The 109,214-nt window shown below is 68.5% G+C and carries 116 protein-coding genes and 1 tRNA gene (2 of these 117 cut by a window edge); 48 read left to right on the top strand and 69 right to left on the bottom strand.

Features of this window, described 5'->3' with window-relative positions; translation table 11 throughout:
• Positions 1-681: the 5' portion of a radical SAM family heme chaperone HemW gene (gene hemW, locus AB4Y68_RS09170; protein WP_441455298.1), read on the bottom strand. It extends 504 nt beyond the left edge of the window; the window shows 681 of its 1,185 coding nt (coding positions 1-681); it begins with the start codon at positions 679-681; its stop codon lies beyond the left edge, outside the window.
• Positions 682-697: 16 nt separating this feature from the next.
• Positions 698-1,300 (bottom strand): RdgB/HAM1 family non-canonical purine NTP pyrophosphatase, encoded by a 603-nt coding sequence (gene rdgB / locus AB4Y68_RS09165; protein WP_441455244.1) that lies wholly within the window; start codon positions 1,298-1,300, stop codon positions 698-700.
• A 456-nt stretch (positions 1,301-1,756) separates the two neighbouring features.
• Between rdgB and AB4Y68_RS09160 the strand changes: the two genes are divergently transcribed.
• The 3 genes from AB4Y68_RS09160 to AB4Y68_RS09150 are packed head-to-tail and all read left to right on the top strand — an operon-like array spanning position 1,757 to position 3,229.
• Positions 1,757-2,350 (top strand): DUF2975 domain-containing protein, encoded by a 594-nt coding sequence (locus AB4Y68_RS09160; RefSeq protein ID WP_441455243.1) that lies wholly within the window; start codon positions 1,757-1,759, stop codon positions 2,348-2,350.
• Between the two features lie 23 nt (positions 2,351-2,373).
• Positions 2,374-2,619 carry a helix-turn-helix domain-containing protein gene (locus AB4Y68_RS09155; protein WP_441455242.1) on the top strand — a complete coding sequence of 82 codons (246 nt, stop codon included), beginning with the start codon at positions 2,374-2,376 and terminating at the stop codon, positions 2,617-2,619.
• A gap of 1 nt (position 2,620) precedes the next feature.
• The gene (locus AB4Y68_RS09150) at positions 2,621-3,229 is read left to right on the top strand and encodes a Smr/MutS family protein (protein ID WP_441455241.1); all 609 of its coding nucleotides are present in this window, start codon (positions 2,621-2,623) and stop codon (positions 3,227-3,229) included.
• Between the two features lie 156 nt (positions 3,230-3,385).
• Here the strand turns inward: AB4Y68_RS09150 and ccmB are convergent, their stop codons facing one another.
• Entirely contained in the window at positions 3,386-4,051 is a 666-nt protein-coding gene (gene ccmB, locus AB4Y68_RS09145) for a heme exporter protein CcmB (protein ID WP_441455240.1), read from the bottom strand.
• A complete protein-coding gene (ccmA, locus tag AB4Y68_RS09140; RefSeq protein ID WP_441455296.1) occupies positions 4,048-4,680 on the bottom strand; it encodes a heme ABC exporter ATP-binding protein CcmA in 633 nt (210 codons plus the stop codon). Before ccmA ends, ccmB begins: the two co-directional genes overlap by 4 nt.
• 196 nt (positions 4,681-4,876) lie before the next feature.
• Here ccmA and acnA point away from each other — a divergent pair, with 196 nt between their 5' ends.
• Together acnA and AB4Y68_RS09130 are read left to right on the top strand one after the other, a co-directional pair.
• Complete coding sequence (gene acnA / locus AB4Y68_RS09135; protein ID WP_441455239.1) at positions 4,877-7,582, top strand: aconitate hydratase AcnA; 2,706 nt, start codon at positions 4,877-4,879, stop codon at positions 7,580-7,582.
• A 192-nt stretch (positions 7,583-7,774) separates the two neighbouring features.
• Positions 7,775-8,632 (top strand): hypothetical protein, encoded by an 858-nt coding sequence (locus tag AB4Y68_RS09130; RefSeq protein ID WP_441455238.1) that lies wholly within the window; start codon positions 7,775-7,777, stop codon positions 8,630-8,632.
• 216 nt (positions 8,633-8,848) lie between these two features.
• Here the strand turns inward: AB4Y68_RS09130 and AB4Y68_RS09125 are convergent, their stop codons facing one another.
• A complete protein-coding gene (locus AB4Y68_RS09125; protein WP_441455236.1) occupies positions 8,849-9,733 on the bottom strand; it encodes a hydrogen peroxide-inducible genes activator in 885 nt (294 codons plus the stop codon).
• A 430-nt stretch (positions 9,734-10,163) separates the two neighbouring features.
• On the opposite strand from AB4Y68_RS09125, the gene AB4Y68_RS09120 reads away from it, so the two are divergent.
• Together AB4Y68_RS09120 and AB4Y68_RS09115 are read left to right on the top strand one after the other, a co-directional pair.
• A complete protein-coding gene (locus tag AB4Y68_RS09120) occupies positions 10,164-10,712 on the top strand; it encodes a peroxiredoxin (protein ID WP_441455235.1) in 549 nt (182 codons plus the stop codon).
• A gap of 168 nt (positions 10,713-10,880) precedes the next feature.
• Positions 10,881-11,414 carry a carboxymuconolactone decarboxylase family protein gene (locus AB4Y68_RS09115; protein ID WP_441455233.1) on the top strand — a complete coding sequence of 178 codons (534 nt, stop codon included), beginning with the start codon at positions 10,881-10,883 and terminating at the stop codon, positions 11,412-11,414.
• A 79-nt stretch (positions 11,415-11,493) separates the two neighbouring features.
• Here AB4Y68_RS09115 and AB4Y68_RS09110 read toward each other — a convergent pair whose 3' ends face one another.
• The 14 genes from AB4Y68_RS09110 to AB4Y68_RS09045 all read right to left on the bottom strand — a co-directional run bounded on the left by AB4Y68_RS09110 (position 11,494) and on the right by AB4Y68_RS09045 (position 27,455).
• Positions 11,494-11,910 (bottom strand): helix-turn-helix domain-containing protein, encoded by a 417-nt coding sequence (locus AB4Y68_RS09110; RefSeq protein WP_441455232.1) that lies wholly within the window; start codon positions 11,908-11,910, stop codon positions 11,494-11,496.
• 155 nt (positions 11,911-12,065) lie between these two features.
• A complete protein-coding gene (gene lnt / locus AB4Y68_RS09105) occupies positions 12,066-13,652 on the bottom strand; it encodes an apolipoprotein N-acyltransferase (protein ID WP_441455231.1) in 1,587 nt (528 codons plus the stop codon).
• Positions 13,649-14,104 (bottom strand): rRNA maturation RNase YbeY, encoded by a 456-nt coding sequence (gene ybeY / locus AB4Y68_RS09100; protein WP_441455230.1) that lies wholly within the window; start codon positions 14,102-14,104, stop codon positions 13,649-13,651. The genes lnt and ybeY overlap by 4 nt, the downstream gene beginning before the upstream one ends.
• Positions 14,104-15,099, bottom strand: a complete 996-nt coding sequence (locus AB4Y68_RS09095; RefSeq protein ID WP_441455228.1) for a PhoH family protein — start codon at positions 15,097-15,099, stop codon at positions 14,104-14,106. Before AB4Y68_RS09095 ends, ybeY begins: the two co-directional genes overlap by 1 nt.
• A 99-nt stretch (positions 15,100-15,198) precedes the next feature.
• Entirely contained in the window at positions 15,199-16,593 is a 1,395-nt protein-coding gene (gene miaB / locus AB4Y68_RS09090) for a tRNA (N6-isopentenyl adenosine(37)-C2)-methylthiotransferase MiaB (RefSeq protein ID WP_441455295.1), read from the bottom strand.
• A gap of 94 nt (positions 16,594-16,687) precedes the next feature.
• Positions 16,688-17,170 carry a Fur family transcriptional regulator gene (locus AB4Y68_RS09085; protein WP_441455227.1) on the bottom strand — a complete coding sequence of 161 codons (483 nt, stop codon included), beginning with the start codon at positions 17,168-17,170 and terminating at the stop codon, positions 16,688-16,690.
• A gap of 28 nt (positions 17,171-17,198) precedes the next feature.
• Positions 17,199-17,615, bottom strand: a complete 417-nt coding sequence (gene rimI / locus AB4Y68_RS09080) for a ribosomal protein S18-alanine N-acetyltransferase (protein WP_441455225.1) — start codon at positions 17,613-17,615, stop codon at positions 17,199-17,201.
• Positions 17,612-18,313, bottom strand: a complete 702-nt coding sequence (gene tsaB / locus AB4Y68_RS09075; RefSeq protein ID WP_441455224.1) for a tRNA (adenosine(37)-N6)-threonylcarbamoyltransferase complex dimerization subunit type 1 TsaB — start codon at positions 18,311-18,313, stop codon at positions 17,612-17,614. Before tsaB ends, rimI begins: the two co-directional genes overlap by 4 nt.
• Before the next feature lie 22 nt (positions 18,314-18,335).
• Positions 18,336-18,704, bottom strand: coding sequence for a helix-turn-helix domain-containing protein (locus AB4Y68_RS09070; protein ID WP_441455223.1), 369 nt, complete (start codon positions 18,702-18,704; stop codon positions 18,336-18,338).
• A gap of 72 nt (positions 18,705-18,776) precedes the next feature.
• Positions 18,777-19,385: a helix-turn-helix transcriptional regulator gene (locus AB4Y68_RS09065; protein ID WP_441455222.1), complete on the bottom strand. Its 609-nt coding sequence runs from the start codon at positions 19,383-19,385 to the stop codon at positions 18,777-18,779.
• A 263-nt stretch (positions 19,386-19,648) separates the two neighbouring features.
• A complete protein-coding gene (locus AB4Y68_RS09060) occupies positions 19,649-20,206 on the bottom strand; it encodes a NifU family protein (RefSeq protein WP_441455220.1) in 558 nt (185 codons plus the stop codon).
• Positions 20,207-20,321: 115 nt separating this feature from the next.
• Complete coding sequence (locus AB4Y68_RS09055; protein WP_441455219.1) at positions 20,322-20,789, bottom strand: universal stress protein; 468 nt, start codon at positions 20,787-20,789, stop codon at positions 20,322-20,324.
• 255 nt (positions 20,790-21,044) lie between these two features.
• Positions 21,045-25,895, bottom strand: a complete 4,851-nt coding sequence (locus AB4Y68_RS09050; protein ID WP_441455218.1) for an NAD-glutamate dehydrogenase — start codon at positions 25,893-25,895, stop codon at positions 21,045-21,047.
• Positions 25,896-26,285: 390 nt separating this feature from the next.
• Positions 26,286-27,455: an AI-2E family transporter gene (locus AB4Y68_RS09045; protein ID WP_441455216.1), complete on the bottom strand. Its 1,170-nt coding sequence runs from the start codon at positions 27,453-27,455 to the stop codon at positions 26,286-26,288.
• Between the two features lie 117 nt (positions 27,456-27,572).
• Here AB4Y68_RS09045 and AB4Y68_RS09040 point away from each other — a divergent pair, with 117 nt between their 5' ends.
• Entirely contained in the window at positions 27,573-29,084 is a 1,512-nt protein-coding gene (locus tag AB4Y68_RS09040; protein ID WP_441455215.1) for a helicase HerA-like domain-containing protein, read from the top strand.
• A gap of 22 nt (positions 29,085-29,106) precedes the next feature.
• Here the strand turns inward: AB4Y68_RS09040 and AB4Y68_RS09035 are convergent, their stop codons facing one another.
• The 3 genes from AB4Y68_RS09035 to timA all read right to left on the bottom strand — a co-directional run bounded on the left by AB4Y68_RS09035 (position 29,107) and on the right by timA (position 31,304).
• Positions 29,107-29,481, bottom strand: coding sequence for a VOC family protein (locus tag AB4Y68_RS09035; protein ID WP_441455213.1), 375 nt, complete (start codon positions 29,479-29,481; stop codon positions 29,107-29,109).
• A gap of 93 nt (positions 29,482-29,574) precedes the next feature.
• Complete coding sequence (locus AB4Y68_RS09030) at positions 29,575-30,690, bottom strand: MltA domain-containing protein (RefSeq protein ID WP_441455212.1); 1,116 nt, start codon at positions 30,688-30,690, stop codon at positions 29,575-29,577.
• Positions 30,690-31,304, bottom strand: coding sequence for a TIM44-related membrane protein TimA (timA, locus tag AB4Y68_RS09025; protein WP_441455294.1), 615 nt, complete (start codon positions 31,302-31,304; stop codon positions 30,690-30,692). Before timA ends, AB4Y68_RS09030 begins: the two co-directional genes overlap by 1 nt.
• 223 nt (positions 31,305-31,527) lie before the next feature.
• On the opposite strand from timA, the gene secB reads away from it, so the two are divergent.
• Positions 31,528-32,055: a protein-export chaperone SecB gene (gene secB / locus AB4Y68_RS09020; protein WP_441455211.1), complete on the top strand. Its 528-nt coding sequence runs from the start codon at positions 31,528-31,530 to the stop codon at positions 32,053-32,055.
• A gap of 111 nt (positions 32,056-32,166) precedes the next feature.
• Here secB and dnaQ read toward each other — a convergent pair whose 3' ends face one another.
• The 5 genes from dnaQ to AB4Y68_RS08995 are packed head-to-tail and all read right to left on the bottom strand — an operon-like array spanning position 32,167 to position 35,860.
• Positions 32,167-32,895: a DNA polymerase III subunit epsilon gene (dnaQ, locus tag AB4Y68_RS09015; RefSeq protein WP_441455210.1), complete on the bottom strand. Its 729-nt coding sequence runs from the start codon at positions 32,893-32,895 to the stop codon at positions 32,167-32,169.
• 43 nt (positions 32,896-32,938) lie between these two features.
• Positions 32,939-33,553, bottom strand: coding sequence for a dephospho-CoA kinase (coaE, locus tag AB4Y68_RS09010; protein WP_441455209.1), 615 nt, complete (start codon positions 33,551-33,553; stop codon positions 32,939-32,941).
• Positions 33,550-34,347 (bottom strand): shikimate dehydrogenase family protein, encoded by a 798-nt coding sequence (locus AB4Y68_RS09005; protein WP_441455293.1) that lies wholly within the window; start codon positions 34,345-34,347, stop codon positions 33,550-33,552. The genes coaE and AB4Y68_RS09005 overlap by 4 nt, the downstream gene beginning before the upstream one ends.
• Positions 34,348-34,397: 50 nt before the next feature.
• Positions 34,398-34,994, bottom strand: coding sequence for a Maf family protein (locus tag AB4Y68_RS09000; protein WP_441455208.1), 597 nt, complete (start codon positions 34,992-34,994; stop codon positions 34,398-34,400).
• Positions 34,991-35,860, bottom strand: coding sequence for a pyruvate, water dikinase regulatory protein (locus AB4Y68_RS08995; protein ID WP_441455207.1), 870 nt, complete (start codon positions 35,858-35,860; stop codon positions 34,991-34,993). Before AB4Y68_RS08995 ends, AB4Y68_RS09000 begins: the two co-directional genes overlap by 4 nt.
• Before the next feature lie 501 nt (positions 35,861-36,361).
• Between AB4Y68_RS08995 and hemE the strand changes: the two genes are divergently transcribed.
• From hemE to AB4Y68_RS08940, 11 genes are all read left to right on the top strand, one after another.
• Positions 36,362-37,396 (top strand): uroporphyrinogen decarboxylase, encoded by a 1,035-nt coding sequence (gene hemE, locus AB4Y68_RS08990; RefSeq protein WP_441455205.1) that lies wholly within the window; start codon positions 36,362-36,364, stop codon positions 37,394-37,396.
• Positions 37,393-38,472, top strand: a complete 1,080-nt coding sequence (gene hemH, locus AB4Y68_RS08985; protein WP_441455204.1) for a ferrochelatase — start codon at positions 37,393-37,395, stop codon at positions 38,470-38,472. Before hemE ends, hemH begins: the two co-directional genes overlap by 4 nt.
• A 9-nt stretch (positions 38,473-38,481) precedes the next feature.
• A complete protein-coding gene (locus tag AB4Y68_RS08980; protein WP_441455203.1) occupies positions 38,482-38,946 on the top strand; it encodes a CopD family protein in 465 nt (154 codons plus the stop codon).
• Positions 38,947-39,350: 404 nt separating this feature from the next.
• The gene (rho, locus tag AB4Y68_RS08975; protein WP_441455201.1) at positions 39,351-40,835 is read left to right on the top strand and encodes a transcription termination factor Rho; all 1,485 of its coding nucleotides are present in this window, start codon (positions 39,351-39,353) and stop codon (positions 40,833-40,835) included.
• Positions 40,836-40,937: 102 nt separating this feature from the next.
• The gene (locus AB4Y68_RS08970) at positions 40,938-41,177 is read left to right on the top strand and encodes a DUF6489 family protein (RefSeq protein ID WP_441455199.1); all 240 of its coding nucleotides are present in this window, start codon (positions 40,938-40,940) and stop codon (positions 41,175-41,177) included.
• Between the two features lie 4 nt (positions 41,178-41,181).
• On the top strand, positions 41,182-42,504 hold the full coding sequence (gene mnmE / locus AB4Y68_RS08965; protein WP_441455198.1) for a tRNA uridine-5-carboxymethylaminomethyl(34) synthesis GTPase MnmE: 1,323 nt from the start codon (positions 41,182-41,184) through the stop codon (positions 42,502-42,504).
• Positions 42,505-42,585: 81 nt separating this feature from the next.
• On the top strand, positions 42,586-44,481 hold the full coding sequence (mnmG, locus tag AB4Y68_RS08960) for a tRNA uridine-5-carboxymethylaminomethyl(34) synthesis enzyme MnmG (protein ID WP_441455197.1): 1,896 nt from the start codon (positions 42,586-42,588) through the stop codon (positions 44,479-44,481).
• Positions 44,478-45,101 carry a 16S rRNA (guanine(527)-N(7))-methyltransferase RsmG gene (rsmG, locus tag AB4Y68_RS08955; RefSeq protein ID WP_441455196.1) on the top strand — a complete coding sequence of 208 codons (624 nt, stop codon included), beginning with the start codon at positions 44,478-44,480 and terminating at the stop codon, positions 45,099-45,101. The genes mnmG and rsmG overlap by 4 nt, the downstream gene beginning before the upstream one ends.
• 19 nt (positions 45,102-45,120) lie before the next feature.
• On the top strand, positions 45,121-45,927 hold the full coding sequence (locus tag AB4Y68_RS08950) for a ParA family protein (RefSeq protein ID WP_441455292.1): 807 nt from the start codon (positions 45,121-45,123) through the stop codon (positions 45,925-45,927).
• Positions 45,928-45,953: 26 nt separating this feature from the next.
• The gene (locus tag AB4Y68_RS08945; protein ID WP_441455194.1) at positions 45,954-46,835 is read left to right on the top strand and encodes a ParB/RepB/Spo0J family partition protein; all 882 of its coding nucleotides are present in this window, start codon (positions 45,954-45,956) and stop codon (positions 46,833-46,835) included.
• 36 nt (positions 46,836-46,871) lie between these two features.
• Positions 46,872-47,060 carry a hypothetical protein gene (locus tag AB4Y68_RS08940; protein ID WP_441455193.1) on the top strand — a complete coding sequence of 63 codons (189 nt, stop codon included), beginning with the start codon at positions 46,872-46,874 and terminating at the stop codon, positions 47,058-47,060.
• 259 nt (positions 47,061-47,319) lie between these two features.
• Here the strand turns inward: AB4Y68_RS08940 and holA are convergent, their stop codons facing one another.
• The 4 genes from holA to AB4Y68_RS08920 all read right to left on the bottom strand — a co-directional run bounded on the left by holA (position 47,320) and on the right by AB4Y68_RS08920 (position 51,989).
• Complete coding sequence (gene holA / locus AB4Y68_RS08935) at positions 47,320-48,372, bottom strand: DNA polymerase III subunit delta (protein WP_441455192.1); 1,053 nt, start codon at positions 48,370-48,372, stop codon at positions 47,320-47,322.
• A 25-nt stretch (positions 48,373-48,397) separates the two neighbouring features.
• Positions 48,398-48,892 (bottom strand): LPS assembly lipoprotein LptE, encoded by a 495-nt coding sequence (gene lptE / locus AB4Y68_RS08930; protein ID WP_441455191.1) that lies wholly within the window; start codon positions 48,890-48,892, stop codon positions 48,398-48,400.
• Entirely contained in the window at positions 48,892-51,459 is a 2,568-nt protein-coding gene (leuS, locus tag AB4Y68_RS08925) for a leucine--tRNA ligase (protein WP_441455190.1), read from the bottom strand. Before leuS ends, lptE begins: the two co-directional genes overlap by 1 nt.
• A gap of 83 nt (positions 51,460-51,542) precedes the next feature.
• Entirely contained in the window at positions 51,543-51,989 is a 447-nt protein-coding gene (locus AB4Y68_RS08920; RefSeq protein WP_441455189.1) for a DUF3576 domain-containing protein, read from the bottom strand.
• 334 nt (positions 51,990-52,323) lie between these two features.
• Between AB4Y68_RS08920 and AB4Y68_RS08915 the strand changes: the two genes are divergently transcribed.
• Complete coding sequence (locus AB4Y68_RS08915) at positions 52,324-52,722, top strand: NtrZ family periplasmic regulatory protein (RefSeq protein WP_441455188.1); 399 nt, start codon at positions 52,324-52,326, stop codon at positions 52,720-52,722.
• 16 nt (positions 52,723-52,738) lie between these two features.
• On the opposite strand, the gene AB4Y68_RS08910 is transcribed toward AB4Y68_RS08915, so the two are convergent.
• On the bottom strand, positions 52,739-53,380 hold the full coding sequence (locus tag AB4Y68_RS08910; RefSeq protein ID WP_441455187.1) for a thiamine phosphate synthase: 642 nt from the start codon (positions 53,378-53,380) through the stop codon (positions 52,739-52,741).
• Between AB4Y68_RS08910 and AB4Y68_RS08905 the strand changes: the two genes are divergently transcribed.
• From AB4Y68_RS08905 to AB4Y68_RS08890, 4 genes are all read left to right on the top strand, one after another.
• Positions 53,379-54,089, top strand: coding sequence for a YggS family pyridoxal phosphate-dependent enzyme (locus AB4Y68_RS08905; RefSeq protein ID WP_441455186.1), 711 nt, complete (start codon positions 53,379-53,381; stop codon positions 54,087-54,089). The two genes, AB4Y68_RS08910 and AB4Y68_RS08905, sit on opposite strands and share 2 nt — an antisense overlap.
• A 58-nt stretch (positions 54,090-54,147) precedes the next feature.
• On the top strand, positions 54,148-54,834 hold the full coding sequence (locus AB4Y68_RS08900) for a response regulator transcription factor (RefSeq protein WP_441455184.1): 687 nt from the start codon (positions 54,148-54,150) through the stop codon (positions 54,832-54,834).
• Between the two features lie 7 nt (positions 54,835-54,841).
• The gene (gene gcvA / locus AB4Y68_RS08895; protein ID WP_441455183.1) at positions 54,842-55,768 is read left to right on the top strand and encodes a transcriptional regulator GcvA; all 927 of its coding nucleotides are present in this window, start codon (positions 54,842-54,844) and stop codon (positions 55,766-55,768) included.
• Between the two features lie 98 nt (positions 55,769-55,866).
• Complete coding sequence (locus tag AB4Y68_RS08890; protein ID WP_441455182.1) at positions 55,867-55,989, top strand: hypothetical protein; 123 nt, start codon at positions 55,867-55,869, stop codon at positions 55,987-55,989.
• 58 nt (positions 55,990-56,047) lie between these two features.
• Here the strand turns inward: AB4Y68_RS08890 and xth are convergent, their stop codons facing one another.
• From xth to AB4Y68_RS08875, 3 genes are all read right to left on the bottom strand, one after another.
• Positions 56,048-56,845, bottom strand: a complete 798-nt coding sequence (gene xth, locus AB4Y68_RS08885) for an exodeoxyribonuclease III (protein WP_441455181.1) — start codon at positions 56,843-56,845, stop codon at positions 56,048-56,050.
• Positions 56,846-57,065: 220 nt separating this feature from the next.
• Complete coding sequence (locus tag AB4Y68_RS08880) at positions 57,066-57,701, bottom strand: LolA family protein (RefSeq protein ID WP_441455180.1); 636 nt, start codon at positions 57,699-57,701, stop codon at positions 57,066-57,068.
• 297 nt (positions 57,702-57,998) lie between these two features.
• Positions 57,999-60,473 (bottom strand): DNA translocase FtsK 4TM domain-containing protein, encoded by a 2,475-nt coding sequence (locus AB4Y68_RS08875; RefSeq protein ID WP_441455179.1) that lies wholly within the window; start codon positions 60,471-60,473, stop codon positions 57,999-58,001.
• A gap of 144 nt (positions 60,474-60,617) precedes the next feature.
• On the opposite strand from AB4Y68_RS08875, the gene AB4Y68_RS08870 reads away from it, so the two are divergent.
• Positions 60,618-61,868, top strand: coding sequence for a UbiH/UbiF/VisC/COQ6 family ubiquinone biosynthesis hydroxylase (locus tag AB4Y68_RS08870; RefSeq protein WP_441455178.1), 1,251 nt, complete (start codon positions 60,618-60,620; stop codon positions 61,866-61,868).
• A gap of 70 nt (positions 61,869-61,938) precedes the next feature.
• Here AB4Y68_RS08870 and AB4Y68_RS08865 read toward each other — a convergent pair whose 3' ends face one another.
• The 3 genes from AB4Y68_RS08865 to trxA all read right to left on the bottom strand — a co-directional run bounded on the left by AB4Y68_RS08865 (position 61,939) and on the right by trxA (position 63,815).
• A complete protein-coding gene (locus AB4Y68_RS08865) occupies positions 61,939-62,133 on the bottom strand; it encodes a Trm112 family protein (protein WP_441455177.1) in 195 nt (64 codons plus the stop codon).
• A gap of 112 nt (positions 62,134-62,245) precedes the next feature.
• The gene (locus AB4Y68_RS08860; RefSeq protein ID WP_441455176.1) at positions 62,246-62,902 is read right to left on the bottom strand and encodes an LON peptidase substrate-binding domain-containing protein; all 657 of its coding nucleotides are present in this window, start codon (positions 62,900-62,902) and stop codon (positions 62,246-62,248) included.
• Positions 62,903-62,915: 13 nt separating this feature from the next.
• Complete coding sequence (gene trxA, locus AB4Y68_RS08855; RefSeq protein WP_441455175.1) at positions 62,916-63,815, bottom strand: thioredoxin; 900 nt, start codon at positions 63,813-63,815, stop codon at positions 62,916-62,918.
• Between the two features lie 341 nt (positions 63,816-64,156).
• On the opposite strand from trxA, the gene AB4Y68_RS08850 reads away from it, so the two are divergent.
• Complete coding sequence (locus AB4Y68_RS08850; protein WP_441455174.1) at positions 64,157-64,594, top strand: hypothetical protein; 438 nt, start codon at positions 64,157-64,159, stop codon at positions 64,592-64,594.
• Positions 64,595-64,777: 183 nt separating this feature from the next.
• Here the strand turns inward: AB4Y68_RS08850 and AB4Y68_RS08845 are convergent, their stop codons facing one another.
• The 4 genes from AB4Y68_RS08845 to AB4Y68_RS08830 all read right to left on the bottom strand — a co-directional run bounded on the left by AB4Y68_RS08845 (position 64,778) and on the right by AB4Y68_RS08830 (position 67,791).
• The gene (locus tag AB4Y68_RS08845) at positions 64,778-65,182 is read right to left on the bottom strand and encodes an IPTL-CTERM sorting domain-containing protein (RefSeq protein ID WP_441455173.1); all 405 of its coding nucleotides are present in this window, start codon (positions 65,180-65,182) and stop codon (positions 64,778-64,780) included.
• A 422-nt stretch (positions 65,183-65,604) separates the two neighbouring features.
• Entirely contained in the window at positions 65,605-65,931 is a 327-nt protein-coding gene (locus AB4Y68_RS08840) for a hypothetical protein (RefSeq protein WP_441455172.1), read from the bottom strand.
• A gap of 106 nt (positions 65,932-66,037) precedes the next feature.
• Positions 66,038-67,111, bottom strand: coding sequence for a ribosome small subunit-dependent GTPase A (gene rsgA / locus AB4Y68_RS08835; RefSeq protein ID WP_441455171.1), 1,074 nt, complete (start codon positions 67,109-67,111; stop codon positions 66,038-66,040).
• Between the two features lie 149 nt (positions 67,112-67,260).
• Positions 67,261-67,791, bottom strand: a complete 531-nt coding sequence (locus AB4Y68_RS08830) for a prolyl-tRNA synthetase associated domain-containing protein (protein WP_441455170.1) — start codon at positions 67,789-67,791, stop codon at positions 67,261-67,263.
• 87 nt (positions 67,792-67,878) lie between these two features.
• Between AB4Y68_RS08830 and AB4Y68_RS08825 the strand changes: the two genes are divergently transcribed.
• Positions 67,879-68,619: a DUF6065 family protein gene (locus AB4Y68_RS08825; RefSeq protein WP_441455168.1), complete on the top strand. Its 741-nt coding sequence runs from the start codon at positions 67,879-67,881 to the stop codon at positions 68,617-68,619.
• A gap of 260 nt (positions 68,620-68,879) precedes the next feature.
• On the opposite strand, the gene AB4Y68_RS08820 is transcribed toward AB4Y68_RS08825, so the two are convergent.
• From AB4Y68_RS08820 to hemC, 9 genes are all read right to left on the bottom strand, one after another.
• Positions 68,880-69,437, bottom strand: a complete 558-nt coding sequence (locus AB4Y68_RS08820) for a CC0125/CC1285 family lipoprotein (protein ID WP_441455166.1) — start codon at positions 69,435-69,437, stop codon at positions 68,880-68,882.
• Between the two features lie 88 nt (positions 69,438-69,525).
• Positions 69,526-70,164: a LysE family translocator gene (locus tag AB4Y68_RS08815; RefSeq protein WP_441455164.1), complete on the bottom strand. Its 639-nt coding sequence runs from the start codon at positions 70,162-70,164 to the stop codon at positions 69,526-69,528.
• Between the two features lie 54 nt (positions 70,165-70,218).
• On the bottom strand, positions 70,219-70,758 hold the full coding sequence (locus AB4Y68_RS08810) for a hypothetical protein (protein ID WP_441455163.1): 540 nt from the start codon (positions 70,756-70,758) through the stop codon (positions 70,219-70,221).
• Positions 70,759-70,868: 110 nt separating this feature from the next.
• A complete protein-coding gene (locus tag AB4Y68_RS08805; protein WP_441455161.1) occupies positions 70,869-71,348 on the bottom strand; it encodes a hypothetical protein in 480 nt (159 codons plus the stop codon).
• Positions 71,349-71,681: 333 nt separating this feature from the next.
• On the bottom strand, positions 71,682-72,929 hold the full coding sequence (locus tag AB4Y68_RS08800; protein WP_441455160.1) for an argininosuccinate synthase: 1,248 nt from the start codon (positions 72,927-72,929) through the stop codon (positions 71,682-71,684).
• A gap of 164 nt (positions 72,930-73,093) precedes the next feature.
• Entirely contained in the window at positions 73,094-74,290 is a 1,197-nt protein-coding gene (gene metK / locus AB4Y68_RS08795) for a methionine adenosyltransferase (RefSeq protein WP_441455158.1), read from the bottom strand.
• A 155-nt stretch (positions 74,291-74,445) separates the two neighbouring features.
• Positions 74,446-74,521 (bottom strand) — tRNA-Thr (locus tag AB4Y68_RS08790).
• A gap of 51 nt (positions 74,522-74,572) precedes the next feature.
• Complete coding sequence (locus AB4Y68_RS08785) at positions 74,573-75,286, bottom strand: uroporphyrinogen-III synthase (protein ID WP_441455157.1); 714 nt, start codon at positions 75,284-75,286, stop codon at positions 74,573-74,575.
• A gap of 3 nt (positions 75,287-75,289) precedes the next feature.
• Positions 75,290-76,240: a hydroxymethylbilane synthase gene (gene hemC / locus AB4Y68_RS08780; protein WP_441455156.1), complete on the bottom strand. Its 951-nt coding sequence runs from the start codon at positions 76,238-76,240 to the stop codon at positions 75,290-75,292.
• Between hemC and tsaD the strand changes: the two genes are divergently transcribed.
• The 3 genes from tsaD to AB4Y68_RS08765 are packed head-to-tail and all read left to right on the top strand — an operon-like array spanning position 76,239 to position 78,894.
• Positions 76,239-77,462: a tRNA (adenosine(37)-N6)-threonylcarbamoyltransferase complex transferase subunit TsaD gene (tsaD, locus tag AB4Y68_RS08775; RefSeq protein WP_441455154.1), complete on the top strand. Its 1,224-nt coding sequence runs from the start codon at positions 76,239-76,241 to the stop codon at positions 77,460-77,462. The genes hemC and tsaD overlap by 2 nt on opposite strands.
• Before the next feature lie 41 nt (positions 77,463-77,503).
• On the top strand, positions 77,504-78,502 hold the full coding sequence (locus tag AB4Y68_RS08770) for an NAD(P)H-dependent glycerol-3-phosphate dehydrogenase (protein ID WP_441455153.1): 999 nt from the start codon (positions 77,504-77,506) through the stop codon (positions 78,500-78,502).
• On the top strand, positions 78,502-78,894 hold the full coding sequence (locus AB4Y68_RS08765; protein ID WP_441455152.1) for a Rieske (2Fe-2S) protein: 393 nt from the start codon (positions 78,502-78,504) through the stop codon (positions 78,892-78,894). Before AB4Y68_RS08770 ends, AB4Y68_RS08765 begins: the two co-directional genes overlap by 1 nt.
• 150 nt (positions 78,895-79,044) lie before the next feature.
• Here AB4Y68_RS08765 and AB4Y68_RS08760 read toward each other — a convergent pair whose 3' ends face one another.
• From AB4Y68_RS08760 to AB4Y68_RS08735, 6 genes are all read right to left on the bottom strand, one after another.
• On the bottom strand, positions 79,045-79,212 hold the full coding sequence (locus AB4Y68_RS08760) for a hypothetical protein (RefSeq protein ID WP_441455151.1): 168 nt from the start codon (positions 79,210-79,212) through the stop codon (positions 79,045-79,047).
• A gap of 83 nt (positions 79,213-79,295) precedes the next feature.
• Complete coding sequence (locus AB4Y68_RS08755) at positions 79,296-79,757, bottom strand: phasin family protein (RefSeq protein ID WP_441455150.1); 462 nt, start codon at positions 79,755-79,757, stop codon at positions 79,296-79,298.
• 55 nt (positions 79,758-79,812) lie between these two features.
• On the bottom strand, positions 79,813-80,574 hold the full coding sequence (locus tag AB4Y68_RS08750; RefSeq protein WP_441455148.1) for a creatininase family protein: 762 nt from the start codon (positions 80,572-80,574) through the stop codon (positions 79,813-79,815).
• A 120-nt stretch (positions 80,575-80,694) separates the two neighbouring features.
• Complete coding sequence (locus AB4Y68_RS08745; protein ID WP_441455147.1) at positions 80,695-81,294, bottom strand: TetR/AcrR family transcriptional regulator; 600 nt, start codon at positions 81,292-81,294, stop codon at positions 80,695-80,697.
• On the bottom strand, positions 81,294-82,892 hold the full coding sequence (locus tag AB4Y68_RS08740; RefSeq protein ID WP_441455146.1) for a DHA2 family efflux MFS transporter permease subunit: 1,599 nt from the start codon (positions 82,890-82,892) through the stop codon (positions 81,294-81,296). Before AB4Y68_RS08740 ends, AB4Y68_RS08745 begins: the two co-directional genes overlap by 1 nt.
• Positions 82,889-84,001, bottom strand: a complete 1,113-nt coding sequence (locus AB4Y68_RS08735; RefSeq protein WP_441455145.1) for an HlyD family secretion protein — start codon at positions 83,999-84,001, stop codon at positions 82,889-82,891. The genes AB4Y68_RS08740 and AB4Y68_RS08735 overlap by 4 nt, the downstream gene beginning before the upstream one ends.
• Before the next feature lie 138 nt (positions 84,002-84,139).
• On the opposite strand from AB4Y68_RS08735, the gene nth reads away from it, so the two are divergent.
• Positions 84,140-84,895, top strand: a complete 756-nt coding sequence (gene nth, locus AB4Y68_RS08730) for an endonuclease III (RefSeq protein ID WP_441455144.1) — start codon at positions 84,140-84,142, stop codon at positions 84,893-84,895.
• A gap of 69 nt (positions 84,896-84,964) precedes the next feature.
• Here nth and AB4Y68_RS08725 read toward each other — a convergent pair whose 3' ends face one another.
• Positions 84,965-85,855: an ATP-grasp domain-containing protein gene (locus AB4Y68_RS08725; protein WP_441455143.1), complete on the bottom strand. Its 891-nt coding sequence runs from the start codon at positions 85,853-85,855 to the stop codon at positions 84,965-84,967.
• A gap of 98 nt (positions 85,856-85,953) precedes the next feature.
• Between AB4Y68_RS08725 and AB4Y68_RS08720 the strand changes: the two genes are divergently transcribed.
• The 5 genes from AB4Y68_RS08720 (at position 85,954) to AB4Y68_RS08700 (ending at position 88,955) form a co-directional block, all read left to right on the top strand.
• Positions 85,954-86,979 (top strand): adenosine kinase, encoded by a 1,026-nt coding sequence (locus tag AB4Y68_RS08720; protein WP_441455142.1) that lies wholly within the window; start codon positions 85,954-85,956, stop codon positions 86,977-86,979.
• Between the two features lie 228 nt (positions 86,980-87,207).
• A complete protein-coding gene (locus AB4Y68_RS08715) occupies positions 87,208-87,927 on the top strand; it encodes a heme ABC transporter permease (RefSeq protein WP_441455140.1) in 720 nt (239 codons plus the stop codon).
• Between the two features lie 10 nt (positions 87,928-87,937).
• Positions 87,938-88,090 carry a heme exporter protein CcmD gene (ccmD, locus tag AB4Y68_RS08710; RefSeq protein ID WP_441455139.1) on the top strand — a complete coding sequence of 51 codons (153 nt, stop codon included), beginning with the start codon at positions 87,938-87,940 and terminating at the stop codon, positions 88,088-88,090.
• Positions 88,087-88,647, top strand: coding sequence for a DsbE family thiol:disulfide interchange protein (locus AB4Y68_RS08705; protein WP_441455138.1), 561 nt, complete (start codon positions 88,087-88,089; stop codon positions 88,645-88,647). The genes ccmD and AB4Y68_RS08705 overlap by 4 nt, the downstream gene beginning before the upstream one ends.
• Before the next feature lie 71 nt (positions 88,648-88,718).
• On the top strand, positions 88,719-88,955 hold the full coding sequence (locus AB4Y68_RS08700; protein ID WP_441455137.1) for a hypothetical protein: 237 nt from the start codon (positions 88,719-88,721) through the stop codon (positions 88,953-88,955).
• Between the two features lie 73 nt (positions 88,956-89,028).
• Here AB4Y68_RS08700 and AB4Y68_RS08695 read toward each other — a convergent pair whose 3' ends face one another.
• The 3 genes from AB4Y68_RS08695 to ftsY form a co-directional block, all read right to left on the bottom strand.
• Positions 89,029-89,679, bottom strand: a complete 651-nt coding sequence (locus AB4Y68_RS08695) for a MarR family winged helix-turn-helix transcriptional regulator (RefSeq protein ID WP_441455136.1) — start codon at positions 89,677-89,679, stop codon at positions 89,029-89,031.
• A gap of 266 nt (positions 89,680-89,945) precedes the next feature.
• Positions 89,946-90,566, bottom strand: coding sequence for an inner membrane-spanning protein YciB (locus tag AB4Y68_RS08690; RefSeq protein WP_441455135.1), 621 nt, complete (start codon positions 90,564-90,566; stop codon positions 89,946-89,948).
• A gap of 5 nt (positions 90,567-90,571) precedes the next feature.
• Complete coding sequence (ftsY, locus tag AB4Y68_RS08685) at positions 90,572-91,507, bottom strand: signal recognition particle-docking protein FtsY (RefSeq protein ID WP_441455133.1); 936 nt, start codon at positions 91,505-91,507, stop codon at positions 90,572-90,574.
• 184 nt (positions 91,508-91,691) lie between these two features.
• Here ftsY and AB4Y68_RS08680 point away from each other — a divergent pair, with 184 nt between their 5' ends.
• A complete protein-coding gene (locus AB4Y68_RS08680) occupies positions 91,692-93,752 on the top strand; it encodes an NAD(+) synthase (RefSeq protein WP_441455131.1) in 2,061 nt (686 codons plus the stop codon).
• Between the two features lie 75 nt (positions 93,753-93,827).
• Entirely contained in the window at positions 93,828-94,052 is a 225-nt protein-coding gene (locus AB4Y68_RS08675) for an alkylphosphonate utilization protein (protein ID WP_441455129.1), read from the top strand.
• A gap of 147 nt (positions 94,053-94,199) precedes the next feature.
• On the opposite strand, the gene AB4Y68_RS08670 is transcribed toward AB4Y68_RS08675, so the two are convergent.
• From AB4Y68_RS08670 to AB4Y68_RS08660, 3 genes are all read right to left on the bottom strand, one after another.
• Complete coding sequence (locus AB4Y68_RS08670) at positions 94,200-95,075, bottom strand: alpha/beta fold hydrolase (RefSeq protein ID WP_441455128.1); 876 nt, start codon at positions 95,073-95,075, stop codon at positions 94,200-94,202.
• 66 nt (positions 95,076-95,141) lie between these two features.
• Positions 95,142-95,651, bottom strand: a complete 510-nt coding sequence (locus AB4Y68_RS08665) for a D-glycero-alpha-D-manno-heptose-1,7-bisphosphate 7-phosphatase (RefSeq protein WP_441455127.1) — start codon at positions 95,649-95,651, stop codon at positions 95,142-95,144.
• A complete protein-coding gene (locus AB4Y68_RS08660; protein WP_441455126.1) occupies positions 95,648-96,754 on the bottom strand; it encodes an AGE family epimerase/isomerase in 1,107 nt (368 codons plus the stop codon). Before AB4Y68_RS08660 ends, AB4Y68_RS08665 begins: the two co-directional genes overlap by 4 nt.
• Positions 96,755-96,935: 181 nt before the next feature.
• Between AB4Y68_RS08660 and AB4Y68_RS08655 the strand changes: the two genes are divergently transcribed.
• On the top strand, positions 96,936-98,096 hold the full coding sequence (locus tag AB4Y68_RS08655; RefSeq protein WP_441455125.1) for a DegT/DnrJ/EryC1/StrS family aminotransferase: 1,161 nt from the start codon (positions 96,936-96,938) through the stop codon (positions 98,094-98,096).
• Between the two features lie 5 nt (positions 98,097-98,101).
• On the top strand, positions 98,102-99,031 hold the full coding sequence (locus tag AB4Y68_RS08650; protein WP_441455124.1) for a Gfo/Idh/MocA family oxidoreductase: 930 nt from the start codon (positions 98,102-98,104) through the stop codon (positions 99,029-99,031).
• 111 nt (positions 99,032-99,142) lie between these two features.
• On the opposite strand, the gene AB4Y68_RS08645 is transcribed toward AB4Y68_RS08650, so the two are convergent.
• Both AB4Y68_RS08645 and AB4Y68_RS08640 read right to left on the bottom strand, forming a co-directional pair.
• A complete protein-coding gene (locus AB4Y68_RS08645) occupies positions 99,143-99,610 on the bottom strand; it encodes a MaoC family dehydratase (protein WP_441455123.1) in 468 nt (155 codons plus the stop codon).
• 190 nt (positions 99,611-99,800) lie between these two features.
• Complete coding sequence (locus AB4Y68_RS08640; protein ID WP_441455121.1) at positions 99,801-100,775, bottom strand: threonine ammonia-lyase; 975 nt, start codon at positions 100,773-100,775, stop codon at positions 99,801-99,803.
• 44 nt (positions 100,776-100,819) lie between these two features.
• On the opposite strand from AB4Y68_RS08640, the gene glpK reads away from it, so the two are divergent.
• The 4 genes from glpK to AB4Y68_RS08620 all read left to right on the top strand — a co-directional run bounded on the left by glpK (position 100,820) and on the right by AB4Y68_RS08620 (position 104,967).
• Complete coding sequence (glpK, locus tag AB4Y68_RS08635) at positions 100,820-102,337, top strand: glycerol kinase GlpK (RefSeq protein ID WP_441455120.1); 1,518 nt, start codon at positions 100,820-100,822, stop codon at positions 102,335-102,337.
• Entirely contained in the window at positions 102,334-103,407 is a 1,074-nt protein-coding gene (locus tag AB4Y68_RS08630) for a phosphotransferase family protein (RefSeq protein ID WP_441455119.1), read from the top strand. Before glpK ends, AB4Y68_RS08630 begins: the two co-directional genes overlap by 4 nt.
• 269 nt (positions 103,408-103,676) lie before the next feature.
• On the top strand, positions 103,677-104,150 hold the full coding sequence (locus tag AB4Y68_RS08625) for an Rrf2 family transcriptional regulator (protein ID WP_441455118.1): 474 nt from the start codon (positions 103,677-103,679) through the stop codon (positions 104,148-104,150).
• A 10-nt stretch (positions 104,151-104,160) separates the two neighbouring features.
• A complete protein-coding gene (locus tag AB4Y68_RS08620; RefSeq protein WP_441455117.1) occupies positions 104,161-104,967 on the top strand; it encodes an SDR family NAD(P)-dependent oxidoreductase in 807 nt (268 codons plus the stop codon).
• A 128-nt stretch (positions 104,968-105,095) separates the two neighbouring features.
• Here AB4Y68_RS08620 and AB4Y68_RS08615 read toward each other — a convergent pair whose 3' ends face one another.
• Positions 105,096-105,794: a MarC family protein gene (locus AB4Y68_RS08615; protein WP_441455116.1), complete on the bottom strand. Its 699-nt coding sequence runs from the start codon at positions 105,792-105,794 to the stop codon at positions 105,096-105,098.
• 99 nt (positions 105,795-105,893) lie between these two features.
• Here AB4Y68_RS08615 and pyrF point away from each other — a divergent pair, with 99 nt between their 5' ends.
• Positions 105,894-106,628 (top strand): orotidine-5'-phosphate decarboxylase, encoded by a 735-nt coding sequence (pyrF, locus tag AB4Y68_RS08610; RefSeq protein ID WP_441455115.1) that lies wholly within the window; start codon positions 105,894-105,896, stop codon positions 106,626-106,628.
• 106 nt (positions 106,629-106,734) lie between these two features.
• Here pyrF and AB4Y68_RS08605 read toward each other — a convergent pair whose 3' ends face one another.
• Together AB4Y68_RS08605 and AB4Y68_RS08600 are read right to left on the bottom strand one after the other, a co-directional pair.
• Positions 106,735-107,349, bottom strand: coding sequence for a hypothetical protein (locus tag AB4Y68_RS08605; RefSeq protein WP_441455114.1), 615 nt, complete (start codon positions 107,347-107,349; stop codon positions 106,735-106,737).
• A gap of 95 nt (positions 107,350-107,444) precedes the next feature.
• Positions 107,445-107,693 (bottom strand): DUF1674 domain-containing protein, encoded by a 249-nt coding sequence (locus AB4Y68_RS08600; RefSeq protein WP_441455113.1) that lies wholly within the window; start codon positions 107,691-107,693, stop codon positions 107,445-107,447.
• An 86-nt stretch (positions 107,694-107,779) separates the two neighbouring features.
• Between AB4Y68_RS08600 and htpX the strand changes: the two genes are divergently transcribed.
• Positions 107,780-108,745: a zinc metalloprotease HtpX gene (htpX, locus tag AB4Y68_RS08595; protein WP_441455112.1), complete on the top strand. Its 966-nt coding sequence runs from the start codon at positions 107,780-107,782 to the stop codon at positions 108,743-108,745.
• Positions 108,746-108,798: 53 nt separating this feature from the next.
• Positions 108,799-109,214: the 5' portion of a tRNA (guanosine(46)-N7)-methyltransferase TrmB gene (gene trmB, locus AB4Y68_RS08590; protein WP_441455111.1), read on the top strand. 334 nt of this gene lie beyond the right edge of the window; the window shows 416 of its 750 coding nt (coding positions 1-416); it begins with the start codon at positions 108,799-108,801; its stop codon lies beyond the right edge, outside the window.

The following is a 109,214-nucleotide window of genomic DNA, read 5'->3' as shown; positions in this document are numbered from 1 at the left end:
CGGGGTCAGCGCACCCCGCGCCAAGGCCCGGCCAAAGGCCGTCGTCGGCTCTATGGTCAGTTGATAGGGCGAGACGTGTTCGAAGCCGAGGTCCAGCGCCGTGGTCAGTTCCGCCGTCCAGTCGGCCACGGATTGCCCCGGCCGGGCGTAGATCAGGTCGATGGACAGACGCGGGAAGGCCTGGGCCGCCGTCTGAACCGCGCGCCGGGCCTCCGCCGCCGAATGGTCGCGGCCGAGAAACTTCAGCGCGGCGTCGTCGAACGACTGCACCCCCATCGACAGCCGGTTGATCCCCGCCTGGGCCAGGGCGGCGTAGCGGCCGGCCTCGGCGTCGGTGGGGTTGGCCTCCAGCGTGATCTCGATCTCGCCTTCGGGAGGGAACAACGCCTTGGCTCGTTCGATCACCGCCGCCACGGCCTCGGGCGGCATCAGCGAAGGCGTGCCGCCGCCGAAGAAGATCGAGGCCAGGCGGCCCGGCCCGACCAGCCGTCCTTGCGCCTCCATGTCCGCCAGAATGGCCTGGACCAGCCCCGCCTGCTCCTCCACCCGCCCCCGGTCGCGCACGACGTTGAAGTCGCAGTAGGGACAGATGCGGGCGCAGTAGGGCCAGTGGACATAAAGCGCCACATCCTTGGGGGCCCTATCGCCGCCTTCGCGGAAGGCGGCTGCTTGAGGGACCAGCGTAGAGGGCGGGGCCTCAGTCAATCAGCGCCGCCTTGAGCCGGGCGAAGGCGAGGGCGCGGTGGCTGATCACGTCCTTCCGGGCCGGGTCCATCTCGCCGAACGTCAGGTCCGAGCCGTCGGGCTGGAAGATCGGATCATAGCCGAAGCCCCGGTCGCCGCGCGGCGGGAAGACCAGGTCCCCGTCGACGCGGCCCTCGACCACCACGCAGGGGCCGTCGGGCCAGGCCACGGCGAGGGCCGAGGTGAACCAGGCGCGGCGATCGGTCGAGCCGATCTCCTCCAGCCGTTCCTCGACCTTCTTCATGGCCAGGGCGAAATCCTTGCCCGGCCCCGCCCAGCGCGCCGAGAAGATGCCCGGCGCCCCGTCCAGGGCCGCGACCGACAGGCCGGAGTCGTCGGCCAGCGAGACCTCGCCCGAGGCCTCGGCCGCATGGCGGGCCTTCAGCATGGCGTTGCCCACGAATGTGCTCTCGGTCTCGTCCGGTTCGGGCAGGTTGAGGCTGCCGGCCGTGACGATCCTGTAATTTCCGTCGAGCAGCGCTTCGATCTCGCGCGCCTTGCCCGGATTGTGGGTCGCGGCCACCAGCCGCATCCCTTTGATCAGCTTGAGATTCATCAGGCCACCTTAGTCCCGTCCGATGCATTGCGGAAGTTTAACATCGTTAAACGATATGTAACGTGCTTTTCGACGAGGTCGCCCCTATCTTCAATCTCAAGAACGGGGGTCGCACCGTTCAAACGAAGCGATAAAGACGCAACGTTCACCCAGCGACACAACAGAAACGCACGAAAATCGTGCAATCACGGAGAGATACGATGCAAGCGATGAAAACCTCGATCTGGATGGACCGCGTCGGCCACGGCTTCTTCAACGCCCTTCTGCTGGCCGCCCTGCCCACCGCCGCCGTCGCCATGCTGATCCAGAGCCTGTGATCCGACTCCGGATCACGACTTCGATCCCATGGAGGCTTTGACGATCGACATGAAGACCGCGAAGAATAGCGCCGCGTGAGGGTTCGCCGGACCCCGCGCGGCGATCGCCGCCTGAACGACCGGCTTGAGACCTAACTTCATGCGCCTCCCGAAACTGGTTTCCATCGGGATTCGTGCGCCGCGCCTGACCGGCGCCAACCTGCGCACGCTCGGCCCCGGCTCCGTGTCCAGCCTGCTGAAGATCGCCCTGGACGTCGCCTACGTCCTTCTGGCCCTGATCACCGGCCTGCTGCTGCTGCTCTGGGTCGCCTCCATCTTCATTCCCATCGACCATCTGAATCTGACCGTCAGCGACGGCGCCGACGGCCGGCAGATGCCGCTGACTCGCCCCCTGCTGCTGTTCGGCCTCGGGGCGATCACCGCCTATTTCGGGGGCTTCCTGATGATCCTGCGCGGCCTGCGCAAGATCTTCCGCACCCTGACGCTGGGCGATCCCTTCCAGCCCGAAAACGTGCGCCGCCTGCGCCAGATCGGTCTGATCCTGGCGGTCGTGACCGGCGGCGTCTGGCTGACGCAAGGCCTGGTCGCCGCCCGGCTGGCCCCCGGCGTCATGGAGCCGCAAGGGATCAGCGACCTGCTCACCCCCCTCTTTTCCGTCCTCGTCGTCTTCGTTCTGGCGGAGGTGTTCCGCGAAGGGGCGCGCCTGCGCCGCGAATCCGAACTGACGATCTGATCCCGAAACGCTAAGCTCATCCCATGGCCATCCGCGTCCAACTCGACCGAATCCTCGCTGAACGGCGCATGTCGCTGACGGAACTCGCCGACCGCGTCGGCGTGACTGTGGCCAATCTGTCGATCCTAAAGACCGGAAAGGCGCGCGCCGTGCGCTTCTCGACGCTGGACGCCCTGTGCCGCGAACTGGACTGCCAGCCTGGCGACCTGCTGGCCCACGAGCCGGGTCCAGGGTCCGATCTGGGCGACGCTTTCGACTCCGAGGACTGAGGTGGCCCGAAAAGGCCCGCCCGCCTCTTCCGACGACGACAAACGCATCTGGGCCCGCGTCACCGGCACGGTGACCCCGCCTGCGCGCCGCAAGGCCGCCCGCGTCACCCCCGGCGCGGTTGTGCCTGATCCTGAAACGGCGCCCGTCCCGGCCTCGGCTGCGGCCAAGCCCGCACGCGGCGTCGCCGGCAAGAAGCGCAATGCGCCGCCCGTCGATCAGACGCCGACCTTCGAGGCTCTGGGCATCATCGCCCCCGTCAAGCCAGCTCCGAGCCGCGCTCGACCCACGCCCGAGGAGCTGGAGCCGCGCCGCCAGCGCCGCCTGTCGCGCGAACGCGATCCGATCGAGGCCCGCATCGACCTGCACGGCTTCGGCCGGTTCGAGGCCGAGGACCAGCTGCGCGGCTTCCTCATCAGCTGCCAGATGCGCGGCCTGCGCTCGGTTCTGGTCATCACCGGCCAAGGGCGGCGCGGCGGCGGGGTGATCCGCAGTTCGGTGCATGACTGGCTGACCGGACCGAACCTGCGCGGCGTGGTGTCGGGCTTCGCCTCGGCCCACCGCCGCCACGGCGGCGACGGCGCCCTCTACGTCACGCTGAAACCGCGCTAGATTTTTCGTTTCCCGCTCATCCCGGCGGACGCCAGGATCCAGTGAGAGCCTCACACGCCTGATGGAACTAACGACACGCGCCGTTGCGGTTGTCGCCAAAGAACTGGATCCCGGCGTCCGCCGGGATGAGCGGTAGTGAGAGGTGTCCGACGCGTCTTAGCTCTGGGCGTTGCGGACCGCCGCAGCCCCGGCCAGAGGCGCGATGACGATGGCGAACAGAACATAGGCGCTCAGCAGGGCCAGGGCCGACAGCGGGTCCTGCCCATGGGCCGCCCGCGTCAGAGCGCCGGCGCCGAACACCACCGGCGGAATGAACAGCGGCAGCACCACCACGGCGATCAGCAGACCGCCGCGCTTGGCCCCCAGGGCCAGGGCCGCGCCCAGAGCCCCGGTGAAGGCGAAGCCCAGGCCGCCGATGGCCGCCGCCAGCGCCGTCAGGCCGATCAGGGAGGCCGGCTGGCCCAGGGCCAGGGCTGCGACCGGCGCGACGATGGCCAGCGGCAGGCCCGTCGCCAGCCATTGCGCCAGGGCCTTGATCGCCACCGTCGCCTCCAGGGGCAACGGACCGAGCGCCAGCAGGTCCAGCGCCCCGTCCTCCAGATCGCGCTCGAACAGCCGCTCCAGCGACAGCAGCGAGGCCAGAGCCAGGGCCATCCAGCTGGCGCCCGAGGCCGCCGGGGCCAGAACGCGCGGATCGCCGCCCGCCGCCAGCGGCAGGATGGCGGTCAGGCACAGCATGAAGCCGCAGGCCAGCAAAGGCCCGCCGCCGCCCCCCCAGGCCAGCGACAGTTCGCGGCCGAACAGGACGCGCATGGCCCTCACGCCAGATCTCCCAAATCCAGATTGCGCGCCTGAACGGGCAGGGGATCGTGCACCGCCGCCAGGATCATCCCCCCGGCCGCCAGATGCGCCGCCATCAGTTCGGCGGCGACCGCCCGCCAGCGCTCGTCCAGCGGGGCCAGGGGTTCGTCCAATAGCCACAGGGCGCGCGGGGCGGCGACCAGACGGGCCAGCGACAGGCGGCGCTTCTGGCCCGCCGACAGCTTGCGCGTCTCCAGATCCAGAAGGGGCGACAGCGACAGACGGGCGATCGCCGTCTCTCGCCCCGCCTCATCGCCCCCCAGCCAGTCCGTCTGAAAATCGAACTCCTGCCGCGCCGTCCGCGTCGGCTTCAGCCCTTCGAGATGGCCCAGCAGGTGCACGCAGTCGCGCCGCGCCGTCTCGGCGTCTAGCATCTCGTCGTCGGAACCCGGACCGCCAGAAAATGTGATCGCCCCCGCATCGGGGTGGATAAAGCCCGCCCCAGCCCGCAGCAGGCTGGTCTTGCCGGCGCCATTGGCTCCGGTCAGGGCCACGGCTTCGCCCGCCGAAAGGCGCAACGACAGGCCCTGGAACAGGACGCGCTCGCCGCGCGACAGGCTCAAGGACTGGATGTCGACCGCCTTCAGCATGACCCCGCCGATTTGCGAACCTCTCTCAATGTCCACGACCGCGTTGTGGATACATGGACGGCTCTCGCGCACGGGACTATACGCGCAAGCGCCGCAGCAGGCTTTCGCCGCGCGCGCCTGGGACCTGTGCGCCCCGGCGTACAGCGCGCGAAGGCGCAACCGAATTGTCGGGCGGCGTTAGTCAGAGGACCTCTCCATGCCGTCGATTGACAGCCTCAAGACCCGCCAGGATCTCGCCGTCGGGCGCAAGAAGTACGCCTATTACAGCCTTCCCGCCGCCGAGGAAGCCGGTCTGGCCGGGATTTCCCGTCTGCCGCGCTCGATGAAGGTGCTTCTCGAGAACCTGCTGCGCAACGAAGACGGGGTCTCGGTCACCGAGGACGACCTGAAGGCCGTCGCCGCCTGGATCGAGAACAAGGGCGCCGTCGAGCACGAGATCGCCTTCCGTCCGGCCCGCGTCCTGATGCAGGACTTCACCGGCGTTCCCGCCGTCGTCGACCTGGCCGCGATGCGCGACGCCATGGCCAAGCTGGGCGCCGACGCAGCCAAGATCAACCCGCTGGTCCCCGTCGACCTGGTCATCGACCACTCGGTCATGGTCGACCACTTCGGCACCGCCAAGGCCTTCGGCGAGAACGTCGAGCGCGAATATGAGCGCAACATCGAGCGCTACAACTTCCTGCGCTGGGGCTCGTCGGCCTTCAACAACTTCCGCGTCGTCCCCCCCGGCACCGGCATCTGCCACCAGGTCAACCTGGAGAACCTGGCCCAGACCGTCTGGACCCTGGACGAAGGCAAGAAGACCGTCGCCTATCCCGACACCGTCGTCGGCACCGACAGCCACACCACCATGATCAACGGCCTGGCCGTTCTGGGCTGGGGCGTCGGCGGCATCGAGGCCGAGGCGGCCATGCTGGGCCAGCCGATCCCGATGCTGATCCCGGAAGTCATCGGCTTCAAGCTGTCGGGCAAGATGCCCGAAGGCGCCACCGCGACCGACCTGGTCCTGACCGTCACCCAGATGCTGCGCAAGAAGGGCGTGGTCGGCAAGTTCGTCGAGTTCTTCGGCGACGCCCTGGTCGGCATGACCATCGAGGATCAGGCCACCATCGCCAACATGGCCCCGGAATACGGCGCCACCTGCGGCTTCTTCCCGGTCAGCCGCGCCACGATCGACTACCTAACCGCCACGGGCCGCGACAAGGCGCGCGTCGCCCTGGTCGAAGCCTATGCCAAGGCCCAAGGCCTGTGGATCGACGAAACCTCGGAAGACCCGGTCTTCACCGACGTTCTGGAACTGGACATCTCGACGGTCGTGCCGTCGCTGGCCGGCCCCAAGCGTCCGCAGGACCGCGTTGAACTGACCACCGCCGCCCCGGCCTTCCAGACCGCACTGGCCGACGTCTTCGGCCGCGCTGTCGACGCTGAGCGCGTCTCGGTCGACGGCAAGAAGTTCACCGTCGGCGACGGCGACGTGGTCATCGCTGCGATCACGTCCTGCACCAACACCTCCAACCCTAGCGTCCTGATCGCCGCCGGTCTGGTGGCGCGCAAGGCCCATGCCCTCGGCCTCAAGGTCAAGCCCTGGGTCAAGACCTCGCTGGCCCCCGGCTCGCAGGTCGTCACCGACTATCTGACCGACGCCGGCCTCCAGAAGGATCTGGACGCCATGGGCTTCAACCTGGTCGGCTATGGCTGCACCACCTGCATCGGCAACTCGGGCCCGCTGGACCCGGCGATCTCGAAGGCGATCAACGACAACGGCCTGGTCGCGACCTCGGTCCTGTCGGGCAACCGCAACTTCGAAGGCCGCGTGAACCCGGACGTCCAGGCCAACTACCTGGCCTCGCCGCCGCTCGTCGTGGCCTACGCCATCGCCGGTTCGATGCGCATCGACATCACCAAGGAGCCGATCGGCCAGGACAAGAAGGGCAACGACGTCTTCCTGAAGGACGTGTGGCCGACCTCGCAAGAGATCGCCGACATCCAGAAGAAGTCGGTCACCCCGGCCATGTTCGCCAAGCGCTACAAGGACGTCTTCAAGGGCGACAAGCACTGGCAGGCCATCAAGGTCACCGGCGGCCAGACCTATGAGTGGGACGACAAGTCGACCTACGTCGCCAACCCGCCCTACTTCGAGGGTCTGTCGATGGAGGCCTCGGCCGTCACCGACATCGTCGAGGCGCGCATCCTGGGCATCTTCGGCGACTCGATCACCACCGACCACATCAGCCCAGCGGGTTCGATCAAGAAGGCCTCGCCCGCCGGCGTCTATCTGACCAACCACGGCGTCGACGCCCTGGACTTCAACAGCTACGGCGCCCGCCGCGGCAACCACGAAGTCATGATGCGCGGCACCTTCGCCAACATCCGCATCCGCAACAAGATCACCCCGGACATCGAGGGCGGCGTCACCAAGCACTTCCCCTCGGAAGACACGATGTCGATCTATGACGCGGCCATGCGTTACCAGTCGGAAGGCCGTCCTCTGGTCGTCTTCGCCGGCAAGGAATACGGCACCGGCTCGTCGCGCGACTGGGCGGCCAAGGGCACCCGCCTGCTGGGCGTCCGCGCCGTCATCGCCGAAAGCTACGAGCGCATCCACCGCTCGAACCTGGTCGGCATGGGCGTGGTGCCGCTGCAGTTCAAACAGGACGGCTGGAACAAGCTGGGTCTGACCGGCGAGGAGATCGTCACCATCCGCGGTCTGACCGACGCCAACATCGGCAAGCTGAAGCCGCGTCAGGACCTGTGGGTCGAGATGTTCCGTCCGTCGGACGGCAAGATGGCCCGCTTCCCGGTCCGCTGCCGCATCGATAACCAGACCGAGCTGGACTACTTCAAGGCCGGCGGCGTCATGCCCTACGTCCTGCGCAACCTGGCGCGCGGCGACGCTGAGTAGGTCTCAGGCAGCAGTCTGAAATAGAAAGGCCGGCGGAGCGATCCGCCGGCCTTTTTGTTTGGGTGCGAGGGCGATGAGGCCGCTCTGTCCGGGGTACGGGTGGATATAGGAAGCGTAGGTATTTCTGATTGACGCGCCGCCCGGCTTAGAGATCTGTGTTCTCCCGTATTGAGGGTGACTAGGGGACGGCTAATGAACATCCTACTTTCGGCTTTGATCTGCGGGGGTATCGCAGGGCTTGGGTCTTTGCTCGTCTGGATGGCCCACAAGCACCTCGGGCTCAGCGCAAAAGGACAGCGCATTGGCCAGTTCGTAGCTCTAATCCTGGGTATCGCCGTCATCCGAATAGTGCCCGTCGATCAGTTGTCCCTACGACTGCAACCCACTCAGACTCTCCAGGCAAAAGCCGATGCGGAACTCTTTGCCATTCCCGCGTTCAAAGTGCTGCACGACGATTATCCCACTGACTACGCGGTCATGCGGGACGCAGCAGTCCAGAGCCTCAAAGCAGGCGAGACCAACATCCAGACGATCAACCGCATCCGGCCTCGGCTGTTAGAAATATTCGGCGCGCAAATGATGAAGGCCAGCGATGCGACGATAGGCCGCCAGCTTGGTTTCATCGTCAAACAGGCCACTTTTTTGCAGAGTCAGGAACCGCAATACTGCCATGAGCTACTAAACACACCGGGTCATATCTCTTTCGATCCGACTAGAATATTCCCTCGCGAGATGGCCGCCGAAGAGATGTCGCTTATGGCCGACATCCTCCATGAGACAGCAAAGCTGCCTGCGGTGGCATCCGAACCGATTGACGAGGCGGAGTTTCAGCCGCTTGTCGAGCAAGCTTTTGCTCGACTGTCACCTAGTGCCGTGACCGCACTTGCGGCCATCGACTTTGAACCGGCAAGAGCGACGACAAGTGGACAGAAGGCCGCCAGTTGTCATTTCGTCCTCGGCCTCATGGAAGAGATTAACACTCTCCCGCCCGCCGATCGGGCGCGCGTCTTTCGCGGTGTGGTTTTGGCGGGCCTCAAGAGCCAGTCCTGAGGGGGCCGCGAATAGCGGATCCCGCGAGTAATCGACGAGCATCTGCTAGCCGTCATCCTCGGGCCTGACCCGAGGATCGGGTTGTCCGCCTGCGCGACGATGGAAAGGTCGCGCGCACCGCTGCGCTGGACCCTCGGGTCAAGCCCGAGGATGACGGCGGGGATGGAGCAGGCGTGAGGATGGCCTGGCGGCCTAAGGGCCGCGGCGCCTCGCCGCTCAGAGTTTGAGGGCTTCGGCGAGGAGGCGGGCTTCGGCGGCGCGGCTGGAGCCGGCGCGCCAGGCGACGACGATCTCGCGGCGGGGGGCGTCGGCGGAGATGGGGCGGACCACGACGCCGGGGTTGTCAGCCAGACCGGCCTGCACCGCCATCTGCGGCAGGAAGCTGACGCCGAGGCCTGAGGACACCATCTGCACCAACGTATGCAGAGAGGTGGCGGCGAAGACGTCCTCGCCGCGCGGGGCCTCGATATTGACGGCGGCCAGCGCCTGATCGCGCAGGCAGTGGCCGTCCTCCAGCAGGATCAGGTCGTCGGATTTCAGCATCCCCTCGGGGATCGGTCCCGAACCCGACAGGGAATGAGCCACCGGGATGGCGGCCAGGATCTCGTCGTCGCCGATGCGGGCGTGATCGATGCCCGGCGCGTCGTAGGGCAGGGCGATGACGGCGGCGTCCAACTGCCCCGCCTTCAGCCCGGCGATCAGGCGCGGGGTCAGGTCCTCGCGGATGAAGAGGCGCAGGGCCGGGTATTTGTCGCGCAGGCCGGGCAGGGCGGCGGGCAGCAGGAAGGGGGCGACGGTGGGGATGATGCCCAGGCGGAACCGGCCCGACAGGGGCTTGCCGGCGTTCTTGGCCGCCTCGACCAGGTCTTCGGTGCGGGCCAGGACGTCCTCGGCCCGGCGCACCGCCTCGGCCCCCACGGCGGTCAGTTGCACCGCGCCGCGCGTGCGCTCGACCACGGGGGCGCCCAGCACTCGTTCCAGTTCCTGCACCCCCGAGGACAGGGCCGGCTGGCTGACGTGGGCGGCGTCGGCGGCGCGGCTGAACGAGCCGTGCTCGGCCAGGAGTTTCAGATACTGGAGCTGACGCAGGGTGGGGAGCATGGAGCCTTCGGGCGCATTGGCGCGGCGGGAGCGAGCCCTAACAAATAGGCTTTCACTATCTCCAAAGCAAAAACAATCGACTGACCTTATAGCCAAGCCCGACGTCTATGCCGGCCGACGCCGGCGGGTCCGCGCCGCTGTGGCCGAAGGCCGCAGGAAGGCGAGCGAAGAACCGACCGCCCCGCCCATGCACCTGGAGGTCGCGGCCCGTCTTGAGGCGGCGGATCAGGCCCCGGCTAGGCTTGCGCGCCTCGAGCCGGCTTCGACCACAGGTGGAGCCGCCAAAGTCGCCTTTGACATAACCCAAATCTATTCAAGTTCGTAAAATGATCGATTTGACTTCGTGTCGGCCAGGCCCCATCTGAGACCCACGGCGGGTCGCTCCCCGATCCGCCGGCCCCTTTCTGAACCAGCTTTATGGAGAAGCGCGATGCTCGGCGTCGGTCAAAAACTTCCGGAATTCAAGATCACTGGCGTGAAGCCGGGCTTCAACAACCACGAGGAAAACGGCGTCTCGGCGTTTGAAACGCTGACGCAGGACAGCTTCGACGGCAAGTGGAAGGTCATCTTCTTCTACCCGAAGGACTTCACCTTCGTCTGCCCGACCGAAATCGCCGCCTTCGCCGCCCTGAACAAGGACTTCGAGGACCGCGACACCGTCGTCCTCGGCGGTTCGACCGACAACGAGTTCGTCAAGCTGGCCTGGCGCCGCGACCACGCCGACCTCAACAAACTGCCGATCTGGCAGTTCGCTGACACCGGCGGCAAGCTGGCCCGCGACCTGGGCATCCTGGACGAAGAAAATGGCGTCGCCCTGCGCGCCACCTTCGTCGTCGACCCCCACAACGTCGTCCAGCACGTCTACGTCACCAACCTGAACGTCGGCCGTTCGCCGGAAGACACCCTGCGTGTCGTCGACGCCCTGCAGACCGACGAACTATGCGCCTGCAACCGTCCGGTCGGCGGCGCCACGCTGTAAGCGTAGCGACCTGACCGAATGAAGGGGCGGCGGCGGTTCTCCGTCGCCGCTCTTCTTTTTTAGGGCGCTATCGTCCTTCGGACTACTTGAGCGCGTTTTTGAGTGCGTTGCTTCAGCGCCCTTTGTGCCACCGGCCGACAGTCGGCCCCCTTTTACGGAGACTTCCTCATGTCGATCGACGCCCTGCGTGAAATGATCCCGGCCTACGGCAAGGACATCTCGCTGAACCTGTCCTCGCTGGCCAATGAGACGGTGCTGAACGACCAGCAGAAGTGGGGCTGCTTCCTGGCCTCGGCTCACGCCATCGGCGTCGCCCCCGCGGTCAAGGCCATTGAAGCCGCCGCCGCCGCCGTCCTGACCCCCGAGGCCATGACCGCGGCCAAGGCCGCCGCCGCCATCATGGGCATGAACAATATCTACTATCGCTCGCTGCACCTGATGAAGAACAACGAGTACACGACCCTGCCGGCCAAGCTGCGCATGAACGTCATCGCCAACCCCGGCGTCGACAAGCTGGACTTCGAACTGTGGTCCACCGCCGTCTCGGCCATCAACGGCTGCGGCGCCTGCCTCGACGCTCACGAAGGCGAACTGCGCAAGCACGCGGTCCCCAACGTCCAGGTCCAGGCCGCCCTGCGCATCGGCGCCGTGGTCCACGCCGCCAGCCGCATCGTCGCCTCGGAGGCCGCCCTGGCGGGTTGATCCTCGCGGATCGCCGGACAGCAGAAAGGCGCGGAGCGATCCGCGCCTTTTTCGTATGCCAGCCGGCTGAGGGTGAGCCCTAGTCCTTGTCCCCGTCGGATCGGGCCGCCATCTCGCGCATCATGTCCAGGATCAGCTTCTGCTGTCGCAGCGACAACTGCGGGGCCAGACGGCCCATCTCGATCGTCTGACGCGTCGCCGGAAAGTCATGCACGAAGGGCGACGCCTCGTCCTCGGCCATGCCGGGCCGGAGCGAGGTCAGCCCCTCGAAGAAGTAGCTGATGTCGACCTTGAAGAAGCGGGCGATGTCCCAAAGCTTGGACGCCGAAATCCGGTTGGCGCCCTTTTCGTACTTCTGAATCTGCTGAAAGGTCAGGCCCAGGGCCCGGCCCAGATCGCTTTGATTATAGCCCAGGGCGATCCGCTTTTCGCAGACCCGCCGCCCGACGTGCCGGTCCACCGGGTGGGGACCATCCTCTGCAGAGCCTCTGACCATACGTCCGCTCTCGTCCATATCAACGCCTGCCCTCAATTGTTCCGAAATGCGACGGATAGCCAGCACTGTCATTACAATTCGCGCGGCAGGCGTGCACCCTCGTCAAAGCGGATCAGCGGGGTCGCCGTCTTCGGGAGACGCGCGACCTCCCGCCGTCACGCCCGTCTCTGGCGACGGAACGGCGCGCCGCCCGCCAGCATCAGGATCAGCAGTCCGCCGAACAGGCCGTCGCCCCAGCGGCCGTAGAGGGTCGGCGCCGCCGGTTCGGGCAGGCGCACGTCGATGACGCCGGCATGGCCGGGATTCAGCCGCTTGCCGTCGATGATGCGTCCCCAGGGGTCGATCATGGCCGAGACGCCGGTAGGCGTGGCGCGGGCGATGGGCAGGCCGGTCTCGATGGCGCGATAGCTGGCCAGATTCAGGTGCTGGCGCGGGCCGGAGGTGGCGCCGAACCAGGCGTCGTTGGAGACGTTGACGATCCAGGCCGGACGCGCCGCGCCCCGGGCCGGGGTAAAGCCCGGATAGAGGCTTTCGTAGCAGATCAGCGGCTGGACCTTCGGAGCGTTGACCAGGCTGATCGGCGCGGGCTTGGGCCCGGCGCTGAAGTCGGCCGGAACGTGGACCAGGCTACGCACGCCGATCTGGCTCATCAGACGGCCCAGCGGCAGGTATTCGCCGAACGGCACCAGACGATGCTTGTCGTAGATGGCCCCGATCCTCAGCCCCGCCGCGCCCTCGTCATGCAGGGCGAACAGGCTGTTGAAATAGCGGGCGCCGCCCTCGGCGGTCGGATCCGCCTCGCCCCGGCTGATCCCCATCAGCAGGGTCTGACCGGTCTGAAGCGCCCCGGCGATGGCCTGGGCGTCGGACGAGTTGAAGACGTCGTTGGCCGTGGCGGGCAGGGCGCCTTCGGGCCAGACCACGACGTCAGGCAGGGCCGCCCCCGGCTGGGCCGTAAGCGCCACGTAGCGGTCGACGATGGCCTGATAGGCCTCGGGCGACCATTTCGATTCCTGCGGAATGTCGGCCTGAACCAGACGCACCAGCGTTGGTCCGTCTACGCGCTTCGCCGACGCCAGCCGCACGGTCCCGAAGGCGAACAGACCGGCCAGAACGACGACGCCCAGACCGGCCGCGATCAGGCGCGGCCGACGCAGCCCGCTGTCGGCCAGAAGTCCGAGCGCCGACACGGCCCCGAGCGTGACGAGGCCAAGCCCATAGACGCCCGCCACCGAGGCGAACTGCGACATGGCCGAACCGGCCAGCCAACTGGCCCCGGTCGGGTTCCAGGGGAACCCGGTCAGGACATGGCCGCGCAGCCACTCCAGCAAGGCGAACAGGGCGGCGAACAGCAGCACCCGCCGCACGGCGCCGCGCGGGGCGAAGCGGCGATAGAGGGCCGTCGCGGTGCCGAAAAAGAGGCCCAGCCCCATGGGCAGGAGGCTGGCGGCGAAGGGCGCCATCCAGGCCTGCTCCTTGTTGACCAGGAAGGCCTCGGCCACCCACCAGCAGCCGATGAAGAAATAGGCGAAGCCGGCCAGCCAGCCGACCCAGAAACCGCCCTTCACCGAGCGCGACCGCTCGGCCAACAGCATCAGCAAGGGATAGCCCAGCAGGCCGGGCAAAATCCCGAACGGCGGGTGCGCCAGGGCGGTGCCCGCGCCGGCCAGCAGAGCCAGGGCGATGCGGCCCCAGCGGTTCGTCAGCACGCCCCCCCACAGGGCCGACAAACGCTCGCTCATGCCTGGGCCTCGTGTTCGGCTTGATAGGGATCGGCGATGCCGAACGCGGCCAGGATTTCGCGCTCCTCGGCCTCCATCTCCTCGGCCTCGGCGTCGTCCTCGTGATCGCGGCCCAGCAGGTGCAGCACGCCGTGGACGACCAGATGGCTCAGATGATCGGATAGGGTCTTGCCCTGCGTCTGCGCCTCGGCGGCGCAATAGGCGAAGCCCAGCACCACGTCGCCCAGATGCGGAAAGGCGCTCTCGGCCGCCGGGAAGGACAGGACATTGGTCGGCCGATCCTTGTCGCGGAAGCGGGCGTTCAGGTCCTGAACGCCTGCGTCGTCGGTAAGCAGGACGACCACGTCGCCCTCAACCGCCCCCAGCGCCGCCGTCGCCGCGCGCAGGACCACGGCTTCAGTCTCGGGCAGGGCGGCGGTCCAGGCCGCGTCCTCGACTTCGATCTCGATCATCAGTCTTCGTCATCCTCAAGATCGGGCGAGGGCCGCCCCCGGGCCGCATCGGCGTCATAGGCGCGCACGATACGCTCGACCATGGCGTGGCGCACCACGTCCTCCGCCTTGAAGGCCTGAACCCCCACCCCCTTCACGTCCTGCAGGATGCGCAGGGCGTGACGCAGGCCGGAATCGCGCGGGTTCAGCAGGTCGATCTGCGACGGGTCGCCGGTCACCACCATCCGCGCGCCCTCGCCCAGACGGGTCAGGACCATCTTCATCTGCAGCCGCGAGGTGTTCTGCGCCTCGTCGACGATGATGAAGGCGTGGCTCAGCGTGCGGCCGCGCATGAAGGCGATGGGGGCGGCTTCGATCTCGCCCTTCTCGCGACGGCGCCGCACGTCATCGACGCCGAGGATGTCGTTCAGCGCCTCCCAGATCGGGGCCAGATAGGGGTCGACCTTCTCGTTCAGATCGCCGGGCAGGAAACCCAGCTTCTCGCCCGCCTCGACCGCCGGACGGGTGATGACCAGCCGGTCCACCTGGCCCCGCCGCAGCAGGCTGGCGCCATAGGCCGCCGCCAGGAAGGTCTTGCCCGTACCCGCCGGGCCGACGCCGAAGGTCAGTTCGCAACGGCTGAGCAGGTCCAGATAGCGCGCCTGGGCCGCCGTCTTGGGCGCGATGGCCCCGCGCCGACCGACCGGAAGGGCGATGGCGTCAGGCACGACCCGCCCCTGATCGGGACGCGGCTGCGACGCCGCCGCGCCCAGCGCCATGCGCACGTCGGCCTCGGTGATCTCAGCGCCCGTATCGGCCCGTTTGGCCAGGGTCTCGACGACGCGCTTTGCCTGAGCCCGGTCCCGCGCCGATCCGTTGATCGTCACGCCGCCGCCCGGCGCCTCGACCAGAACCTTGAAGGCGTCTTCGATCAGGGCGACGTGGCGGCTGTTGGGACCGATCACGGCCCGCAGCGCCTGATCGCTCAGGGACAGGAATTCGGACTCTCGCGCCATCAAAGTTCCTTTTTGGGTCCCTATCGTCTCGCTCGCGGGGCGAGACTACTTCAGGGACGCCGCAGTGAAAAATCGCAGTCTCGCCGTGAGCGAGCCGACCTAGATAGTAGCGGTTTGGGCCAACCGCCCGTTCAAACTGTTCTGCGCGCCGCTGACGATCTCGACCGGAACGATCCGGCCCAGCAGATGATCCGCGCCGTCGACGTGGACCGCTTGCAGATAGGGCGACCGGCCGATGGCCTGGCCGTCATACCGGCCCTTCTTCTCGAACAGGACGTTCAGGGTCTTGCCCGTCTGGGCGGCGTTGAAAGCGGTCTGCTGTTCGAACAGCAGGGCCTGAAGCCGGTGCAGCCGCTCCAGCGCTGCGGCCTCCTCGACCTGACCCGCCATGGTCGCGGCGGGCGTGCCGGGGCGGGGCGAATAGACGAAGCTGAAGGCGCCCGCATAGGTGACCTGGCGCACCAGATCGAGCGTGTCCTCGAAGTCCCGATCGGTCTCGCCGGGGAAGCCAACGATGAAGTCTCCGGCGATGGCCATGTCCGGTCGCGCCGCCCGGATGCGGGCGATCAGATCGATGTATTTCTGACGCCCGTGCTTGCGGTTCATCAGCCGCAATACCCGGTCCGACCCGGCCTGCACCGGCAGGTGCAGATAGGGCATCAGGGCGTCCAGATCGGCGTGGGCCGCGATCAGGTCGTCGCTCATGTCGTTGGCGTGGCTGGTCGTGTAGCGGATGCGGTCCAGGCCGGGGATCTCGGCCAGGGCGTAGGCCAGCCGGGCCAGGGTGAAGGGTTTTCCGTCCGGCCCCTCGCCGTCATAGGCGTTGACGTTCTGGCCCAGCAGGGTGACTTCGCGCACGCCCCGGTCGGCCAGGGACCGGGCCTCCGCCAGCACCGCCGCGACCGGCCGCGACCACTCGGCGCCGCGGGTATAGGGGACGACGCAGAAGGTGCAGAACTTGTCGCAGCCTTCCTGCACCGTCAGGAAGGCGGTCGGTCCTTCGCCGCCGCGCATCGCAGGCAGGGCGTCGAACTTCTCATGCGGGGCGAAGTCGGCGCCGATGCGCTCGCCACGCGCTCGCGCCGTCCGGGTCAGCAGTTCCGGCAGCTGGTGGTAGGCCTGCGGTCCGACCACCAGGTCGACCGCCGGCTGGCGCTTCATGATCTCTTCGCCCTCGGCCTGGGCGACGCAGCCGGCGACCGCGATGGTCATGCCGCCGTCGCCGCGCGCGACCTTACGCTCGCGCATCTGCTTCAACTTGCCCAGCTCGGAATAGACCTTCTCGGCAGCCCGTTCGCGGATGTGGCAGGTGTTCAGGATGACGAAGTCCGCGCCCTCCGGCGCGTCGGTCGTGGCATAGCCCAGCGGGCGCAGGACATCGGCCATGCGCTCTGAGTCATAGACGTTCATCTGACAGCCGTAGGTCTTGATGAACAGGCGTTTGGGCACGGCGGCCAGACCCTGGGCTTGGGCCGCGTCGTCCGCCGTTGCCATGGGCGTTGCGAGGGTGTCAGTCATGACCGGCTTATGATCGCCGAACCCGACGACGGCAAGGCGCGCAGCCCGGGCAGGCAGGCCGGGATCAGCCTCAGCCGTCGGCCTGTTCAGGTTCGGTGCGGGCGGCGTGCCGCTTGTAGATCAGCCCCTCGCGCTCGCTCGGCTCGGCGCCGGGGATGGCGTGGCCGTAGAGCTCCAGCTTGTGGCCGACCAGTTCGAAGCCCAGCTTGCGGGCGATCTCGGTCTTGAGACGCTCGATCTCGGCGTCGAAGAACTCGATGACCTCGCCCGTCTTGGTGTCGATCAGATGGTCGTGGTGATCGTCGCCAGCTTCTTCATACCGGCTGCGACCGTCGCCGAAGTCGTGCTTTTCGACCACGCCCGCCTCTTCGAACAGGCGCACGGTGCGATAGACGGTGGCGATCGAGATGTGCGGGTCGATGGCCGAGGCGCGGCGATACAGCTCCTCGACGTCAGGGTGATCCTCGGCCTGCGACAGAACCCGGGCGATCACGCGCCGTTGCTCAGTCATGCGCATGCCGCGGTCGGCGCAAAGTTTCTCGATCCGTTCCATGCGCCGGAAGATAGGCTGGACCGCCGACTTATGGAAGCGTCGCGGTAAAGTTGAGCGCCAGGATCAGGGCGTCCTCGTGGCTTCCATCCGACCGCGCATAATAGCCCCGCCGACGCCCTGCCTCGGCGAAGCCCATTCTCGCGTAGAGGGCCCGGGCTGCGACGTTGTCCGCGGCCACTTCCAGGAACATTCGTTCGGCGCCCAGGGCGGCGGCGCGCACCACGGCGGCCTCGACCAGTCGCCCGCCCACGCCGCCCCGCCGCGCGGCGGGCCGCACGGCCAGAGTCAGAATCTCGGCCTCGTCGGCCACGACGCGGATCAGGATGAAACCGTCGGCTTCCTCCACCGCGAAGACGCCGGGCGCGGCCAACAGGGCCGACAGGCTGGCGGCGTCCCACGGCGTCTCGAAGGCCTCGGCGTGGATGGCGGCGAGGACGTCAGTCACGAGGCGGCGAGCGCGCGCGGCTGGCCCGGCAGGCGGCTGGGCGGGGTGGCGTCGGGCGCGCGCAGATAGACGGGGCGGGGCGGGGCGCTCTCCGGATCGGCCATGGCGGTCATATAGGCCAAGGCCTCGGGCGACGGCGCGGGCAGGCGAGCGGTCACGGCGGCGCCCAGACGCTCGGGGAAGGCCTCGACAAGCACCGAGGCACCCGACCCGACCAGAATCGGCGGCGCGCCGCCGGCCGCAGCGGCGATGCGCTCCGCTGCAGCGTCCAGCGACAGGGCCTCAGGCCCTCCGATCGGACGGCCGTCGCGGAACAGCCGCGCATAGACCTGGCCCCGGCGCGCGTCGATCACGGCGGCGACCAGTCCCGCCGGCTTGATCGACATGGCGAGGCCGTCCAGCGTCGAGAGGCCGACGACCGGACGGTCCAGCGCCGCGCCCAGTCCCTGGGCAAAGGCCAGGCCGACGCGCAGGCCGGTGAAGGATCCGGGCCCCACGGTGACGCCAACCCGATCAAGGGCGCCGAAACCGCCGCCGCCCTCTCGCGATGCGTCGGCCACAGCGTCGCGCGCCATCCCGGCCAGCCGTTCCTGATGGCCCTTGGTCATGAGCTCGGAACGAACGCCGAGCACGCGCCCGTCCTCGACCACGCAGGCCGAACAGGCGCCCAGCGCCGTATCCACGATCAGAACTCTCATCGCGGCCTTCCTATCGACGTCGTCAGGCCGACGCCAGCGCCTCGACCACCCGCGTCACGGCCTTGCGCACCGCCGGGTCGCTGATGCGGGGAAAGGCTTCCGCCAGCGCCCGCCCGTCCGCCGTCGCGGTCAAGGCGCGCAGTTCGGCCACTGGGGCGAGCCCATCGCCCCGCGCCGGGAAGAAATCGGCCACGGAACAGCCCAAGGCCGTCGCCGCCTGATGCAGGCGCGAGGCCGAAACGCGGTTGGCGCCCTTCTCGTATTTCTGCACCTGCTGAAAACTGACGCCCAGTTCGGCGGCCAGCGCCGTCTGCGACAGGCCGAGGGCCGAACGACGCGCCGCCATCCGCAAGCCCACGACGGCGTCGATATCCTGCGTATGGCGAGGCACGGGCGGCGTCTCCCTCGGAGTTGCGGCGACAAGGTTTCACAACCCGCAATGAAACGCAACTATTTAGTTTCATCAGTCGTCCAGCCGCGCGACGACGGCCGCGACCGTCCGGGCCCGCGCGCGCGGAATCCGCTCGATGGTCAGCAGGGCGCCGGCCCCGCGCACCACCAGTTCCGCCTCGTCCGACCGCACATAAAGCCGCGCTCGCAGGGTTCCGTCGTCCATTTCGATGACGCAGCCCTGATCGCGGCGCGGCCAACGGCCGGGCGCATATTCCAGAACCGTGCCGGCCGCCGCCCAGGGGGCCAGGTCGTCGGTCGAAAGCTGCAGCCGCCGCCGCGCGTCGGCCGGCGCCGCCTTAAAGGCGCGACCTCGCGCTTCCAGTCCATCGAACGCGGCCTTGGGCCTTGGGGCAGGGGCGGGAGCGGGGGCCGCGCTTATCAGAAGCGCCAGATCTTCGGGCGTGGCGTCGAGGGCGCCGGTCAGGCGGCGCTGAACGTCGGGGCGGAACAGGCCGGGGCGTTTACCGGCCTCGTACAGGCCCCAGCCCTGGCTGGTCATGCCGATCCTCTGGCCGGCCTCGGCCTGGCTCAGGCCCCGCTCGCGACGCAGGGCGGACAGGGCCTCGCCGAGAGCGCGGCCCTCGGCCTCGGCGTCATCATCGGCGGTGAAACGGGCCATGCCGCGATCATGCCTCAGGCCCGTTCAAGACGATAGCGTTTCATGTGAAACATCTTGTTGGGCCGCGGTCGTCGGCCCTCCGGGACCTCCCGACCCGACGCGGCTCTTCGGTGGGCCGCGGTCAGAAGGCTCCGCCTTCTCGACCCGACGCGGCCTGGCGCTTCGCGCGCGCTCACGCAGCTAGCCGCCGCGCGGCGAGCGGTAGCGCCCAAAGATGCGCTCAAGCGGCAAGCGACCACGTCGCGAGCGCTAGCGCCCTTCGCTTAGATCACCTGCTCAACGCTGGTCACTTCGGGGATGTAGTGGCGCATCATCTGTTCCACGCCGGACTTCAGGGTGGCGGAGGAGGAGGGGCAGCCCGAGCAGGCGCCGCGCATCCTCAGGCGCAGGACGCCGGTTTCCAGGTCGAAATGGTCGAACAGGATGTCGCCGCCGTCCTGGGCCACCGCCGGGCGGATGCGGCTGTCCAGCAGGCCCTTGATCTCGGTGACGATCTCGCTGTCTTCGCTGGTGTCGTCCGCCGCCGCCTCGACGCCGCGCGTCAGCGGCGCGCCGGAGACGAAATGATCCATGATCGCGGCCAGGATCGGGGCCTTCATCTGGCTCCACTCCGGGGCCTGAACGCCGCGCGAGACCGAGACATAGTCGGCCCCGAAGAAGACGCCCTCGACGCCTTCCAGCTCGAACAGAGCTTCGGCCAGCGGCGAGGCCGCAGCTTCGTGGATGGTGCGGTATTCCAGAACGCCCTCGGGCGCCACGTCGCGGCCCGGCAGGAATTTCAGGACATTGGGGTTCGGCGTGGGTTCGGTCTGAATGAACATGGCCGGGAGATGCGCCCCCTGAGCGGCATCTTCAAGACCCCACGGCCGCGCGTGATGCGCCAATCGTCGCTCTAGCAGCGAGGCTCCGCGAGCCGAGCGATAGCGTCCCTTAGAATTAGGCCAGGTCTTCGATGTCCGCCTCGGTCAGTTCGCCGGGGACGATGGTCACGGGCAGCTTTCGTCCGGTGAAGGCGCCGCCCTGCTTCAACACAGCCGAGACCAGAGGTCCGGGCCCGCGCGAACCGACGCCCGCCGCCAGGATGAGGATCTTGATGTCGGGATCGGCGCCGACCGCCCTGCGGATGGCGCCCTGGGGGTCGCCTTCCTCGATCAGGAAGACCGGAGCGGCCCCGGATTTTTGGGACACTTCCTCACCCAACCGGGCCAGAAGCGCTTCGGCCTCTTCGCGCTGCTGACGGCGGATTTCGTCGCGCACGCCGGACCAGTGCTCGTCCGAACCGCCGGGCAGGGCCCGCAGCAGAACCACGCGCCCCCCGGTCGATTTGGCGCGCCGGGAGGCGTAGCCCAGGGCGGCGCCCAGTTCGGGACTATCGTCTACAACGACGAGAAACTTCCTGGGCATTGGGCGCCTTCTTGCCTTGCGGATCTCTGAACAGCGGCGACCACCTAGCCCGAAGCCGCCCCAAACGCCAAGGCCCGCCCGCCTCGCCGAGAACGACGAAACGAGCGGGCCCTGAACAAACACCGAAATCGCGCCGCGCTCATGCAGCGAGGCTCCGCGAGTCGCGCGTTGGCGCACTAAGAAGCGCTCAAAAAGCGCTCAAGAAGCGCTCAAGAAGCGAGCGGCCGCGTCGCGAGCGTAGCGCCCTGGGAAGCGTTAGCTTCCCAGCACTTCGCGAATGGCGCCGTTGGCGATGGTCAGCTTGGCGAAGGTCCAGCCCGTGCCCGAAGCCTCGATCTCGTCGACCGAGCCGCGCAAGGATTCGACCTGACCCATCCGGGCGCCGATCCAGGCGTCGACCGCCTGTTGTGCGCCTTCCTCGCTCGCGCCCGCCGCCTCGGCCGAAGCCTGGGCCACGGCGCGGGTCAGTTGCTGCTGCTCGGCCATCAGGTCCTGGATCAGACGACGCACGGCCAGACGATCGAAGTGATCGCCCGACGAGATGGAGCCCGCCGCCACGCGCAGGCGGTCGAAGTCGAAGGCGGCGCCGACCTGGTGATAGAGCCCCGCCACCGCCGGCGCGTTCCAGCCCAGTTCATTGGCCAGATCGCCGATGTCGGCCGTGGCCACCATGGGCCGCAGCAGGGCGATGTCGCGCGCCAGATCTTCCGGCGCGCCCAGACCGACGAAGGTCTGAACCCGGCTCTCGAACCGCTGCTGTTCGAAGCGCGACAGCACGGCGGGGCCAGCGGCGCGCAGGGCGTCGGCGGCCGGTTGATAGGCGGCGATCATGCCGCCGACCGTGGTCTCGGTGCGGGCGGCGCGGCGGGCCAGCCAGTAGGTCTGGCGACGCAGAACCAGGGCGATCTCGCGATAGAGGGCCGTCTGGGCCTCTGCCGGGATCTTCAGGTCCAAGGCCGAGACAGCCTTCCAGGCCTGATCCAGGCGGAACACCTGACGCGCCGTCTCGAAGGCCGTGACCATGGCGGCGGTGTCGCATTCCGCTGCCGCCCGCAGGCGGTCGGGGAAGGTCGGCCCGGCCATGTTGACGATCTCGTTCGACAGCACCGTGGCGATGATGTCGCGACGCAGGCGGTGGCCCTTCATGTCCTCTTCGAACTTCGCCAGCGGAGCCGGGAAGTAGTGGACCAGCAGGCGCTCGAAGAAGGCGTCGTCGGGCGCCGAGGAGCCGACGATCTCGTCGAACAGCTCCAGCTTGGAATAGGCCGTCAGCACCGCCAGTTCGGGACGGGTCAGAGCCGTGCCCTGCAGCTTCATCTCGGCCATGCGGGCGTCGTCGGGCAGGTATTCGACCGCGCGGTTCAGCTTACCCAGGGCCGTCAGGTGCTGCATGAAGGCCTGCTGAGCGTCGAGCGCCTCGGCGCCCTCGGCCTGTTGCAGGGTCAGGGCCAGGGTCTGGTCGTAGTTGTGCGCCAGGACCTTTTCGCCGACCTCGTCGGTCATCGACTTCAGCAGGGCGTTGCGGTCCTCGGCCTTGAGATGGCCCGAGGCGATGGCGCCGCCGGTGAGGATCTTGATGTTCACCTCATGGTCGGACGAGTCCACGCCCGCCGAGTTGTCGATGGCGTCGGTGTTGATGCGAGCGCCGGCGCGCGCCGACTCGATCCGGCCCAACTGGGTCATGCCCAGGTTGGCGCCTTCGCCGATGACCAGAGCCCGCACGTCGCCGCCGTTGATGCGGATGGCGTCGTTGGCCTTGTCGCCGGCCTGGGCGTTGGTCTCGCCCGCGCCCTTGATGTAGGTGCCGATGCCGCCGAAGTAGAGCAGCTCGGCCCGCGCCTTCAGGATGGCCTGCATCAGGGTGGTCGGGTCGACGGTGTCGGCCTCGATATCCAGCAACGCCTTGATCTGCGGCGTCAGGGCGATGGTCTTGGCCGAGCGCGAGAAGACCCCGCCGCCTTCCGAAATCAGGCTCTTGTCATAGTCCTGCCAGCTGGTGCGCGGGGTTTCGAACAGGCGATTGCGCTCCGCCCACGACTTGGCCGGATCCGGGTTCGGGTCGATGAAGATGTCGCGGTGATCGAAGGCCGCGACCAGCTTGGTCGCCTTGGACAGCAGCATGCCGTTGCCGAAGACGTCGCCCGACATGTCGCCGACGCCGACCACGGTGAAGGGCTCGGATTGGATGTCCTTGCCCATCTCGCGGAAGTGGCGCTTGACCGCCTCCCAGGCGCCGCGCGCCGTGATGCCCATTTCCTTGTGGTCGTAGCCCGCCGAGCCGCCCGACGCGAAGGCGTCGTCCAGCCAGAAGCCGTAGGACTGCGACACGCCGTTGGCGATGTCCGAGAAGGTCGCCGTGCCCTTGTCGGCGGCCACGACCAGGTAGGGATCGTCGCCTTCCCAGGCCACGACATTGGCCGGGCGCACCGGGGCGGCGTCGCCGACGATGTTGTCGGTGATGTCCAGCAGACCCGAGAGGAAGGTCTTGTAGGCGCGGATGGCTTCGGCCTGGACCGCGTCGCGGTCGCCGCCGATCGGCAGTTGCTTGGGATAGAAACCGCCCTTGGAGCCGACCGGGACGATAACCGAGTTCTTGACCTGCTGGGCCTTCACCAGACCCAGGACTTCGGTGCGGAAGTCGTCGCGACGATCCGACCAGCGCAGGCCGCCGCGCGCCACCGGGCCGAAGCGCAGGTGGACGCCCTCGATGTGCGGCGCCCAGACGAAGATTTCGCGGAAGGGTTTGGGCAGGGGCAGGTCCTCAAGCTCGCGCGAAGCGATCTTGATCGAGATGTGCGGCTTGGCGCGGCCCTCGGCGTCGACCTGATAGTAGTTGGTGCGCTTGATCGCGCCGATCAGCAGGGCGATGCGGCGCAGCACCCGGTCGTGATCCAGGCTCTTCACGTCCTGCAGCAGGGCGACGATCTTGTCGTTCAGCTCCGCGACCAGGGCTTCGCGCGCCTCGACCGAGCCGCCCTGGGCCGGATCGAACTTGGCCTTGAACAGCGACAGGATGGCGCGCGCCACCGTCGGATATTCGCGCAGGGCCGCTTCCTGAACCGCCTGCGACGGGTCGAGGCCGGTCTGCTGACGATAGCGGGCCAGGGTGCGGATCAGGGCCGCCTCGCGCCAGTCCACGCCCAGTTCCAGCACCAGACGGTTGAAGCCGTCGCTTTCCGTGCGGCCGCTCCAGACCGCCGAGAAGGCGGCCTCGAACGGGGCCTTGATGTCGGCGAAGATCAGGCTGTCGCCGCGCGGGTCTTCCAGCAGGAAGTCATGGATGAAGATCGGGTCGTCGCCGACCGAACGGACGACGTGGTCCGATTCCTCCAGGGTCTTCAGGCCCATGTCGGCCAGAATGGGCAGAACGTCGGACAGCGGCACAGCCGAGCCCCGACGGTAGAGCTTGAAGCGGAACTGCAGCGAGGTCTCGTCGGCCGTGCGGAAGGCGCGAACCGCCACCGGCTCGCCGTCGCCGGCCGAACCGTCGTTCAGACGGTCGAACTGCTCCAGATCGGCCACCGCCTCCGCGGCGTCGTAGCGGTCGCGATAGGCGACGCCGAAGCCCTCGGCCCATTTGGCGCTGGTCGGGCCGACGGCGACCTCGTCCACCTCGGCGGCGCGCAGGGCGCTCTCGAAGCGGTCGATCCAACTGCGGCCGGCCTCGGCCACCTCGGCCTCCAGCGCCCTGGCGTCGGGCTCCAGGTGAGCGCCGGGTTCGACGCCGATGATGTAGTGGACCCGCGTCAGCGGCTGGTCTGACAACTGGGGATACCAGGCCGAGACCCGGCCGCCCCAGGCCTTGGCCAGGATGCCGCCGATGCGTTCGCGCACCGAGGCGTCGAAGCGTTCGCGCGGGATGAAACAGAGCACCGAGACGAACCGGTCGAACGGATCGCGGCGGGTGAACAGGCGGATGCGCGGACGGTCGTACAGGTGCAGGACGCCCAGCGCCGTCTCCAGCAGCTCGTCTTCGCTGATCTGGAACAGCTCGTCGCGCGGGTAGTTCTCGAGGATGTTCTTCAGGCGCTTGTAGTTGTGGCTGCCCGGGGCCTTGCCGGCCCGTTCCAGAGCATTGGCCACCTTGCGCCGGATCAGCGGCACCTCCTTGGCCATCTTGTCATAGGCTTCGGCGGTGAACAGGCCGACGAAACGGGTCTCGCCCGAGGCCTTGCCGTCCGCGCCGTAACGTTTGACGCCGACGTAGTCCATGTAGGCGCGGCGATGGACGCGCGAGCGGATGTTGGCCTTGGCCACCGTCACCGGTTCGCTGAGGTCCAGCTGACGCTGCATGGCCTTGGTCAGGACCGCCGGCTCGGAGGCGCGGCGCAGGACGCGGCGCTCGGGGTCGCCCAGAACGCCGAGCCCCTGAGCGGACACCTCCAGCGGGGCCTCGGGAGCATAGCCGCCATCGGCGCTGCGCGGATAGGCGTAGTCGCGGGCGCCGAGGAAGACGAAGTGATCACTCTTGGCCCAGCGCAGGAAGGCGATGTTCTCTTCCAGAACGGCGGGGTCGACGGCGGCGGGGGGGGCGGCTTCCAGTTGTTCGACCGCATCCTTCATCGACTGGACCATGGCGGCGTGATCGGTCACGGCGGCGCGCACGTCGGCCAGAGCCTGGGCCAAGCCTTCGCCCAGGGCGTCGCGACGCTCCTGCGGCAGGGGATCGACGACCACGATGATCAGCGAGTCGCGACGTCCGGCCTCGATCTCGGCGATGGGGTGGAAGAGGGCGCGCACGGTGACGCCGGCATCGGCCAGTTCGCCCAAGACGCTGTCGACCAGGAAGGGGGCGTCGTCCTGCAGGATCAGGACGCTGTCATAGCCCGTCGGAGCGCCGTCGGCGCCGGCCAGGGGACCGACCGTGACGCGGGCCGGTTCGCCGGCCTGGCGCGCCTTGGCCGAACGCCAGACCAGGGCCAGCAGGGCGGCCAGGTCGTCGCCGCCCAGTTCGGGCGTCTCGTCAGCGGCGTAGTCGTCGAAGGCCTGAGCCAGGAAGGACTTTTCCGCCGCGCCCGGCGGGCCATCGACAATCCGCGCATAGGCTGCTTCCAGCGCCTCCAGAGTAGCTGGCGTGGCGGAAACTGTGCGCGGAGCGGCGGACATGATGTAGTCTCGGACAGCACGGCCTGAGGCCGCAGGGATTTGACCGCGCCACCTTAGCGTGACTGGCGAAACTGGCTAGGCCGCCCGAGGCCGCGAACGCCCTGAATTTCAGTGTGCAGCGCACCATGTTGCGCCGGAGGCCCACTGTTGAGTGATTTCTCGCAGACAGGGCCATATTGACGACAACAAATGCCCCAATTTCGCCCAAATCGACCGCGCAACGGTTCAACAGAGCCCCAACGAACAAGGCCGCCGAGCGCGAACGCTCGACGGCCTGCTCGGGTCCGGCGCAGGAGGGGGAGGGAGCGCCGGTCCTCTGGACTTCGCGGCCGGGAGGGGGAGGGGAGGCCGCGTCGTCTGATTGAACAGATAGTCGCGAGATATGGCGGATCAAGGGCAGGGTCCGTCTTCGTCCGCGCCTTTTTCGTGCGACCGCTTGCCGCGCCTCAGCAACCGTTTGAGCCAGCCGTCGGTCGGTGCGGCCGCGTCGGCGTTGCGCGGGGCATAGGGTTCGCCGTCGCCCGACAGCAGGACCGCCATCCAGCGCGATCCCTGGAACTCGGCCAGAACCGCCATGGCAATGACCGCCAGGGGCGTCGACAGGAACATGCCCGGCACGCCCCACATCTTGCCCCACAGGGCCAGGGCCAACAGGACCACGACCGGATCAATGTTCTGATTTTCACCCTGCATCCGCGGCAGGATCAGATTGCCCACGATGAACAGCAGGGTCTGCAGACCGATAAAAAGAATCAGGGCCGGCCAGTAGCTCTCGAACTGAACCAGGGCGAACAGCGGCGGGGCGCAGCCGGCGATCACCCCGCCCAGCACGGGGATGAAGCTGACGATGAAGATGACGAAGGCCCAGAACTCGGCGTGTTGAAGCCCTACCGCCCGCATCATGACCCAGGCGACGACGCCGATCATGGCCCCGGTGACGGCCTGGACCCACAGATAGCCCTCGATTCCGCCCCGCACCCGGTTGAACACCTCCAGCGCCTCGCGGCGGACCCCGCGGTCGGGGAACATGGCGACGACCTTCTTTCTGAACCCCGCCTGCGACGCCAGGAGGAAGCCCAGATAGACCATGACGAAGAAGGCGCCCGAGGCGACGCCCTGGGCCTGGAGGGCCGCGCTGGTCAGCCCGCCGCGCAGGTCGATGTCCGCGATCAGTTCGTTCAGCGTCGGCGGGTTTCTGACGTGGAACAGACCCCACGCGTCGCTGATGATCTGGTCGAGACGCGGCCCGATATGAGCCGAAACGCCCGAGGCGTCGGTGAAGAAGCCGGCCGCCCCGTCGACGATGATCCAGATCGACAACAGGAAACCCAGCACCACCACGATCAGGGCCGCCGCCCCGGCGAAGCGGGACGGCACCGGGGTGCGATGCTCGATGGCCCGTTTCACCCCGTCGATCATGATCATCAGGAAGAGGGCCATCGCCAGGGGGGTCAGGATGTCCCTCAGCCAGTAGAGCGCCGCCCCGCTCGCCACGACGGCGATCAGGACCAGGGCGTTGCGCGCAACCGAGGAGGTCGGAACCGAAATGGGCAGCTTCATGAGCGTGACTGTCGAGGGCGGCGGGGACAGCGTCAATCGCCGGAAGCTGTTGCGGTTCCGTCTTGCAGCCCGGCCCATATGAGATCAGCATGTTCGGGGGCACGCTGGAGAGTATGCATGACCGACGCCCCCGCCGCCCTTTTCCTGGGCCAGTCCTTCGAAGGCGCCCCGGAAAATCTGCTGCTCAACCGCGCCAACCGCCACGGCGTCGTGGCCGGGGCCACCGGCACGGGCAAGACGGTGACCCTGCAGATCATGGCCCAGGGCTTTTCGGACGCGGGGGTGCCTGTCTTCTGCGCCGATGTGAAGGGCGACCTGTCCGGGATCAGCCAGCCGGGCGATGTCGCGAAATTCTCTGATCGCGCCGGCAAGATGGGCCTGACCCTTACCGGCAAGGCGGCCCCGGTCGTTTTCTGGGACCTGTACGGCGTCAAGGGACACCCCGTGCGCGCCACCGTCACCGACATCGGCCCCGTGCTGATGGCCCGGATGCTGGAGCTCAACGACGTGCAGGAAGGCGTGCTGACCGTCGCCTTCCACGTCGCCGACAAGGAGGGGTTGCTGCTACTGGACCTCGAGGACCTGCGCAGCCTGATGACCTATGTCAGCGAGAACTCCACGACCATCGGCCGCGAGGTCGGCGCCGTCTCGCCCGCCTCGGTCGCCACCATCCAGCGCGCCCTTCTGCAATTGGAACAACAGGGCGGAACAGCCTTCTTCGGCGAACCGGCCCTGCGACTGGAAGACCTGATGCGCACCGGCCTGGACGGCCGAGGCCAGGTCAACGTCCTGGCGGCGGACAAGCTGATGAACAGCCCGCGCCTGTACGCCGCCTTCCTGCTGTGGCTGATGTCGGAACTGTTCGAACAACTGCCCGAGATCGGCGACCCGGATAAGCCGCGCCTGGTCTTCTTCTTCGACGAGGCCCACCTGCTGTTCGACGACGCGCCCAAGGCCCTGCTGGAAAAGGTCGAGCAGGTGGTGCGGCTGATCCGCTCCAAGGGCGTCGGCGTCTATTTCGTCACCCAGAACCCGGCCGATATTCCCGACAATGTCCTGGCCCAGCTGGGCAACCGGGTGCAGCACGCCCTGCGCGCCTACACCCCCGCCGAGCAGAAGGGGCTGCGCGCCGCAGCCCAGAGCTTCCGCCCCAACCCCGCCTTCGACACGGCCACGGCCATCCAGGGACTGGGGGTGGGCGAGGCCCTGGTCTCGACCCTGGACGACAAGGGCGCGCCCAACATCGTGGCCCAGACCAGGATCCGCCCGCCGGACTCGCGCCTGGGCCCCGCCACCGACGCTGAACGCGCCGCCGTCATGGCCGCCAGCCCCGTACGCGGCGTCTACGACACCATGGTCAACCGCGAGTCCGCCGAGGAAGTCCTGGCCGCCCGTCAGGCTCAGACTGACCGCATCAACGCCCAGGCCCAGACCGACGCCGTCGACGCCAAGGCCGCTGAAAAGGCCGCCCGCGCCACGCCCCGCGCGCCCGCCGCCCCGCGCGCCCGCGCCGCCTCCAGCCGCCAGACCCCGATGGAGGCCCTGACCACCTCCGTCCTGCGCACCGCCGGCACGACCATCACCCGCGAACTGATGCGCGGCCTGCTGGGCAGCCTGAAGCGGGGATAAAGTGCGGACAGGGCGGCGCCGGTCACCCCATGCAGAAGGCGCAGAGTTTGTTCCCGTCGAGGTCGCGGAAATAGCTGAACCATAGACCCGGGCCTCGAAGGCCGGGAACGCCCGCACAGGCGCCGCCTAGCTCCAACGCCTTGGCGTGGAAGGCGTCGACCTCTTCGCGGGTATCGAAGCCGAAGGCGAACATCGAGCCGTTGCCGACGGACGCCGGCTGGCCGTCATGCGGACCCAGAACGGCGAAATTGGGGGTGCGGTTCGCGCCATACACCCGCCCCCCAGAAGGATGCTCGAAGACGGGCCTGATCCCGGCCGAACCCAGCAGGGCGTCGTAAAACGCCTTGGCGTCGTCCAGCCGGTTCGATCCCACGGTGGCGTAAACGAGCGCGCCCATCGCGTCCCTCCCTTGAAACCAAGGGATTCTGCCGCTCGCGGCGATCGTGGCCAACCGGCGCTGTTCACCCCGGCGCGTCGAAGGGTCCGCCGCTCAGCCCCTCGGGATCAGCCGCCACATGCGAAGCGGGTGCCGCACGGCGCCCGCTTCGGCGCCGGCTGCGTCGCCTCGACCGATATAGAGGTCGGCGCGGACGGGGCCGCGGATGGCCGAGCCAGTGTCCAGGGCCATGACCAGGCCGCGATAGCTGGCGCGGGCGCCCACCAGATTGCCGCCGTCGGCCTCGATCCAAACAGCGTCGCCATAGGTCCAGCGCGAGGGGTCCACCGCCACGGAGCGGCGCGCGGGCAGGGGCACGCCGGCCGCGCCGGTCGCCTCGGCGCCGTCGTCGGGACTGAGGGCGAAGAAGATGTAGCGCGGGTTCAGCGCCATCACCGCCCGCGCCTCAGCCCCGCGATGGGCGGACAGCCAGCCGCGAATGGCGTCGCCGGAGGTTCCATTCTGGGGCAGCAGGCCGCGCTCGGCCATCGGCCGGGCGATGCCGACGAAGGGCTTGCCATTGTCGGCGGCATAGGCCGCGCGAAGCCGGGCGCCGTCTGGGAAGGTCAGCGTCCCCGAGCCCTGAATCTGCAGGAAGAAGAGATCCTCGGCCCGCATCCAGGCCAGGGCCGACGACTGAGCCGATCCCAACTCGATCATGCTGCGGTCGCCGACGTCGGACAGGTTGGCCGGGCGGCTGAGGACGGGGGCGTCGAACTCGGCGTCCGGCGTCCGGCGCGCCGGATACTCAGGCGCGAAATAGGCGGTCAGCAGACCCGCCCGGCCATCATCGGTGCGGGCCTCGGCGGCGACGAAATTCGTTTCGAGGAAGGCGCGTGCGTCGCTGGGCGACAGCCGGCGGGAGGCCAGATTGCGGGCGCGATCACAGACGGCTGCGGCCGCGCTGTCCCTGAGCCGGCCGCAGCCGGCGACATAGGCGCGGAAAGCCGCCAGATGGTCTTCCTCGGCCCAGCCGGGCAGGGCGCCGAGGCTCATCCCCTCGACCGAGGACGGCGGCGGAACCGGCCCCGGCCTTGTCGACGGCGGCCGCGGCGTCACCGCTGGCGTCGAGGCGCAGGCCGCCGCGAACAGCAGGAGAGACAGGACGCCCGCCCGGGCCGCGCCCGACCGGCTGAACGGAAGGACGGGCGACAGGGCGGAGACAGGCATCAGGCGCTGGCCGGCTCGACGCGAGCCAGAGCCCAGTTCGGGTCGGCGGCGCCGAGGACGCGCTCGAAGGTCCACAGCTCGGCGGTGCGGCGCTCCGCGGTCGCAGCCTCGCCCGACGCCGGGGTCACGACGCTGCGCATCTCGGCCAGGAAGCGGACCTTGGCGACGGCGCGGTCGTCCTTGACCGTAGCCAGTTCCAGGTCGGCGCGCGGCGGATGCAGGAATTCGGTCTGTTCACGGTCGCCGCGGGCCTCGCGGGCGGCGATGCCCGCCTCGAACGAGGTCATGACCGCGGGGGTCAGAAGGGGGCGCAGGGCCTCGCGGTCGCCCGAGGCGTAGCCGCGCACGATAGTTTCATAGGCTTGACGCGCGCCCTCCAGGAAGCGGGCGGGATCGAAGGCTGGGTCACGCGCCTTGAGCCCGGCGACGGCGGCGGCCGTGGCGGCGTCCACGCCGGGCGTGAGCGCAGCAGGCGTCGGACCGGCCATGGGCGCGACCTGAGGCAGGCGGGCGTCTTCCTGCGGCTGACGTCCGACCTTCTTGCCCAGCACATTGTAGAGCGTGAACAGCAGCACCGCAGCGACGATGGCGAACATGACGATCTGGAATTGCACGGGCACGGGCTTCACCTGATTGGCGCGCGCCCAAGGGGGGGCGACGGGCGCGCATCTGTTATGGTGAGGATTAGGGGGCGATCCCGCTGGGCGCAAGGCGAGGGGCGTCCAGAACGCGGGTCTCGCCGTTGCGGCCAATAGCCTCGCCGTGGTAGTCGCGGGCCCTTCACCCCGGACCCGGAGCGGTCCGGCGTCCCTTGTTTTCAGACTGACGGCTTTCTTCATGACCGACGCCACCGCCCCCGCCGACACCGCCGCCAACGGCCAGACCGAGCTGATGGAAGGCCAGGGACAGCCGGCCGGTCCGGGCTTCCGCATTCTGGCGCAATATGTCCGCGACCTGTCCTTCGAAAACCCGCGCGCGCCGGAAAGCCTGCGCATCGAGGGCAAGCCGGCCATCGACATGGGCGTCGAAATGAACGCCGCCGGTCGTCCCGACGGCCTGTTCGAGTTGGACCTGAAGCTGTCGGTCAAGGCCACGGGCGAGGACAAGGCCGCGGTGTTTCACGTGGAACTGGTCTACGGCGGCCTGTTCGCCCTGCAAGGCGTCGCTCCGCAGGACATCGAGCCCATGCTGCTGATCGAGTGCCCGCGCTACCTCTTCCCCTTCGCGCGTCAGGTCATAGCCCAGGCCACCTCGGACGGCGGCTTCTACCCGCCCTTCATGGTCGACCCGATCGACTTCGCCGCCATCTATGTCGCGCGCCAGCAGCAGATCGCCAGCGGCCCGGCCGAAACCGGCCAGGCATGAATTAAGGGTCGCTAACGCCCGTCGCGCGGCGACGGGCTGCTTGAGCGACAGTCTATGCATGAGAATGAAAACGGCTCGGCGTGACAGCGTCGGGCCGTTTTTCTTTGCGCGTCAGGCGGCGGCTTCGTCCTGGACCTCGACGGTCACGCCGTAACCGGCCCACAGGCTGTAATCCTTCAGCGCCGCTTTCAGGAAGGCCAGATGCGCCGCCTGCTCCGCTTCGGTCGAACGATAGGGCAAGGGGTTGGGTCGCGCGCCATGGCTGACTGCGGCCGCCGCCGCCGTGGCCTGCGGACTGCGGATCGTGGTCAGATCCAGCGCCCGTTCCTTGCCGCCGCGCAACTCTAGATAGACCTCGGCCAGCAGGCGGGAGTCGATCAGGGCGCCGTGCAGGGCCCGGTCGACCAGCGAGATCTTGAACCGCTTGCACAGGGCGTCCAGCGAATTGGGCATGCCCGGAAAGCGCTTCTGGGCCAGCTGCAGCGTGTCGATCCACCGCTCCTGATGCGGCGGCTTCTGGCCAATGCGGCTGTATTCGAAGTCGATGAAGTTGCGGTCGAAGTTGGCGTTGTGGGCGATCAGGGGGGCGTCGCCGATGAACTCCAGCAGGTCGGCGGCAATCTCGTGAAACTTGGGCGCGTCGCGCACCTGGTCGTCGGTGATGCCGTGGACCCGGATCGCGTCCGGCGGGATCAGCCGCTCGGGATTGACCAGACGGTGGAAGGTCCGGCCGGTGGGCAGCAGGTCGTGGATCTCGATACAGCCGACCTCGATCAGGCGGTCGCCCGTCTTGGGGTCGAATCCAGTGGTTTCGGTGTCGAGGACGATTTCGCGGGCCATGTCCCCTTAATGGGGTAAGCCGCGCCTGGACGAAAGAGCGGGCTCAGCCCCGGCGCGGCGGCGTCCACGATGGATCGAGGACTGTCCCCACGATTTCGCGCACCTGAACCCGCGCCGCGTCCAGCCCCCGGCCCGTGTCGACCAGGAAGTCGGCGCGGCGGCGCTTCTCGGCGTCCGGCGTCTGGCGGGCCAGGATGGCGTCAAACCGTTCGCGGGTCATGCCGGGGCGGGCTAGGACCCGCGCCGCCTGCACCTCGGAATCGGCGGTGACCACGACCACGGCGTCCACCGCTGCGTCGCCGCCCGTTTCGAACAGCAGGGGGATGTCCAGCACGGCCAGCTTGACGCCGTTCGCCTCGGCGGCCGCCAGATCGTCGGCGCGGCCCCGCGCCACCAGGGGATGGACGATCCCCTCCAGCCGCTTGAAGGCGTCCTCATCGCGGCCCAGGGCCTCGGCCAGACGGGTGCGGTCCACGGCGCCGTCGACGACCACGCCGGGAAAGGCCTCGCCCACCGGGCCGACCGCCTCGCCGCCGAGGGCGTAGAGGTCATGCACGACCGCGTCGGCGTTCCAAACCAGAGCGCCTGCGTCGGCGAACATCTGGGCCGTGGTGGACTTGCCCATGCCGATCGAGCCGGTCAGGCCGAGGACGATCATTCCATTTCCCCCAGATGCGCCAGCAGCAGGGCGCGCAGGTCCAGGGGCGGGGGCGGACGACGGAACAGGGCCGTAAACGAGGGCGCCGCCTGGCCGATCAGCATGGCCAGTCCGTCCACCGTGGTCAGGCCCCGCGCTCGGGCCGCCGCGAGGAAAGGCGTGACGACGGGCTTGTAGGTCATGTCCATGACCACGGCGGTCGCCTTCAAGGCCGACAGGTCGATGCTCGGCTGAACGCTGAGGGCGTTGATGACCAGATCGGCCGAGGCCAGCGCAGACTCTTCGACCACTGTGACTGACGGGCCCAGATCGGCGGCCAGGGCCTCGGCCCGGTCGCGCGAGCGGTTGAGGATGCGGATGCTCGCCCCCGCCTCGATCAGGGCGCCCGCGCCGGCCCTTGCGGCCCCGCCAGCGCCCAGCATGACGACGACGGCGTCTTTCAGGACCAGTCCCGGCGCCTGCTCGGCCAGGGCAACGAGGACGCCGACGCCGTCGGAACTATCGGCGCGCACCCGGCCGTCCTGAAACACCAGGATATTGGCCGAGCCGGTCGCCCAGGCCGCGGCGCTGGCTTCGTCGGCCAGGGCGAAGGCCTGTTCCTTGAAGGGGGCGGTGACGTTTAGCCCCTGGACCAGGCCGGCGCGACCGGCGGCGACCAGGACGTCAAACCCGGCGGCGTCCTTGGGCGCGAAGGGCATATAGGCGCCGTCGATATTCCCGGCTTCCAGCCAGGCGTTGTGGATGACGGGGCTCAGCGAATGGGCCACCGGCTGACCGGCGATGCCGGCCAGCATGGCGGCGCCGGTGATGCGGCTGCGGCCAGAGCAAAGGGAGGGGGAGGCGGTCACGACGCGATCACTCCAGCCCGGCGCAGCTCAGCCAGAACCGGCCACAGGGGCAGACCCAGGACGGTGAAATAATCGCCTTCGACCGCCTCGAACAACTGCGAACCCAGCCCCTCCAGCCGGTAGGAGCCGACGCAGGTCAGCAGCGCCTCGCCCTCGGCGGCCAGATAGGCGTCGAGGAAGGCCTCGGAGAAGTCACGCATCCTCATCTCGACCGTATCCACACCCGACCAGACCACCTGGCCGTTGCGGGCCAGAGCGGCGCCGGAATGAAGCTGATGCGAACGGCCGCGCATGGCGGTCAGACGTTCGCGCGCCGCCGCCAGCGTCGGGGCCTTGGAAACCAGGCCGCCGTCGAAGGCCAGGGTCTGGTCGGCGCCCAGGACCCAGGCCTCGGCGTCGTGGCGCGAGACGGCCAGGGCCTTGGCCCGCGCCAATTCGACCGCCAGTTCGACCGGATCGACGCCCGGCATCTTCAGGGCGTCTTCGTCCACATCGGCCACCTGCACTGTGAAGGGCACGCCCGCGTCGGTCAGGACGGCGCGTCGCGCCACGCTCTTGGAGGCCAGAATCAGCCGTTCGACGTCGTTTTTCACCAGGCCGTCCCCACGCGGCGCGTGCGCCGCTCGCTCAAAAGATTGATGATAGCCGCAGCGGTCTCCTCGACCGAGCGGCGGGTCACATCGATAGTCGGCCAGCCGCGTCGTTCGAAGGCGCGTCGCGCCCTGATCGTCTCCTCACGCACGGCGTCGTGGTCGACATAGTTGGAGGCGTGGTGAGCGTTCAGTCCCTCCAGCCGGTTACGGCGGATCTGCACCAGCCGGTCGGGGGACACTGTCAAACCCACGACCAGCGGGTTCTTCAACTGGGTCAGCCGCTCGCCGTCTTCCTGGCCCGGCACCAGCGGCACATTGGCGGCGCGGATGCCGCGGTTGGCCAGATAGATGCAGGTCGGGGTCTTGGAGGTCCGGCTGACCCCGCACAGAACCACGTCGGCGTGCTCCAACTGCTCCAGCGTGCCCTGGCCGTCGTCGTGGGCGATGGCGAAGTCCAGGGCGCCGATCCGATTGAAATAGCCGTGGTCCAGCGCGTGCTGGGCGCCCACGCGGGTCGAGATGTTGGCGCCCAGATAGCCCGACAGGGCGCCGACCAGGGGATCCAGGGCGCCGATCTGCGGCGTCTGCAGCCGGCGGCAGCCTTCTTCCAACTGTTCGCGCAGTTCGCGGTCGACCAGGGTGTGCAGCACCACGCCGGGCGCGCCGGCCACCTCCTCCAGCACCCGCTCCATCTGCTTGGGCGAGCGGACCAGGGCGTAGATATGTTCGATGGGGATGACGCCGTCGAAACGGGCGATTACGGCCTTGGCCATGGCGTTCAGGGTCTCGCCGGTCGAGTCCGAGACCAGGTGGACATGGAAATAGGTGGCGAGACGCGAGGATCCGGACGGGCGGGCGGGGCTCATGGCGTGATCGTCTCCTATCCTCGGTCGCCGGCGCGGATATCGTCGGACTCTTTCCCCGCTGCCTGTGCAAAAGCCGGGGCGCCGTTCGACATCGACTGGGCGCCGAATCCTCTAGCAAGCCCAGGTCCCGGTCGCGAGCGGGGATCACGGGCGCCGATTGCCGAACGGCGCCTGGAGTCGTTCATACAGGCGCCGTTCAATTATCCTCACCCGGGGATAAGGCGCCTTATCCAAATTTGGCGCCCGGCGCCTTTCCCACAACGGCGCCCAGATCGGACTCCCGTCACAGCGGGCCCAGAGCCGGTTATCCCCGTTATGAACACCCCATCGACGGATCCGCTGGATTCGTTCGCTCCGAAATGGGGAGAACCCTGTCGATCGACGGGACGGGCAGATTCTATCCCCGCACTTCAGCCCCCTGCTTCCATCCTCCAATTCTCTCAATTCTTATTCTTGAATAGGGATTGAGGCTTGGGGGTGTGCATCCTAAAGCCCGAGACCATGAGCACTCCCCTTCTGATCCAGGCTCTCCAGGGCCAGACCCTCGCCCGCCCGCCCGTGTGGTTCATGCGTCAAGCTGGGCGCTACCTGCCGGAATACCGCGCGCTGCGGGCCAAGGCGCCGGACTTCATCGCCTTCTGCCTCAATCCGGAGATGGCCGCGGAAGCGACTCTGCAGCCCATGCGCCGGTTCGGCTTTGACGCCGCCATCGTCTTCGCCGACATCCTGCTGATCCCGGGCGCCCTGGGACAGAAGGTCTGGTTCGAAGCCGGCGAAGGTCCGCGCCTCGGCGCCCTGCCGTCGGTGGAGTCGATGCGGGCGCTGGCTTCCGGGGCGGGGGAAGCCCTGAAGGCGGTGGGCCAAACCCTCAGCCTGGTGCGCGCTGAACTGGAGCCGGAACGGGCCCTGATCGGGTTCGCCGGCGCGCCTTGGACGGTCGCCACATATATGCTGGACGGTGAAGCCCGCACGATCGCTAAGGGCGAGCGCGCCACGGCCCGGACCTACGCCTATGCGGAACCCGAGAAGGTCGCGGCCCTGCTCGATGTTCTGGTCGAGGCCACGGCCCATTATCTGAAGATGCAGCAGGACGCCGGCGCCCAGGTGCTGAAGATTTTCGAGAGCTGGGCCGAGGGCCTGCCCGACGATCTGTTCGAGAGTCTGGTCCTGAAGCCTCACCAGGCGCTGGTGGCCCGCGCCCGGGCCCTGGGGGTCACCGTGCCGCTCATCGGCTTCCCAAGAGGCTCTGCAGCGCTTGCGGAGCGTTATGCGAGCAGTTGCGACGTTCAGGCCGTGGCGCTGGACACCGCCTGTCCTCTGGAAGTCGGCAAACGGGTTCAAGCCATCAAGCCGATCCAGGGCGCGCTCGATCCGCTGTTGCTGCGGGCCGGCGGCGATGCTCTGGACCGCCGGGTCGATCAGCTGATGGAGGCCTGGGGCCAGGGGCCGTGGATCTTCAACCTAGGCCACGGCATTCTGCCGGACGTGCCCATCGCCCATGTCGAACAGGTTCTGCGCCGGATCGGCGCCCAATGACCGCAGACGCCGCCACCGCGAACACTCGTCCCAACCGGCGCGTGGCGGTCGTGCTGACCAATCTCGGCGGACCGGACGGGCCTGACGCGGTCAAACCCTTCCTGTTCAACCTGTTCAACGACCCGGCCATCATCGGCCTGCCGGGCATCGTCCGCACGCCCCTGGCCCGACTGATCTCCTCGCGCCGCGAGAAGTCGGCCCAGGCCAACTACGCCCTGATGGGCGGGGGGTCGCCCCTGCTGCCCGAGACGCTGAAACAGGCGGCGGCCCTGTCTGAGGCTCTGGCCGACGCGACGCCGGGGGACGAGACCGAGGTCTTCATCGCCATGCGCTACTGGCATCCTCTGACCGAGGATACGGCGCGGGCGGTGGCGTATTTCCAGCCCGACCACGTCGTCTTGCTGCCTCTCTATCCGCAGTTCTCGACCACCACGACGGCCTCGTCGCTGAAGGCCTGGCGCGAGGCCTATCAGGGACCGGGCGAGGTCCACGCCGTCTGCTGCTATCCCGACGCCGAGGGGCTGGTCGAGGCCCAGGCCAAGTTGATCCGTGAGACGATGGACAAGGCTGAGGGCAAGCCCGTGCGCGTGCTGTTCTCGGCCCACGGCATTCCGGAAAAACTGGTTGCGGCGGGCGATCCCTATCAGGCCCAGATCGAGGCCACCGTGGCCGCCGTCGTCGCCCGCATGGGGCTAAGCGACTGGGCCATCTGCTATCAGAGCCGGGTGGGGCCGCTGAAATGGCTGGGTCCGGCCACGCCCGAGGCCATCGAACAGGCGGCCAAGGACGGCGTCGGCGCCGTGATCGTGCCGATCGCCTTCGTTTCCGAACATGTCGAGACCCTGGTCGAACTGGATCTCGAGTACGGCGAACTGGCCGCCAAGTTCGGCTGCGCTCCCTACCTGCGCACTCCCGCCGTGGGGGTGGAGCCCGCTTTCATCGCCACCCTGGCCCAGGCCGTGAAAGCGGCGCTGCACACCTCGGGCGTTGCGCCGCAGGGCGTGTCCAAGGGAGGCTTCTGCGTCGGGCGGAAAGCCTGCGCCGGCGGCTGTTCAAAACGCGCCAAAGCCGCCTAGGATCACACTATGAACGCCTATGATCTCGCTCGCGGCCTGCACATCCTGGCGGTCATCGCCTGGATGGCGGGGATGCTCTTCCTGCCGCGCCTCTACGCTTACGACGCCGAAATGGCGGCCAAGCCCGAGCCGCTGCGTAGCGAGATGCGCGCCCTGCTGCGCACCTGGCAGACCCGGCTGCTGCGCATCATCATAAATCCGGCCATGATCCTGGCCTTCGTCTTCGGCGGCTGGCTGATCTGGATCGATGGCACGGGACGCGGCTGGGACCTGTTCGAACAGCCCTGGATGGTGACCAAGCTGCTGGGCGTCGTCGCCCTGGTCAGCTGGCACGGCTTTCTGGCCCGCGAACGCAAGAAGATCGCCGCCGGGACCTCGACCCACAGCGGTCGCTTCTGGCGCATGACCAACGAGATTCCCTTCCTGATCGCCATCGTCATGGTGCTGTCGGTCACGCTGGAATGGACCTTCTAAGGCGCTAACGTTCGCGACGCGGTCGCTCGCTGCTTGAGCGCAGACCCTAATTTCCTCCACACTTGTGGGGAGGGGGACCACGAAGTGGTGGAGGGGGCGACGCAAACGTCAGCCGTCGAGACGCCCCCTTCGTCACGTCGCCAGCGGCGCCGCGCCACCTCCCCATGGAATGGGGAGGAAAGGGCTGCCCTCTTGACCCCGGCTGTCGTTTTGTGGTTCCGCTCATGGTGAACCGTTCGGCGTGGTCCCATCGCGATCCGCAGGGCGGTCCCTCTCTTCTCGCGATGCCTGCCGGATTGATCCTGCGGGAGCCCGTCGCCCTCCCTCTGGCCGCAAGGCCGCGACATCGACAGACGAACCGCCCTCGACGCTTCACCGCGTCTGAGCGCGCGAGCGAGCACGCCATGACCGATACGCCCGAAAACAATGACCAGTCCACAGAAGTCGTTGAAACTGTTGCGGAACGTCCGCGCAAGACGCTGACCCTGGGCGGCTCCAGAGCGCCAGTCGAAGTCGCGCCGGAACCCGAGCCTGAGGTTGAAGCCGATGACGGCTCCGAGATCGTCAACGACGAGACCGGCATCGACACCTCGGCCGAGGCGGACGAGGACGATATCGTCCCCAACGGTCGGATCACCCTGCAGGAACTGAACGAGAAGACGCCGGAAGACTTGGTCGCCTTCGCCGAAAGCCTGGAGATCGAGAACGCCGGCAACCTGCGCAAACAGGACCTGCTGTTCGCCATCCTCAAGACCCTGGCCGACGAGGAGGTGGAGATCATCGCCTCGGGCGTGCTGGAAATCCTGCCGGACGGCTTCGGCTTCCTGCGCAGCCCCGACGCCAACTATCTGCCGGGTCCGGACGACGTCTATGTCTCGCCGTCGCAGATCCGTCGCTTCGGCCTGCGCTCGGGCGACACGGTGCATGGCGCCGTGCGCGGGCCGCGCGAGGGCGAGCGCTATTTCGCCCTGCTCAAGGTCGACACGATCAACTTCGAAGATCCGGAGATGGTCAAGACCAAGGTCCTGTTCGACAACCTGACCCCGCTCTATCCCGAAGAGCGGCTGCACATGGAAATCCAGGATCCCACGCTGAAGGATCGCTCCGGCCGGATCATCGACATCGTCGCCCCGCTCGGCAAGGGCCAGCGCTGCCTGATCGTCGCCCCGCCGCGCGTGGGCAAGACGGTCATGCTGCAGAACATCGCCAAGTCGATCGAGCGCAACCACCCGGAAGTCTTCCTGATCGTCCTGCTGATCGACGAACGCCCGGAAGAAGTCACCGACATGCAGCGCACGGTGAAGGGCGAGGTTGTCGCCTCGACCTTCGACGAACCGGCCACCCGTCACGTCGCCGTCGCCGAAATGGTCATCGAAAAGGCCAAGCGTCTCGTCGAGCACAAGAAGGACGTGGTGATCCTGCTGGACTCCATCACCCGTCTGGGCCGCGCCTACAACGCCACCGTCCCGTCGTCGGGCAAGGTGCTGACCGGCGGCGTCGACGCCAACGCCCTGCAACGCCCCAAGCGCTTCTTCGGCGCCGCGCGCAACGTGGAGCAGGGCGGGTCGCTGACCATCATCGCCACGGCCCTGATCGACACCGGCAGCCGCATGGACGAGGTCATCTTCGAAGAGTTCAAGGGCACGGGTAACTCGGAAATCGTGCTGGACCGCAAGGTCGCCGACAAGCGCATCTTCCCGGCCATCGACGTGCTCAAGTCCGGAACCCGCAAGGAAGACCTCATCACGCCGAAGGACCAACTGGCCAAGACCTATGTCCTGCGCCGCATCCTCAACCCGATGGGTCCGCAGGACGCCATCGAGTTCCTGCTCGACAAGATGCGCCAGTCCAAGAACAACGGCGATTTCTTCCAGTCCATGAACACCTGATCATTCTTGGTTCCCTAGCGCCACGCGCGCGGCGCGTGGCTGCTTGAGGGATGGTCAGCTATGTTTCACGTGAAACAGCGCCCGGCCTGAAAGGCAGACGACATGAAGCTGAACATCGAAATCGACTGCACCCCGGCCGAGGCCCGCGCCTTCCTCGGCCTGCCCGACGTCACCGTGCTGAACGATCATCTGGTGGCCGAGATGCAGAAGCGCATGGACGCCAACATGGCGTCCCTTCAGCCCGATGAACTGATGAAGACCTGGACCAGCTTCGGCGCCCAGGCCCAGGATCAGTTCCGCCGTCTGATGGAAGCCGCCGTCACGGGCGCGCCCAAGGTCTGACGACTTGAGCACCAACGCCGACACCATCTTCGCCCTGGCCACCCCGCCGGGGCGGGGCGCCATCGCCATCCTGCGCCTGTCCGGGCCGGGCGTGGACGCGGCCCTGACCGCGCTGGGGGCAGGGGGGCTGACGCCGCGTCTGGCGGCCCTGCGCACGCTTCGCCATGACGGCGAGATGGTGGATCAGGCCCTGGTCCTGCGTTTCCCCCGGCCCAATTCCTACACCGGCGAGGACTCGGCCGAACTGCATCTGCACGGCGGTCGGGCCGTGATCGAGGCCGCCAGCCGCGCCTTGATCGCCCTCGATGTGCGCCCTGCTGAACCCGGCGAGTTCACCCGCCGCGCCTTCCAGAACGGCCGCATGGACCTGGCCCAGGCCGAGGCCGTGGCGGACCTGATCGACGCCGAAACCAGCGCCCAGAAGGCTCAGGCCCTGGGCCAGCTCGAAGGGGCGTTGAGCGCCGCCTACGCCGGATTTCGTCGCGATCTGCTCAAGGCCCTGTCCCTGGTCGAGGCCGAGATCGATTTCCCGGACGAAGAAGTCCCCGACAATCTGGCGCGCACCGCCGGCCCGGTTCTCGACCGGCTGGCCGCCGATCTGCGCGTCGCCCTGGCCGATTCCGATCGCGGTCGACGGGTGCGCGAGGGCTATCGCATCGTCCTGATCGGCGAGACCAACGCCGGTAAGTCGTCGTTGTTCAACGCCCTGACGGCGCGCGAGGCGGCCATCGTCACCCCCATCGCCGGCACCACCCGCGATGTTCTCGACGCCGAGCTGATGATCGGCGGCTACGCCGTCACCCTGTCCGACACCGCCGGCCTGCGCGACAGCGACGATCTGGTCGAGGCGGAGGGCATCCGTCGCGCGCGGCTTCGGGCGCAGGAGGCCGATCTTCGACTCTGGGTCCGGGCGCCGGGCCTGGGGCAGGGCGAGGATCCTGCCGTCGCCTTCGCCCGACCCGACGATCTGCAGATCCTGAACAAGGCCGACCTCGGCGCCGCGGCGCCGGCCATGGGGCTTGAGGCCCTGGCCGTCAGCGCCGCCACGGGGCAGGGGCTGTCCGACCTGCACGATTGGATCGCCGCCCGTCTGGCTCGAGACCTGTCGGGCGGGGACTTCCCGGCGGTGACGCGCGAGCGCCATCGCCGTCGTCTGGTCGAGGCCCTGGCCGCCGTCGAGGCGGGGCGCCGCGCCCTCGACCTGGCGCCGGAAATGGCGGGCGATGATCTGCGTCGCGCCGCCGACGCCCTGGCCCGGGTCACCGGCGCTATCGGCGTTGAGGACATTCTCGGCGAGGTCTTCTCGACCTTCTGCATCGGCAAGTAGCCGCAGAACCAGGGTGTTTCACGTGAAACAACGGCGTCGTCGCAGTGGCGATCCGACGTCGGATAGACTATGTCCTCGGCCATGAGTTCCTCCCCCTCCACGACCTTCGACGTCATCGTCATCGGCGGCGGCCACGCTGGTTGCGAGGCCGCAGCGGCCTCGGCGCGCGCCGGCGCCCGCACCCTGCTGCTGACCCAGAAGCTCGAGACCGTCGGCGAGATGAGCTGCAACCCGGCCATCGGCGGCCTGGGCAAGGGCCATCTGGTGCGTGAGATCGACGCCCTGGACGGTGTCATGGGCCGTCTGGCCGACGTGTCCGGGATCCAGTTCCGTCTGCTGAACCGCTCCAAGGGCGCCGCCGTGCGCGGCCCGCGCAGCCAGATCGACCGTCGCCTCTATCGCGAGGCCATGCAGGCCGAGCTGGCCCAGACGCCGAACCTGACCCTGATGGCCGGCACGGCGGAGGCCCTGATCCTGAACGGCGACCACGTCGTCGGCGTGGCGATGGGCGAGGGGGCCGAGCTTCGCGCCGGGGCCGTGGTCCTGACGACCGGCACCTTCCTCAATGGCGTGATCCATCGTGGCGAGGAGCGCATCGCCGCCGGTCGCTTTGGCGAGGCGCCGTCGGTCGGCCTGGCCGCCGACCTCTATGGCTCTGGCCTGATGATGGGGCGTCTGAAGACCGGCACGCCCGCGCGTTTGGACGGCCGCACCATCGCCTGGGACCGGCTGGAGATGCAGGCGGCGGACGAGGAGCCCGTGCCGTTCAGCTTCCTGACCGACCGGATCAAGGTGCCGCAGATCGCCTGCGGCATCACCCACACGACCGAAGAAACCCACCGGATCATCGCAGAGAACCTGGGCGAGAGCGCCGTCTATGGCGGCAAGCTGTCGGGCCGGGGGCCGCGCTATTGTCCGTCGATCGAGGACAAGGTGGTCCGCTTCGCCGACAAGACCAGCCACCAGGTCTTCCTGGAGCCCGAAGGTCTGGACGATCCGACCGTCTATCCTAACGGCATTTCGACCTCGGTGTCCGACGCGACCCAGATGGCCTTCCTGCGGACCATGCCCGGTTTGGAACAGGTCGAGGTCTTCCGCTTCGGCTACGCCATCGAATACGACTATGTCGATCCGCGCGAACTGACCCCGGCGCTGGAGGTCAAGAAGCGGCCCGGCCTCTATCTGGCGGGCCAGATCAACGGCACGACGGGCTATGAGGAGGCGGGGGCGCAAGGCCTAATCGCGGGCCTCAACGCCGCCCGCGCCGCCGCCGGTTCGGACTCGATCATCCTCGGCCGGGATCAGGCCTATATCGGCGTCATGATCGACGACCTGGTGACGCGCGGCGTCACCGAGCCCTATCGCATGTTCACCAGCCGGGCCGAGTATCGGCTGACCCTGCGCGCCGACAACGCCGACGTGCGCCTGACCCCGCTCGGCATCGCCGCCGGGATCGTCGGCGCCGACCGCGCGAAAGTATGGCTGGAGAAGGCGGACCAGTTGGACCGCGCGAACCATGTTTCACGTGAAACCCAGTTCACGCCCAAGGAGGCCGGCCTGATCGGCATCACCGTCAACGCCGACGGCCAGCGCCGCTCGATCCGAGACCTGCTGTCCTTCCCGGGCGTGACGTTGGACCATTTCGCCGCTGTCCGGCCCGAGATCGCCGACTGGGCGCCCGGCGTGCGCGAGCAGGTCGAGATCGACGCCGTCTATGCCGGCTATCTGGACCGTCAGGCGTCCGAGGCCGAGGCTCTGCGTCGGGAGGAGGGCCTGTCCCTGCCCGAAGGCCTGGACTACGCCGCCATCGGTGGTCTGTCGCATGAGGTCCGCGAGAAGCTGATCCTGGTCCAGCCCCGCACCCTGGGGCAGGCCGGCAGGATCGAGGGCATGACGCCGGGGGCGCTGACGGCGCTTCTGGCCCATGTGAAGAAGGCGACGCCGCTCGCCGCAGAAGTCGAGACCATAGTCGCGTGAGCCTGGACCCCGTCGCCGCCTTCCGCGCCCATACCGGGGCCAGTGAAACCCAGATCGCCGATCTGACCGCCTTCCTCGGCATGCTGACTGAGGCTAATGAGGTGATGAACCTGGTCGGCCCGGATTCTATCCCCGACTTCTGGAACCGTCACGCCTGGGACAGCGCCCAGCTGTTGGCCCTGGCGCCCGAGGCCCTGACCTGGGCCGATCTGGGCGCCGGCGCCGGCTTCCCGGGCGTGGTGCTCGCCATCCTGCTGAAGGATCGTCCCGACGCCCACGTCTGGCTGATCGACAGCCTCGGGAAACGCTGCCGCTTCCTCGAACAGGTGGTCGAGGCGCTGGATCTGCCGGCGACGGTGATCAACGGCCGGGCCGAAGAGCAGGACGTCGAGGTCGACATCGTCACCGCGCGCGCCGTGGCGCCGATGGAGAAACTGCTGGCTTATGCACAGCCTTACTTCCAGCACGGTGCACAAGGCCTGTTCCTGAAGGGGGAGAAGGCCGAAGCTGAGTTGAAAGACGCGGCCAAGGTCTGGCATTTTAAGAGCGACCTCTCCGTCTCGCGCAGCGACCCGCGCGGCCGCATTGTTTCTGTCCGGAGCCTCCGCCGTGTCCGCTGATCGCGAGAAACAGACCCGAGTGCATCAAACTAGAGTCCTAGCCGTCTCCAACCAGAAGGGCGGGGTGGGCAAGACCACGACCGCCATCAACCTCGGCACCGCCCTGGCCGCCATCGGCGAAAAAGTCCTGATCGTCGACATGGACCCGCAGGGCAATGCCTCGACGGGTCTGGGTGTTCCACGTGAAACACGCCGAGCGACGATCTATGACGTCATCGTCGACGGCCGCCCCATCGACCTGTCGGCGGTGGAAACCGCGGTCCCCGGTCTGTTCATCGTCCCCGCCGACGCCGACATGTCGGGGGTCGAGATCGAACTGAGCCAGGCCGACCGTCGCTCCTATCGTCTGCGCGACGCGCTGGCGGCTCAGGGCGGCAACGGCCATACCCGGTACGACTATGTCCTGATCGACTGCCCGCCGTCGCTGAACCTGCTGACGCTGAACGCCATGGCCGCCGCCGACGCGGTTCTGGTGCCGTTGCAGTGTGAATTCTTCGCCTTGGAAGGCCTGACCCAGCTGATGCGGACCATCGACATGGTCAAGCAGAGCCTGAACCCGTCGCTGGAGATTCAGGGCCTGGTCCTGACCATGTACGACCGCCGCAACGCCCTGTCGGGGCAGGTGGCGGCCGACGTGCGCAGCCACTTCGGCGACAAGGTCTACGACAGCGTCATTCCCCGCAACGTGCGGGTGTCCGAGGCGCCGTCCTTCGGCAAGCCGGTGCTGATCTACGACCTGAAATGCACCGGCAGCCAAGCCTATCTCAAACTGGCCCGCGAGCTTGTCGCGCGCGAGCGACAGCGCCGCCTGGCGCTGGCCGCCTGATAGAATACAGAAACGGAAACAGCATCTTGTCCGAACGTCAGCGTGGTCTGGGCCGGGGTCTTTCGGCCCTTCTGGGAGAGAACGTCGCCGAGAGCGCGCCGGTTGACGGGCCTCAGCCGACCGGCGTGCGCGCCGTGCCGATCGAGAGCCTGAAGCCCAATCCCGACCAGCCGCGCAAACATTTCAGCGCCGACAATCTGGAAGAACTGACGGCCTCGATCCGCGACAAGGGCGTGCTGCAGCCCATCTTGGTGCGGGCCCAGCCCGGCGAGGACGGCGTCTGGCAGATCATCGCCGGCGAGCGCCGTTGGCGCGCGGCTCAGGGCGCGCGTCTGAAGACGGTGCCGATCATCGAGCGGGCCATGGACGACGTGGAGGTGATGGAGGTCGCCATCATCGAAAACGTCCAGCGCGCCGACCTGAACCCGGTCGAAGAGGCCATGGCCTATGGCTCGCTGATCTCGCGCTTTGGCAGGACCCAGGACGCCCTGGCCGGCGTGGTCGGGAAGAGCCGCAGCCACGTCGCCAACACCCTGCGCCTGCTGCAACTCCCCGACAGCGTGCTGAACCACGTCATGGAGAACCGGCTCTCGGCCGGTCACGCCCGCGCCCTGATCACGGCCCCCAACCCGGAGGCCCTGGCCGAACAGGTCCTGTCCAAGGGCCTGAACGTGCGTCAGACCGAGGCCCTGGCGCGCCGCGCCGCCGATGGTCCCAAGCCGTCGAAGGCCAAGCCGGTGCTGAACGGGGAGGGCGCCGCCGACGTCGCCGCCCTGGAGCAGGATCTGGCCGACGCCCTGGGCCTGAAAGTCCTGCTGGCCGACAAGGGCGGCAAGGGCGAGATCACCATCAAATACGGCACGCTGGAACAGCTCGATGACCTGTGCCGCCGGTTGATGCGCGGCTGAAGGGTCTTTCTGGTCAGGACGTGCTAAGGTGCGTCCATGACCGATCAAACTGACAAGACCAGCGCGACCGAAGCCCTGAAACGCGCCCTCGCCGCTAAAAAGGCCGGGGCCCAGGGCGGACAGCCCGGCGCCAAGACCGTGGGCAAGGCCCCAGAAAAGGCGATGCAACGCCAAGCCGCCGCCATGAACCAGCCCGCCTTCCGCAAGGCCTCCAAGCGGGGCTAGTGCTCGCTTCCCTCTCCCAGCGGGAGAGGGCTTGAGCCTCCAAGAGCGAAGCGAATGGATAAGGCGAAAGGGTGAGGGGCCCAGGCCTCCAGTCGGCGTAAGTCGCGGAACGGCTTACGCCGAAGGCAACCAACGACCCTCATCCGGCCCTGCGGCCCACCTTCTCCCACTGGGAGAAGGGCGAGAGAGCCGAAGGCGTCGATAAGACGCCAACGGGAAGACGGTCCTCAAGCCGCTCCAAGCGCAATTGGTCCTTCGCCTAAAGCCCCATACGCTTCGCGCGGGCGGAGATTTCCAGCAACAGGCGTTCGGCGATCAGGGCTTCGGGCATTCCCGTGGTCTTGGTGGCGATGTCGGCGGTGTTGACGCTATCCTGGACCTCGTCGAGCATTTCCAGCCGCCAGGCGCGGGCCTGACGCAGGATTTCGGCCTCCTGTTTCCAGAAGACGCCGGCGGACTTGGCGGCCTCCTTGGCGCCGGCCCCGGAGGCTTGCAGCACATTGATTCGGCGAAGTTTTCCCAGGTGAATGGCGGCCATGCGCACGGCCATGACGGCGCTTTCGCCCTCGGCCAGGGCGCGGCGTAGGCCGGATTGCGCCGGGCCGGGGCGACCGCCGAAGGCTTGCAGCGCGGCGTCGGACAGCGAGGCGTCGGGCTCGACGCCTAAATGCTCTTCCAGTTCCGGCACGTCGATGATGCGACCGGAACCGGGGCCGATGTAGAGCACCAGGCGCTCGATCTCTTGGCGCATCAGACCGCGTTCGCGGGGCAGCCGGGCGACAAACCGGTCGAGCGCATCGCCGGTCAGGCCGACCTTGTCGGCCCCCAGAGCCTCGCGGGTCATGCGGGCCACGTCGCCGACCTCGTCTTCATAGCAGGCGATGCCGACAGCCCCGGCCGACTTTTCAGCCGCCTTGCGCAGGGCGGATTCGCGGCCGAGCGCCCCGGCCTCGATGACCAGCATGGCGTCGGGATTGTAGCCGCCGTCGGCGTGGATGGTCAGGGCGGCGGCGATGGCCTTGTCGACGCTGGGCTTGCCGTCCGACAGGCGGATGCGCACCAGGCGGCGCCCGCCGATCATGCTCAGCGCCGTCAGGGCCTCCTCCAGCTTGACCGCATCGCCGTCGATGTCGGCCTCGGTCAGGAAGGTGACGTTGAACGGGTCGTTCAGGTCAGGCGTGATGGCCTTGTAGAGGGTCAGGGCGCGTTCGGTGACGCCCGATCGGTCCTTGCCGTGGATGACGGCGGCGCGGATATGGGCGTCCGGCGATTTCAGGAAGCGGTCGACCTCGGGCCGCTTGGCCAGGATCACGTGATCATCCCCCTCGGAGTGCGGCTCACTGGCCCGCCAGGGCGCGCATCAGGTCCAGCCGGATCAGGCGCGCCAGGTCGGCGGCGGCCCGGTCCTCGCCGTCCTGCTGGGCGGCGATGGCGGCGTAGGGCTGGTCGGCGGCGGCATAGGTGGTGGTCGTCGTCTGGGAGCCCTTGATCGGCGCGCCGCCGTCGGCCGGCGTCAGGGTCCAGTCGGCCTTGACGGTCAGCTCATAACGGCTGGCCGTATCGTCGATGCGCCGGCCCAGGGTGCGGCGATGCTGAACCACCTCGGTCGTCAGGCGATAGAGGGGCGTCGCCGCGCCGTTCCAGCCGAAGGCGTCCTCCAACTGCTCGCGCAGCCGATAGCCCAGGCGGTTGTCGGGGGTGGAGACGGCGATGCGCGACAGGCCCGCGCCCACGCCCCCGCTCTGGCCCATGTCGCCGTACATCGGCGTGAAGCCGCAGCCCGACGCCGCAAGGGCGCCGGCGACGGCCAGCAGGGCGAGGGCGCTGCGCATCAGCCGGCCACCAGATTGACGATACGGTCGGGCACCACGATCACCTTGCGGACGCTCAGGTTGTTGGCGGCAAGGTAGGCCTGAACCGTCGGATTGGCGAGAGCAGCGGCCTCGACCGTCGCATTGTCCGAACCGCGCGGCAGGACGACCTCGCCGCGGCGCTTGCCGCCGATCTGTACCGGCAGGATCACTTCGTCGTCGGCGGCCAGGGCGGCGTCATAGACGGGCCAGGGCGCGTCCAGCACCATGCCGTCCTGACCCAGGCGGGTCCAGGCTTCCTCGGCCAGGTGAGGGGTGAAGGGGGCGATCAGGCGGGCCAGGGCCGAAAGGGCCGTCTTCCGGGCCTCGTCGCTCGCCTTGTCGTGGTGACGGATGGTCGCCAGGAAGGCGTAGAGCTTGGCGATGGCCGAGTTGAAGCGGAAGCCTTCGACGCCCTCGCTGACGGCCTTGATGGCCTTGTGGGTTTCGCGGATCAGGCTGGCGTTCTGGGCGCTGTCGCCCTCGCCGTTGGTCGTGTCGGCGTCGAACTCGGCCCAGACGCGCTGGACGAAGCGGCTGGCGCCTTCGACCCCGCCGGGAGTCCATTGCACGTCGCGCTCCGGCGGGCTGTCGGACAGGACGAACAGACGGCCGGCGTCCACGCCATAGGTCCCCAGGATCTCCTGCGGGGCCACGACGTTCTTCTTAGACTTGGACATCTTCTCGATGTCGCCGATGCGGACCGTCTCGCCGGTCGACAACTGGCGCGCGCTGCGCTTGCCGTCGAGGGTCGTGATCTCGATGTCGGTCGGCTCGACCCAGGCCCCGTCCTCGCGGCGATAGGTTTCGTGGACCACCATGCCCTGGGTGAAGAGGCCGGCGAAGGGCTCCTTCACGTCCATCAGGCCGGCGTCCGACAGGGCGCGGGTGATGAAGCGGGCGTAGAGCAGGTGCAGGACCGCGTGTTCAACGCCGCCGATGTACTGATCCACCGGCAGCCATTTGGCGGCGGCGGCCTTGTTGATCGGTTCGTCCGCCTTCGGATCGGCGAAGCGGGCGAAGTACCAGCTGGAGTCGACGAAGGTGTCCAGCGTGTCCGTCTCGCGACGTGCCTCGCCGCCGCACGACGGGCAGTGGACGTGTTTCCACGTCGGGTGGCGGTCCAGCGGGTTGCCGGGCACGTCGAAGGTCACGTCCTTGGGCAGCTCGACCGGCAGTTGTTCGGCCGGAACCGGCACGACGCCGCAGGCCTCGCAGTGGATGACCGGGATGGGGCAGCCCCAGTAGCGCTGGCGGCTGACGCCCCAGTCGCGCAGGCGATAGATGGTCTTGGCCTGCCCTTGCGCCGCCGCCTCTATGCGGGCGATGGCCTCGGCCTTGGCGGCTTCGATGTCCAGGCCGTTCAGGAAGTCGGAATGGAAGATCGAACCGGGGCCGGTGTAGGCCTCGTTCGCCACGACGAAGTCGTCGCCGGCGCCTTCAGGGCGGACGACCGGGATCACGGGCAGGTCGTATTTGCGGGCGAAGTCCAGGTCGCGCTGGTCGTGGGCCGGGCAGGCGAAGATGGCGCCGGTGCCGTATTCCGACAGGATGAAGTTGGCGATCCAGACCGGAACCTCGGCCCCGGAGAAGGGATGGACGACCTTCAGGCCTGTGTCCCAGCCGATCTTTTCGGCCTGTTCGATCTCGGCCTGCGAGGCGCCGCCCTTGCGGCATTCGGCGACGAAGGCGGCGATCTCGGGATTGGCGTCGGCCAGCTGTTTCGCGATCGGATGATCGGGAGCCAGACCGACGAAGCTGGCGCCGAACAGGGTGTCAGGGCGGGTCGTATAGACCTCGACCGCCTCATGGCCGGCCGGCGCCGCGCCGGGCGCGAAGGCCCATTTCATCTGCAGGCCCCTGGAGCGGCCGATCCAGTTTTCCTGCATCAGGCGGACCTTTTCGGGCCAGCGGCCTTCCAGCGTCTTCAGGCCGTCGATCAGATCGTCTGCATACTGAGTAATGCGCAGGAACCACTGGTTCAGCTTGCGCTTCTCGACCAGGGCGCCCGAGCGCCAGCCGCGGCCGTCGATGACCTGTTCATTGGCCAGGACCGTGTTGTCGACCGGGTCCCAGTTGACCACCCCGTCCTTGCGATAGACCAGACCGCGTTTGTACAGCTCCAGGAACCAGGCCTGCTGCTTGCCGTAGTAGGCCGGGTCGCAGGTGGCGAACTCGCGGCTCCAGTCCAGCGACAGGCCCAGAAGCTTCAGTTGGTCGCGCATGGCGGCGATGTTGGACCAGGTCCAGTCGCCGGGATGAACGCCGCGCTCCATGGCTGCGTTTTCGGCGGGCATCCCGAAGGCGTCCCAGCCCATCGGGTGCAGGACGTCGAAGCCCTGGGCCCGCTTGTGACGCGCCACCACGTCGCCCATCACATAGTTGCGGGCGTGGCCCATGTGGATGTTGCCCGACGGATAGGGGAACATCTCCAGCACATAGTATTTGGGCCGGCCGGTGTCGTCGTTCGACACCGAGAAGGCGTCAGCGGCCGCCCAGCGGGCTTGCTGGCGGGGTTCGGCGGTCTTGGGCTCGTAACGAGTGGCCACGGCGTATCCTGAGGCAGCGCCTCAGGCGCTTGGCTTGAGGCGGGCCTGAGGTCAGCGTTAAGTGGCGAAAAGAGAGGCGGCTCTTAGCGAGCCGCGTTGGCGAGGTTGAGCTGACGGGCGCGGGTCAGGATGGCGTTCTCCAGATCCGTTTCCGTCTGGGCCGCGACCGGGGCGGCGGTCCAGGCGCCGGCGGCGTCCTTGACTTCCTTGGTCACCGACACGTTGAGGGCGTCGGCGCGCAGGCGGCGATCCAGAATAAAGACGGTCGCCTTGAAACGCTCGTTCGGCGCCTGCGGATTGACGTACCAGTCGTAGTTGATCACGCCGCCCCAGGGGTCGGCGCTGGCCAGAGGCATGAAGGCCAGGGTGTCCAGGGTGGCGCGCCACAGATAGGCGTTCACGCCGATGCCGAGCTGGGCGTCCGCCTTGGGCGCCTTCGCCTTGGCGCCGACGAAGGGCAGGCTGGAGCAGCCGCCGAGCAGCAGTCCCGACGCGATCAGGGCGACCGCAGCGCCGCGAACAAATGCCATTCCGAGAATCTCCGTAAGGGTTCGAGGTCGAGCCGTGATGCGGACCTCGCGCGCGTATGCCCGAAGAACCGCGCACGTCTGCGCCGCAGCGACGCTCTATAACACGGTGAAAAGGGGCGATGACAAGGCGAAGCGGTGTTCGGCCGCCGGAAGCCGACTTATTGGCGTGCTGTCAGCGCCACAGGGCGGCGTCAGAGTCGTTCGGAACCGGTTGCGCACGGCCACGTTGCGTTGACCGGGTGGACCAGCGGTGTCTAATCGCTGTGTCCTTGGGCTTCGGCCCTGGGTTCAGGAAAAAGGATCGGCGCGTCAACGCCGTTCCAAGGGTTGGAATATGCGTTTCGTTGCGATCATCGCTGCGACTGTGGGCGCCCTGGCTATCGCCGGGGTGGCTGACGACGCCTCGGCCCAGGCTCGCCGCGCGCCGGCGGTCTCCCTGACCGAAGCCGCGGCCCAGTCGTCGACCGCTCCGGCCGCGCCGCAACGTCGCGGTCTGCGCTGGAACGACAGCGGCCGCTGGGGCCTGAATTTCAACCTGAACCAGCCCGTCGGCCGCGAGACCGACTGGGGCGACGTTGAGGCCGGGGCCTATTACCGCCTCAGCCCGCGCCTGCGCGTCGGCGCCGCCGCCAACCTGGCCTCGCCCGAGATCGACCCGGCTCGCGCCCCCGAAAGCGCCGCCGACCGCCGCGCCGCCCCGCGCGTGCGTCTGGAAACCATCTTCAAATTCTGATCGTGGCCTAGGCTTTTCAGGCGAGGAAGGCCGTCTGCACGGCGTCCACGCCGGCGATGCCGTATGCGCCGGATCCGATCAGGGCGGTCGCATTGGCCGCGCCGATTCCGCCCAGGGCGTAGACGGGGCAGGGCGCCGCCGCCGCCATCGCGGCGAAGCCTTCGAGCCCCAGCGCCATCCTGACCGCCGAGGCGCCGCCCGCCGGGAAGACGGGCGACAGGACCAGGGCGTCCAGATCGCGCCCGGTCTTCACCGCCTGCAGCGAATGGGCCGCGCCCGTCAGCAGCCAGTCGGGCCGTCGTCCCGACAGGGCGTAGGCCGCCGACAGCGCCCGTTCCGGCAGATGCACCCCGTCCGCGCCGATCCTCTCGGCCAGATCGGCGTCGAGGCCGACCAGCAGGCGGACCCCCGCCGCCTTCGTCGCCGCCCTCAGTCGCAAGCCTGTCTCCAGCGCATCGGGCCCGCCGAAATGCCGGAAGACGACGCCCGCTCCGGCGGGCAGGCGCACCGCCGTCTCCCACGGCCGGGGCGTGCGCGCCGGGTCAGTGAGAAAGAGCAGAGGAGGCAGGGGCTTTCGGGGCGGGCTGACAGCCGCCGCCGCACGGGCTAGAGCCGTCGCCGTCTCCCACAGCGTGCGCGCGTCCTCGGACAGGGTCATGACCGCCTCTAATCCCGCTTTCGCCGTCTCGTCCATTGCTGATCGCTTCGCCGCCGTGCGCGGGCGCATCCACGAGGCTTGCCAGGAGGCCGGTCGCGATCCGGCCTCCGTCGTCCTGACCGCCGTTTCCAAGACGCAAGGCCGCGAAGCGCTGCAGGCCGCCTTGGCGACCGGTCAGCGGATCTTCGGCGAGAATCGGGTGCAGGAGGCGCAGAGTCATTGGGCCGACCGCCGCGCCGCCTTCCCCGACCTAGAACTGCGGCTGATCGGCCCGCTGCAGACCAACAAGGCGGTCGAGGCGGTCGAACTGTTCGACGTCATCGAGACCCTGGACCGCGAGAAGCTGGCCGCGGCTCTAGCTGCCGCGATGGCCAAGACCGGCCGCGCGCCGCGCGTTCTGGTCCAGGTCAACACCGGCGCCGAGCCGCAGAAGGCGGGGGTCTTGCCGGATCAGGCCGACGCCCTGATCGCCGCCGCGCGCGATGTCCACGGCCTGGCCGTCGAGGGGCTGATGTGCATCCCGCCGGCGGCCGCGGCGCCGGAACCGCATTTCGCACTGCTGGCCGAAATCGCCGCTCGAAATGGCCTGTCGGTCCTGTCGATGGGGATGAGCGGCGACTATCAGGCCGCCATTCGCCTCGGCGCGACCCATGTACGGGTGGGGTCGGCCCTGTTCGGGGAACGAATTGCGCCCGCCGCGCCCTCTTAAAGCGATGAATTAGCGGAGCACCCTTGGCGAACCCCTCAAGCCTCGCCATTCTCTACTCATGGCCACGCCCAAGACGATCCTGATCATCGACGACGACGACGACCTGCGCGAGGCGCTGGCCGAGCAATTGGCCCTGCACGAGGAGTTTCGTCCCGTTCAGGCCGCCACCGCTGCCGAGGGCGTGCGTCAGGCCCGCGAGGTGCGCGCCGACCTGATCCTGCTGGACGTCGACCTGCCCGACATGGACGGCCGCGAGGCCTGCCGTCTGATCCGCAAGGCGGGGGTCTCGACCCCGGTCATCATGCTGACGGCCCAGTCGTCGGATTCGGACGCCATCCTGGGTCTCGACTCGGGCGCCAACGACTACGTCACCAAGCCCTTCCGCTTCGCCGTCCTGCTGGCCCGCATCCGCGCCCACCTGCGCAGCCACGAACAGTCCGAGGACGCCGTCTTCCAGATCGGCCCCTACGAGTTCCGCCCGGCGTCGAAGATGATGCTGGACGACAAGGGCAAGAAGGTCCGGCTGACGGAGAAGGAAACCAATATCCTCAAATACCTCTATCGCGCCGGGGCCAAGCCGGTGTCGCGCGAAGAGCTGCTGACCGAGGTCTGGGGGTACAACGCCGGGGTCACCACCCACACGCTGGAAACTCACATCTATCGCCTGCGTCAGAAGATCGAGCCCGAGCCGGGTCAGGCGCGGCTGCTGCTGACCGACACGGGCGGCTACCGCCTGCAGCCCTGACGGGACGATGAGCGAGCGTCGTCCGACCCCGCCGCTGGTGGCGCTCCGGGCGTTCGACGCCGCCGCGCGCCTCGGCAGCTTCCGCGAGGCCGCCGGGGAACTGGGCGTCACCCCCGGCGCCGTCAGCCGCCACATCAAGGCGCTGGAGATGCGGCTGGGCCTGCGCCTGTTCGACCGCTTCAACCGCTCCGTGGTCCTGACCGCCGACGGCCGCCGTCTGGCCCAGGGCGTGGCCGACGCCTTCGAACGGCTGGAAAGCGCACTGGAGGCCGTGCGGCCGGGGCGCAGCCGTCAGTTGAGGATCTCAGCCCTGCCGTCGCTGGCGGGCAAATGGCTGTCGCCGCGCCTGCACCGCTTCAGCGAGGACAATCCCGACCTCGACCTGATCGTCTTCGCTGAGGACCGTCTCGCCGACCTGTCGAACGGCGAGGCCGACGTGGCGCTGCGTTACGGGGAGGGGCCCTATCCCGGCCAGGTCGCGCGTCGGTTGATGAGCGAACGTCTGATCCCGGTCTGCGCCCCGTCCCTGGCCGCGGCACGCACGATCCGGACCCCCGCCGACCTGTTGGACGCTGTGCTGATCCATGAAAGCTGGCACGACCTGCCCTTCGCCGACCGCATGGGCTGGAAGGCTTGGTTCGAGAGCGCGGGCGTCGTCGACCCGCGCGTCCAGCATCTGCGCGGGCCCATGTTCAGCCACAGCCATCTGGCGCTGGAGGCGGCCCTGTCGGGGCGCGGCGTGGCCCTGACCTCGGCCCCGCTGGCCGCCGACGACCTGAGGGAAGGCCGCCTGATCCAGCCGGTCGACCACGCCCTGACCAATAACCTGGCCTATTGGGCCGTGGTCCTGCCCGAACGCGCCGACGAGCCCAAGCTGCGGCGCTTCCTCAGCTGGATCGAGGCCGAGGCCCACGCAGACCCGGCCGTCGAGTGATCTGAACTCACTCGACCCAGCCTAACCGTGGTTTGCCCACAGTCGGTCGATGGACCATGTTCGGTGCATTCGGATCTCCCCGCCGAAAGGACCAAGACATGAAACTCGTGCATCCCCGCGCCGACGCCCTCTCGTTCGAAGCCGTCGTCGTCTTCACCGGCAGCGTCACCCTGATCCTGCTGGCCGTCCTGGCCGGCGCCAAGCTGCTCGGCGCCGCCTGACGCAGAATGGCAGGCGGTCGCTCCCCCGACCGCCTGCCGTCCGCTCATCTGAAATTTTCTAGACGTCCAGGTCCATCACCACGGGGGCATGGTCGCTCGGCCTTTCCCATTCGCGCACCGTGTCGAGGATGCGCGCGCTGCCCTTGACCACGGCGGGCGTCAGGCCCGGCGAAGTCCAAAGGTGATCCAGCCGCAGGCCCCGGTTCGACACGCGGAAGTCCTTGGCGCGATAGCTCCACCAACTGGCCAGCTTGACCGGATCCGGGATCTGGTCGCGGACCACGTCGGCGAAACCGCCGGCGTCCTGAAGGCGGCGCAAGGTCTCGATCTCGCTCGGCGTGTGACTGACCACCTTGAGCATGAACTTGTGGTTGAAGACGTCGTTGTCGCCGGGCGCGATGTTGAAGTCGCCAGCCAGGACCAGAGGCCGCTGCTTGTCGCGCGTCCGCATCTCGGCGGTCAGGCGCTCATAGAAGTCCATCTTGTGATCGAACTTGGGGTTCAGCGCCCGGTCGGGCAGGTCGCCGCCGGCGGGGATATAGAAGTTCTGCACTTCCACGCCCTGGATCAGTCCCGAGATGCAGCGGCCGTGGCCCTCGCGGCAGAGATCCAGCCTCGGATTGTCGAGGATCGGCAGGCGGCTGGCGATGGCCACCCCGTGCCAGCCCTTCTGACCGCCGATGCGCAGGTGGGGCAGGCCCATTTCCTCGAAGGCCTGACGGGGAAACTGGTCCTCGGTGCATTTGATTTCCTGCAGGCACAGGACGTCGGGCGCATATTCGGCGACGAAGCGGGCGACCTGATCAATGCGCAGGCGGACCGAGTTGATGTTCCAGGTGACGATACGAAGGCTCATGCTCCGGCCTTAGCATGGTCGGGGCATAAAAAAGCGCCCGGAACGGGTCCGGGCGCTGTCAGTTCGTCTCTCTCGCCGCCGGGAGGGGATGATTCCATGGCGGACAGAACGGCCGCCGCCGTTCCTGTGCTCAAAGTGTCACAGCGGGGAAAAAAGTCAAATCAACAGAATGCGTCGGCGCTGTGGAGTTTGCGTGACGCCGTCCTGGCTGCGGCCGATCCTAGTCGCGCCCGGGGCGGCGGGTCGGGTCGCGCAGTTGGAACAGGCTGGCGGCCAGACCCGAGGCGGGCTGCAGCGACGTCAGCTGGATTCGGGTCCGCGACCCTTGCGCGTCGGTGATGGTCCATTCCTGCAGCCGCAGCGGCGAACCGGCGAAGGCTAGGATGACCGAGCCCTCGTTGGGCTTGGAGGCGTCGCGGGCGGTGATGGCGAAGGCGCCGGAGTCCATTCGCGTGACGCGGTCGACGCGCACGCCCTGATCCAGCCGGACCTCGCGCGCCAGGAAGGTCGACAGCGGCGTGGCCGCCAGCGGCACCTGACGGAAGACGTTCAGGCGCGGATCATAGCGTTTGACGTTGTTGCCGTCGGCCACGACCAGCAGGCCGGCCGGGTCGCTGTATTCGAAGCGCATCTTGCCGGGACGCTGCAGCCAGAACTTGCCCGAGCGTTGCTGGCCGCCAGGGCCAGTCTCGACGAAGGTCCCCTGCGCCGCCGTCAGGGCGGTCAGATAGGACTGGGCCTGACGCAGCACGGCCTGATCCTCGGCGGACAGGGTGGACTGGGCCGAGGCGGGCGCGGCGGCGACGATGGCGAGTGCGGCGGCGCTGAAGCCGAAGGCGCGGCGTGAAATGGTCATGTCTTGTCTTCTCCCATTCGGGATGAGGGTTCGGATCGTCATCAAGCCGGAGGCAGACGGCGACCCCATGACGCCAGCCTGACCATATTTCGGCGGTCCGATGAAGCATCGTTCATTGTTTAGGGTCCTATCGCTCGCCGCGCGGCGGCTCGCTGCTTGAGGACCCAGGCGGTCCAACGGACGCAGGGTGGGGCCGGTTCCGTCCAGTCTTCTTGGCTTTGGCGCTGAAGCAGCGAGCGACCGCGTCGCGAGCGATAGCGCCTCAGCGAAGCTGACGCCTCGGCGGAGCCGATTAGGTCATGGAGGAGGACCGGCTAGGATATCCCGCTTGCCGGCGTGGTTGGCGGGGCTGACGACACCTTCCTGCTCCATGCGCTCGATCAGGGTGGCGGCGCGGTTGTAGCCGATCTGCAGGCGACGCTGGATGTAGGAGGTCGAGGCCTTGCGGTCGCGTGTGACCACGGCCACGGCGCGGTCATAGAGGTCGTCGCCAGAGCCGCCGCCGTCCTCGTCAAAGGCGCCGTCGCCGTCGCCGTCCGGTTCGTCGGTGATCAGGTCGAGGTAGTCGGGCTCGGCCTGGGAACGCAGGTGTTTGCACACCTCCTCGACTTCCTGGTCGGTAACGAAGGGACCGTGCAGGCGGGTGATGCGGCCGCCGCCGGCCATGTAGAGCATGTCGCCCTGACCCAGCAGCTGTTCGCCGCCCTGTTCGCCCAGGATGGTGCGGCTGTCGATCTTGGAGGTGACCTGGAAGGATATCCGGGTCGGGAAGTTGGCCTTGATGGTGCCGGTGATGACGTCCACCGACGGGCGCTGGGTGGCCATGATCAGGTGGATGCCGGCGGCGCGAGCCATCTGGGCCAGACGCTGCACCGCGCCCTCCACGTCCTTGCCGGCGACCAGCATCAGGTCGGCCATCTCGTCCATGACCACGACCAGATAGGGCATGGGCTCGGGGCGGATTTTCTCGCTCTCGTAAACCGGGCGGCCCTGCTCGTCGAAGCCGGTCTGGACGGTGCGTTCGAAATGCTCGCCCTTTTCCTGGGCTTCGCGGGCGCGCTCGTTGTAGCTGGCGACGTTGCGGACGCCGAGCTTGGACATCCGGCGATAGCGGTCCTCCATCTCGCGCACGGTCCATTTCAGGGCCACGACCGCCTTCTTGGGATCGGTCACGACCGGGGCCAGCAGGTGCGGGATGCCGTCGTAGACCGACAGCTCCAGCATCTTGGGGTCGATCATGATGAAGCGGCATTCGGCCGGCGTGTGGCGGAACAGGATCGACAGGATCATGGCGTTGACCCCGACCGACTTGCCCGAGCCGGTGGTGCCCGCGATCAGCAGGTGGGGCATGCGCGCCAGGTCGGCGACATAGGGCTCGCCGCCGATGGTCTCGCCGAGCGCCAGCGGCAGCAGGTGGCTCTTCTTGTCGTATTCGCCTGAGGCCAGCAGGTCGCGCAGATAGACGGTCTCGCGCTTGGCGTTGGGCAGTTCGATGCCGATGGCGTTCCTGCCCTGCACGACGGCGATGCGGCAGGCGCGGGCCGACATGGAGCGGGCGATGTCGTCGGCCAGGGCCACGACCCGGCCGTGCTTCACGCCCGGCGCGGGGACCAGTTCGTACAGGGTGACGACGGGGCCGGGGCGGATCTGGTCGATCGCGCCGCGCACGCCGAACTCCGCCAGCACGCCCTCCAGCATCTTGGCGTTCTGCTTCAGCGACTCCTCGTCGACGGCGCCGACGCGCTGCTGCGGCTTGGCCAGGATGCCGAGCGAGGGCAGGTCGAAGCCGTCGCTGGGCTCAAACTCAAAGGTCTGCTGGTCGGCGTCGCGGGCGGGGCGGGGCGCCTTGACGGCAGCGACCTTGGGCTCGGCGGCGCGGGTGGCGCCGCGCGTGGCTGAGGGGGGGGGGATCGGCGCGGGGGCCTCGTCCTCCCACGGCGGCGGGGCGGTCGAGGCGTCCGCATCGGCATAGGGATCGGCCGCATAAGGATTGTCGCCGTCGGCGTGGCCGGCGGGCCCGGCGTTGGGCTCGGGCGCGCGGCGGGGCTTGCGCGCCGCTGAGGCGGGGGCGGTTTCAGCCACGGCGCGGGCGTCGCCCTTGGCGATCTTGGCCGACGCCTTGACCTTCGCGGGGCGCTCCGCGCGGCGAGCGGCGTGCTTCTCGGCGGCCCAGCCGGCGGTGTCGGTAAAGTCGCGCAGGCGCAGGCCGACGGCATAGCCCAGGGTCCACAGACCGAGGATCAGGAACAGGCCGCCGGCGATCCAGCGCCCGGCGGGAATGTGCAGGGCGGCGAGGCCCTGCGCCGACAGGCCGGTCACGCCGTCTCCCCACAGACCGCCAAGGCCAGCCGCCAGCGGCCATTTGGCGGGCGCGGCCAGGGCCGACAGGGCGGCGGACAGCAGCAGGACGCCGCAGACGGAGCAGAAGACCTTGAAGGCCGTGGGCTGCAGCCGGTGTTGCAGGGTGTCGCCGATGGCGACGGCCAGGCCGAAGGCGATCAGCAGCAGGATGGCGGGCCAGGCCGCCAGGCCCAGAGACTGCATCATCAGATCGGCCAGGGTCGCCCCCGTGGCGCCCAGCCAGTTGGTCGGCCCCTGCGTCGACGCGGCGTTCAGACTGGGGTCGGCCGGGTTCCATGAGATCATGGCGACCAGCAGCAGGGTCGAAAGCAGGGCTTGCAGCACGCCGCGGAAACGCACGGCGAAGGGCGCCCCCCAGACGATGCGGGCGGTGGACCAGGCGCGTTGGCCGAGCGCGAGGGCGGCGGACATGAAGGCGAACCTCAGAAGACTAGTCCTCCCTTGTCGCGCGACAGGGTTAAGGGGCTGTTTACCAGGCGGCGATCAGGCGAGCGCGACCTCTCGCCTCTGTCGAGGCCTCTGGACGCGGGCGGCCATCGGCGCGACACAGGCGACATGGCTCAGACGGACTACGACATCATCATCGCGGGCGCGGGACTGGCGGGGGCGACGTTTGCGTTGGCTGCGGCGCAGGGCGGGCTGAAGCCGGTGCTGGTCGATCCCCAGCCGTTCGACGCCCAGCTGGCGCCGACCTTTGACGGGCGCTCGACGGCCATCGCCTATTCGACCTTCCGTATGCTGGACGCCCTGGGTCTGGGCGAGAGCCTTCGTCCCCACGCCTGCCGCATGGACCGCATCCTGGTGACGGACGGCAAGCGGCCGGGCGCCGCCAGCCGCCCGCCGTCGCCGGCCTTCATCCGCTTCGACGCCGACGAAATCGGCGACCGCAACGGCGGCGAGCCCCTGGGCTATATGCTGGAGAACCGCCGCATCCGCACGGCTCTGGCCGAGGCCGTGACCGCCGCCGGGATCGAGGTCCGCGCCCCTGCCAGCGTGGCCGGGGTCGAGGTCGGGCCCGGTCTGGCCACCGTGACGCTGAAGGACGGCTCGACGATTCAAGCGCCGCTGGTCGTCGGGGCCGAGGGACGCGGCTCGACCGTGCGCCAGGCGGCCGGGATCGACACCCTGGGCTGGGCCTACAAGCAGAGCGGCGTGGTGGCGACGGTCAAGCTGGGCCGCGACCACGGCAATGTCGCCCATGAGTATTTCCTGCCGGACGGCCCCTTCGCCATCCTGCCCCTGACGGAGCAGCGCGCCAGCCTGGTCTGGACCGAAAGCACGCGCCGGGCAGAGGCCCTGAAGGTCGCCTCGGACGAGGCCTTCCACGCCCACCTGATGCGCCGCTTCGGCGAGTTCCTGGACGGGGTGGAGGTGGTCGGGCCGCGTTTTGTCTATCCGCTGTCGCTGCAGCTGGCTGAGAAGCTGGTCGCGCCGCGCATCGCCATCCTCGGCGACGCCGCCCACGGGGTGCACCCGGTGGCGGGGCAGGGCCTGAACATGGGGCTGAAGGACGCCGCCGCCCTGGCCGAGGTTCTGACCGACGCGGTGCGGATCGGCGAGGACATAGGCTCGGAACTGGTGCTGGAGCGCTACGCCCGCTGGCGCCGGTTCGACAACGCGGCGCTGGCGGCGGGCTTTGACGGCTTTGTGCGGCTGTTCTCGAACGATCTGGCGCCGGTGCGGCTGGCGCGCGACCTGGGCATGGCGGCGGTCAACCGCATCGCCCCCCTGCGCCGCGCCTTCATGCACGAGGCCGGCGGCGCGACCGGGGATTTGCCGAAGCTGCTGAAGGGCGAGAGCCTTTAGGCGAAGAGCCCTATCGCTCGCGCTGCGGGCGCTCGCTGTTTGAGGGCGGACCGCGCCTTTGCCCCTAGAGTCAGTCCAGAGGACGGGCGTCTTCGACCAGCATGATCGGCACGCCGTCGCGGATCGGGAAGGCCAGCTTGGCGCCGGTCGAGACCAGTTCGTTGCGCTCGCGGTCATAGGTCAGGCGGCCCCGCGTGACGGGGCAGACCAGGACCTCCAGCAGGCGGGGATCGACCGAGACGGGGGTGTTGAAGGCGTCGCTCATTATTGTGCCCTATCGCTTGCCGCGCGGCGGCTCGCTGCTTGAGGGCGCCGGCCGCCCAATAGTTCGCCAGAGGCGGTTGCGGTTCATAGCGCTAGGTCGGAGCAGCGCCAACTCACTGCATCGCCGGGCCGTCTTCGTCGCCGGGGTCGGCGGCGTCGATGCGCAGCAGGGAGGTCAGGGCTTCGGCGCGGTCTTCCAGCGTCAAGGCCTCCAGCAGGGCCTGTTTCTCGGCGGGTTCGAACGGCAGGGCCATGGCCAGGCTGTTGATCAGGGCTTCCTGCGGCGCGATCCCGGCCGTGTCCCAGTCCACGTTCAGCCCGCGGTGCTCCAGATAGGGGCGGAGCGCGTCGAGGAAGTGGTCGCGGTCGAACTCGGCGGTCGGGTCGGGGGCGCGCAGGTCCCCCTCGAACGGGTTGAAGTCGGCCCGGACCTGACGATAGGGCGTCTTGACCTGAAGCTCGGTGGTGACGCGGAAGCGGCAGACCCCGGTCAGGGTGATCAGATAGCGGCCGTCCGAGGTCTCGTTGAAACTGGTGATCCGCCCGGCGCAGCCGACGCGAGCGAGCGGCGGCTGGAGGTCGAGATCACTGAGCGGCTGGATCAGGCCGATCATCCGGTCACCGGCCATGGCGTCGTCCACCATGTTCAGATAGCGCGGCTCGAACACGTTCAGCGGCAGCTGGCCGCGCGACAGCAGGATGGATCCCGGCAGCGGAAACACCGGGATCACCTGGGGCAGTTCGATCGCCTTGATATAGCCCTGGGCCATCGTCGGTTTCCGATCAGGCGAACAGGATCGACGACAGACGCCGGCGTCCGTCGCGGGCGACCTCGCTGGTCGCGCCGGCGGCCTCGAACACGGTCAGCAACTGCTTGCGCGCCGCCTGATCGTTCCAGTCGCGGTCGGCCTTGACGATGGCCAGCAACTGATCGACCGCGCCGCCCAGATCGCCCGCCGAGGCCAGGGCGACGGACAGGTCGTAGCGGGCCTGATGGTCATTGGGATCGGCGGCGATCTTCGCTTCCAGTTCGGCGCTGGCGCCGGTAGGGGCCGAGGCGGCCAGGGTCAGCTGGGCGCGGACGCTCTGCACCATGGGATCGGTCGAGTCGGCGGGGGCCATGGCGATGGTCTGGCGCGCCTGTTCTGCGTCGCCCTCGGCCAGATAGACGCGGGCCATGCCGGCGATGGCCTTCTGATGGTCCGGCTCGATGGTCAGGACGTGGGCGAAGGCCTGCGCCGCGCCGCCGAGGTCGTTCAGCGACAGGGATTCCTCGCCCAGCGACAGCAACTGTTCAATGTCGGTGTTGACGCCCGCGCCGCCGGTCAGCTTGTCGATGAAGGCCTTGATCTGGCTGTCGGGCACGGCGCCCTGGAAGCCGTCGACCGGCTGGCCGTTGACGAAGGCGTAGACGGTCGGGATCGACTGGACCCGCAACTGGCCCGCATAGGCCGGGTTCTTGTCGACGTCGATCTTGACCATCTTCACCGCGCCCTTGGCGCCGCGCACGGCCTTTTCCAGCGCCGGGCCCAGCGTCCGGCACGGGCCGCACCAGGTGGCCCAGAAGTCGACGATGACCGGCTGATGCTTCGAGGCCTCGATCACGTCGGTCATGAAGCCGGCGTCGGAGCCGTCCTTGATCAGGTCGTCGGGCGTGTTCAGCGTCGGGTCGGCGAAGGTCATGATCGGGTCCGCGTATGGCTCGAAGAATCGTAACGGATCAGATGGCGTCGGGATGCCTCGCCATCAAGCGCTGAAATGGACGCAGGCGGCGCCGGCCGCGAGGCTTTCAGACCCGGCGACGAAAAAACAGAGTCCAATTCGTCTGAATCGTCTGAAATCGGGCGCTTTGCGGCGCGGCATCGAGGCCCGCCATAGCAGAGCGCTGCGTCAGAATGGGTCGCGAGCGAGGCTGTCGGGAGGCGCTTGCTCCGGAAGCTGCAAGCGGACAAATCGAATGTCCGCCAAGGGTGGGAAGCTGCCGTCTGACTGATAGAGTCCAAGCCATGAGAAGATCATATGTCTTGCTCGCTCTCGTCGGCACCCTGACGGCTTCGTGCGATCATTTTGGCGGCATCGACGCATACGCACCCTTGGCTGGGCTTCCAGACACGTCCTGTATTCCTCGGGTGCTACGGACGGCTGAAGGAGTCAGCGCGATCAAATATCGGCGGACGGAGTGGCCTACATCGCAGTTTGAAATCGCAAGAGGTGCATCCCCGACAACTGTCGCTGAGACGTGGACCTACCACGCAGGTCGCCTTAGGCCTCGTGTCCAAATCTATAACGCAGGAAACCGGTTCGGCTTTAACAACGGCATCGGCCTGACCGCCGGGGCTGTATCCGATGCACAGATCGCCGCCTACCGCCCGTTAATCGAACGCACGAATGACCTTCTGGCGCGCGAATGTGGCCTGGACCTCAGCGATATCAACATCACCGAATATCACCAGAAGCCGTAGGCTCCGCGCTCGCTTTGCAATGTCCGAGTTGGGTCGGTTTGCGAAATTAGCACCCAGCCTGGAGCCGGACATTGACCTCGCGGCCGACAAGCCGACGTAGGGAGCTTCGGCTAGGGGTGGCTAGCCGACATGACAACGGTCCCGCCATGCCAGCGGAGCCGTTCAGATTTTCGGAGGATCGATCTAGACGGCCCGTTGGCGCTGCTGGACGAAGAGCGCCGCGCCGCCGGCCAGCAACACGCCGAACAGGATCATCGCCCACTCGGAAAGCGTGGGCACCGGGGAAGCTGCGATACTGGTGATCGTGACGTTAGTTCGCGAGTTCGCGGTATTTGCGGTTGTGCAAACCCCTCCTGTCATCGAAATGCAATTTCCAGTTCCGATCGCTGCAGCCGAATAGCTTCCGCCGTTTGCCAGGATGCCGGTCGTATTGATCCACCACGTCTCGTCCCCCAAGGCAACGTTCGCTGTATGCTGCCCGCCACGATATACACTCGGGAAATTAGCGAGAAATGTGTACGTCCCAGGACGGACGTTGGTCTGAGTGATGTTGACGTTGCTGATGGTCGACGTGCTCGTGTCGTACACGAACGTTCCGCTCACCGTCGCGCCGTCTGGCAGAGTGGTCGGCGGCACGGTCCACGTTACTGGTGCGGCTGACGCTGTGCCTGGCGCGGCCCCTAGCGCCAGGCCCCCAAGCAAACCCCCGAAGGTTAAGGCCGCAAACACGTTTCTCACTAGAATCTCCCAATAGATATCAGCGGTTTGGCACGCCTGAATTTACGCGGCAAGTTGGCTTTGGTTATTCGTGGAGTGGGGCAGCGCGACCCTCCCTCCGTCATTCCTCAATGGACGTTCGGAAGGTCCGACATGGGTCGATTTCGGTCATGGGCCTCGACGCCGAAAGCAGGCCTTGGCGTTTTTCGCCAGCCAGGGGTTGGGAAGCCGACGTCCGCTCTGGTCTCAAGTTGAAGCCTGATCTGCGCCGACAGCAGGCCTCGAACTCCCGGTTACGGGAGGTCGGCCTCAGCTTCACCTTCCCGGAATTCTTCGGCGGTGACGAAGGCGGCGCCGTCGTTATCCAGCACCCACATGCCGATGAACGCCGGATGCTCCGGGTTGAGATCCTCATCCAGCAGGTCGCCGTCGTAGAGGCCGACATTGCTGTAGTCGAAGTCCAGCAGCAGCTGACCGGCCATGCTGACCATTTCTTCGGCCATGCGGCGCGAGTAGCCCAGGGCTTCACTCTCGTTGCCGAACTCGTCCGTAAGCGTGCTGACCTCGGCGGCTTCGCTGCCTTCGGTCGCACTGGTGGTGACGATGGTATAGGCGGGCATGGTCATCTCTCTTGAGTCTGGAGCCCTCACCTAGCCCGTTTGCGGGCGGGAGCAGGCTACAATTCTGCAAAACTATCCCCTTCGTGACCGGGCGCCCGCCGCGTGATCAATCCTGGGAGCCCCGATCATTCCTCTTGGTGGCGCGGTATCGCTTCTGAAGCGCCGCGAGGCGGCGACGCTCGGCGTCCTTGGCCGTGCGTTCCGCCTTTTCTTCGGACGCCGCCAGTTCAAGCTTCAACTTCTGGAAGTGCGCCCATCGGTCGGGGTCGAGGGCCCCGCTCTGCAGCGCGGCGCGCACGGCGCAGCCTGGTTCGTTCGCGTGACTGCAGTCGTTGAACCGGCAGTCCTGGGGCAGGCGCTCGATGTCGTCGAACACAGCGCTCACGCCCTCGTCGGCGTCGATCAGGCCCACTTCGCGAATACCGGGCGTGTCGAGGATCATCCCCCCGCCGGGCAGGAGGATCAGCTCGCGATGGCTGGTGGTATGGCGCCCCTGGTCGTCGTCCTCGCGAATGGCCTGGGTCGCCATCCGGTTCTCGTTCAGGAAGGCGTTGACCAGGCTGGACTTGCCAACGCCAGACGAGCCGATGAGCACGCAGGTCTCGCCTGACTTCACCTGAGCGAGCAAGGCGTCGAGGCCGAGGCCTTGCCGGGCGGAGACCACCAGCACCGGACAACCGGTCTCCAGGGCGGCGATCTCGGCAGCCTGAGCTTGCGGATCGTCGCAGAGATCGGATTTCGTCAACACCACCACAGGCCGAGCCCCGCTCTGCCATGCGGCTGCGAGATAGCGCTGTATCCGGCGAGGATTGAGGTCGGCGTTCATTGAGGTGACGACAAAGGCCACATCGATATTGGCGGCGATGATCTGCAGCCCGCGCGTGCTGTGGGCCGCCCGACGGACAAAAGCGGTGCGGCGCGGCAGGATGGCATGGATGGTGGCGGTGCGTTCTTGCGGGTTCAGCGCAAGCGCCACCCAATCGCCGACGGCCGGGTGGCCGATCTCCTTGGCCTCGTGAAGCAGGCGGCCCGAGGCCTTGGCCCGCAGCTCTCCTTCATCCGTGACGACCAGATAGCCGTCCCGTTGCTGGAGAATGACGCGCCCGGGGGTGTGGCCTGCGCGCGCGTGCGGTGCGAAGGCCGTCTCCAGCAGATCGGACCATCCATATTGCTCGATCAAATGAGAGTTATCCCTTTCGCGGCCGACCTGCCGCCGGCTCGCTATGAACCCCTTTATGAGGCCGCCCGTCAGCGGCGACCAGCTTTCTGACGGCGCCGTGCAATTGACTTGCACAGAAGACCGTCGCCAGGCCGGCGTTTCGTCCTGACTCAGTCCAGGGCGTCGAAGTCGACGACGAGGGGGTCTCGGCCCAGCAGGGACAGGACGCGGCGGAAGGCCGCCTGATCCAGGGCGGTGGTGGCGGTGTTGGTCAGGGGGTGGAAGTTGACGATGTCAGCCTCCCACAGGCGCTGATCGAGGACGAAGGTCACGCGGTGGTCGAGGTCGTTGATCAGGCCGAGCGCCGTGACCGAGCCGGGGCGGACGCCCAACGCCTCCCACATCAGGGTCTCATTGCCGAAGGACAGGCGGTCCGAGCCCATGGGCTTGTGGGCGCGCTTCAGGTCGATGACCGTGTCCTGGGCCGCCGAGATCAGCCACAGCCGGCCTTTCTTGTCCTTGAGGAACAGGTTCTTGGTGTGGACGCCGGGCAGGGCGGCCTTGAGCTCCAGCCCTTCCTCGACGCGGAAGACGGCGGGGTGGTCGTGGGTGGTCTGGGCGATCCCGGCCTCGGCCATCCAGGCCAGGAGGCGGTCGCGATCGTATGCGGGAACAGTCCGTTCGGCGGCGGTGTCGGTCATCTCGGCCTTGTCGGGCGGGCGGCGGGGGCGATAGGGGAGGAGAACACCCTTCGTTACCCCTTGTTCGACCTGTTTGGGAGCCGCGTCTTGGAACTGGAATGCTATCCGATGAACGCTCGGCCGTGCGACCTCGTGCCGGGTCGCCAGTCGCGCAACTGGATGGACGCCTTCGCCAGCCGGCATCCCTATCGCTGCCTGCCGCTGACCATGGCCAACACCACGGGGTGGGAAATCCTCTGCCCGTTCGGCTTCACCGCCGAATGGAACGGCGGGCCGTCGCAGTCGGACATCAAGATCACGCCGGACCGGCCGCAGCCGGAGCTGGACCATTTCGTCACCTCGCACTTTTCGCGCGGGGTGCTGACCATGCATCCGCAGTATCTGTTCCGCACGCCGCCGGGCTGGGGGATGCTGGCGCAAGGGTCGCCCAATCACGTCAAGGACGGCATCCAGCCTCTGACCGGCCTGATCGAGACCGACTGGCTGCCCTTCCCCTTCACCATGAACTGGATCTTCACGCGGCCGGGCCGGGTCAAGTTCGAGAAGGGCGAGCCCTTCTGCTTCATCCTGCCCGTCGAGCACCGCAAGGTGGAGGCGTTCGAGCCGGTGATCCGCTCGCTGGACTCCAACCCCGGCATGAAGGGCCAGTTCGAGGCCTGGAACCGGGCGCGCACCGATTTCAACACCCGCCTGGCCTCGGGCGATCCCGACGCGGCCAAGGAGGCCTGGCAGCGGTTCTACTTCAAGGGCGAGGTGCCGGAGGCGCTGGGTTCGGCGCCGGATACGCATTCGAACAAGCGGCGGCTGAAGACGCCTCGGGTGGGGTGAGGCGAAGGCTTTCCTCCCCATTTCATGGGGAGGTGGCGCGGAGCGATAGCGACGTGACGGAGGGGGCGACTCCACGTCAGCCGTCTGCGCCGCCCCCTCCACCGCTACGCGGTCCCCCTCCCCACGAGTGGGGAGGAAAGGCCTCACTTAATACAGCCACGCCCGCCTCATCGCTGAGGCGGGCGTTTTGAATTCAGGCTCTCATCACTCTGCGCTCAAGCAGCGAGCCGCCGCGCGGCGAGCGATAGCGCCCTTACGTCTTACTTAGGCGCCGGGCGGGTTACGCGCGGGCCGAGGTTGTTGATGACCTCGCGGGCGTCGAAGGCGGTGGGGTCGCCGGCGGGCTTGGGTCCGCGGCCCATGACGATCTCGGCCGTGGCCTCGAAGCGATCGACCTGGCGGATGTCGCGGTCACGACCCCAGTAGGGATCCCAGGTGCTCCAGAAGCCGCGCTGGTGGAAGCGCCACTGCGGGCCCCAGAACGGACCGTAGCGGTCGTAGTAGAAGGGATCGGGCGTCGTATAGAAGCGGGTGTCGCGGTCGGTGGCGCGGGTGACGGTGGCGAACCAGTCATAGCCGTTCTGGACAGTCAGTTCGGCCGACCGCAGCAGCAGGGACATCTCGACCTGATCGCGCGAGGTGACGGAGTTGCCCGAGAAGCTGACGCTGAAGCGATTGGCCTCCAGCCTTTGCTCGGCGTAGCCGCCGCGCTCGCCGTTCATGCCGGCGGGCTGGTAGGGGGTCGCGGTGGCGCAGGCGCCCAGGGCCATGGCGCCGGCGAGGGCGAGCAGAACCGGCGCTTTACGAAGATTTTTCATGGGAGGTTCTCCTGGAACGTCCATTGAACGTCCGTGGTGCTGAACGAGGTGTGAACGGCCCAGTTCCCCTGCGGCGAACACAAATAGTCTAACCGCGTAATCTGGCGACGATCAGGGCCGCGGCGAGGATCAGCAGCCCGCCGACGAACAGGCCGAAGCCGCGCTTGAAGCGGGGCTCGTTCATCCGGTCGGCCAGGGCCGCGCCGCCCAGGCCGTAGGCGCTCATCGACAGGACGTCCATGCCGATGGTGGCCAGGGCGAACAGGGCCAGCTGGGGAACGACGGGGCGGTTCACGTCGAGAAAGGGCGGCAGGACGGCGGTGAAGAAGAGGATGGCCTTGGGGTTGGCGATCTGGACCGTGAAGCCGTCGATCAGGGCGCTGCGCCCGCGTCTGATCTCGACATGGTCGGGCTGGGCCGCGGTGGCGAAGGCGCCCTTCAGCGCCTTGATCCCCAGCCAGGCGACATAGAGGGCGCCGAGGACGGCGACGACGCGGAAGACCTGGGGGAAGGCGGCGACCAGGGCGCCGAGGCCCAGGGCTGCGGCGCCGAACCAGACCAGGGTGGCGGCGTTCATGCCGACCACGCCGATCAGGGCCGAGGCGCGGCCCTTTTCCATCCCGGTCGCCACGGCGAACAGGTTGGCGGGGCCGGGCGTGATGGCCATGACAGCCATGACGCCGAGGAAGGCGGCGTAGAGGTGGGGATCGACGGGAAGCGCGGCCATACGAACCCCTTTCCGGCGGTGGGCCGGTCAGGTCAAGCGCGCAGAGCGTCGGGATCAGATCTTGGCGGGCGAAGCCGGGGGCGCGGACGGCGCCGGCGGGGCGGGCAGGGCCTCGAGGCCTGCGATCGCCGCCTCCGCGCCGCCCATCGACTTGTTCAGGGCGTAGTCGGCGGCCAGGCCGTAGGTGACCAACTGGTCGGGGTCGGGGTTGGCCCAGGCGCTGTGGGTCGCCAGGCCCTGAACCAGGGGGGCGACGCCGGCCAGGGCCTGGGTCACGACGGCCTCGATGTCCACTTCGGCCAGGGCCTGCTGGGCGATCTCGCCGGCCTGAGCGGCGGCCATGGTGGTGAAGGCGGCGACATGGGGCTGGTATTGCGACCACAGGGCGGCGACGCGGAGCCCCTTGGTCGTCTCGTCGAGGGCCTTGTCGGCCTGGATGGCTTCGGCGCGTTCGCCGAACTCCTCCATCTTCTTCTCGAATTCAGCCGCGGCGGCCTCCAGCTGGGTCTCGGCCGAGGTCTTGCTCTCCTGGGCGACGGCGGCCGACACGGGCAGCAGGGCGAGGGCGGCGGCGAGCGACAGGGCGCGGATCATCACGAGGCTCCTTCGGCGAACGCTGTGAAGGTCGGTCGAACCCGCCTCGGCCTCAAGTGAAATCGCGGTAAGGCGAGGGGCGGCGCGACGGGCCGCCCCTGTGGAAGCCCTTACTGAGGCGCGGCCGCGGCGGGCGCGGCGGCTTCGGCGGCGATGGCCTGCTGTACGGCCATGCGGATCTGCGGCGCGATGCCCCGGATGGCGGGGCCGACCTTGGCGCGCGCCTCGGTCAGTTCCTGACGCTCGGCGTCGTCGGTCGCCGCGGCCAGCTGGGTGTCGATGAAGGTCTCGAAGCTGGCGGCGAAGGTCTCGAAATCGGATTGGTAGCGGCCCAGGACGGCGTCCACCTCGGCCATGCTCCTGGACTGGTCGCCGCCCGAGGCCTCGACCACGGCCGTCAGTTCGGTCTGCAGGGTCTCCATGCGCGCCTGGAAGACCTCGGCCCGGGCCTCCATCTCGACCTCGGCAGGCGTTTTGGCCTGGACGGGCGCAGCCTCGGCGGGCGCGGCGGGCGCGGCGTTCTGGGCCAAGGCGGGCGCGGCGAAGGCGAGCGTCGCCGCGGCGGCGGCGAGGGTCAGGCGCAGGGACATCAGGGAGGCTCCGGCAGGGCGGGAGCTTGATGCTCGCCGCAGGACAACACCGACCGTTTCGGTCGGTCACATCCCCAAGTTGGCCTTGTCGGACGCCGAGAGCAAGCGCCAGCTTGGCGCCGTGAAACTCTGTCGAGTGTCGGAAATTCTTAAATCGAAGCCCTCCCCCTTGAGGGGGGAGGGTTGGGCGGGGGTGGAGGCAGGTCGTGCCCGATAGGTCACAGGAGACGCGGATTCGCCTCATGCGCTCCATCGGCCATGTCGCGCCCTCACCCCCATCCCCGACCCTTCCCCCCTCGAGGGGGAAGGGGGGCTGTTGGAGGCGCCCTGGAGTCAGCCCTTGGTGCGGGCGTCGCGCTTGGCGAGGACGCGCAGACGCAGCGCGTTCAGCTTGATGAAGCCCTCGGCGTCGTGGTGGTCATAGGCCTGGACGCCTTCTTCGAAGGTCACCAGGTCCTGGTCGTAGAGGCTGTTCTCGCTCTCGCGGCCGATGACCGTGGCGTTGCCCTTGTAGAGCTTGACCCGGACCGTGCCGGACACCTTCTGCTGGCTGTAGTCGATGGCGGCCTGCAGCATCTCGCGCTCGGGCGAGAACCAGAAGCCGTTGTAGACGAGGTGGGCGTACTTGACCGCCAGTTCGTCCTTCAGGTGCATGGCGCCGCCGTCCAGGGTGATGGACTCGATGCCGCGGTGGGCGGCCAGCAGGATGGTGCCGCCCGGGGTCTCATAGACGCCGCGCGACTTCATGCCGACGAAGCGGTTCTCGACCAGGTCGAGACGGCCGATGCCGTTGTCGTGGCCGTACTGGTTCAGGGCGGTCAGCAGGGTGGCCGGGCTCATGGCCTCGCCGTTGATCGAGACGGCGTCGCCCTTCTCGAAGCCGATGGTGATGACGGTGGCCACGTCGGGGGCGGCTTCCGGCGAGAGGGTGCGCTGGTGCACGAACTCGGGGGCCTCGACGGCGGGATCTTCCAGCACCTTGCCCTCGGACGAGGAGTGCAGAAGGTTGGCGTCGACCGAGAAGGGGGCCTCGCCGCGCTTGTCCTTGGAGATCGGGATCTGATGCTTCTCGGCGAAGTCCAGCAGGGCCTCGCGGCTGCGGAACTCCCACTCGCGCCACGGGGCGATGACGTGGATGTCGGGGTTCAGGGCGTAGTAGCCCAGCTCGAAGCGGACCTGGTCGTTGCCCTTGCCGGTGGCGCCGTGACAGACGGCGTCGGCGCCCAGCTGGCGGGCGATCTCGATCTGGCGCTTGGCGATCAGCGGCCGCGCGATCGAGGTGCCCAGCAGATACTGGCCTTCATACAGGGCGTTGGCGCGGAACATCGGGAAGACGAAGTCGCGCACGAATTCCTCGCGCAGGTCGTCGATGAAGATGTTCTCGGGCTTGATGCCCAGCTTCAGCGCCTTTTCCTTGGCCGGGGCCAGCTCTTCGCCCTGGCCCAGGTCGGCGGTGAAGGTGATGACCTCCGCGCCGTATTCCGTCTGCAGCCACTTCAGGATGATCGACGTGTCCAGCCCGCCCGAATAGGCGAGGACGACTTTCTTGATCGGCCGGTCTTTGGGGGCGGGCGAGGTCATCGGTCGAAAGATCCTTTCAGGAGAACGCGGGGAGGCGTGTTTGGCTGGCTTAAAGGACCAGACGCCTCGCGATGCAAGGGCATGATTGCGGCGTGGCCGCTGCATACGAAAAGGGCGTCGCGGCCGAAACCGCGACGCCCCCTGTTTTCAGCCGGTTTATGGCCTCAGACGAGGGCCTTGAGCTGGTCGACCAGATCGGTCTTCTCCCAGCTGAAGCCGCCGTCCGCGTCCGGCGTGCGGCCGAAGTGGCCGTAGGCGGCGGTGCGGGCGTAGATCGGCTTGTTCAGGCCCAGGTGTTCGCGGATGGCGCGCGGCGTGGCGCCGCCGATCAGCTTGGGCAGTTCGGCTTCCAGAACGGCGGCGTCGATCTTGCCCGTGCCGTGCAGGTCGACGTGGACCGACAGGGGCTTGGATACGCCGATGGCGTAGCTGATCTGGATGGTGCAGCGGTCGGCCAGACCGGCGGCCACCACGTTCTTGGCCAGGTAACGGCAGGCGTAGGCGGCCGAGCGGTCGACCTTGGTCGGATCCTTGCCCGAGAAGGCGCCGCCGCCGTGCGGGGCTGCGCCGCCGTAGGTGTCGACGATGATCTTGCGGCCGGTCACGCCGGCGTCGCCGTCAGGGCCGCCGATGACGAAGGTGCCGGTCGGGTTGATGTGCCACTCGGTCTCGGCGGTGATGAAGCCCGCAGGCAGCACCTTCTCGACATAGGGTTTGACGATGTCGGCGACCTGAGACTGGCTCAGATTGGCCTTGTGCTGGGTCGAGACGACGATGGAGGTGGCGCGCACCGGGCGGCCGTCCTGATACAGCAGCGTCACCTGGCTCTTGGCGTCGGGCTCCAGGCCCGGCTCCTGACCCGAGTGGCGGGCGTCGGCCAGGGCCTTCAGGATGTTGTGGCTGTATTGCAGGGTGGCCGGCATCAGCTCGGGCGTCTCGTTCGAGGCGTAGCCGAACATGATGCCCTGGTCGCCCGCGCCCTCGTCCTTGTCCTCGCCGGCGTCGACGCCCTGGGCGATGTGGGCCGACTGCGGGTGCAGGTGGTTCTGGAACTGGAAGGTCTTCCAGTGGAAGCCGTCCTGCTCATAGCCGATGTCGCGCACGACGCCGCGGACCGTGTCCTCGATCTCCTGCTCGACGCCGGGGGCCCAGTTGCCCTCGGTGTCCATGATGCCCTTGCCGCGGATTTCGCCGGCGATCACCACCAGGTTCGTCGTCGTCAGGGTCTCGCACGCCACGCGCGCCTCGGGGTCCTTGGACAGGAACAGATCGACGATCGAATCGGAGATCTGGTCCGCGACCTTGTCGGGATGGCCTTCCGAGACGCTCTCGGAGGTAAACAGAAACGACGAACGGGCCAAGGCAGGCTCCTGCAATTCGGTGAGGCCGACAGACATATAAAGATATGCTTATACGTTCAAGTGATGACCGAAGCGTAGCGCGGAATCCTGTCGGCGCACGGCAAGGCTCGACGGCCGAAGCCGGTCTTTTCAGATCTCAATGTCTGGAAGGACGGTGGTGCCGCTTAGGTGACTCGAACACCTGACCCCATCATTACGAATGATGTGCTCTACCGGCTGAGCTAAAGCGGCTCCGGTCGGCGGCCCCACAAAAGTGTCGGAGAGCCGCGCGAGGTCGGCTCTTTATACGGGTCGGGCGGACTTGCCAAGCGCTGTCAGCATGGATGTTTCATCCGGCGCCTCGGCGGTGCGGATTTCAGCAAAGCTGAGGGCGGCCAGCGGGGCTGCAGCGGCGGCAGAAATGCAGACGGCGAGGCGGTTTCGGGCGGCCGCGGGCGGCAGGACGGCGGCGAGCGCGCGGGCGGCGCGGGGGGAGTGGACGAGGACGGCGTCGAACGCGGCGGGGACGGCGGCGTCGGTTTCCTCGGCGGCGTAGACCGGCAGGCGCTGGATCGCGCGGTCGGGCAGCAGGGCGGCGAGGTCGCCGGCGGGCTCGCGGGCGCCGGGGGCGAGGATCAGGCCGTCGATCGGGCTGGCGGCGATGAGGCGGGCCAGGGCGTGGATGTCGCCGGCGGCGGAGCGGGCGTCGGCGAAGCCCGCTGCGCGGGCGGCCTCTGCGGTGGCGTCGCCGACGGCGAAAACGGGGCGGTCGCGCAACTGGGGCGCCGGGGCGAGGGCGGCGAAGGCCTCGACGCCATTGGGGCTGGTGAAGGCGAGGGCGGCGACCGTGGTCAGGTCGGGCGCGGCAGCCAAGAAACGGGGCAGGGCGTCGGGCAGAGGCCGGATGGTCAGCAGGGGCGCGACGACGGGCTCGAAGCCGAGCGCCGTCAGCCGGGCGGCGGTGCGCGCGGCGCCGGACTGGGCGCGGGTGATCCAGACGCGCCGGATCGGACCCATGGCCTAGAGGTCGATCTTCTGGTCGCCGGCCTCGACCTGGACCTCGGCGCCGAGGCGCTGGCCCAGAAGGCGGGCGTCGTCGTGGGCGGTCGTCGCCGACACCCCGGAAATCTCGCCGGCGCGACGCCAGCGGGCCGAGCCGTCCGGGCTGAGCATTTCCGTGGTCAGACGCAGCGCGTCGCCCTCGATCACGGCGTGGGCGCCGATGGCGGTGCGGCACGAGCCTTCCAGCGCCGACATGGAGCCGCGCTCGGCGGCGACGGCGAGAGCGGTCAGGTCGTGGTTGAGGGCGCGGGTCCAGTCGGCGGAGGCGTCGTCCTCGCGCGTCTGGATGGCCAGGGCGCCCTGACCTGGGGCGGGCAGGAAGGCGTCGAGCGACAGGCGCTCGCGGATGACCTCGGACAGGCCGAGGCGGTTCAGGCCCGAACAGGCCAGGAGGATGGCGTCGAAGTCGCCGTCCTTGAGGCGACGCAGCCGGGTGTCGACATTGCCGCGCAGCATCTCGATCTGCAGGTCGGGGCGCAGGGACAGGGCCTGGGCTTGCCGGCGCAGCGAGGCGGTGCCGAGGCGGGCGCCGTGGGGCAGATCGGCGAAGGCCGCGAAATGCTCGCTGATGAAGCCGTCGCGGGCGTCCTCGCGTTCCGGGACGGCGGCGATGGCCAGACCCGCGGGTTGTTCGGCCGGCACGTCCTTCATCGAATGGATGGCGACGTCGATGCGGCCGTCGAGCAGGGCCTCTTCGATCTCCTTGGTGAACATGGCCTTGCCGCCGATCTCCAGCAGGCGGCGGTCCTGAACCCGGTCGCCGGTGGTGACGATCTCGACCAGGGGCACGAGCTGTTCGATGTCGGCTTCAGCGATGCCCAGAGCGCGGCCGATGGCGCGCTGCATCATGCCGGACTGGGCCAGCGCCAGCTTGGAGCGGCGGGTGCCGATGCGAAGAAGCGGGGTCATGAAGTCGCGCAGCCCGTTGCGAAAGGGGGAACGGGCCGCTACCTCGGGCCCGATGAACACTGGCGCGGACTATAGCAGCGGAACGACGGGGGCAACCAAGCCGAGCCTTGGCGCGGGTGGGGCCGAAGGCCGCGCCCCCGGCGCCGTGCTGACGGTTCTGGGCCTGGAGACCAGCTGCGACGAGACCGCCGCCTCGGTGGTGCGCCTGTCGGCGAGCGGGGCCGAGGTCCTGTCCAGCGTCATTCACAGCCAGATCGACGAGCACGCGGCCTTCGGCGGCGTGGTGCCGGAAATCGCCGCGCGCAGCCATGTCGAGATGATCGACGGCGTCGCCCGCCGGGCCATGGCCGAGGCCGGGATCGGCTATGCCGCGCTCGACGGCGTGGCGGCGACCGCCGGGCCGGGTCTGGTCGGCGGGGTCATGGTGGGTCTGTCCTACGGCAAGGCCGTGGCGCTGGCGCGCGACCTGCCGCTGATCGCGGTCAACCACCTGGAAGGCCACGCGGTGTCGGCGCGGCTGGGAGCGGAGACGACCTATCCCTTCCTGCTGCTGCTGGTCTCGGGCGGGCATTGCCAGTTGCTGGAGGTGCGCGGCATCGGCGACATGAGCCGCCTCGGCACCACCATCGACGACGCGGCGGGCGAGGCCTTCGACAAGATCGCCAAGGCCATGGGCCTGGGTTATCCGGGCGGGCCGGCGCTGGAGACGCTGGCGGCGTCCGGCGACGGGTCGCGGTTTGAGCTGCCGAGGGCGCTGCTGGGCCGCAAGGACTGCGACTTCTCCTTCTCGGGGCTGAAGACGGCGGCCTCGCGGCTGGCCCAGACCTGCGAGACGGATCAGGACAAGGCCGATCTGGCCGACGCAGTGCAGAAGGCGATCGCGCGCCAGCTGTCGGAGAGGACCGAGCGGGCCATGGTGGCCTATGCTGAGGCGCATGAGCATCTTCATTTTGTGGTCGCGGGCGGGGTGGCGGCCAACAAGACGATCCGGCGCATGTTGGAGGATCTGGCGACCAAGCACGGCTTTGGCTTCCTGGCGCCCCCCATGGTCTATTGCACCGACAACGCCGCCATGATCGCGCTGGCGGGGGCGGAGCGGCTGGAAAAAGGCATGGTTTCGGACATTGATGTCGCCGCCCGACCGCGATGGCCTCTGGACGAGGCGCGCGCGAACGCCGATCCTGTTCACAAGAAAACGGGCCGCAAGGGCGCGAAGGCCTGACGGCCCTTCGTCCGCGCGGTGGTCGGGGGACCGGAGTAGGCATGGAATTTCACACAGCAGGCGTAATCGGCGGCGGCGCCTGGGGCACGGCCCTGGCGCAGAGCGCAGCGGCGGCGGGCCTGGCGGTCGTGCTGCAGGCGCGCGAACCCGAGGTGATCGAGAGCATCCGCGCGCGGCGGGTGAACGACGCCTTCCTGCCGGGCGTCGAGCTGGACTCGGCCATCAATGTCACCGCCGACCTGGCCGATCTGGCCGACTGCGATCTGATTCTGGCGGTGCCGCCGGCCCAGCATATGCGGGCGACGCTGACGGCCTTTGCCCCCTATGCGCGGCCCGGCCTGCCGATCGTGCTGTGCGCCAAGGGCATCGAGCGCGGCTCGCTGAAGCTGATGACCGACGTCCTGGCCGAGACGATTCCCTCGGCCACGCCCGCCGTCCTGTCGGGGCCGAGCTTCGCCGCCGAGGTGGCGCGCGGCCTGCCCAGCGCCGTGACCATCGCCTGCGAGGATGAAGCCATGGCGGTGGCCTTGGCCACGGCCCTGTCGGGGCCGGTCTTCCGCCCCTATCTGGCCGACGACCTGATCGGGGCCGAGACGGGCGGGGCGCTGAAGAACGTCCTGGCCATCGCCTGTGGCATCGTCGAGGGCCGCGAACTGGGCCGCAGCGCCCACGCCGCCGTCATCACGCGCGGCTTTGCTGAAATCGTCCGCGTGGCCCAGGCCCTGGGCGGCAAGGCCGAGACGGTCGCCGGCCTGTGCGGTCTGGGCGACTTGGTGCTGACCTGCTCCAGCCCGCAGTCGCGCAACATGAGCCTGGGCCTGGCCCTGGGTCAGGGCATGAGCGTGGAGCAGGCTCTGGCTGGCAAACGCTCGGTGGCCGAGGGCTATGAGAGCGCGCCCGCCGTGCGCGAACTGGCCCGAAAACTGGGCGTCGAAACCCCCATCTGCGAGGCGGTCGCCGCCGTGCTGGCGGGCGAGACCACGGTGGACGCGGCCATCGAGGCCCTGCTGACCCGACCGCTCAAGCCCGAACGCGAATAGTGCCCGAGCCCGTCGAATCGGCTGCCGAAGCCGCGCCGCGTCAGCGGGTCTGGAAGACGCCGCCGAACGTGGCCCTGTGCGCCGAGGGCGACATCGCCGACCCCGGCTCGCGCGGCTTCGTGCTGCAGATCGGCGAGGCCTATTTCCACGGCTTTGTGGTGAAGAAGGACGGCCAGATCGCGGGCTGGGTGGACCGCTGCCCGCACGCGGGCTTCCCCATCGCTATGGAGCTGGACCGCTATCTGACGCCGGACGGCTCGTTGATCATCTGCGGCTGGCACGGGGCGATCTTCGAGCCGCTGAGCGGATCGTGCGTCGGCGGTCCCTGTGCAGGCGGCAAGTTGACGCCCTGGCCGGTCGAGGCGCGCGGGGGTGTCATCCGCACCGCCTGAACCTATCCTCTCCGTTCATTCCGGCGGACGCCGGAATCCAGTGAGAGACACAGGCGCCACGGCGGACATGGCTTTCCGAAGGTCAAAGAGGCGCTTGTCGCCAAAGAACTGGATCACAGCGTCCGCCGGGATGAACGGGAAGGGGAGCGCCTACTTCTTCGGGACGATCTTCGGGTCCTTGGTGAAGGCGTTGTCGACTTCCTCTTCCGAAATCCGCTTGGACGGATCGCCGGGCTGGTTGAGGTTCTGCTCTTCGGTGCCGTCGCCCATCATGCCGGGGTGCGGGTCCTTGGTCTTCTTGGGGTCTTGCTCGGCCATGTCGGGCTCCTTGCTGGACTACAGCAAGCAACACCGCAGGTCGGGGCGACGTTCCATCACGCCGTCCATCCCGTCGAGATGATCTAGCGTTTGAGGCGTGCGGCGTTGGCGACGGCCGCGGCGTGGATCGGCGACAGGGCCTCGGCCTGGGTCTTGAGCAGGGCGGCGCCCAGGCTCCAGCCGTCGGCCACGGCGCGCGACCAGACGCCCATGCCCCAGGCGGCCTGCAGCGCCGCCGCCCCGGCCAGACTGTCGGCGCTCGCCAGACGCGTCAGATGCGCCGAGGCCTCGGCCCCTTCGCGACCGGCGATGCGGCCGCCCTGTTCGGCCAGATCCAGCGCGCCCGCCGCGACGGCGCCGGCCGAGGCCGTCAGGGCCTCGACCTTTTCCGTGCCCATCCGCCCCAGTTCGGCGTGGTCGGCGCGCAGGGGATTGGCCATGGCCTCGCCCATGATTGTCATTCGACGGGCGATGACCTCGGCCGAAGCCTGGGCCGTCTCCTGTCCGGCGCGGGCGGTGCGGGCGGCCTGATCTATGGGGTTCATGCGGGGACCGTGGGCCTGTTCCGCCCGTCGAGCAAGCGGATCAGGCCTATTGGGTTCAGGGCAGGACTTCGGCGGCGAAGGCCGAGACGTCCTGGATCAACGCCGGGATCGAGGCGTCGATGATGCGCTGGCCCTTCTCGGGGCTGGCCTGGGCGGGGTCGGAGCCGATGCGGCCGTCGGGGAAGCGGGCGCGGTAGTCCAGCGCGTCGCGGATCGGGCCCATGGGGGCGATCCTGGGGCTGTAGTCGGCGGTCTTGATGCGGTCGGGATAGCCGGCCTGGGTCACGGCGATCTCGGACGGGGTGGCGTGGCTGCCGTGGCCGACGGGGAAGATTTCCTCGCACAGCTTGTGCACGCCGGGCAGGTCCCACCAGTTGCGCAGCTTCAGCACGAAGGGCGGTTGCTCTTCGACAAACGACCACTCGGCGTAGATCTCGGCGAAGGTCGCCTCGATGGTGGCGACGTTGCCGCCGTGGCCGTTGAGGAAATAGATCCGCTCGAAGCCGTGGCGGGCCAGCGACGACACCCAGTCGGTGATGGCGGCCATGAAGGTCGAGGGGCGCAAGGAGATGGTGCCGGCGAAGGCCAGGTGATGCTGGGCCATGCCGATGTTGAAGGTCGGGGCCACGATCAGGCGCTCGTCGCCCTTTTCGGCGGCGTGGGCGATGATCTCGGGGCAGAGCCAGTCGGTGCCGAGAAGGCCGGTCGGGCCATGCTGTTCGTTCGAGCCGATCGGCACGATGACGGTTTTGGAGAGGGGGGCGCCGTCCTTCAGGCGCGCGTCGATTTCAGGCCAGGACGACAGGTGGATCAGCATGGGGGCTCCGCGAGGACAGGATTTCGTCCGGCCTTTACGCCCTTCCGACCCGACAGGCCAATCCGACGGCGCACCGGACTGGCCGCCGGACTGGCCGCCTGACGGGCCGGCCCGCGCCGGTCAGTCGACGGCGAAGGCGCGGAAGAAGCGACGGGCGACTTCGCGCGCCCGCGCCGGCACGTCGGCCACGGGCGGGTGGGGCACGCCGAGAATGGCGCGCAGATGGCCATGGCCGAGCGTCATGCCCGAGAAGATTTCGGCGGCATGCATGGGGTCGGGCGTCGACAGCACGCCTCGCCGGTCCTGCTCGGCCATCCAGGCGGCGAGACGGCGCAAGGATTCGCCCGGCCCGGCGTCATAGATGGCGGCGGCCAGTTCGGGGGCCTCGGGCGACAGCAAGGCGACGCCGCGCAGGGAGGCGCCCTTCTGGCTCTCTCTGATCTTGACGATCAGGGCCTCGGCGACGGCGGCTAGAACCGCTTCGGGGGCGTCCCCGCCGCGCAAGGGGGCGGTGATGGCGTCCGACCGGCGCGCGGCCAGGGCGCGGCCGATCTCGGCCTTGGAGGGGTAGCGGTTGTAGAGGGTCTGTTTCGACACCCCCGCCCGCCGCGCTATCTCGGCCATGGAGGCGCCGACGCCTTTTTCGACGAACAGCTCGGAGGCGGCGGCGAGAATGGCCTCGCTCTTGCGTTCGTCGATCTGACCGGGAATGCGCGGCATCAGTGGATCTCGGACGGTTCGGGCGAGGGCGGGGCCTTCACGGGCCTGGACAGGAGGGTGACGAAGGCCGCGCAGGCGCAGGCCACGCCCAGAAGGGCGAAGGCGTCGCCGAAGGCCAGGGTCGTCGCCTGTTTCTGCAGCATGCCGTAGATCGCCTTCATCGCCGAGGCGTGCGGGTCGATGGAGCCGGCGAAGCGTTCGGCCAGACCGGCCATCATGGTTCTGACGGCGACGTTGGACTGGTCGATGGCGCTGGTCAGCTCGACCATGTGCAGGGCGGTGTTCTGGGTCAGAGAGGTGTTGAGGATGGCCAGGCCGAAGGCCCCCCCGACGTTGCGGCTGAGGTTCACCAGACCCGAGGCGTTCTTGACCATGTGCGGCGGCAGGGTCGACATGGTGACCTGCTGCGAGGCGATCATGGCGATCATGACGCCGACGCCGCGCATGGCCTGGACCCCGGCGAATTCCCAGAAGCCCCATTCGCCCGTCACGGCGCGGGCGTCCCACATGCCCCAGGCGCACAGGATGAAGCCGGCGAACATCAGGATGCGGGGATCCACCTTGCGCACCAGCCGACCGGCGAAGGGGCCGGTGGCGAACATGGCCAGGCCCGAGACGACCATGGTGGTGCCGACCTCGGCCGCCGAATAGCCGCGCACCCGGCCCAGGAAGAGGGGCATCAGGAAGGTGCCGCCGAACAGGGCCGCGCCGACGATGAAGGTCATGACGACGCCGACCAGGAAGTTGCGGTTGGAGAAGGCGCGCAGTTCGACGATCGGATTCCGATAGGTCAGCGAGCGCCAGACGAAGGCCGGCCCGCAGACGGCGGCGACGACGCTGAGCAGCAGGATGGGGTCGTCGGCCAGCCAGTCGTTCTTGGCGCCTTCCTCCAGCACGAATTGCAGGCTCATCAGGAAGGCGGCCATCAGCCCCAGACCCCACCAGTCGAAGCCCTTGGCCAGGCGGGCGTCGCCCTTGTCGAAGTGGGCGTAGCGGCTGACCAGGAAGAGGACGAGCATCCCCGGGAAGACATTGATGAAGAAGAGCCAGCGCCAGCTGAGGGCTTCGGTCAGGTGTCCGCCCAGGGTCGGGCCGACGGTCGGGGCCAGGGTGACGATCAGACCCATGATGACGCTGGCGGTGACGCGCTTGTCGGGCGGGAAGGCGGTGAAGGCCACGGCGAAGACGGTCGGGATCATGGCCCCGCCGACAAAGCCTTGCAGCGCGCGGAAGAAGATCATCATCTCGACCGACGACGACAGGCCCACGGCCACGCTCATGATCAGGAAGCCGGCGCAGGAGGCCAGGAACAGGGGGCGCGTGCCCCACAGTCGCGAGAGGTATCCCGAGAGGGGGATCATCACGACCTCGGGGATCAGATAGGCGGTCTGGATCCAGCTGATCTCGTCGGCCGAGGCGCCGACCCCGGCCTGGATCTGGGGCAGGGAGGCGGCGACGATCTGGATGTCCAGAATGGCCATGAACTGGCCGATGACCATGCCGGCGAAGCCGAGCAGCAGGACCGGCCAGTTGATCTCGGGCTGGGCTGGAGCGGCCGAGACGCCAGACGCGGCGCCGACAGGAGCGCCGTCTCTCACCGAACCGGGTCCAGAGACGCGACAGCGACCTCGCCCAGATGAGCGTCGGCGAAGGCGGCGCCGCCCTGGCTCTTCAGATCCACCTTGATCTCGACCGACAGGCCGGGACGCAGGGCGACCGGCTCGCCCGAGGCGCGGTGATCCACGACGATGCGCACGGGGACGCGCTGGGTGATCTTGGTGAAGTTGCCGGTGGCGTTCTCGACCGGGATCAGGGCGAATTCGGAGCCGGTGGCGGGGGCGAAGCTGTCCACGTGGCCGACGATGGACTGGCCGGGGAAGGCGTCGGCCTTGATCTCGACCTGCTGGCCCAACCGCATGCGGCCGACCTGGGTCTCCTTGAAGTTGGCGACCACGTAGGTGTCCTGCAGGGGGACGATGGACATCATCTGTCCGCCGGCCTGCACCACCTGGCCGACGCGGACGCCGCGCGCGCCGACGACCCCGGCGACGGGGGCGCGGATGACGGTGCGGTCCAGGGTCAGCTGAGCCTGTTCGACCAGGGCTCTAGCCTGTTCGACGGCGGCGACGCTCTGGTTGCGGGTCGAGCCGAGCACGGCGGCGGCGCGCTGTTCGGCGGTCAGGGCGGCTTGCGCCTGCTCCACCGAAGCGGCGGCGGTTTCGGCCGAGGCGCGCTCGGTCTGGATGCGTTGCTGCGACACCCAGCCCTGTTCCGCCAGCTTGCCGTAGCGGTCGACCTGGGCGTGGGCCAGTCCGGCCTGGGCGCGGGCCTGGGTCACGGCGGCGGCCCGCTCAGCAATGGTGGCCTGTTCCTGGGCGGCGCGGGCGTCGACATTGTCGACCGCCGCCTTGACCGAGGTCAGGTTGGCCTGGGCCTGAGCCAGGGCCGCCTTGGCGTCGGCGTCGTCCAAACGGGCCAGGATTTGACCGGCCTCGACGCGCTGGTTGTCCCTGACCAGGACCTCGATCACGGAGCCGCTGATGCGCGGGCTGACCAGGACGGTGTCGGCCTGGACGAAGGCGTTGTCGGTCGCCTCCCAGCGCTGCTTGCCCTGCCACCAGACCACGCCCCCGACGATGAGGGCGACGCCGACGACCCCGCCGACGATCAGCAGCAGGCGTTTCTTCAAAGGGGCGGGGAGGGCCATGGGGGAGACAGCTCTTTTCAAATCCGGCGCGTAAAATGGACAGGTCCGTCCATAAATCAAGAGGCCCCTGCGCGATTTCGTCGCAGCGTGTCGCCGGCGCCCCGTTGACCTGGCCGCGCGGGAAGGCGAAGCGAGGATATGACCGTCCGCAAACGCCCCGCTTCCAAGACCGTCCGCGCCGCCCTGACCCCGCCGCCCGGCAAGCGGTCGCGCGCGCCGAAAAAGGCGCCGGTCGGGGCCGTGATCGGCTGGCCGCCGGACGAGGACCGGGTCGAGGAAATCTTCGTGCGCCTGTCGGGCGTCATGCCCGACCCCAAGACCGAGCTGGACTTCGTCAATCCCTATACCTTGGTGGTGGCCGTCGCCCTGTCGGCGCAGGCGACCGACGTGGGGGTCAACAAGGCGACCAAGGCCCTGTTCGCGGTGGCCGACACGCCGCAGAAGATGCTGGCCCTGGGCGAGGAGGGGCTGATCCCGCTGATCTCCTCCATCGGCCTCTATCGCACCAAGGCGAGGAACGTCATCGCAGCGGCGCGGATGCTGGTCGAGCAGCACGGCGGCGAGGTGCCGCTGAACCGGACGGACCTTCAGGCCCTGCCGGGCGTGGGGCGCAAGACCGCCAGCGTGGTGCTGAACGAACTGGGCATCGAGCCGGCCATCGCTGTGGACACCCACGTGTTTCGCGTCTCGCACCGCCTGGGCCTGGCCAATGCGGCGACGCCGGACAAGGTCGAGGCCCAGTTGCACAGGGTGGTGCCCGAGGCCTGGCTGCCCAAGGCCCACCACTGGCTGATCCTGCACGGCCGCTACACCTGCCTGGCGCAGCGGCCCAAATGCTTGGCCTGCGTGATCTCGGACCTGTGTCCGTCGCGGGCGAGTTTCGTCGGGGTTTGACCCCTTCCGTCATCCCCCGGTCTGCGCGGCTGCGCCGCTTGCCGGAGGATGACGGAAGAAGAGGGTGGCTTACAGCCCCAGCCGGTCGGCCACCGCCCGGCCGAAGCGGGCGCCGGCCTCGGGCGCGGCGCTCAGGTAGAAATCGGGCTCGATCAGTTCGGCCTCCATCAGCAGCCAGCGGCCGTCGGCGTCGGGGACCATGTCGATGCGGGCGTAGAGAAGCGGCTCGTCAATGGCGGCGAGCGTGCGTTCGGCCAGCGACAGCGCGCCCTCGGGGGCCTGGTCCAGCCGCTGATACTGGCCGCCGTACTGCACCTGGATGCGGAACTCGTCGGCGTGGGCCGGGCGCTTGTTGACGACGTGGCTCAGTTCGCCGCCGAAGAAGAGCAGCGAGGTTTCGCCCGCTGTGCCGATGGTCGGCAGGAAGGGCTGGATCATGGCCCCGCCTTCCGGGGCCTCGGCCAGCACATCCTCCAGCAGGTCGCCGGCCGAGACCTTGAGCGTGCGCCAGGCGCCGCCGGAGACGGTCGGCTTGACGATCAACTGCTCGGCCCCGGTGGCGGCGAAGGCGGCCTCGACCACGGCGGGGCTGGCGTGGTCGGTCCAGATGGTCGGCGGGATGTCGACGCCCTTTTCCGCGAGCCGGGCCAGATAGCGTTTGTCGGAGTTCCAGCGCAGCACCTCGGCGGGATTGGCCAGGGGCGCCCCCGCTTCGGCCCAGGTCACGCAGGCCTGCACCCAGCGCTCGTGGTCGCGGTGGTAGCCCCAGACGATCAGGGGCAGGATCAGGGCAAAGTCCGTCAGGTCGTGGGCGCTCTCGACGTGATCGGTCCAGGGCGTCGGCCGGGCCTTGATCCCCGCCGTGGCCAGCGCCGCCGACAGACGATCCAGCACGCCCGGCCATTGCCCGGCGTAGGACGGGTCGGCGGGGTCGGGGGTCAGGACGGCGACGTCGATCATGTTGGCTCCTCCTCAGCGGCGACCTGCATAGGCTGTTTTCGACGGCGGCGAAAAGCCTCGCGCTGGCGTCGGCGACGTTGGCCCGCTATGGGGCGCGCATGACCCAGAACGCCATCTCCTCCGCCCGCTTCGACGTCTGCGCCGTCGGCAACGCCATCGTCGACGTGCTGAGCCCGTGCGAGCCCGCCTTCCTGGAGGCGCACAAGCTGGTCGCCGGCTCGATGCAACTGGTCGACGAGGATCAGAGCGCCATGCTGTATGACGCCATGGCGGCGGGGGTCGAGGCTTCGGGCGGGTCGGCCGGCAACACCGTGGCCGGCGTCGGCTCGTTCGGCGGCCGCGCGGCCTATATCGGCAAGGTGGCCAAGGACACGCTGGGCGAGGTCTTCAGCCACGACATCCGCGCCTCGGGGGTGCATTTCGACACCCCGGTTCTAGAAGACGGCGCGGGCGCCGGCTTCGGCACCGGCCGCTGCCTGATCAACGTCACCCCCGATGCCCAGCGGACCATGTGCACCTTCCTGGGCGCCGCCAACCAACTGACGGTCGACGACATCGACGCCGACCTGATCGGCGCCAGCGAGATCGTCTATCTGGAAGGCTATCTGTTCGACCCGGCCCCGGCCCGCGCCGCCTTCGAGGCCGCCGCCGCTGCTGCCCACGCGGCGGGCCGCAAGGTCGCCATCACCCTGTCGGACGCCTTTGTGGTGCATCGCTGGCGCGCCGAACTGCTGGCCTTCATCGAGGCCTCGGCCGACATCGTCCTGGCCAATGAATCCGAACTGCACGCCCTGTTCGAGACCGAGAACTTTGACTACGCCGCCGCTCACCTGGGCCGCATCGTCGATGTCGCCGCCGTGACGCGCGGCGCCGCCGGTTCGGTCATCTTCCGCGGCGACGAGCGGGTCGAGATCGCCGCCTTCCCGGTCGACAAGGTCGTCGACACCACGGGCGCGGGCGACCAGTACGCCGCCGGCGTCCTGCTGGGTCTGGCGCGCGGCCTGTCGCTGGCCGAAGCCGGAGCCCTGGGTTCGCTGGCCGCCTCGGAAGTGATCGCCCACTGGGGGCCGCGTCCGATGGTCAAGCTGGAGGCCCTGGCGGCCCAGCACGGGCTCAAGCTGTAGGCCGCACGCTTTGGTCGTCATTCTCGGCCTTGTGCCGAGAATCCAGACGCACGATGCCTGAAGCTCAGTTCTCGGCGCGGGCCGCTAGCCACGCCTGAGTCTCTGGATCCCCGGGACAAGCCCGGGGATGACGGAGGGCGGGCGGGGCTGTCTCGCCCGCCGCTGTTTTGCTGATCGCGACTTCAGGGCCGCTTGCCGTCGGGCGCCGCGCCGCGTAAGCGGCGGACCATGTTCGGCCTCGCCAATCCCGACCGCTTCATGCGCTTCACCCGCCCGGTCACGCCGGTGCTGTGGGGGCTGGCGGTCGTCCTGCTGGCGGTCGGCGCCTGGCTCAGCTTCACCGCGCCCGCCGACTATCAGCAGGGCGACACGGTGCGGATCATGTTCATCCATGTGCCGGCCGCGACCCTGGGCTTAGGCGCCTATGCGGCGCTGGGCGTCTCCAGCTTCTTCGCCCTGGTCTTCCGTCACCCTCTGGCCGACGCCGCCGCGCGCGCCGCCGCCCTGCCGGGCGCGGTGTTCACGGGCCTGGCCCTGATCACCGGCTCGCTGTGGGGCCAGCCCATGTGGGGGACCTGGTGGGTCTGGGACGCGCGGCTGACCTCGGTGCTGGTGCTGTTCCTCTTCTACCTCGGCTACATGGCCCTGCGCGCCTCGATCGACGACGAGCAGAAGGCCGGGCGCGCCGCCGCCGTCCTGGGGCTGGTCGGGTTGATCAACCTGCCCATCGTGAAGTTCTCGGTCGACTGGTGGAACACCCTGCATCAACCGGCCTCGCTGCTGCGCGCTGGGGGAACCAGTCTGGATCCGGCTTACCTTACGCCCCTGCTGACCATGATGGCGGCTTACGGGATGCTGTTCGGCGCCATCTGGCTGACGTCGATCCGCACCGAGGTGCGCCGTCGCCGCGTCCTGACGCTGCGCGCCCGCGCCGCGCAAGAAGCCTAGGGAGACGCCGATGCTGGATCTCGACATGAGCCCCTACGGCGTCTTCGTCTGGTCGTCCTGGGCGATCAGCGCCGTCGCTCTGGCCGCGATTTCGGTGCGCGCCCTGGTCGCCGCCCGTCGCTGGAAGCGCGAGCTGGCCCGTCTGGAAGAGGCCCGCAAATGAACCGCTGGTTCGCCCTGATCCCGATCGCGGCGCTCGCCGCCTTGGGCGTCTTCTTGATGGTCCAGTTGAACACGATGTCCGGCGCGCCGGGCGAGGGCCGTTCGTACAAGCCCGACGCCCTGGTCGGCCAGCCGATCCCGCAGACGGTGCTGCCGATCCTGCAAGGCGACGTCGAGACCGACCAGAGGCTGGACCTGAAGACGGCGGGCGTCGGCAAGCCGATGATCGTCAACCTGTTCGCCAGCTGGTGCGCGCCCTGCCGGCTGGAGCACCCGCAGCTGATGAAGCTGAAGGCGCAGGGGATCAACGTCGTCGGCGTGGCCTACAAGGACGAGCCGGTCGCCACCCGCGCCTTCCTCGACGAACTGGGCGACCCCTATGCTCTGGTGCTGGTGGACCGCGAGGGGCGGGCGGGGCTGGACCTCGGCGTCTCGGGCGTGCCGGAGAGCTTTGCGGTGGACGCCTATGGCACCATCGTCGCCAAGTCGTCGGGACCGGTCCTGACCGACGCCGATCTGCAGAAGCTGGTGGATGCGCTCAAGGCGCCGCCGCGCTGAAGTCATCCGGCGCGAAACACGGTGAATCGCGCATTAACCATATCTAGACCGTTTGGGCGGATCGTCGGCCCATGTCCGCGATTCCTTCAGACCGTCCGGCCTTCCCGCCTGCCGCAGGCGGCGCGGCCCATGCCCTGAGAACCTCCCAGTCCGCCTTCTTCCGCGCGGCCATGGGCGTCAGCGCGCCGATCGCCGCCGCCCCGGTCGAGGCGCGGGCGGACACGCCGGTGCGGTCGGTGCAGACCCAGGAAGCCCCGCCGGCCGCGCGCTATCAGCGGCCGGGTTCGCTGCTGGATATCAGGGTCTAGAGCCTGATTCACGGCATGATGCTGGAGCCAATATCCGAGTTTGGACGCGATCGGTGTCCAAACCGATTTCGCTTTAGGCCTTCGCCGCGTCTTTCAGCGGGATGACGACCGCTTCGGTCGCGGCTGCGTCGATCGCCGGTTCGACGAGCTTCTTCTTCTTTTTCGGCTTCGTTCCGCCGTCCAGAGCCTTCTTGGCGGCCTTCTCGGCCTTGCGTGCGTCCTTGGCTGCCTTGCGGGCCGCCTTGGCCTCGGCGCGGGCCTGTTCCGGCGCCGCGTCGGCGGCGTCGGTCAGGCTGGTCAGCAGGTCGAGGAAGCCTTCGCGCCTGGACCGGGGCAGCAGGGCCAGAATGCGTTTGTCGGCGGCCTCGACGCGAGGGCGGGCGGCGATCAGGGCGGCTTCGCCCTCGGCCGACAGGCGCACCGCCTTGGCCCGCGCGTCCAGCGCCGAACGTTCGCGCTGCAGCAGGCCCTTGGCGGTCATCCGCGCCACCAGATCGGCCAGGGTTGAGCGGTCGATGCCGGTGGCCTTGACCAGATCAGTCTGGGTCAGGCCCGAGCGCGCCGACACCGCTTCGAGCACGGCGAACTGACGCTGGGTCAGGCCGTCAGGCCCGGCTTCTTCGGCGTAGATGTCGAGCGAGAGCTGCAACACCCGGTGCATCAGGTGGCTGGGCGATTCCGCCAGCCCGCCCTTGATCTTCGCCTGCTTGCCCGACTTGACCATCGTCCTCGATCCCCGTTCCGGCGCGCCGGACATGGCGTGACAGCTAACAGCCGCGCTTTACGCTTTGACGACGGTAAGGCTACATTTCGTCAGGGCTATCGCGCTTTCATACGACTTGAGGCGCGACATCCCGGAAGCGACGCAGCCGCTATCCGGGACCGCAGAAAAACGCCGCGCCCAGCCCAAGGTTGCGTCTGTGGCGGTCCCGGCTCGGCGCCCTTGCGGGCTTGGCGGGCGTGGCCAGGATGACGAGGGAGAGGCGCGCGTTACAGTCCCGTGTCGGGCGAGATGGGCTCAGCGTCCTCGTCCTTGATGACGTGTTTCATGATGAAGAAGACCTGCCAGACGCCGAAGGCTGCGGAGGCGATCCAGAGCCCGCCTCGAAACGCAACCCAGGTGTCGTCGGACTGCGTCCGCCAGACGACCTCGTTGACGATCGCAACGGCGGCAAAGAACAGGCCGTAGCGCAGGGTCAGGCCGCGCCAACCGGCGTCGGTCAGTTGGAAGGCCGCGCCGAGCAGGTATTTGAAGGCGTATTTTTTGAGGGGGATCGACCCCAAAAGCACGGCCGCCAGGACCGCATTCTGGATGGTCAGCTTGATCTTCAGCAGGTCGGGATCGTGGAACACCAGCGTCAGGACGCCGAACACCAGGGCGAAGGCGCCGGTGAACAGGGGCAGGGGAGCCAGGCGCCTCTCGATCAGCCAGCCTGCGATCAGCGCCAGGGCGGAGGCGATGACCAGCACCCAGGTCGCCTGAACCAGGGCTTCCTGCCCTTCCAGACCGCGCATGAAGCGGTTGACGGCGTAGGCGGTCATGAAGGCGACGAGAGCGCCGAAATCGACGGCCTGCCGGATGTTGGAATTGCGACGCGAAAGTTCACTCATCTGCTTCAGTCCTCGAGGCCGACCAGTGATCGGGAAAACGCGCGCGCGTCGAAGGGTTGCAGGTCGTCGACGCCTTCGCCGACGCCGATCAGCTTGATCGGGGCGTCGGAAGCCTGGGCCACCGGGACCAGAACCCCGCCGCGCGCCGTGCCGTCCAGCTTGGTCATGACCACGCCGGAGACATAGGCGGTGCGGCCGAAGACCTTTTCCTGCTCCAGGGCGTTGCGGCCCACGGTGGCGTCCAGCACCAGCAGGGTCTCGTGCGGGGCCTCGGCGTCGACCTTCTTCAGCACGCGGACGATCTTCAGCAGTTCGTCCATCAGGGCCGACTTGTTCTGCAAGCGCCCGGCGGTGTCGATCAGGACGACGTCGTAGTTCTCGGCTTTCGCCTTGGCATAGGCGTCAAAGGCCAGGCCAGCGGCGTCGGCGCCGTCGCGGCGGCTCTCGAAATCGGCCCCGGCGCGTTCGGCCCAGACCTTGAGCTGTTCGCGGGCGGCGGCGCGGAAGGTGTCGCCGGCGACGATCATCACCTTGGCGCCCTTGGCGGTCAGGTCCGAGGCGATCTTGCCCAGCGTCGTGGTCTTGCCCGAGCCGTTCACGCCGACGAACAGGACGACATAGGGCTTGGGCCCGCTGAGGGGGTCAAACGTCGCCTGACGCGGCAGCAGTTCGGCGGCCACGGCCTCGGCCAGGGCTTCCTTGACCTCGCGCTCGTCGGACGACTTGCCGAAGCGCAGCTCGCGGAAGCGTTCGACGATGCGGGCCGAGGCGGCGGGGCCGAGGTCGCTCTCGATCAGATGCTCTTCCAGACGCTCCAGCGCCTCTTCGGACAGAGGCTCCTTCACGAAGGTCGAGACGACCTGTTCGGTCATCTGTTTGGAGGAGCGGGACAGACCCGCGCTCAGTCGCTGGAACCAGCCTTTTTTGGGCGTATCGCTCATGGCCTGAGCCTTAGCCGACGCCGGTTCGCAGGTCACGAACTTCCCACGCCCGCTCATCCCGGCGGACGCCGGGATCCGGTGCTTTGGGTTCGGGACGCAACCCTATATTGATCAGGAAGGCCGCAAGGTCTGTGCCTATGGCTCTCACTGGATCCCGGCGTCCGCCGGGATGAGCGGAAAATAGATGGCGAAGTCCGAGACGCATACCTTCCACGCCCCGCGCCGCCACGGCTTTGTGCGCGTCGCCGCCGCGACCCCGGTGGTTCATGTCGCCGACCCGGCCGCCAACGCCGAAGAACACGAGCGGCTGATCCGTCAGGCGGGCGAGCAAGGCGTGGATCTGCTGGTCTTCCCCGAACTGTCGCTGAGCGCCTACGCCATCGACGACCTTCTGATGCAGGCGGCCCTGCTGGAGGAGGTCGAGCACCGCATCGCCGAACTGGCCGAGGTCGCGGATCAGGCGGGGGTGATCGCCGTGGTCGGCGCGCCGATCCGCAACGGCGACGCCCTGTTCAACTGCGCCGTGGTTCTTGGCGGCAGTGGGGGCGGCGGCGAGGTGCTGGGCGTGGCGCCGAAGACCTACCTGCCCAACTACCGCGAATATTACGAGAAGCGCTGGTTCGCGCCGGCCGCCAGCCGGTCCGAGGATTCGGTCGTCCTCAACGGCGAGAGCGTCGATTTCGCGCCGGGTCTGATCTTCGAAGCGACCAACCGGCCGGGCTTCGTCTTCGCGGTCGAGATCTGCGAGGACTTCTGGGCGCCGCAGCCGCCGTCGACGCGGGCGGCGCTCGCGGGCGCGCGCATCCTCTGCAACCTGTCGGCCTCCAACATCGTCATCGGCAAGGCCGACGAGCGCGCCCTGCTGTGCGCCAGCCAGTCCAGCCGCACCCTGTCGGCCTATGTCTTCGCCGCCTCGGGCTGGGGCGAAAGCACCACGGACCTGGCCTGGGACGGTCAGGCGACCATTCACGAGCTGGGCGCCAAGCTAGCCGAGGGCGAGCGGTTCGCGCTGGAAAGCCATCTGACCGTGGCCGACGTGGACGTCGAGCGGATCGGTCTGGACCGGTTGCGCAACGGCACCTTCGCCGACTGCGCCCGTCTGGAAGGCGAGGCCGCGACGGTGGTGCCGTTCGAGGCCGCGGAGGGGCCGGGCGACGCCCTGATCCGTCCGCTGGACCGCTTCCCCTTCGTGCCGGATGACGCTGCGCGTCTGGATCAGGACTGCTTCGAGGCCTTCAACATCCAGGTCCAGGGTCTGATGCGGCGGATGACGGCGACGGGGTCGAAGATCCTGGTGATCGGCGTCTCGGGCGGGCTGGATTCGACCCAGGCCCTGCTGGTGGCGTGTCGCGCCTTTGACCGGCTGAAGCTGCCGCGCACCGGGATTCTCGGCTTCACCCTGCCGGGCTTCGCCACGTCGGAAGGCACCAAGTCCAACGCCTGGGCGCTGATGACGGCGCTGGGGGTGACGGGGGCCGAGATCGACATTCGCCCCGCCGCCGAACAGATGCTGCGCGACATCGGCCATGCCTTCGCCGACGGCCATCCGGTGCACGACATCACCTTCGAGAATGTTCAGGCGGGTCTGCGCAGCGACTATCTGTTCCGACTAGCCAATCAGAACCATGGCTTTGTGCTCGGCACCGGCGACCTGTCGGAACTGGCCCTGGGCTGGTGCACCTATGGCGTCGGCGACCACATGAGCCACTACAACGTCAACGGCGGGGTGGCGAAGACCCTGATCCAGCACCTGATCCGCTGGGTCGCCGACGGCGAACTGATCGGGCCTGAGGCCGCGCCGATCCTGCACGCCATCCTGGCCACCGAGATCTCGCCCGAGCTGGTGCCGGCGAGCGCTGACGGGGCGATCCAGTCGACCCAGAGCATCGTCGGCCCCTATGCGCTGAACGACTTCTTCCTGTTCTACATCAGCCGCTTTGGTCTGAAGCCGTCCAAGGTGGCCTTTCTCGCCCATCAGGCCTGGGGCGACGCGGCGACGGGCAGCTGGCCGGTCGGTTTGCCGGAGAGCGAACGGGTCGCCTATGACCTGGCGACCATCAAGTTCTGGCTGCGCAAGTTCCTGATCCGCTTCTTCCAGACCAGTCAGTTCAAGCGCTCGGCCGTGCCGAACGGGCCCAAGGTAGTGACGGGCGGCTCGCTGTCCCCGCGCGGCGACTGGCGGGCGCCGTCGGACTCCTCGGCCCGCGTCTGGCTCGACGAACTCGACAACAATGTTCCCGATTGAGTAGGACCTTCGCCCCATAGACGTCGGCGTGTCCGGCGGTCCCGGCTCTCCGGCCGGGATGACGAGGAAGCGACCATGACCGACGACGTGACCAAGGACTCCAACGGCAACATCCTGGCCGACGGCGACAGCGTGACCCTGATCAAGGACCTGAAGGTCAAGGGTTCGGGCGGCGTGACGCTGAAGCGCGGCACGATGGTCAAGAACATCCGCCTGACCGGCGACACCGACGAGATCGAGGCCAACGTCGAGAAGGTGCGCGGCCTCGTGCTGCGGACGGAGTTCGTCAAGAAGGCCTGATTGGGCCAGCTTCCTAGCCGTCACCCCGGAAAAGCCCGCAGGGCTGTCCGGGGCCCAGACGGTTGAGATCACCTCAAGACGACCAGAAATTGCCCAACCGTCTGGATTCCGGGTTCGGCTGCGCCGCCCCGGAATGACGGAAGAGGTTCAGGCCGCGTCGCTCAGGAAGTTCAGGATGCCGGCGCGCGCCTCGGGCTCGTCCAGCATGGGGGCGTGGCCGATCCCGGGAACCTCGACATAGGCCATGTCCGGCGCCGCCTCGCGCATCCGGCCGGCAATGTCGGCGCTCAGCAGGTCCGAGATGCCGCCGCGCACCAGCAGGCTGGGCCGACCGCCCGCGAGAGCCGTGAAGGCCGGCCACAGGTCGGGGACCAGGGCCGCGGCGCCCGCCGCCTTGATCGGGACCGAGATGTCTGGGTCGTAGTTCAACACCGGCTTCCCGTCCTCGCCTTCGCGGAAGATGCGGCGGGCGAAGGCGTCCCAGTCGGCGTCGCCATAGAGGGGGAAGGCGACGGCGTTGATGTCGCGGGCGTAGGCGGCGGCGTCCGACCAACTGCGGATCTCGATCTTGCGGCCGGTGTATTCGGCGATGCGGGCCAGGCCCTCGGGCGCCACCTCGGGGCCGATGTCGTTGAGAACGGCGGCGGCGACAGCCTGGGGACTGATCGCCGTCAGGGCCATGGTGATCAGTCCGCCCATGGAGGTGCCGAGGAAGACCGCCTTCTCGATCCCCAGCTGTTCCATCAGGGCCACGACGTCGCGCGCATAGACGTCGGGGGTATAGGTCATGGGATCGGGCGCGCGGTCGGACTTGCCGCGTCCGCGCACGTCCACCGCCAGCACGCGACGACCGCTCTGGGCGATCAGGGGGGCTATGGTTCCGAAGTCGGCGCTGTTGCGGGTCAGGCCGTGGATGGCGATCAGCGGCAGCCTGGCCGGGCCGTCGGCGGGGGCATAGTCCCGCGCATACAGAGTCAGTCCGTCGGGCGAGGTCCAGCGGCGTTCGGCGTATCCAGCGGTCATCAGGCGTTTCTCCGGCTGTGTGTCCAGCGTGGCGGGCAGAGTAATTCACCAGATGAAGAATTGCGATCAGGTCGAGAGGATGGCCGCCACGAATTGATCGAGGTCGCCGCCTTCGGGGAAGGGATAGCCGGTCACGCCCGCGCGCCGCGCCGCCTCCATGTCCGAGGGCTGGTCGCCGATCATCAGCGAGCGGGCTGGGTCGAGGTCGTGCTCGGCGATGGCCCGGAGCAGCATGCCCGGATTGGGCTTGCGGTCGGGGTGATCGGGATGACGATAGCGTTCGTCCACCGCCTCGGCGTGATGGGGGGCGGCGTAGACCGCGTCGATGCGGGCGCCGGCCTCGGCCAGCCGCGCGACCAGCAGGCGGTTGAAGCCGTGCATGGTCTCCTCGCTGAACAGACCGCGCGCCACGCCCGACTGGTTGGTGACGATGACGACGACATAGCCGGCGTCGTTCAGCCGCTTCACCGCCTCGGCGGCGCCGGGGATCAGGACCAGCTGGTCGGGGCGGTGCGGATAGCCGCTGTCGACGATCAGCACCCCGTCGCGGTCGAGAAAAGCAGCCGGGTGGCTCATGCGGGCTCCGTCAGCAGGGCCGAGAAGGCGGTCATCAGATGATAGAGGGTCGAGGCCGGGACCGAGGCGTCCTGCGGGCGGCCTTCGGCGTCGTAGCTGTCGGTCCACAGGCCGGGGGTCGCCGTCGCCAGATGGGTGGCGAACAGGGTTTTGGTCAGGGCCAAAGCGCCTTCGGTTCGGCCGCGCAGCAGGAGGGTGCGGATGGCCTCGGTCTGGCCCCACAGGCGGCAGCCGCCGTCGCGGACGGCGCCGATGCGGTCGATTTCGCGGATCATCATGCCCCGGGCGCCGACGCCGTTGGTCAGGGCCGAGGCGAAGAGGGCCTGGGCCTGTCGCTCATGACCGTCGAGGCCAAGGCGGCGGGCCTGATCCAGCAGCCAGATCCACTCCATGTGATGGCCGGGCTCGATCACCTGCCCGGCGCCGCCGGGCGCGATCGCCCAGTCGGCGGTGAAATATTCGCCCAGCACGGCGGCGCTCGGGTCGAAGAAGCGGGTGGCGAACAGGTTCAGCACACGCCGGGCCGCCGCCTCGAAGGCCGGGTCGGGCGCGATCGCCTGCCAGGCCAGCAGGGCCTCCAGCATGTGCATGTGCGGGTTCTGGCGGCGCGGCAGGACGGGCGGCAGGGCCTCCTGCCAGCCGCCGTGGACCGGATCGGCCATCTGCGTTTCGATGGCGGCGAGGGTCGACAGGGCCAGGGGCAGGGCGCGCTCGTCCTTCAGCACCCGGTGAGCGGCGGCCAGGGCGAAGAGGACGAAGGCCAGGTCATAGAGGTCGGGCGCAGCGTCGATGACGGCGCCGGCGTCGTCGACACCGCGCACCCACAGGCCGTCCTCGCGGCGGTGGTCCCGGATCAAGGCGTCCAGTCCGCGTCGGGCGACCATTTCCCCTTCGGTCCAGCCGAGCGACGCGGCTTCGGCGAAGACATAGACCTGTCGCGCCTGGACCCGCGTGCGGCGGGGCAGGCCGGTGATCGGGCGACCGTCGAAATCCAGCTTCTCGAAGAAGCGGCCCTCGGCGTCGATCCCGGCGCCCGCCCACAGCGGCAGGGCCCGGCGGAACAGCCAGTCGCGGACTCGGTTTTGTGTGCTCGACAACGTCATCTTCTGTCGGGCTTAGGCAGGGTCGCGGGCTTTGCCAAGCGCGGGTTTCGTTGCAACCGGCAACGCGAAGTGACCCTCGTGGGTTTGGTGCTGGGCGGCGGCTTTGATAGGAGGCCGCAACGACATAACCTCCTCCCTGTCCGCGCGCCCGGTCGCGCAGGGCGCCACCGAGAGAGCCTTCATGACCATTCCCTTCATCGACCTTCAGGCCCAGCGCCTTCGTCTCGGCGGCAAGATCGAGGCCGCCGTTCAGGCGGCCGTCGTCGGCGGCGCCTGGGTCATGGGTCCGCAGGTGCGTCAGTTCGAGGCCGACCTGGCCGCCTTTGGTCAAGCCAAGCACGCCCTGGGCTGCGCCAACGGCACCGACGCCCTGGCCCTGCCGCTGATGGCCTGGGGCGTGGGACGCGGCGACGCGGTCTTCGTCCCCAGCTTCACCTTCGCCGCCACCGCCGAGGTGGTGCCCTGGTTCGACGCCGAGCCGGTCTTCATCGACGTGGACGCCACCACCTACAACATGAGCCCGGCCCATCTGGAGGCGGCCGTCGAGGCGACGCTGAAGGAAGGCCGTCTGACGCCGCGCGTGGTCATCGCCGTCGACCTGTTCGGCCAGCCCGCCGACTATCCGGCGATCAAGGCCGTCTGCGACAAGTACGGCCTGAAGCTGATCGCGGACTCGGCCCAGGGCTTCGGCTGCACCATCGACGGCGAACATCCGCTGAAGTGGGCCGACATCACCACCACCAGCTTCTTCCCGGCCAAGCCGCTGGGCTGCTACGGCGACGGCGGGGCGGTGCTGACCAATGACGACGAACTGGCCCAACTGATCGATTCCCTGCGCGTGCACGGCAAGGCGGTGGCGGTCGACCTGAAGGACAAGACCTTCGACCACGACCCCAAATACCTGAACATGCGCGTCGGCCTGAACAGCCGTCTGGACACCATCCAGGCCGCCGTCCTGATCGAGAAGCTGAAGGTCTTCGGTCAGGAGATCGAGTGGCGCAACCGCATCGCCGCCCGCTACAACGAGGGTCTGCGTCCCCACGTGGCCGCCGTGCCGGACGTGCCGGCGGGCAATGTCTCCAACTGGGCGCAGTACACGATCGAGCACGAGGACCGCGACGGCCTGGCCGCGCACCTCAAGGCCGAGGGCATCCCCACGGCGGTCTATTATCCGATCCCGCTGCACCTCCAGCCCGCCTACGAGATGTATCCGCGCGGACCGCAGGGCCTGCCGACGACCGAGCGTCTGATGGATCGGGTCATCAGCCTGCCGATGCACTCGGATCTGGACGAGGCGACCCAGGACCGCATCATCGCCGCCGTCGCCAGCTTCAAGGCCTGATCCCTATGACCCAGCAAGCTCCCCTCAAGGTCGGCGTCGCCGGCGCCGGCGTCATGGGCCGCAACCATGCCCGCGTCCTGTCGGAACTGCGCGGCGTCGAACTGACGACCGTGTTTGATCCCGATGCGGTGACGGCCGAAGGCGTGGCCGCCGCCTATGGCGCGACGGCCGTGACCACGGCGCAGGCCTTTGTCGCCGCCGGCCTCGACGCCGCCGTCATCGCCACGCCGAACCGCTATCACGCCGAACTGGGCGTGGCCCTGCTGAACGCGGGCGTCCATGTCCTGGTCGAAAAGCCCATCGCCGCCACCGTCGCCGACGCCCAGGCCATGATCGACGCCGCCAAGGCCAACAACCGGGTGCTGATGGTCGGCCATGTCGAGCGCTTCAATCCGGCGGTCGAGACGGTCAAGCGCGCCATCGAGGGCGACGAGATCATCTCCATCCAGATCACCCGCGTCGGCCCCTTCCCGCCGCGCATGGGCGAGGTCGGGGTGGTCATCGACCTGGCGGTGCACGACATCGACATCATTCGCCACCTGACCGGCTCCGAGATCGTCGAGGTCCAGCCGCAGCTGGTCCGCACCCGCGCCGAGCGCGAGGACACGGCCCTGCTGCAGTTCCGCACGGCCAACGACGTGATCGCCCACATCACCACCAACTGGGTCACGCCCTACAAGACCCGCACCCTGCAGGTGGCGACCAAGACCAAGTTCGTCGTGGCCGATCTGATCACGCGCCAGGTCACCGAGTATTTCGGCCAGCAGCCGGACGGCTCCTATTCCACCCGCATGCTTCACTCCTGGCCCGCCGAGCCGCTGAAGAAGGAGCATGAGGCCTTCATCCACGCCATCCGCACCGGCGAAACGGCGGCGGTGACCGGCGAGGACGGCCTGCGCAATCTGGAAGTGGCGCTGAGATGCCTGGGCGAGTGATGCCATCTCACCGCTCACCCCGGCGGACGCCGGGGCCCAGTGAGAGCTGCGAGCTCGGCGCTTGAAGCCAAAGAGCTGGATCCCGGCGTCCGCCGGGATGAGCGGGTGAAACTAGGCCTTCACCATCTGCATCGACAGCCATTCGGCGATCAGGGCGGGCTTGTCGCCGCCCTCGATCTCGACGGTCAGTTCGTGCTTGAGCAGCCAGCGGGTTGCGCCGCCTTCGGCGCCCTTGTTCTCGGCGGACAGAAGCGTGAAGCGGCCGCGCACCTTCGAGCTTGACGGCACGGGGGCGAGGAAGCGCAGTTTGTCGAAGCCGTAGTTGACGCCCATGACCACGCCGTCCAGCGGGGCGACCGCGTCATAGCTCATGGCGGCGGCGAGGCTGAGGGTCAGGAAGCCGTGGGCGATGGTTCCGCCGAAGGGCGTCTGTTTCGCCCGTTCCGGGTCGACGTGGATGAACTGCTCGTCCTCGGTGATCCGGGCGAAGGCGTCGATGCGCGCCTGATCGATCGTGAACCAGCGGCTGACGCCGACCTCGTGGCCGATCAGGGACTGAAGCTCGGTCGGTTTCGTCATCGGGTCCCCTCCATTTTCCGCAGCCTTGCGCGGGTGAGGTGAGGAGGCAAGAGAACCCTTCATCGCCGTCATCCCGGACAGCCTGAAAGGCTGATCCGGGACCCAGGCGGTTGAGCCTTTAACGGCGGCGGGACGTTCAGGCGTCTGGGTCCCGGGTTCCGCTGCGCGGCCCTGGGATGACGGCAGGAGGCTATGGCTTGAACCGTCCCTCGATGATCTCGGCGAACAGGCCCGGATCGACGTTGCCGCCGGACAGGACCACGCCGGTGGTCAGGCCCTTAGCCGCGACCTTGCCGGACAGCAGGGCGGCCAGCGACACCGCGCCGCCCGGCTCGATCACCAGCTTCAGCCAGCGGAAGGCGAAGCGCATGGCCTCGGCGACCTCGGCGTCGGTGACGGCCGCGGCGCCCGACAGACGCTGGTTGATCGGCCAGGTCAGCTCGCCCGGTATGGGCGCCATCAGGGCGTCGCAGATGGAGGGCGCGCCTTGCGGATGGGCGACGCGCTCGCCGGCCTCCAGCGAGCGGCGGGTGTCGTCGAAGGCCTCGGGCTCGACCACGATGACGCGGGTGTCGGGGCTCTGTTCGGCCATAACCAGGTTGATGCCGGCGATCAGGCCGCCGCCCGAGGCGCCGCACAGCAGTTGGTCCATCTCGATCCCGGCCTGCTCCAGCATCTCCAGCCCGACGGTGCCCTGGCCTTCGATGACGAAGGGGTCGTCGAAGGGCGGGACGAGGATGGAGCCGCGCTCGGCGGCGATCTCGGCGCCGATGGCCTCGCGGCTCTCGCTCCAGCGGTCGTAGAGGCGCACTTCGCCGCTGAAGGCGCGCACGCCCTCGACCTTCACCGCCGGGCTGTCGGACGGCATGACGATCAGGGCGCGGGTCCCCACCGCCTGCGCCGCCGCCGCCACGCCCTGCGCGTGATTGCCCGAGGAATAGGCCACCACGCCGCGCGTCTTTTCCGCGTCGGTCAGGCGGCTGATGCGGTTATAGGCCCCGCGAAACTTGAAGGCGCCCGCGACCTGCAGCGTCTCGGCCTTCAGCAGAACACGCCCGCCGACGGCTTCGTTCAGGGCCGGATGCTCGATCAGCGGCGTGCGGACGGCGGCGGGGGCGATCTGGCGGGCGGCGTCGACGACGCCTTCGAAGCTGGGCGTATGCATGGTTCCCTCTTACGCGCGGACGCAGGCTCTGCATAACTCCCATCATGCACGCCAACATGATCCTCGCCATCGACCAGGGCACGACCTCGACGCGGGCGATCGCATTTGAGGTTTCCTCCACCGGCGCCTTCTCCGCTGTGGCGGTCAGCCAGATCGAACTGGCCCAGCATTTCCCGCAGTCGGGTTGGGTCGAGCATGACGCGGCCGAGATCTGGCGGGCGACGCTGCAGACCTGTCGCGAGGTGGTCAGGAAGGCCGGCGGCGTCGGCCGCTTCGCCGCCGTGGGCATCACCAACCAGCGTGAGACCTCGGTGCTGTGGGATGCGACGACGGGCGAGCCGCTGCACCGGGCCATCGTCTGGCAGGACCGGCGCACTTCGGACGTGACTACGCGGCTGGCGGCCGAGGGGCATGAGGCGGCGGTTCAGGCGGCGACCGGCCTGATCCTCGACCCCTATTTCTCGGCCTCGAAATACGCCTGGCTGCTGGGCGAAGTGCCGGGGGCGCGGGAGCGGGCGGTGCAGGGCGAGGTCAAACTCGGGACTATCGACGCCTGGTTGATCTGGAAGCTGACGGGAGGGGGCAGCCATGTCACCGACGCCACCAACGCCAGCCGCACCAGCCTGATGGACCTGTCGACGCTGCAATGGCGCGAGGACCTTTGCGACCTGTTCAACGTGCCGATGGAGGCCCTGCCGGAAATTCGGGGCTGCGCTGATCATTTGGGCGACTGCGACGCCAGCCTGTTCGGGCGGGCTCTGCCGATCCACGGCGCGGCGGGGGACCAGCAGGCGGCTCTGGTCGGGCATGGGGCGCTGAAGGCGGGCGACGCCAAGATCACCTACGGCACCGGGGCCTTTCTGGTCGCCAACGTCGGGGACGAACCGGTGGTCTCGACGTCGCGGCTGCTGGGGACGCTGGGCTACGCTGCTGACGGTCAGCTCGCCTATGCGCTGGAAGGGTCGATCTTCTCGGCCGGGTCGGCGATCCAGTGGCTGCGCGACGGGCTGAAGGTGATCTCGGACTCGCGCCAGTCCGAGGCCATGGCCCAGACGCTGAAGGACAACGGCGGGGTCTATCTGGTCCCCGGCTTCACCGGGCTGGGCGCGCCCTGGTGGAAGCCCGACGCGCGCGGCACGGTCATCGGCCTGACCCGCGACAGCGGCCCGGCTCACTTCGTCCGCGCGGCGCTGGAGAGCCTGGCCTATCAGACCCGCGACCTGCTGGATGCCTTGAAGAAGGACGGGGCACCGTCGCTGACGCGGCTCAAGGTCGACGGGGGCGTCACCGCCAACGCCTTCGCCATGCAGTTCGTCGCCGACATCTGCGAGGTCGAGGTCGAGCGCCCCGCCTTCCAGGAGATGACGGCCATGGGCGCGGCAAGGCTGGCGGCCTTCGGCGTCGGGCTGACGTCGGCGCTGTGGACCGCCCCCGCCGAGGCCCCCGCCGTCTGGCGCCCGCGCATGGGCGAGGCGGAAAGGGCGCGGCTGCTCAAGGGCTGGCGCGGGGCGGTCAGGGCCGCCATCATCGCGGCCGCGCCGGATGCGGGAGAAAGCGTATGAGCGAGACCCTGGACGCCCAGTCGGCTTTCTCCGGCACGCGCGAAGTGGACGAACGCTATCGCCTGGACGCGGCGGCGCTGGATCAGTGGTTGGCGGCGAACGTCGAGGGCTATGCCGGGCCGCTGACCATCCGCCAGTTCAAGGGCGGGCAGTCCAACCCCACCTATGAACTGACCACGCCGGGCCGGACCTATGTGCTGCGCCGCAAGCCGCCGGGCGTCCTGCTGGCCAGCGCCCATGCGGTGGACCGCGAATTCACCGTCATCTCGGCCCTGCACGCGCAAGGGTTCCCGGTGGCGCGGCCCTATGCTCTGTGTACGGACGAAGACGTCGTCGGCTCGATCTTTTACGTCATGGACAAGGTCGAGGGCCGGGTCTTCTGGGACCTGAAGCTGCCGGGGCTGTCGCCGAGCGAGCGCAGGGCCATCTATGAGGCCCAGACGGATACGCTGGCGGCGCTGCACGCCTTCGATCCCGCCGCCATCGGCCTGTCCGACTACGGCAAGCCCGGCAATTATTTCGCCCGACAAGTCGGGCGCTGGACCAAGCAGTATAGGGCCAGTGAGATCGACCCCATCCCGGCCATGGACCGGTTGATCGCCTTTCTGCCCGACAGCCTGCCGGTCGAGGGACCGACGCGGATCGTTCACGGCGACTTCCGCCTCGACAATCTGATCCTCGATCCGGTCGAGGCCAGGGTGAGGGCGGTGCTGGACTGGGAGCTGTCGACTCTGGGCGATCCCATGGCCGACTTCTCCTACCTGCTGATCGCCTGGGTCATTCCGGCCAGTCTGAGGAACGGATTGGCGGGGGCGGACCTGAAAGCCCTGGGCATTCCCTCGGTCGAGGAGACGGTCGAACGCTACGCCGAAAAGACGGGGACGGCTGCGCCGCAGAACCTCGATTGGCTGTTCGCCTACAACCTGTTCCGGCTGGCGGCCATCTGTCAGGGCATCGCCGGGCGGGTGCGCGACGGCACCGCCGCCAGCGTCCACGCCAGGACCATGGCGGCCCAGGTCGGGCCCCTGTCGGACGCGGCCTGGGGCTTCGCCAGGAAGGCCGGCGCCTGAAGCGGCTCCGGCAAACCTTGGACGTCATTCTCGGGCTTGTCCCGAGAATCCAGACACACGACGCTTGATCTCGCGATCGCGACAGGGGGCTGACGCTGAGTATCTGGATCCCCGGCACAAGGCCGGGGATGACGATCGGAGGGGGAAGGCGGAGGCCTCGACCCGATCTCGGAGTCCCGCTGCGCCCAAAAAGAAACAGTTTTTGTTGCGGATGGATTTGTGAAACGGCGGCGGAAGCCCTACCTTCCGGTCTGGAGTACAAAACCGAGATGTCTGACAGCCAAAGATTCCCCGTCGCCGCCCACGCCCTGGCCTATCTGGCCCACAAGGGCGCCTATTCGGCTGCCGACGCGGCGCCCAGCGCCGTGCTCGCGGCTTCGGTGCCGACCAATCCGGTGGTCATCCGCCGGGTGACGGCCCTGCTGGCCAAGGCGGGACTGATCGCCACGCGGCCCGGCGCCTCGGGCGGATCCTGGCTGCTGCGTCGCCCGGAAGACATCTGCATGGCCGAGGTGCTGAAGGCTGTGAACGGCTGCGCCCATCTGGGTTCGCCGCCGGCCGGGGCCAAGGGCTGTCCGGTGGGGGAGCATATCCCGCGTCAGGTGGCCAAGGCCCTGACCGCCGCCGATCAGGCCGCGGGCGAAGCCCTGTCCAAGATCACCATCGCCGACCTGCTCGAAGCGGACCCCGCGTCGCTGCGCGATTTCGCGCCGCACGCCGCCTGTCCCGTCGCCGCCGCCTGACGCGCGCCGCTTGGGGGAGAAGCGCCGCACCATCCTGATCACGGGGGCCTCCGCCGGCATCGGCGCGGCGCTTGCCCGTATTTGTGCCGCGCGCGGGTACGACCTGATCCTGACCGCCCGGCGCGAGGGGCCGCTGACGGCTCTGGCCGAGGAACTGACGGCGAAGCACGGCGTCGTCGCCAGCCTTGTCACGGCGGATCTGGCCGAGCCGGGGGCGCCCGCGCGTCTGGTCGAGGCCATCAAGGCGCGCGGCCTGAGCGTCGACGGCCTGATCAACAACGCCGGCTTCAGCCGCACCACGGGCTTCCTTGACACCGATCCGGCCGACCACGCCGCCATGATCCGCGTCATGCTGACCGCGCCGGTCGAGCTGAGCCGTCTGTTGCTGCCTGGCATGGTGGCGCGCGGCTGGGGCCGGGTGCTGAACGTGGCCTCGCTGGCGGGACAGATGCCGGCGACCGGCGGCGACACCCTGTACGGGCCGATCAAGAGCTTCCTGATCAAGGCGTCGCAGGGGCTGTGGCTGGAGACGCAAGGGACGGGCGTCCATGTCACGGCGCTCTGCCCCGGCTACACCTATACCGAGTTCCACGACGTCAACGGCTCGCGCAAGCAGGTGTCGAGCGCCTATCCGAAATGGATGTGGATGGACGCCGAGCGCGTGGCCCGCGTCGGCTGGGACGCGGTGGAGGCTGACCGGCCCCGCGTCACCCCGGGGTTCGCCAACAATGTGCTGGCGGCGCTAGGCGGTCTGCTGCCCGACAGCCTGGCGCTGAAGATGGTCGGCGGCCACGCCAAACGGCTAAATCGGCTGTAGCCGCCGTCATCCCGGAAGCGGCGAAGCCGCTATCCGGGACCGCTGCAAGCACTGGCCGGGGAGTCTTGGGCGGTCCCGGCTCTTCGCCTCGCGAGCGAGGCTGCGGCCGGGATGACGGCCGAGGGAGGTTAGTGACCGCCGGCGGGGTAGGGCGCCGTCACCCCGAGGCTGAACATGCCGGGGATGGCCTCGCCCAGACCGGCGATGATGAACTGGATCGCCAGGGCGCACAGGATCAGGCCCAGCACCCGCACCACGATGGCCATGCCGACGTCGCCGAGGATGCGGCTGATCGGGCCGGTGGCGGCGAAGCAGAAGAAGGTGACGACGCAGGCGGCGGCCATGGCCGCCAGCGACGAGGCCGTGCCCGCCGCGCCGAGCTTCTGGGCCTCGCCGGCGTTGATGATGATGGCCGAGATGGCGCCGGGGCCGATCATCAGCGGAATGGCGAAGGGCACGATCATCCGTTTGAACCGGCGCTTGGCGTAGCCGCGCACGTCCTTGGCGTCGGTCACGGCGTCGGCGTCGGCGAAGATCTTGAGGAAGTCCTCGCGCGCCATGTCGAGGCCGAGCAGCAGCAGCAGGATGCCCCCGGCGATGCGGAAGGCGGCCAGCGAGATGCCGAAGAACTGCAGCAGGCCGAGACCGGTGAAGAAGAAGAAGCCGAGGAAGACGGCGGCGAAGCCGCAGATCATGGCCGAGACGCTGATGCGCTGCCGCAGCGAGGCCCCGGCGGTGGCGGCGGCGAAGATCGGCACATTGCCGATGGGGTCCAGCAGGGCGAACAGCGCCACGAACAGGTTGACCCCCAGATCGACCGCGTTCATTGCTTCGCCCCGCCCTAAAACCCGCCGCGCGACCCCGCGACGCTTCGGCCTCACCTATCGGGGCATCCGCGCGCGCCTGCAACCCGCCGAGAGCCGGAAATGTCCGAAGACCGCCCCATTGATGTCCCGAACCGTCCGTTCGATCCCCGCGTCATCTGCGCCCTGGACGTGCCGACGACCGACGAGGCGCGCGTCCTGGTCGAGCGGATCGGCGACGCCGTCGGCTTCTACAAGGTGGGACTGCAGCTGTTCGCCTCGGACGGCATGGGGCTGGCGCGCGAGTTGAAGGCGGCGGGGCGTCAGGTGTTTCTGGACTGGAAGCTGCACGACATCGGCGCGACGGTGGAGAAGGCCACGGCGGTTCTGGCGGGCGCGGGCTGCGACCTGCTGACCGTCCACGCCCGGCCCCAGGTGATGGCGGCGGCGGCGCGCGGGGCGGCGGGCTCGGACCTGAAGATTCTGGGCGTCACCGTCCTGACCAGCCTGACCGAGGAGGATCTGAGGGCGGACGATCACAGCCTGTCGGCCGCCGATCTGGTGGAACTGCGGGTGCGTCAGGCGCTGGACGCGGGCGTCCACGGCGTCGTCTCCAGCCCGCATGAGGCGGCCCGCGTGCGCGAGATCGCCCTGGCGGCGGGACGCGACGACTTCCTGATCGTGACGCCGGGCGTGCGGCCCACGGGGGCGGCCCTGGACGATCAGGCGCGGGCGGCGACCCCGGCCAGCGCTCTGCAATCCGGCGCGACCCATCTTGTCGTCGGCCGTCCGATCACGGCCTCGGCCGATCCGCGCGCGGCGGCCCAGGCGATCTCGGCAGAGATCGCGCTCATCTAGAGACGTCCGATCTCGGCAGAGATCGCGCTCATCTGAGCGCGCTCAACCCATTGATCCACGTGAAACAAAAGGGCGCCCCCTTCGCAGGGGCCGCCCTTTTCCTTGATCAGCCTCGCTCGCCCGGTTCCTGGGGGTGGGGGGTGTAGGGGCGCTCCGTCGGCGATCGGTGATGCGGCGGCGGGGAAGGCGCGTCGGGCATGGCGAAATAGCCCTGCTCGAAATGCACTTCCGGCGGGGCGACATGGACGCGCGGCGGTTCGACATAGACCGCGGCCGGCTGAATATAGATCGGCGGCGATTCCACATAGACGGGCGTCTGGGAGGCGTAGACCGGTTGCGGATATCGCCCCTGGCCGTAGCCGCCGCGCGACCACGGATAGCGGCCGTACCCGTCGACCGGATAGCCGAACGGCATGGAACGGGTGGCGCCGCTGTAGCCGCCGTGACGGATCGGCGCCTGCGCGGGGACGGCGACGACGGGCGGACGATAGCCGGCGCCGTCATATCCGTAGCCATAGGCCTCGGCCGGGCCGAAGCCGCCCTGCCAGCCGGTGTCGCTGTACCAGGTCTGGACCCGGCTCTCGGCCATGGGCCCGCGCTCGACATGGACTTGTCGCGCGTGGCCGGAGGCGGCGTTGTGGCGGACAGGGCGCTGCTGGGCCTCGGCGGTTCCGGCGGCGAGCAGGGCGGCGCCGACAGCGATAGACAGAACAGCCCTCATGGCCACGCTCCTTGTTTCAGCCGCAAAGGTTAATGCGGTTTGGGCCGGAGCGTTCAATATTCTCTCGTTACGCGAGCGGCGGGCGCCGACTTCGCCTAGAAGTCGACGGCCAGGCCCTTCTTCTCCCAGTCGCCGTAACGGGTCGGCTCGGGGCCGCGCGGACCGCCGTGTTCGTCTGCGAGAACGACCTCTTCGCCCGCCTTGCGACGTTCGGCCGCTTCCAGCAGGGCGCGGCGCGCGGCTTCGCTCAAAGGCCGCTCCGGCGTGGCGTGGGGCACGTCGGCGTTGAAGACGGCCGTTTCTTCGGCGTCATTGGCGGTGGGGGAGGTGGGCTGTTCGGTCACAGGGGGTCTGCCTTGAGGGCGCGGATACAGGGCCTCAAATAGACGTTCAGGCCTTTGACGCCACCCCCTGACGACGCCGGACCGGTATGAACCATCTCAAGACCTTCGCCCTGCTGGCCGTGATGACCGCCCTGTTCATGGGGATCGGCTATCTGATCGGCGGCGCGACCGGCATGGTCGTCGCCCTGGCCGTGGCGGGGGCGATGAACCTGTTCAGCTACTGGAACGCCGACAAGATCGTGCTGAAGATGTACCGGGCTCAGGTGGTGGACGAGACCCACCCGAACGCCGTGGTCCGCGCCTATGTCGCCGACGTCAAACAGATGGCCCGCGACGCCGGCCTGCCGCAGCCGACCATCACCATTATCCCCAACGACCAGCCCAACGCCTTCGCCACCGGCCGCAACCCCCAGAACGCCGCCGTCGCCGCGACCAGCGGCCTGCTGGACATGCTGACGCGCGAGGAGGTGCGCGGGGTGATGGCCCACGAACTGGCCCATGTGAAGAACCGCGACACCCTGACCATGACGGTGACGGCCACGGTGGCCGGCGCTATCGCCATGCTGGCCAATTTCGCCCTCTTCTTCGGCGGCGGCGACGACCGCGAGCGGCCCGGCGGGATGATCGGCGCGATCGCCCTGATGTTGCTGGCCCCGATGGCGGCGGGCCTGGTGCAGATGGCCATCAGCCGTTCGCGCGAATATGAGGCCGACCGGGTCGGGGCCGAGATCGCCAAGGATCCCCACGCCCTGGCCTCGGCCCTGCAGAAGATCGAGGCCTATGCGCGCGGCGCGGTGAACGCACCCGCAGAGCGCAATCCGGCCACGGCCCATATGTTCATCATCAACCCGCTGAACGGGAAGGGCGCCGACAGCCTGTTCTCGACCCATCCGGCCACGGGCAACCGGGTCCGCGCCCTGATGGAGCTGGGCACGACGATGGGCATGAGCCGGCGCCCCGCTGCTGGCGCGCCTGTCGCCATGGCGCGGCCCTCGACCAGCGTGCCGACCACGCCGTCCGAGCGTGCCGCATCGCGTGGTCCCTGGGGCTAGGCTGAGGCTGATCGACTTTGCGCCTTCGGGCGTAAACGGCTAGAGCGCGCGCCATGACCGACGAGACCGACGCCCCCGCCTTCGATCAGGCCCCCTTTGACAAGGACCGCCCCGAGTGGGCCCAGGCCCATGGCCCGCTGCGCTCGTTCGGACGCATCAAGTCGCGGCCGATCAAGGCGAAGCAGGCGGCCCTGTTCGACACCCTGATGCCGCAGATCGCCGTGCCGGACCCGTCCAAGGGGCCGATCGACCCGCTGGCTCTGATGCCGGACGCGAAGGAAGTCTGGCTCGAAATCGGCTTCGGCGGCGGCGAGCATCTGGCCGAGCAGGCCGGGCGTCATCCCGAAGCGCTGATGATCGGCTGCGAGCCCTTCCTCAACGGCGTGGCCTCGGCCCTGCGCCATGTGGAGGAGGGCGGTCTGAAGAACGTCCGCCTGCACGCCGACGACGCCCGCGCGGTGATGGCGGC

The sequence above is a fragment of the Brevundimonas sp. 2YAF1 genome (assembly GCF_052114745.1).
In the GTDB taxonomy this organism is placed as follows: Bacteria; Pseudomonadota; Alphaproteobacteria; order Caulobacterales; family Caulobacteraceae; genus Brevundimonas.
Note: the sequence above shows the minus strand (reverse complement) of the source record. Positions and strands in the feature narration are given on the sequence as shown.

Excerpts from the sequence above, each read along its gene's own strand:
- AB4Y68_RS09030 (WP_441455212.1), bottom strand. The coding sequence starts at position 30,690 with ATGCCTGTCTCCGCCCTGTCGCCCGTCCTTCCGTTCAGCCGGTCGGGC.
- tsaD (WP_441455154.1), top strand. The coding sequence starts at position 76,239 with ATGAAGTCGCGCAGCCCGTTGCGAAAGGGGGAACGGGCCGCTACCTCG.
- AB4Y68_RS09035 (WP_441455213.1), bottom strand. The coding sequence starts at position 29,481 with ATGGGCGCGCTCGTTTACGCCACCGTGGGATCGAACCGGCTGGACGAC.
- AB4Y68_RS09060 (WP_441455220.1), bottom strand. The coding sequence starts at position 20,206 with ATGTTCATTCAGACCGAACCCACGCCGAACCCCAATGTCCTGAAATTC.
- AB4Y68_RS08750 (WP_441455148.1), bottom strand. The coding sequence starts at position 80,574 with ATGCTGATCCACCTGTCGTCCTGGCCTGAAATCGACGCGCGCCTGAAG.
- AB4Y68_RS08770 (WP_441455153.1), top strand. The coding sequence starts at position 77,504 with ATGGAATTTCACACAGCAGGCGTAATCGGCGGCGGCGCCTGGGGCACG.
- AB4Y68_RS08755 (WP_441455150.1), bottom strand. The coding sequence starts at position 79,757 with ATGAACCCCATAGATCAGGCCGCCCGCACCGCCCGCGCCGGACAGGAG.
- gcvA (WP_441455183.1), top strand. The coding sequence starts at position 54,842 with ATGAGCGAGCGTCGTCCGACCCCGCCGCTGGTGGCGCTCCGGGCGTTC.
- AB4Y68_RS08715 (WP_441455140.1), top strand. The coding sequence starts at position 87,208 with ATGTTCGGCCTCGCCAATCCCGACCGCTTCATGCGCTTCACCCGCCCG.
- hemH (WP_441455204.1), top strand. The coding sequence starts at position 37,393 with ATGACCGCAGACGCCGCCACCGCGAACACTCGTCCCAACCGGCGCGTG.
- AB4Y68_RS09155 (WP_441455242.1), top strand. The coding sequence starts at position 2,374 with ATGGCCATCCGCGTCCAACTCGACCGAATCCTCGCTGAACGGCGCATG.
- ccmA (WP_441455296.1), bottom strand. The coding sequence starts at position 4,680 with ATGCTGAAGGCGGTCGACATCCAGTCCTTGAGCCTGTCGCGCGGCGAG.
- AB4Y68_RS08875 (WP_441455179.1), bottom strand. The coding sequence starts at position 60,473 with ATGTCCGCCGCCCTCGCGCTCGGCCAACGCGCCTGGTCCACCGCCCGC.
- lnt (WP_441455231.1), bottom strand. The coding sequence starts at position 13,652 with ATGAGCGAGCGTTTGTCGGCCCTGTGGGGGGGCGTGCTGACGAACCGC.
- AB4Y68_RS08995 (WP_441455207.1), bottom strand. The coding sequence starts at position 35,860 with ATGAGCCCCGCCCGCCCGTCCGGATCCTCGCGTCTCGCCACCTATTTC.
- AB4Y68_RS08665 (WP_441455127.1), bottom strand. The coding sequence starts at position 95,651 with ATGAGCCACCCGGCTGCTTTTCTCGACCGCGACGGGGTGCTGATCGTC.
- AB4Y68_RS08630 (WP_441455119.1), top strand. The coding sequence starts at position 102,334 with ATGAGCGAGACCCTGGACGCCCAGTCGGCTTTCTCCGGCACGCGCGAA.
- AB4Y68_RS08880 (WP_441455180.1), bottom strand. The coding sequence starts at position 57,701 with ATGACCATTTCACGCCGCGCCTTCGGCTTCAGCGCCGCCGCACTCGCC.
- ccmD (WP_441455139.1), top strand. The coding sequence starts at position 87,938 with ATGCTGGATCTCGACATGAGCCCCTACGGCGTCTTCGTCTGGTCGTCC.
- xth (WP_441455181.1), bottom strand. The coding sequence starts at position 56,845 with ATGAGCCTTCGTATCGTCACCTGGAACATCAACTCGGTCCGCCTGCGC.
- AB4Y68_RS08970 (WP_441455199.1), top strand. The coding sequence starts at position 40,938 with ATGAAGCTGAACATCGAAATCGACTGCACCCCGGCCGAGGCCCGCGCC.
- AB4Y68_RS08940 (WP_441455193.1), top strand. The coding sequence starts at position 46,872 with ATGACCGATCAAACTGACAAGACCAGCGCGACCGAAGCCCTGAAACGC.
- AB4Y68_RS08640 (WP_441455121.1), bottom strand. The coding sequence starts at position 100,775 with ATGCATACGCCCAGCTTCGAAGGCGTCGTCGACGCCGCCCGCCAGATC.
- AB4Y68_RS08720 (WP_441455142.1), top strand. The coding sequence starts at position 85,954 with ATGACCCAGAACGCCATCTCCTCCGCCCGCTTCGACGTCTGCGCCGTC.
- AB4Y68_RS08905 (WP_441455186.1), top strand. The coding sequence starts at position 53,379 with ATGACCGCCTCTAATCCCGCTTTCGCCGTCTCGTCCATTGCTGATCGC.
- AB4Y68_RS08705 (WP_441455138.1), top strand. The coding sequence starts at position 88,087 with ATGAACCGCTGGTTCGCCCTGATCCCGATCGCGGCGCTCGCCGCCTTG.
- AB4Y68_RS08625 (WP_441455118.1), top strand. The coding sequence starts at position 103,677 with ATGTCTGACAGCCAAAGATTCCCCGTCGCCGCCCACGCCCTGGCCTAT.
- AB4Y68_RS08840 (WP_441455172.1), bottom strand. The coding sequence starts at position 65,931 with ATGCCCGCCTATACCATCGTCACCACCAGTGCGACCGAAGGCAGCGAA.
- AB4Y68_RS08680 (WP_441455131.1), top strand. The coding sequence starts at position 91,692 with ATGGCGAAGTCCGAGACGCATACCTTCCACGCCCCGCGCCGCCACGGC.
- AB4Y68_RS08980 (WP_441455203.1), top strand. The coding sequence starts at position 38,482 with ATGAACGCCTATGATCTCGCTCGCGGCCTGCACATCCTGGCGGTCATC.
- AB4Y68_RS09160 (WP_441455243.1), top strand. The coding sequence starts at position 1,757 with ATGCGCCTCCCGAAACTGGTTTCCATCGGGATTCGTGCGCCGCGCCTG.
- dnaQ (WP_441455210.1), bottom strand. The coding sequence starts at position 32,895 with ATGGCCCGCGAAATCGTCCTCGACACCGAAACCACTGGATTCGACCCC.
- glpK (WP_441455120.1), top strand. The coding sequence starts at position 100,820 with ATGCACGCCAACATGATCCTCGCCATCGACCAGGGCACGACCTCGACG.
- AB4Y68_RS08865 (WP_441455177.1), bottom strand. The coding sequence starts at position 62,133 with ATGAGCGACGCCTTCAACACCCCCGTCTCGGTCGATCCCCGCCTGCTG.
- AB4Y68_RS09005 (WP_441455293.1), bottom strand. The coding sequence starts at position 34,347 with ATGCTGGCCGGCATCGCCGGTCAGCCGGTGGCCCATTCGCTGAGCCCC.
- AB4Y68_RS09040 (WP_441455215.1), top strand. The coding sequence starts at position 27,573 with ATGACCGACGCCCCCGCCGCCCTTTTCCTGGGCCAGTCCTTCGAAGGC.
- AB4Y68_RS08605 (WP_441455114.1), bottom strand. The coding sequence starts at position 107,349 with ATGAGGGCTGTTCTGTCTATCGCTGTCGGCGCCGCCCTGCTCGCCGCC.
- AB4Y68_RS09095 (WP_441455228.1), bottom strand. The coding sequence starts at position 15,099 with ATGGCGCGAGAGTCCGAATTCCTGTCCCTGAGCGATCAGGCGCTGCGG.
- trxA (WP_441455175.1), bottom strand. The coding sequence starts at position 63,815 with ATGACCTTCGCCGACCCGACGCTGAACACGCCCGACGACCTGATCAAG.
- AB4Y68_RS08815 (WP_441455164.1), bottom strand. The coding sequence starts at position 70,164 with ATGGCCGCGCTTCCCGTCGATCCCCACCTCTACGCCGCCTTCCTCGGC.
- AB4Y68_RS08695 (WP_441455136.1), bottom strand. The coding sequence starts at position 89,679 with ATGGTCAAGTCGGGCAAGCAGGCGAAGATCAAGGGCGGGCTGGCGGAA.
- rdgB (WP_441455244.1), bottom strand. The coding sequence starts at position 1,300 with ATGAATCTCAAGCTGATCAAAGGGATGCGGCTGGTGGCCGCGACCCAC.
- AB4Y68_RS08735 (WP_441455145.1), bottom strand. The coding sequence starts at position 84,001 with ATGGCCCTCCCCGCCCCTTTGAAGAAACGCCTGCTGCTGATCGTCGGC.
- htpX (WP_441455112.1), top strand. The coding sequence starts at position 107,780 with ATGAACCATCTCAAGACCTTCGCCCTGCTGGCCGTGATGACCGCCCTG.
- lptE (WP_441455191.1), bottom strand. The coding sequence starts at position 48,892 with ATGCGCAGCGCCCTCGCCCTGCTGGCCGTCGCCGGCGCCCTTGCGGCG.
- ybeY (WP_441455230.1), bottom strand. The coding sequence starts at position 14,104 with ATGATCGAGATCGAAGTCGAGGACGCGGCCTGGACCGCCGCCCTGCCC.
- AB4Y68_RS08820 (WP_441455166.1), bottom strand. The coding sequence starts at position 69,437 with ATGAAAAATCTTCGTAAAGCGCCGGTTCTGCTCGCCCTCGCCGGCGCC.
- AB4Y68_RS08645 (WP_441455123.1), bottom strand. The coding sequence starts at position 99,610 with ATGACGAAACCGACCGAGCTTCAGTCCCTGATCGGCCACGAGGTCGGC.
- AB4Y68_RS08725 (WP_441455143.1), bottom strand. The coding sequence starts at position 85,855 with ATGATCGACGTCGCCGTCCTGACCCCCGACCCCGCCGACCCGTCCTAC.
- AB4Y68_RS08810 (WP_441455163.1), bottom strand. The coding sequence starts at position 70,758 with ATGATCCGCGCCCTGTCGCTCGCCGCCGCCCTCGCCCTGCTGCCCGTG.
- AB4Y68_RS09130 (WP_441455238.1), top strand. The coding sequence starts at position 7,775 with ATGAACATCCTACTTTCGGCTTTGATCTGCGGGGGTATCGCAGGGCTT.
- AB4Y68_RS08655 (WP_441455125.1), top strand. The coding sequence starts at position 96,936 with ATGACCATTCCCTTCATCGACCTTCAGGCCCAGCGCCTTCGTCTCGGC.
- AB4Y68_RS08700 (WP_441455137.1), top strand. The coding sequence starts at position 88,719 with ATGTCCGCGATTCCTTCAGACCGTCCGGCCTTCCCGCCTGCCGCAGGC.
- AB4Y68_RS08900 (WP_441455184.1), top strand. The coding sequence starts at position 54,148 with ATGGCCACGCCCAAGACGATCCTGATCATCGACGACGACGACGACCTG.
- AB4Y68_RS09110 (WP_441455232.1), bottom strand. The coding sequence starts at position 11,910 with ATGGTCAGAGGCTCTGCAGAGGATGGTCCCCACCCGGTGGACCGGCAC.
- AB4Y68_RS08805 (WP_441455161.1), bottom strand. The coding sequence starts at position 71,348 with ATGTCCCTGCGCCTGACCCTCGCCGCCGCCGCGGCGACGCTCGCCTTC.
- secB (WP_441455211.1), top strand. The coding sequence starts at position 31,528 with ATGACCGACGCCACCGCCCCCGCCGACACCGCCGCCAACGGCCAGACC.
- AB4Y68_RS08745 (WP_441455147.1), bottom strand. The coding sequence starts at position 81,294 with ATGCCGCGCATTCCCGGTCAGATCGACGAACGCAAGAGCGAGGCCATT.
- ftsY (WP_441455133.1), bottom strand. The coding sequence starts at position 91,507 with ATGAGCGATACGCCCAAAAAAGGCTGGTTCCAGCGACTGAGCGCGGGT.
- AB4Y68_RS08650 (WP_441455124.1), top strand. The coding sequence starts at position 98,102 with ATGACCCAGCAAGCTCCCCTCAAGGTCGGCGTCGCCGGCGCCGGCGTC.
- AB4Y68_RS08870 (WP_441455178.1), top strand. The coding sequence starts at position 60,618 with ATGGCTCAGACGGACTACGACATCATCATCGCGGGCGCGGGACTGGCG.
- AB4Y68_RS09085 (WP_441455227.1), bottom strand. The coding sequence starts at position 17,170 with ATGGAACGGATCGAGAAACTTTGCGCCGACCGCGGCATGCGCATGACT.
- miaB (WP_441455295.1), bottom strand. The coding sequence starts at position 16,593 with ATGGCAACGGCGGACGACGCGGCCCAAGCCCAGGGTCTGGCCGCCGTG.
- AB4Y68_RS08675 (WP_441455129.1), top strand. The coding sequence starts at position 93,828 with ATGACCGACGACGTGACCAAGGACTCCAACGGCAACATCCTGGCCGAC.
- nth (WP_441455144.1), top strand. The coding sequence starts at position 84,140 with ATGACCGTCCGCAAACGCCCCGCTTCCAAGACCGTCCGCGCCGCCCTG.
- AB4Y68_RS08760 (WP_441455151.1), bottom strand. The coding sequence starts at position 79,212 with ATGGCCGAGCAAGACCCCAAGAAGACCAAGGACCCGCACCCCGGCATG.
- AB4Y68_RS08690 (WP_441455135.1), bottom strand. The coding sequence starts at position 90,566 with ATGAGTGAACTTTCGCGTCGCAATTCCAACATCCGGCAGGCCGTCGAT.
- acnA (WP_441455239.1), top strand. The coding sequence starts at position 4,877 with ATGCCGTCGATTGACAGCCTCAAGACCCGCCAGGATCTCGCCGTCGGG.
- AB4Y68_RS08860 (WP_441455176.1), bottom strand. The coding sequence starts at position 62,902 with ATGGCCCAGGGCTATATCAAGGCGATCGAACTGCCCCAGGTGATCCCG.
- coaE (WP_441455209.1), bottom strand. The coding sequence starts at position 33,553 with ATGATCGTCCTCGGCCTGACCGGCTCGATCGGCATGGGCAAGTCCACC.
- AB4Y68_RS08890 (WP_441455182.1), top strand. The coding sequence starts at position 55,867 with ATGAAACTCGTGCATCCCCGCGCCGACGCCCTCTCGTTCGAAGCCGTC.
- AB4Y68_RS08660 (WP_441455126.1), bottom strand. The coding sequence starts at position 96,754 with ATGACGTTGTCGAGCACACAAAACCGAGTCCGCGACTGGCTGTTCCGC.
- AB4Y68_RS08615 (WP_441455116.1), bottom strand. The coding sequence starts at position 105,794 with ATGAACGCGGTCGATCTGGGGGTCAACCTGTTCGTGGCGCTGTTCGCC.
- AB4Y68_RS08915 (WP_441455188.1), top strand. The coding sequence starts at position 52,324 with ATGCGTTTCGTTGCGATCATCGCTGCGACTGTGGGCGCCCTGGCTATC.
- AB4Y68_RS09045 (WP_441455216.1), bottom strand. The coding sequence starts at position 27,455 with ATGAAGCTGCCCATTTCGGTTCCGACCTCCTCGGTTGCGCGCAACGCC.
- rho (WP_441455201.1), top strand. The coding sequence starts at position 39,351 with ATGACCGATACGCCCGAAAACAATGACCAGTCCACAGAAGTCGTTGAA.
- AB4Y68_RS08785 (WP_441455157.1), bottom strand. The coding sequence starts at position 75,286 with ATGGGTCCGATCCGGCGCGTCTGGATCACCCGCGCCCAGTCCGGCGCC.
- AB4Y68_RS08920 (WP_441455189.1), bottom strand. The coding sequence starts at position 51,989 with ATGGCATTTGTTCGCGGCGCTGCGGTCGCCCTGATCGCGTCGGGACTG.
- AB4Y68_RS09065 (WP_441455222.1), bottom strand. The coding sequence starts at position 19,385 with ATGGCCCGTTTCACCGCCGATGATGACGCCGAGGCCGAGGGCCGCGCT.
- hemC (WP_441455156.1), bottom strand. The coding sequence starts at position 76,240 with ATGACCCCGCTTCTTCGCATCGGCACCCGCCGCTCCAAGCTGGCGCTG.
- AB4Y68_RS09050 (WP_441455218.1), bottom strand. The coding sequence starts at position 25,895 with ATGTCCGCCGCTCCGCGCACAGTTTCCGCCACGCCAGCTACTCTGGAG.
- AB4Y68_RS08670 (WP_441455128.1), bottom strand. The coding sequence starts at position 95,075 with ATGACCGCTGGATACGCCGAACGCCGCTGGACCTCGCCCGACGGACTG.
- AB4Y68_RS09055 (WP_441455219.1), bottom strand. The coding sequence starts at position 20,789 with ATGCCCAGGAAGTTTCTCGTCGTTGTAGACGATAGTCCCGAACTGGGC.
- AB4Y68_RS09125 (WP_441455236.1), bottom strand. The coding sequence starts at position 9,733 with ATGCTCCCCACCCTGCGTCAGCTCCAGTATCTGAAACTCCTGGCCGAG.
- mnmG (WP_441455197.1), top strand. The coding sequence starts at position 42,586 with ATGAGTTCCTCCCCCTCCACGACCTTCGACGTCATCGTCATCGGCGGC.
- pyrF (WP_441455115.1), top strand. The coding sequence starts at position 105,894 with ATGTCCGAAGACCGCCCCATTGATGTCCCGAACCGTCCGTTCGATCCC.
- tsaB (WP_441455224.1), bottom strand. The coding sequence starts at position 18,313 with ATGAGAGTTCTGATCGTGGATACGGCGCTGGGCGCCTGTTCGGCCTGC.
- AB4Y68_RS09120 (WP_441455235.1), top strand. The coding sequence starts at position 10,164 with ATGCTCGGCGTCGGTCAAAAACTTCCGGAATTCAAGATCACTGGCGTG.
- AB4Y68_RS09115 (WP_441455233.1), top strand. The coding sequence starts at position 10,881 with ATGTCGATCGACGCCCTGCGTGAAATGATCCCGGCCTACGGCAAGGAC.
- AB4Y68_RS08910 (WP_441455187.1), bottom strand. The coding sequence starts at position 53,380 with ATGACCCTGTCCGAGGACGCGCGCACGCTGTGGGAGACGGCGACGGCT.
- AB4Y68_RS08800 (WP_441455160.1), bottom strand. The coding sequence starts at position 72,929 with ATGACCTCGCCCGCCCCCAAAGACCGGCCGATCAAGAAAGTCGTCCTC.
- AB4Y68_RS08830 (WP_441455170.1), bottom strand. The coding sequence starts at position 67,791 with ATGACCGACACCGCCGCCGAACGGACTGTTCCCGCATACGATCGCGAC.
- hemE (WP_441455205.1), top strand. The coding sequence starts at position 36,362 with ATGAGCACTCCCCTTCTGATCCAGGCTCTCCAGGGCCAGACCCTCGCC.